We start from the raw sequence: 115,343 nt of genomic DNA on the forward strand, positions 1-115,343 counted from the left end.
GGATTGTGGATAAGAATAACTAGTTGGTATTGCTGCTGTATATGGAGCCGTAATAACCGTTTTTTCTAATAATGGAGTGGAATAACTAGATGAATATTTAATATTAACAAACAGAGTATTTCCGGTTTTTACAAAATGATGTATTGAAATCTTATAACTTGATTTAGTTGCATCCCATAAAAAATCTCCAACGGCAAAATTTTTAGAAACCTCACCTTCTGATTCCACAACTCTAGAAGTAGTTGAATTCCATATTCCTCCATCTGGATTACCGCCGACTGAAAAAATCTTTTTCACTACTCCTACAGAATTTTGATAACTATACCCACTTGTAATTTCAATTTCTATAAAGCCGTTTACATACATATTCCCAAACATCACATCGATTGTTTGATCTGAAACATCATTTGGAAATGCTACGGTGAAATTTCTATTCTCTACATTGCCAACTTTAAAAGCTCCATTTGAAATTTCTAATTTTGCATTAGGATTAACTGTGCCTATCCCAACATTACCCCCAACAAGATTGAATATGGTATTGTTTCCTAATTCGTTTATAAATAGTGGTTTTGAATTATGTGATTGTATCCAACTGTAATTTGTATTACCCCCTAACTTAAGGTAAGTGCCATTATTAGTCTCAATCGTAAGTGCTCCTGTGGCTGATCGATCGTCTGCCGCTTTAAAATGACCATCTCCGTTAACATACAATTGTGCAGTTGGTGTACTTGTTCCAATTCCCACTCTTCCATTATCTAAAATGGTAAATCTGGACCCATAAAACCCACCATTGCCATAGTTCCAAAACTGTAAGCTATTACCATACTGCCCTGTCATATTGTATAAAGTCCAATTATTCGCAATGTTATTGGCTGTTTTTAGGGGATTAATAAGCTGTAGTGCCCCACCTTCATTTGTTGCGTTAGAAGAGGTTAACGTCTGCCCAAATGAATGAACCGAAAAAAAGCTTATTGTATACATCAGAATTTTGCAAAGTGTTTTCATAAAAGAGAATTTATTTTTTTTCTAAACGATTCAATCGTTCTACCAGTGTTTCTATTATTTTTTGTTGATTTTGTAACGTTTTATTTTGCAAATCAACTGTTTTATTGTTTTTTTCAATTAAATCTTGATGATTTTGCATTTTTTTTTCTTGCTCTATTACATATAGAGTGAGCTCCTCAATTTTTTGCAACAATTTCATATTCATTTCTGCCAAGTACAATCCATTTGTTTCAATCTCTTTTGCAGATGGGATCTCTGGTAGATGTTTGTTTTGTTTGATAAATGCTTCAACTTCCTTTAATGATTGTAGTCTATACTCATTAGCAAAAACATAGTCAGGAACCAATGGGCCAGCCATATCTACTTTCACTTCTTGGGTATGAATTTTTCCTTTTACGGTGAGTTTTTCATCGGGTGATGTAGTTCCTATACCGACTTTATCTCCAATTATTATAAAATTACTAACCAAATGAGTCTCTTCCATAGTTGCCTTAAAATCTGTAATATTTGATAATATATTTGTATTTACAGCAACTCCATTTATTTCGTAATTCACAGAAATCATGTTTTCAGCTGTAGATTTTGTCCATCCTGAAAATTGATAACCCCAATTATGATATGATGCAGAATATGGTACATCTAGTGCTAAATACTTTTTACCATTATAAATACAAGTCTTAAGTCCCCAACTTGCATTATTATCAAAAGCTGTAATTGCAGCAGCAGTTCCATTGTAAGAAGAGGAAGATTTTATTTCTAATACATTTATTCTATTCCAAGCTCCAGAATTTCCTCGATAAGCTGTTATCGTGCCCACAGCATTATTCATATCTAGCAAAGCTCCATTGAAAATTTCATGAATTAATATCAAGTTTTTAGTGTAATCCCCAATACCATTTGTGCCTATGGCAATAACTTTAAAATCTCCCGCCACATTAGTAACTTGAGCTATGGTAGTAAATGATAAAAACAACATTAACAAAACTAGCTTTTTCATAATTATTTTTTTGTTTTTACTATTTGTTCAATTTTTTTATTTTGGGATTCATTTTCTTTTTTTAACTCAATCACATACAAAGTCAACTCCTCAATCTTTTGCAACAACTTGATATTCATTTCAGATAAATTGATGCCTTCTTTTTGCATTTCTTTGGCAGAAGCAATTTCAGGTAAATGCTTGTTTTTGGCTACAAACTTTTCTACTTCTTGTAGCGAGGGCAAAATATAATCCTTGTCAAATACAAAGTCAGCACCCGCATCAACTGAAACTTTCACTTCTCTAGAATTGATGTTGCCGGCCACAGTTAGTTTTGAGGTGGGGTTTGAGGTACCGATGCCTACGTTGCCGTTATTAGTAACTCTCATTCTTTCATTTCCAGAAGTCCCTAATACAATATTTCTATCCATTTCGGGTATAGTTGAGTATCCACTTAAATCAACAAATGATTTTGTAGAACCATTAGTACCTCCTCCTGAGGAAAACCTTAAAAAACCATCATCTGCTAGATTACCTGCTCCACTATATCCTCTAAACTCTCCATGAACAAGAGTACCAGATGTAATCAATGGTCTTAAGGAGACATTAGATAACCCACTGGTCATTGTAATTGATCCCAAAACAGACAATTTGCTAATGGGATTAGTTGTTCCTAACCCGACAAAACCATTAGGCCTAACTGCTAATTGAACACTATTATTTGTAACTAGATTGACCCCTCCATGATCTCCACCCAAATGATTATTAACAATATTTAAATCAAAGTAACTTCCAAAACGATGACCTGCACTAGTGTATCCTGAATTAATTTCAAAATCTCCAGTGTTATGATACCCAAATCTTACTACACTACTACCTCCTGTTGCATCAGCTCCTCGCATAAAACTTGCAATGACATCATTTTCATTGGTTGGAGTGCTTTTAAACAAGCCTAATAAACCCGTTGGATTACTTGTACCTATTCCAATACTACCACTAAAAATGACATTACCATTATTCAAAAATTGTGTAGCTTTACCCCATTGCCAGTCATTGCTTGTAAAAGGAGCAATCCACATAGTTGTTCTCCCATCATCAGGGGTATGAAATATCCATCTATTACTGCCCTCACTGATTAAATCTTGAGCACTGCAAAAAAAGTGAATAGCAAAAAACAATAGGGTAAAGTATTTTAATTTCATATGTTTAAATTTTATTGTTTAGCGGTAACATATGGTCTCGCCTTTTTCTTATCGGTGTTTGTTTGCAACAAACCTGTTGTTAATGACGATTTCATAATGTAACTTTAGATTAGGTATAGTATAGTTTATTTCATTTTTTTCTCCATTTGCAATACTCTTTCTTCTATGGACTGCATGGATTGTTTGCTTTTTTTCAGCTCTTCTATTTCTGTTTGCTGATGGATAAGATAAAGGGTTAACTCCTCAATTTTTTGCAACAACTTGATATTCATTTCGGACAAATTGATGCCTTCTTTTTGCATTTCTTTGGCAGAAGCGATCTCAGGTAAATGCTTGTTCTTGGTAACAAACTTTTCTACTTCTTGTAGCGAGGGTAAAGTATAATCCTTGTCAAATACAAAATCTGCTCCAGCATCTACTGACACTTTTACTTCTCGAGAGTTAATGTTCCCCGCTACAGTTAGTTTTGAGGTAGGGTTCGTGGTACCGATGCCTACGTTGCCTATTGAGTTTATCCTAATATTTTCAACCAAATTACCCTTATTTCTTGTATAAAATCGTAATCCACCAGAACCGTTACTTCCAGAATCTTCATAAAAAGAAGCTATTCTACCAATTGTATGACCTTGGTTTGCAACTCTAAAATCAATATCTATACGTGTAGCATCAGCATTTGGATCATCATTAGCACTTAATAATAAATGTCCTTTTTGAGCCGGATTATAAACTTCAAGTTTTGAAGTGGGGTTGGCGGTACCAATACCTACATTACCACCTGTTAAATTAAATATTGAATTGTTACCAAGTTCATTAATATATATAGGTAAAGAATTGTGCGACTGTATCCAACTGTAATTAGTGTTACCCCCCATCTTTAGACTGGTGCCGTTGTTGGTTTCTATATTAAGACCTCCAACTCCTGATTTATCATCAGCAACTTTAACAGCTAGACCTGAATTACTAAATGAAGGTAAGGTTGAACAAACAATCCACCAGTCTGATCCAGTGTGTTTAAAATAATCAAATTCAGATTGACTTACTAAAACAGAACTATAATTTGAAAAATCATTATTTTCGAATGCTTGGTAAAAATAATTTCCCTTCACCACTGCTTGAGGATGCCAACCAGGATTAATTTGATTATTAGCATTGTACTCTAAATCATTTATACCATCCCACTTAATCATTAATATTGAAAAACTTTTCCCAGGATTTTTTGCTGCTACAATTGCATATCCTGTGGCTCTAGCGTTTTGCATTTGAAGTGCCGTTAAAGTTTGGGACGCTACTTTTGTTGAAAAGAACAATAAACTGATACAACTAATTATGAAGATGTTTTTCAATTTATTTTTTTGCTTTCTTAAGTTTACTAATTTCCTCTTGCTGAGCTCTGTTTTCATCTTTTAATACATTTATTTCTTTTTTAAAATCAATCATATACAGCGTCATTTCTTCCATTTTCTTTAACAAAAGCATATTCATTTCGGCAAGCATTAATCCGTTTTTTTCTATTTCCCGTGCCGATGGTATTTCGGGTAAATGGCTGTTTTCTTTAATAAAACTTTCCACTTCTTCCAGTGTTCTTAGTTTGTAATCAGGAGCAAAAACGTAATCTGGTGCGGGAACACTTAAATCAATTTTGACCTCTTTGGCATGTATGTTCCCATTTACGGTGAGTTTAGAGTCCGGAGTTGTTGTTCCTATGCCCACATTGCTCATCAATAAAATTTTATTCCCTGTGTTAGATCTAATTATCAAACCATTTTCATCTCCATTAGCCTCGATATAGCTATTTTCTCCTTCCGCCCACATTCTTACGTTATCCCATGTTGCACCATCATTATATTTATTGTAAGTCTGTATTACACCATTGATATCTAGTTTTGCTAAAGGATTTGAAGTTCCAATACCTACGTTCCCGTTACCAAGTATATTCATTACTCCGTTAGTAGCATTTCCATTAGGTGAAATTGAAACAAAGTCAGGGTTCCCTTCAGTATAAAATATTCCATAATTAGGATACGTTGAATCATATGCTAAGCCAAATGTTGATCCACCTGCACCACCCATAAAAATCCTCCTTCCTGAAGCTCCAGCTAAGTTAATATTACCGTTTACTGTTTGATCACCCGTAAAATTATTAGATCCTCTTGTCGCAATTTCAATCCAATCCGGGTTACTAGATTGTAAACCAGCAGCAATTTTTCTAAAAAACAATCGATCGTTAGTATTATAAGATGCTCCTATTTGCAATTGATGATTATTTGAAGGATTCGTATGTCTAAGTACAAATAAATGCTGCCATGGATGACTTAAATCAGGAGTTGTACCTATTGGACTTACACCTTGATATAAACCAGAATTAAGGGGTAAGGAAAAATCTGTAATGTGTGTAGCTACACCATCTCCAATTTGTTGGCTAAACGAACTAACTGAAATAAAAAAAAGTAATAGAAAATTTCTTTTTCTATAGATAAAAGAGTGAAAAAACATATGATTGTAATTAAAATTAATGTATTTTTTGTTGGGTTTGGGATTAAAGAAATAGTTTTGTAATAGGTTATATTTCCCGAATTATTGTCAATACTCACAATATATTCATCTCTATACTTTTTATTACTTTACCGTAAAACTAAAAACGTTACTCTTACTGGTATTTCCTGCTTTGTCAAAAGATTTTATAAACCAATAATAGACACCTGCCTCTAAAGTCGCTGCAAAAGGACTCGTGGCTAAGTTCTTGAGTTTTACATTTTTTAAAGCTAAATCAGTATATACATAGATACTATCTGCTTCTACAGTACCAGCCACTGCTGCTCTACTCCATTGAAAACTGATGTCTTTTACTGTGGTTTCGCTTTTGTCTAATGGGGCTTGTTGTAGGGCTACAGCGGGAGCCTTTGTATCTACCGAAAGAGTACGAGAAGAATATAGCGTATTCATATCGCCATTTACGGCCTTTACACGCCAAGAGAAATCACCTTCAGGAAAAGAAAATTCATAAGAAGTAGTGGTAACTGTCTCCTCTTTTACAAGAACCGAGTTTGCATCATATATTTGAATTTGATAATTCTTTGCTCCTATAATCGGCTGCCAAGTCATTCTTTGTAATGCTGTTGTTATCACAACGTTATTTGCAGGAACACTTAGAACCACGGTGTTACTCGCAAAATCTTTATCGCTTAAAACAGCAAATTTTCTAGTAACATATGCTGTGCTGTAAGAACTATTAAGAGCCTTTACTCGCCACTCATAGCTTGCTAACGGGAGTTGCTTGATAAATGAAGTCGATTTAATAATAGTATCCAAAACCAGTTGTGTGGGATTAGAAAAATCAGGTTTTGCAATTTGTATTTGATACGATGTAGCTTCGGGAACTTTCTCCCAAGAAAAAGTAACACCTGTAGTAAAAAATTCTGATTGATCGCTAGGCGCTACCAAAACTATCTTTGCATTTGAGATGTCTTCTTCAAAAAGTATAGCATCACAAGATGTACATAGTATAAAAGAGCATAAAAAAAATAGAGCGTATAAGGATTTTTTCATTTGGATTTATTCAAGTTATGACATAAAAAAAACAACTATTTACAAGTCAAATAAGTTGTTTTCGTGTTTTTTTTCTACTATTTGCTTCTCTGTTTTCCCTTTGCAACTTGAATTCAAATTGATAATGTCTGAAACATACCACTTGCCCCTTTCTGTAACACCCCAACAAAATTTACTTAATTTGTAGGCCAAAATATTCAATGAATTGACAAAAAGAACATCTGTTTTTTTTCCGAGTTTATACAACGAAATGGCATATTTACTATCCTGATAGTGTGCAATATAATACGCATCTGATTGTTTAATTTTTACAAGATCATCTTGAGAAAAATAACAGGTAATACCAGTTACCACTTTTGAATCTTCGGTATCCTTTAGAAAACGAACTAGTTCTTGATTGTGTTCCCCATTTATCTCGCTAACCAGTTTCATAACATCCAAAACACGAATAGTTACTAATTCTGGTTTTCTAGGCAAACTGTCTACATAAGCAACTTGGGATTGATCTTGATTGTATTTTGATTTAGACTTGTAAATATTGTGAAGTCTCTTATTGAAAGGTACCACTTCAATTGACAATCTAATTGGCGACTCTAATTTTGGTATGCTTCTTACCTCAAATTTAGTACTTCTTATTCCCCCAAGCTCAGAAAAACCAACACTTCCAAGCTCTGGTGCTGTATTCGAAACAGCGTAGGACTCATTCTTAATTCTAGTTGTGTTACAACTTACAAAACCAACCAAAACAAGCATTAGCAAAAAACGTATCATTTTATTATTTTTCAGTAAAAATAATTAAATAATTAAATTCTGAAAGAAAAAAGTGAAAGAAAAACAACACTTTATGACCTTTTAATTCGGATTTTTAAAATATCCAAAAAATTATGCAGTATGGGGTAAACAATAATAAAAATCAATAAGCATAATTCTTTTACCTGATTAATTCCTTAAACAATCACAACATAAAACAAAAAACCGCACATTTATAAAAGTATATATGACAAATAATATCTTTTATGAATGTGCGGCTTATTTATTTTACAGCTATAAAAATGAGCTGTTTTTTTTATTTTACTTTACTGATTATCATTTTTTTTTGATTTATCTTGTAAAATCGAATCTAAAATTTTCCCCTGAGCCGTAATTTTTTTATCCTGTTCCATCATATAAAGTGTTAGCTCTTCTATTTTTTTGAGCAACTTCATATTCATTTCGGCCAGATACAATCCATTGGTTTCTATTTCTTTTGCAGAAGGAATTTCAGGTAAATGCCTGTTTACTTTTATATATTGCGCTACTTCGCTCAAAGGTTTCAAGTCATAATCAGGAGCAAAAACATAATCTGGTACCAGTGGACCTGCCATATCTACTTTAACTTCTTGGGTATGGATTTTTCCTTTTACAGTCAATTTTTCATCTGGAGTAGTGGTGCCAATGCCTACTTTACCTTGCGCATCCCAAACACCAGAACCTGATAAAAATATGTCACCCTTAAAACGATTTTTATATGGTACTTCAACGATCATAGTTCCAGCAATTGGCTCATCACTTGTTGTCCAACCTTGAAACCATTCAATAGCTTCTCCCATTCCGTGTGCGTATGCACTTACTGTGAATCTTTGAAAATATGACTTATCATCTATGTAAATAACTACCTTCCCATTTTCATTAGCTAGAAAAACTTTTGGAGTATAACTTCCGTGCGACGACATAGAAGGCACGTGAAAATAAAAATTATTTGGATCTGAAAAAACTGCATTTCTAGCAAAAATATAATAATTAACTGTAAGATTAATTGATTCACCTGTACCATAATTATACCCATTTAAATTTATTGTTGGCATTTGACTACCGGGTTGAAAAGGTAAATTAGTTTTAATTTTAACTCCGTGATTAGGAACACCGTTAAAATAATAATTTAATATGTTATTGTAATTTTGTGCGCTTACTACCGACACAAAAAACAAACTAAAAATAACTATTGCTTTTTTCATGATTTCTTATTTACGAATTTGTTGCCTTTTTTGCTCTAAATCTTGTATTCTTTGTTCTTGTTTATTGAGGAGAAGCAATAACTCATAATTCTTTTTATCCTGTTCCATCATATAAAGTGTTAGCTCTTCTATTTTTTTGAGCAACTTCATATTCATTTCGGCCAGATACAATCCATTGGTTTCTATTTCTTTTGCAGAAGGAATTTCAGGTAAATGCCTGTTTACTTTTATATATTGCGCTACTTCGCTCAAAGGTTTCAAGTCATAATCAGGAGCAAAAACATAATCTGGTACCAGTGGACCTGCCATATCTACTTTAACTTCTTGGGTATGGATTTTTCCTTTTACAGTCAATTTTTCATCTGGAACGGTTGTACCAATTCCTACTTTACCGGTGCTGTTGTAATAAAGATTATTCCCATTATTATCCCAATTATTCAGTGATGAAGCCAGTAATCCCTGGTATGGATAAATTGCTTCTGGATGAATAAAAAACAATTCTGAAACTCCTAAATACCCATTCGTGCCTGTACCGGTATAAAAAGTAAATCTCAATTTAGTATAGCTCCCAGAAGCTAGCTCTACTTTAAAATCAAATCCATTATAATCAGTAGTAGAATAATCGGCGAGGGTCTTCCATGAATTAGTGTAATAAATATCAAATCCTTCTACCTTGAATCTACTTGCCGGCCAATAACGCGTTGTCCATCCCAACCAAGCTCCAGCTTGAGTATGATGGCCTGGCAAATTCTCAATTAAAATAACGGTTGGAGCTGCTGTTGAAGGCGTTTCATTAGTATAACTAGGATGCATCGCCCCATCGAACAAAGTCGCTAAGTTTAATGCTGGTCCGGAAGTACTAACAGCATAGCGAGAAGTAGCATTAAATAATAAATTATACTCTAAACCCACAGGATTACGATTTGTAGAAATTTGCTGAGCCGATAGACATTGACCAAAAATCAAGACTAAAAAAAACAGATATTTTTTCATAAGACGAGAGAAATAAAAATTAACATTTAATTTCTTATAAAAATAAAATTATTTCTCACAAAAACAAAGCCTGTTATCTTATAAATTAAACACAACATCATAAAAAAGATTCATTACTAAAAACACTTTTAAATAAACCTTTAATTCGTGATAGGTTGTTTACAATAGATTTCACAGGTATACTTACTTTAACAATACTACATAAAAAACAGAGGTATCATTTTATAGATACCTCTGCTAAATAACTTATTTTTAACGCTATGACTTGTTATTTTATGTTAAGTGGGCACTTGATCTATATGCACCCCCCCCCGCTAGCGCGAGCTTCTAGCTCGTACCCACAATCAATTTAATTAATATCTATTTCTAAAATTGTTTGGTCATGATTACCATAATTTCTTGCACTACTATACTTCCAACCTATTGCGTCAGTTACAAAACCTGTTTCAATGGGATTATTATGAATGTAGTTTAACTTTTGTTCAAATACTTTTAAAGACCAGATTTCTATTGGTTTATTGTTTTGTTGCCAAAATTGTCTATGTAATACATTACTATTTTTCTTCCCAGCTCTTTCGAACATCCACAAAATCCAATCTCTTCTACTTTCTTGTGGGTTCTCTTCTAGTATTTTTAACATTTTTCTAGAAGTAAACCCTTTAAAATCTCTTATCAAACCTGAAGGATCACCTAATGAAGAACTAAAAATTAAATGTATATGACTTGGCATAATGCAATAACCATATATTTCCATTCCTTTATTTTTCCTGCAATAATCTAAAGATTCAATAATACAAACAAAATAATCTTCTCTTGTAAAAACATCTATCCAATTAACCGTTGCAAAACTTATAAAATAAGCCCCTTCTTTTTCTCCAAACTTATATTTTCTACTCATAAACAAATATAATATCGTTTTTGTTTTGTTTGTGGGCACGAGCTAGAAGCTCGCGCTAGCGGGGCTGGGCTGGAGTTTAAAAAGATTGTAAAGCATAAAAAAACAGGCAAATTTCACCTGTTTTTTTGCTTTATTTTGTTGTGTGCACAAGCGGGACGCTTGCGCCAGCGAGGGGGCCCATTAATAATGCCTAATCATTATTTTTATGTTTCTTAAATCTATCGTAGATAAAAGTAACAAATGCTATAAGTATTATAAAAATAGAAAAAGGCAAATTCGGAAATATTAAATATTTAATTAAATACAATCCTGAAAAAAAAAGTATATATGGAATAAATGCAATTAAAAGTGTTATTAGCTTAAAAAATATCTCGATAATACCTAAAAAAAAAAATTTCATAAAAAAAGATTAAAGATTAAATTAGTCATATAGAATCATTTTATTGGTCCTACTGTGATAATATAATTACCATTATTCGATGTACTACTATTTATCATACTATTTATTCTACTATTCATCCTATTATTCATTTCCATAAATGTTGAATTCATTTGTTGAAAGTACTTTTGAGCGTGTGGACGTAAAAATTTATTGTATGCATCTGTATTTTTATCTAATGTAGATCCTACAAAACCTACATAAGAATCAAGTACTGGTTCTGAATACTGCTTAACTTTAAAAGATGTGGTTGTCATATACTGAATGTTTCCTCTTACATTATACTTAACAAAGTTATGTACCTTTTCAGTTGCCTTGAATGTGTAGTATCGAACTGTAGAAGCTAAACCTGAGGTACCATTGGTAAGAAATCTTTTTCCCAAATATCCCGTTCCAAGAGCTAAAGCTCCTGCAAAAGCGGCATTTCCAATGTCGCCACCATCAATTTTATCAAAACCTTTATTAAATCCGGTATCAATAATAGAGGCAGTACTTGCCACAACAGCTCCTCCAATTAACCCAAGACCAGATCCAACGATTGCGCCTGAGCCAGCATCTACTGCAACTGTTTTCCAATTAACTTCACCTGTAGCTAAATATTGACTCCCAGCACTTATCGCACCTCCTAAAACTCCGCCCAATATTGCTCCAGCTACATTAACAACAAAACCACCATCTTTATCTATACCAGATATCGGGTTATTACCCATCCCTAAATATGGACTGGCATATTGCCCATATGGATCCGGACTCAACCACCTCCCAATTCTACCATCCCAAAGACGTAGCTGAAAGGCTTCCATACCTGTTTCTTTATCCAGCTCCTGCCCTTGAAAGGCGTAACGGTAGTCTGAAGTGGTATTACGACTTGGTAACTGCTCTCCAAAGGCATAATAATCAGCATAACTCAGTAAAATAGAGAACACATTAGGGTTTTCTTGTATCACCGCTCGCACATTCCCCAAATGATCCGTGATTTCATAACTGCTTTTACTAGCTGTCTGCTTACCATTAACAATTCTGCTTCTGGTAAAAACTCCTAATCTAGACCCACCAAAGATAGGATTTTCTTTTTGATACAACGCAGTAGAAATGCTACCGGAAGATTTGTAATACAATCCCATTGCATTTCCGGCTAAATCTACTGCATAATATTCTGTATTGATCGTGTTTCCTGAATTAAAATTTTCTGATTTCCAAATACGATGACCTCTTTCATTGTATCCAAAAGTAATGACATAAAGTGAACCTTTCTCTACTTTAGTAACCAATCCTTGAGTATTATAGGTATACTTTAATCCTTCGGTAACATTCTCAATCATTCTACCCAATACATCATAAACGTAGTTGTTCGTGTTTTGGTCTTTAAGGTCTTGTAAATCTTTATTACCTAATACAGCATCATCCACATGCGTTAGTTGGTTGTTGTCTTTACCGTATTTATAGGTAAAATTATCAATGACTGTTCCGTCTTCTTTTGCTCGTTGCAAAGTAAGGATGTTACCATTTTTATCATATGTAATATCTCCTTCTTTAAATGCCGTGGCAGGCGAAATGGCATTGCCGCTTACGTTTCCAAAACTGGATTGAGTCAACCATTTATTAGCATTGTAATTGTACAAATACCCTCGTTGTTGTGCCGCATTTGAGGCTGAGGCTTCTGCCAAAGGGTTGGGAACGTCTTTTTGCCTGTTAGCCCAACGGCTGGCTTTGATGTTCCCGTCATAGTTGTCTTGATTTAAACCTGCTACCGTAGGCGATGTGCTGATGTTTCTATCGGATCGCAAGTAATCTCCATTGTAATAATCAAGCGTAATCCCAAAAACATCATTGGCATCACCACCTGGATCCTTTGCTTTTTCTAAACTAGGATGATTGATACTTTTTAATGCTCCGCCTAGAGTATACACATAATCAATTCCTTGCAATCCCTGAGCAAGTTCTACACGTTTTAACTCTCCTGTCTGGTAATACTTATACTTGGCATGCTCTTTAAAATTTACATTGTCTACAGAAGTTGCTGCTGTTAAAAGTGAGCCATCAATTTGATAGGCGTATTGATGTACAAACATTTCACTAGGTGTATCTTTTTGATAAATTACTTTTTTGACTCTGCCATTTTCATCATAATTATAATGTACCGTTTTGAGCCCAAAACCCATGATGTTTTGTACCACCCATTCTGTTCGTCCATACAAATCATAGCTGTACCATGTAAATGAAGAATCATTGAAGGTTACCGCAACGTTACCTGATAAATTGTTTGGAATGTATTGTGTAGCGTTCAACCCTCTAGAGGTAAGAAGTGCAGCCAAATCTAAATTAGCAGGAACAGCATAACTGGTTGTAAAATCCTTGTAATCATCATAAATAGTAAATGTTTGCTCAGAGCGGGTTCCTGTCAGTAATGCACCGTCAGGATTAGCAATTGCCGCGGCCCACATTCCAGCTGTACCAGTAATCACACCACTTTCAATAGGTCTACCCAAACTATCATACTCCGTGTAAGACACTTTGGTATCGCTTTGTAAAGCATTTTGAGAATAGCGTATCTGCCCATCTTTACGGTAGGCAAAAGTACTAGCACCTTCATCTGGACTTGACACAGCTGTCACTTTACCTAATGTATTGTAGGTGTAAGTTGTGGCTAAAGTATGTGTTGGCGTAGCCACAATTGAAGTATTGTTTTGATAACCCTTGGGTTGAATGGTTTTACTCAAGCGTCCTGTTTTATCATAATAATTTAAAGCAAAGTCTGCATAATTGACTGTATAGGTCACTCCTTTTGCTCCGGTACTATAGGTTACTCCACCACCAGTAATATATGCTACTGGTTCTGCAGTAGGCATAACAAGGGCTTCAATTCTATAAAAATTACCTGCTGATAAACTTCCTGTGTGTAAAGCACCTGTTTTTAGGTTGTATATTTTATAATCAGAAGCAGAACCTATTAATGCTGCTCCAGTAACTCCTTGCGGAATATGTACATCAATAAATCCCTGTGTCCCAATTAACGATACCACAGGATAGGCACTGCCTCTACCTGAAGTACCAGTAGCCAAAACGTTACCTTCCCCATCTGAGAAACTCACGTTTTCTATTCCATTAGCGTCTTGCACTACTGTTTTAAAAAACTTGGTCACTACTACCACTCCTTGTGACTCTATATCACCATCAAAATAAGCTGCACCAAAGGCATAATACATTTCTTGAGCGGCAGGAAGAGTATAGCTAAATCCAGTCTTCCAGTCCCCGTTGATTTTATTTCCTCCAATAACTTTTATGGTATTTCCCGGATTCAAATCATCATAAACAACTTCGGAAAAAGGATGCGTGGCTGTCGCCTGATACGGCTCAGCAGTGTTGGCATCGCTATAATATCCATATAAATTAGGCTGAGCAACATCTTCATTTACGATAGCTGCAGTAGCCGTAAAACCTTGACCCGCTGTGAAACCATCTGTCAAAATAATTTGGGGTGCTTTAAAACTAACCGTTGTACCGGCTGCAATAGTTGCAGAAGAAGTTATACTTTGGGTTGCAATACTATTTAGATCTGTCAAAATTGGACGGCTCAAAGTAAGCGTAGATGCAATACTTGATGCATTTAAAGAACCTGCAGGACGTAAAAAACTTGTTTTTTCGAAAGAATTTGAAGACGATGGCGCAATAAATGACGTTCTAAATGGTCTCCCTTTTTCATCAAAAATAGTTTCGGTACCCCAAACCTTATTGTTTAGAAAATCTTTAGATAAACTCACATCTGATTCCCCCAGGTCATCAAAAAAAGTTCTTGATGAATTCACAATATTTCCATTAATATCATACGCCATACTATGAATCCAATGATTTTTAGAATCCGAAACTTGTAAGTAATTACCCGCAGGTTTCAAACATTGTGTATAAACTGGAGGACCATCGGAGGCAGTTATAAAACCATCACCATCAACATCAGCAAACCAATCCGTATTTGGGTTTAATGATTTATTATTATCATCACAATCAAGATTATTTAACACATAGCCTACTGGAGGATTGCATCCTTGACCAAATACTGTTTCATTTACATCTCCAAACCCATCATTATCTTTGTCACGATAAAACGTTGTTACTGCTCCAATATTAGAATCACCATCATTACAATCAGAGTTGTCTAATACATATTGATACGGCGGATAGCAATTTAAATCAGGAGTAGGATTATTTGGGTCGCCTAAGCCATCACCATCACTATCTAAAAAAAACACTCTCGGAACGTTTACATCAGGATTGTAATCATCACAATCAAAATCATTATAACTATAAGCTGTTGCAGAACAATTACTGTAATTGTAATCATAATATCTACTTGATGGATAACCATCACAATCATTATCTTCATACAAATCTTGAGAATAAATCTGATTTGCAGAAATAAAAAAAAGTAAAACAAATATAATTTTTTTCATAACTATATATTAAAGATATTTATTATTGTATTTATTAGTTTTACTCAATTTAAATCCACCAATAATGTTATTTTCAGGATCATCAAGAACTTCTGAATACGTTTTTATTAATCTTCCAGCACCATCATATTCAAAACGTGTAGCTAATCCATTATTCCCGATAATGTGTATCAATTCATCCCATTCATTGTACACGTAACCTGAAATAGTTGATGCCACAGGTCGTATCATTAAATCATCTAAGTAGACCACAGTGCTATTTAATGATTTAACATTAATAGAACAATCAGAAGATCCAACATGTACAACAGCTGACTTTAAAACCCAATCTCCAGCGGTATTACTACTCGTAAAATAAACATAACTACTATTAACATACAGTCCAGCATTAACGGCAGCGCTTTTATGAACCCAAACCGAAACCTTATATTTGCCAGCTTTATGTTCATTACCTTTCATAAATACACCAAACTCGGAACTAGAAGTAGCTTCAACAGAAAGTTTTCCCGAATGAGCATAAAGAGTAGTTGTTTTGGCATTGGCCATTTTAACATCTGGTTCTAACCATTTAACTCCTAAAACATCAGTTGTGTTTTCTACACCGGAATAAAACATTTCGTTGTATCCAGCATTTCCAGTAACCATAATCTTAGTCTCATTGTCACCCATCTTTGAAGAAGCTTTATTTCCATTGATATCTTTCATTTCTAAAGGCGCAGAAAAATGATCGTATAAAGTAGTTTCTGATATTTGTTTCCATTGCACAGGTTGATTGACATCAATACCTACTCCCGTAGGTAAATCCCAATTAAAATTATCATCAATACCACCATAATTTAGAAAAATTCCATCACTATCTTTTGCACCATTCCATGTGTAAGACTTATGCTTTCTCCAGATTTTTTGATTTATAGCTGAAGGAGAACTTACCTCACCTGCTATATCTCTATAATTCCATAAGTTATTCCAAGTAGTGATTCCTACCCCTGTTACTTTCCAAGTATTGGATGGCTTGTCTAAAATATAAGAATACTCAGCAGCGGTTTGTGATAACATGTTTTTATTGGTTGGGTTATCTACTTTAGATCCCATTTGGGGATATTTAATATAAGCTGGAATTGATTTAGTTTTAAAAGTTTGTCCAGTGCTAGAGGTATAAACCTGTTCTTTTGAAACTCCCGAAATTAAATCATAATCATTAAATTGAGTGGTATAAGTGTAGCCATCTTTACGTTCGGTTGAAAATTTCATAATATTAGGATATTTAATTCTGGTAGAGGAATTAATGATCCATTTATCTTTTATCGTGCTCGTATTCGTTAAATAATCTACCGTTTTATAAGTTTGATAGGATTCTTTGCTAACTCCCATATTGGTGGTATTATCATCCATCCCGTAATATGCATTACTAATTTTACTGAGTTGTTGCCCCTTCCCATTAAAAGTAGCAACTTCTAATAGTTGTCCTATAGATGCCAGATTATCTTTCACAACAAAAGAACTAATATTAACATCTATGTTAGAAGAATTGGTTGTAGGGTTTTGTTTTGTTTCTACTATTTCATAAAAATCTCCATATTTAATTTTGTTAGGATCTTTGCTTTTCATGACATTAAATTTATATCTAATTTTACCTTCTGGAAGAACTCCTTCTTTATGAGAACTCATCGATACATATTCATACATTACTCTAGGGGCAGGCAATTCTGCACTGTAAGGAACTTCCTTGGCTACATTTTGAGAGTACGGAACATAACTCACATATCCTACGCCATCTTCGTTCTGGCCGTATTTGTAATCGGTAATGAAATTATTTATACCATCGGAAACCTTTAAACTGGCAACACGAGGACCGCCATCAGAAGTTGGAATATTCCCAAGAATGTATTTTGCACTAATAAAAGTATCACCAAAGCCGTAATAACAACTAGAAGTCATTACATCGGATATACTTTTAACTTTATATTTGTTATTGCCAAAGTTTTGAATTACTATGGCATTACCATAACAGCTTCTTACATTTATATATTCCATAATGGAGCGCCCAGAATCGTCTCGACCAACGCTACACAGTTTCTTAACCTCATACTTTAGTTTAAGTATACTTCCGATTTGAATTCCAAAATTATTGCTAGATTTAATGTCAAATGTCATTTTATTTGAACCATCTACGACTACATTATCCAAGGTGTAATTGTTATCTGTATTTTTAAATTCAATTTCATGAGGTGTAATACTAATAAATTTATTACTCTCGTAACCAATATTTATAGTACCTCCTTGAGGAGTGGTGATTTTATTTAATGAAAAAGTCTCTGGTTTACTTAACGGATAACCCCAGCCATCTTTATTATCAATATTAAAAGTATTAGAATCATTAATATAATCGAACTTGTAAGGAGGTAAAACACTTGCAGCTCCTTTACCTTTGAAGTCGACACTTTTTAATGTAAGACGATTGTCTCCAGGGACTAAACTATTATCATAACTAAAATCAATTACTTTTACAGCTTTTGAAATACAACCCTGCCAATTGTCGTTTGAATCTAAAATATTATCAAACATATTATATTTTGCTGTTTCTAAACTTTTCTCACTGTTGGGATATCCAATTTGCACATATTGATTGTTATCCAATCCAAACGTTTTACTGGTAGAATCATCTATGTTTTTTAATAAAATAATCTTGTCTAACTGTAATTGTTTTTGAGAAGGTACTGTAAATCTATCGATATAAGGATTATTGTTAGGTCCAGCCCCTTCCAAATGATTCACTGAAAAATATGACCACTTTTCAGATGGAGCATCAACACGTTCACTTTTAATAAAAAGGGCTGTATGACTTCTAGTTTTAACTTTATCAAGGTAATATAATTGCTTTCTACCACGTATCCATGTTTTAATATTTGGATCAGAGTCGTCATTAATATAATCTTTTTTATAAGGTGATTTCCATATAAAAGCATCTGTCCATTTCCCATATTCAAAACTAGTCCAATACCCCAAATCCCCATTGCCTGCAACCCCATCACCATTATCAACAAAATCTGAACCAGTAACAGCCGTTAATAACCAATGGGTTGCAAAAGGTTCTAATTGTCTTTTCTCAAAATATGATTGGGATTCATTTGGTCTCTCTGGAATTACGCCAAAGGTTCTGGTGATAACTTCGTGATTTAGTACGGGTAGAGAATAATGATAGGTCTTACCATCTACAGTTGTGATTTTGATAGCTCCTATACCATTTTTAGGTAAAGTACTTCTCTCTGTCCCTATAAAACCTCCTTCCAAAAAACCATTTTGTTTTAATATAGTATTATTAGTTATAATCTCATTATTAGTAAAATATTCTACAAAAGTACTAGTGCGTCTCCTTTGTTTTGCCGCAGTTTCTACGCCATTTGTGTAATGATTTAGAATATTAGTATTTGATAAACTAGTATTGAAAACTGCATCAGGGACATTTGTATTTAGATAACTACTAATTTCATTATCCAAATAAAAAATCGGTTTATTATCGAATTTCGCATATTCAGGAATCGCAGATGTATTTGTTAATTGAGTGGAATAGTTCAATCTATAGCCTTCTTTATTTTCTTTACCCGGTAACCCAAATAACGCTCCATTTTCGTAGAGGGTAGGAGACATACTTCCAGAAAGACCTTGTGCTTGAATATTATATCTATCATACGAGGGGAAATCAATATTATTATTTAAAGCATTTGAGTTTTTACTTAATTCACTATTTAAAATAGGAGTTTCAGTAATGTCCATAAAACCATTTGTAGCAGTTGTGCGCGTTCTCGTTTCCCAACGCCCGTCTTGAAGCTCGTGACTATTTAAAGGAACCCATACTTGATATGTTGTCGTTAAGTTTTGAACACCTTTATTGAAATATATTGGACCAGAAACACTATTATTCTCATTTTTGGACATCCAATATTTGAATGTTTGTTTACCAAAAGATAAGCTAAAAATACCTATTGCAGTTGGAACTATAATAGGTATCATCCATCCACTTGAACTAGTGTTATAATCTCCCATACTAATATTGTTATTAAATGAAACGAACATTCCTAAGCCAGCCCCTCCGTCAATATTCTTGCCGGTTCTATTTGTAACGTTACCAGTAACACCTATTCCGTTTGAGGATAAAGTAAAATCTAACGCAAATGAATTATTCCCAGATCCTGTATTTAAACCAACCGATGTGCTTCCATTTGTATTGTATCCAACTGAAAAACCATTTCCATTGGAGTTAAAACCAGCATTAATTCCAACATCTCCATTTGAGCTTACACTAGCTCCATAGGAAAGTCCTGCTCCTGCTGAAAAACCAATACCTACTGAAGCACCGTCTGTTCCAGCTGTAACACCAGCAGTTATACCTGATTCACCAATTTTTGGACCATAACCAATGCTTACTGATCCTCCAAGAGCCTGATCACTGCCCCAGTTAAAATTTAATCCTACCGAAGCTCCCTGGAGAGATGTAAAACCCATTGAAATAGAATATCTTTCAATTGTACCTCCTGAGTCATAAAAATACTCATTAAGATGTGATGCGTTATAATCATCTGGATACCCATTAACATTTCTATTAATAGCTCCTGGATTTACGTTCCACCCAAGACCTGTCCAAGATGATTCCTGATCCATAGCTATTCCCGCATGGTACCCTAAAGCAATAGGATAGCCTCCTTCAGGACTTGGAACATTGAGCAATGGAAGCACATAACTGTATTGTCCAGTTATTAAATTTACCATGTCTGTCGCATCAACAGGCTCAAAACTAGCTGCCTCTGGAGACTTAGGCCCATTATTAGAAGCGAATAAATTATTAGGAACTAGTGTAGGAAAAAAAATCAGCAAGAAAATAGTTGCTATAAGTCTGTGTTTTTTACGGTATCTGGTTATCATAGATTCTTAAAATTGCAATTGGGGTTCTTTTTGTAACGCTTTGGAGTTTAATTTGAATTTGATGTCTCCCGTATCAAGTCCTAAATCTTGAATAACAAAATTGAGGTGATCTTGGTTTAGATATTTAACATCACGAGGATACACTATGAGTATAGAGGTAGCATTGCTCATACCATACATTCTGGGGTAAATAAAATCGGCCATGGCTAGGGTATCTTTTTCAGGAGTATAAACATGAACTTTTTCTTCCATCCCAAAAGCCAGCTCATTGACCATTTGTCCAAACTTAGCTTTGTCCCTTGCAACGCCATTCAATAGCTCTTGGTTATTCTTGGACATGGACAAATTAAAATACATATACTTACTGTATTTCTCTCTTAATTTGTCTACCTGACTAGCATCGGTTTTATCCCCAAGTTCTTGTTTTACTAATAGATCTGTTGGTCGGTATTGTAAAACATAATCAACTCCTACAACAGTTTTACGGTAATTATAACCATTGTCCTCATCCTTTAAATACTCATTCATTTCCTCTTGTGTATCAAAAGTTTTGGAACAGGAGGTAATAATCAACAGTAGTAATACTGTTAAAAGACTATTTTTTACCATACTCCGCATTCAAGCCTTTTAATATTTCTTCTGTCAAATCAGTGGATTCATCAGCATACATGATATTTCCACCACCACTGGCTCCAAAGATAATTTTATAGCTATGGCTTTTACCATATTCTTTGATGTAGTCATTAATATCATTGATAACAGTTTGGGTAACCTTTTTATCTTCTTCCTGAATCTTTTTTTGAATAGCTTCTTGGTAGCCGTTAATTTGCTGCTGTTTATTTGATAACAATTCTTGTTTTAGTTTCAATTCTTTTGGAGATAATGAAGTCCTTTCTTTTTCGTAATTTTTTAATTCTTTTTGCCAATTACCAACTAATGAATCTACATTTGCTTTCATTAGATTCGCTTTTTTATCAAATTCGGCCTTAGCAATTTTTGTTTTTTCGTAACCAGTAATCAATTTATTAACATCAACGTAAACTAATTCTGAACTTGATTTAGAAAAATAAAGAGCTAACAAACTTATAACCAGTGCTGCAATTGAAGAATATAAAGGAATTTTTTTCATTTTTTTTAAATGTTATTTTTTTTACAATTTTAGCAATAATTAACAATATTAACAAACTAATTTTTACTTTATTTTAAACTATTTCGTGTATATTTGTAAACCTATTCGCTGTTAAAATGAACACTACATCAAAAAACAAAATACCATCCTTCAACCTACAAGAAATGCTAATCGTGTTGGCTATCATAGGTATCTTATTGCTTATTGCTTTACCTAACCTGATGCCACTGATTACCAAAGCTAAAAGTGTAGAAGCCCAAGTACAACTCAAAGCAATTTACAATGCTGAGAAACAATATTTTTTCATGTATTCAAAATACAGCCAAAACCTAACAGAAATCGATTTTGAAATTCCCAAAACTGTTAAAGAAAATGGCAGTGCCAATTACACTTACGAAATTATTCAAGCTACTACTAACGAATTCAAAGTAAGAGCCACAGCCTTGACAGATTTTAATGGCAATGGAGTTTTTAATGTATGGGAAATCGATCAAAATGGCACCCCAAAACAAACTACTAGCGACTAATGATGCTACTGCTATTACTAACGCTAACATGGGTCACCCTTGCATTAATTACCATACAAGATTATAAAGATAGAAGTGTCTACTGGTTTTTATATGGGTTAGTTGGGTTGTTGGTATTTGGAATTCAATTGATTCAAAACCCTATTTACTCGGCACTTTTTAACAGCTTAAGCAATCTTATTTTTATTAGTATCTTGCTGCTTTTTGCCGCTCTGTATTCTAAAATTCGGTTCAAAAAACGATTAATTAATGAGTCCTTAGGTCTTGGAGACATCCTTTTCTTTATTGCCATTTCTTTTGCTTTTGCTCCTATTTCGTTTCTTATTCTTTTTGTTTTTTCATTGCTATTTTCCTTAGTCCTTCATTTATTCCTAAATCATAAAAAAAAAGCAACAACAGTTCCGTTGGCAGGTCATATGGCGTTGTTTTTTGGAATCGTATATGCGGCGCTCTTTTTTACTAAGGATTATTCCGTATATGCTTATTAATTATGATTGATTTCAACCTCCCCTTTTCTATACAACAACTGGTCACTCCAGAACAAGCTTTTCATTACCGAATTATCCCTTTTGCACTCCAACAAGGAGTTACTGTGCTAAAAACGGATCATCCTGAATTGCATCAACTGCAAATGGAATTGACAATCTTATGGAATACACCTATTGAAATAGTATTTGATACGACCGAGAACATCAATCGTTATTTGAGTACGAATTACAGGCAAACCCAATCCGAAAGTATCACCGAAATCCATTATACTACTGATTTTTTGGAGAAAATCGTGATTAATGCTAAGGAAATTGGGAGCAGTGACATCCATTTTGAGCCTTATGAAAAAAATGCAAGGGTGAGATTTAGACTAGATGGAAAACTGAAAGAACAGTTTAATATTGCTATTGATGAATACCCTATTCTTATTAATAAAATCAAAATTCGAGCACAACTGGATATATCTGAAAAAAGATTACCACAAGATGGCCGAATAACCATACAAACTAACACGGAAGATTTTGATATTCGTGTCTCTATACTCCCCACTTTACATGGAGAGAAGGTGGTGCTACGTATCCTAAGCAAGGATACCAGTCATATAGACATCAATGCATTAGGTTTTACAGAAAATGAATTAACACTGTACCAAGAAAACATACGAAAACCAAACGGTATTATTTTAATTTCAGGACCAACGGGTTCAGGGAAAACGACGACTTTGTATGCTACCTTAAAAAAGCTAAACCTTCCTAATACCAATATACTTACAGTTGAAGACCCCATTGAATATACACTCGAAGGCATCAACCAAGTGCAGCTAAGAGAAAATATAGGACTTGACTTTGCTGCCACCTTGAGGACTTTTTTAAGACAAGATCCTGATATTATAATGGTGGGTGAAATTAGAGACGTTAATACCGCCAATATGGCCATTCGAGCCGCTCTTACTGGGCATTTAGTACTCTCTACCATACACACAAATTCTGCTTGGGCAACTGTATCAAGATTAATTGATATGGGCATACCCCCTTTTCTAATTGCTAGTACACTGAATATAAGTGTTGCTCAGCGATTGATTCGTAAACTATGTGATTATTGTAAAGTTGAAGATGTTATTGATAATAATTTATTCCCGATAGGTTTTAAAGTACCAACTACCCTAACTAAACATCACCGAGCAGTCGGATGTGATCGATGTTATCATACTGGATATTCAGGTAGAAAGGCTATCTATGAACTACTACCTATTGACGTTATTTTATCCGAGAAAATAAAAAACAATCAACTTTCTATTGACAGCTACTTAGACGAAAATAAAATCAATACCCTTAAAAGCAATGCTATTCAATTAATCCAAGAAGGAACTACTTCTGTAGAAGAAGTTTTTTCCTTACTATTATAATTTCATTTATATTCGCCAATAGAACCAACATATTCTTATGAAAAAAATACTTTCTTTATTATTACTTTTATCTACCCAATTATTCTTGGGACAAGAGAATAGAATTCAACAAATTAAAAACAACATTGAAGCTATAAGCACCTCTGAACCGGGGCTTTCAGAAAAAATAAACATTAATATTAAAGAAGCTTCCTTAGCTAGTTTTTTAATAGCCGTAGCAGAAGTACACAAACTCAATATAAGTGTTGCCCCTAACCTAGCCCAAATTAATATTGTTAATAATTTTACTGATGTAAACGTAGGAGATTTATTGGTATTCTTAGCCAAAGAATACAATCTGTCAATAGACTTCTCAGGAACTATATTGGCTATAAAAAGTTATGAGAAACCAATTGAAAGAGAAATTCCTAAAACTATTGAAGTTAGTTACAACAACGATTTGCTTTCCTTAAATGTAAAAGAAGATAAATTATATGATGTTTTTAAAAGAATAACCGAGGTCAGCAATAAAAATCTTGTTTTTACCCCAGGTCTAGAAAACAAGTTACTCACTTCATTTATAATTAATATGCCATTTGATGCTGCGCTAGACAAATTAGCTTTGGCAAGTAATCTTAATGTTACAAAGTCAAAAGATAATTTTTATGTTTTTGAAAGCTTTGATTCTGTGAGTGCTAATGATAACGGGATGGGTAAAACCAAAACAAACAAAAATAGAAAAGGCAACTTCTTCTTTAACGTCCTTGATGCTGAAAAAAAACTATTAGAAGTTGATTTTGAAAATATGCCAATTGCAAATGTGATTTTTGATATCGGTAATGCACTAGATATTGACCTCTTCCTTTCAAGTCCTATGAATAATATTGGTATTGCTACAGTGAAATCAAAAAGCATCACTTTTGATCAGTTGCTAAATAAACTTTTTGAAATTAAACAAGAAACAAAACAAATACCCAACAATCAGCAAAACCAATTTAATCCAACAGAAAACAACAGTTCAACACCTACTGAAGGCTACACCTATAAAAGAAATGGAAATATGTATTTTTTTGGCACCAAAAACCAGTTGGTGGTAAGAAATATCAAAACGATACCATTAATGCATCGTTCAATCGACATTTTAGGGGACCCCTCAAAAGAAGGAAGAAGTGCCGGTAGAATAGCAAACACAAATAACTTTTCAAATTTTAATTCTAACAATAATAGAACTAATAATGATTCGCAACAACAACAAAACAATAATTTTAATTCACCAGAGGAATCTAGCACAAATTCAAGTTCCAAAAGCTCTGAATCTATTTTAACAATAGTTCCTGCTGAAATTACCAAGGAACTGGATATAAAAGTTGATAAAGAATTAAATAGCTTTGTTGTTTCAGGACCTGCTATTAATATTGAAAGATTTGAAAATTTTATTAAATACATTGATAAACCAGTCCCAGTTATCCTAATTGAAGTTATGTTATTAGAGATTAACAAAAATACAACTATAGAGACTGGGATTAATGCCGGAATTGGTGATAAGCCCCGCACAACAGCAGGAACTGTTTATCCTTCAGCCGATATAAATTTAGGAGCACAAACTATTAATAAAATTATAGACGGTTTTAACGGTTTTGGTTCTTTGAATATTGGAAAAGTAGTTCCTAACTTTTATTTAAGCTTAAAAGCGATGGAAAGTAACGGGAATTTAAAAATACGCTCGTCCCCGAGATTATCAACCTTAAATGGACACAAAGCGTTTCTTTCAATTGGCGAAACTACTTACTATGTGGTAACCAATCAAAGTTTTTATGGATCTCAAATACCACAAGCTTCTGAAATAAAAAATTACCAGCCTATAGATGCTGAATTATCTGTGACCATAATGCCTTTAGTATCTGGTGATGGCCAAATTACTATGGATATTAAAGTTATCCAATCTAGCTTCAACGGTCAAAAAGTAGACAAAGATGCACCTCCAGGAATAAATTCAAGAGAATTCACCTCTATTATAAGAGTAAAAGATCAAGATATAATAGTATTGGGAGGTCTTGAAGAATCGGTTAAAAATGACTCCGGGAGTGGCGTTCCTCTACTTTCTAGAATTCCAATATTAAAATGGTTATTTAGCTCTAGAAAAAAAGAAGAATCAAAGAAAAAACTATCCGTTTTAATAAAGCCAATAGTAATTTACTAATGAAAATACCAAAAATAGATACTTTATTAATGGGGAATCAATACATCAGTATTGAGCATTATACTTGTAATAATGTAAACAAAATTGCACTTGTAGCGGTAAAGAAAACGAAAGAAGGATTACTAATCGAAAAAAAAGATAAAGTTCATTACAAAGGAGAGATTGCTGAAAAATGGGATAAATCTCTACCCTATTTTTTAGTTCTAAATACCAATCAAGTCCTCCAAAAAGAAGTACTCTATACCGATCCCTCGGATGAAAAATTAATAAACAAGGCTTTCCCAAATACCAATTGGGAAACTTTCTATTACGAAATATGGAGATTAAAATCCAAAACTATTGTAGCCATAACCCGTAAAAATTACTTAGACGAGTTAATTCAAGAATACAAAAACCAGCAAATTAATATAACAAGTATTAGTCTTGGAACTTGTGCTATAGCTGATTTAAAAAAGTATTCCACTTATGATGAATTACGCACAAATCATCAAATTATAACTATTAACGAGCATGATACTACAATAAATTCATCTCTAGAAGAATTACCCCAGGCAAACTATGCTATTAACGATCTTGCAATTCCAAATGCGCAACTGCTAGCTTTTTCTGGGATTATTAGATTAGTATCTAATTTTACATCTAACTCGGGATCAATCATTACACTAAGTAACTTAAAAAAAGAAGAATACCTTCAACAGCGTTTTTTTTCAAAAGGTTCAAAAATAATACTAGGAGCGTTGCTTATCGTTCTACTTATCAATTTTCTTTGCTTTTCACATTATTATAAAGCCTCTCAAGAAGCTACAGAAAAAATTGCCATCCATAAAGTGGATCTTCAAAACTTAGCTTCCATAAAAGAAAGAGTTAAACTTAAAGAGAGTATCGTTCAAAATGTTTTCTTGAAAAAAGGGTCTCAAAGTAGTTTTTATTGTAATGCTATAGCCCAAATTATCCCCTCTTCCATTCTCTTATCTGAAATAGAACTTAATCCACTTGAAAAAAAGGTAAAAAATGAAGAATCTATTATATACACTGACAAAACAATTCTAATCAATGGGATCACTAAAGACAATACTGCTTTTACTAATTGGATTGAAACCATCGAAAAAAAGTATTGGACTTCAAAGGTGGTTATCACCCACTTTGGAAAGAATGAAAACAACGAAACCGAATTTGGTGTAAAAATCAACCTGAAGTAATATGACTTTTAATCGAAAAAATAAAATACTACTATTGGGTTTTGGAGTAGCACTTTATCTTTGCTATTCCTTTGCTATTAGTAATACCATAACTTATTATAAAGATCTTAAATCTAAAGAAGAAATTATCGAAAATTCGATCCAACTCCCAACACTCATACCTCAATTAAAGTACAAAGAAAAACAATTGGACAAGTATTTAAACGCTCATGAAATCAAAACAAAAGCTTCTTTTCAAAATGAGTTATTAAAACAGTTAACCCTTTACACCAATCAGAATCATGTTAAGATAACCGATTTCAAAGCTCCACACCAAGTTATCAACAAAACCAATAATACAACAACCAGTTATATTTTTTCACTCGAAGGCACCTTTTCTAATTGTCTAAAAACGATCAATACTCTAGAAAACAAACCGGAATTAGGCGTTGTCAAACATTTACTCTTTGTCAAGAAAAAAAATTACAAGACCAACAAAGAGGAACTTTATGTTGAAGTAATTCTACAAAAAAATAATTAAAGACAAATTTAAAAACGTAGCATAAGAAATAAATAATATTACGTTGCATTTAATTTACTCATTTCACTTGCCTTAATACTATCTTTAACCTGTCAAAAAGGTAAGACGTGTTAGTAAATCTAAAGAAATTTCAAAAGTGATAAAAGTTACTAAACCAAATGTTTTTTCTCCAGATACTTTAATTATTGGTTCCGTAGGATCACGAAAATCTACCTATTTAAAGAATTTCCAGCTTGTTAAACTAAAGGAAATTTTTAGTAAGAAAGATTCGCATTGATTTATATAGATTATGAGAAAATGGGGCATGGAGGAAATCCTAAAGATTTTTTGTACAAATGATTAAATGAGTATTTACTTGTAAATCATAAAGGTAACTCACTTGCCACCGATTATGAGACAGTAATTGATCCCGTATATAAAGCAGAAATTAGGGCTTTAAGTAAAGGCAGATGCATTACATATCAAGAATAAAAAGAAGTTTTATGAAAAGATAATTGAATTTATAGACTGAGACTTTCAGAAAGTTGAACCATTTTTGAGAAAGTGTACAGGTATATTTCCTCTAAATAGTTATGTGTAATTGTTATTGACAATGTAGATCTGTATGAAGGTGAAATCCTTGAAACAAAAATTTTTCTGATGCAATTTCGATTTAAAAAAAACACTTAAATCTTTAGTTTTGGTATCAATTCGTGATTCATCTTTTAAAACGCATAAAGATAGTTTAATTTTTAAAACACACTAAATCAATATTTTAAATATTAATCCGCCTATATTTAAAGATGTATTATCAAAAAAGTTGAACTACGTCGCTCGAATGTAATTTTTATCTTTTACGTTACCTTCAAATTAATGCAAGCATTGATTAATCTGAGGTGAAATTAAAAGATATTACTGAGTTCATTTTCAAATTTTGAAGCTAATAAGGAATTTGTGCAAACATTAATAAATAGGCTTTTAGCTAATAATTTAATTCATACGAATGAAAAGCATTTAGATAATCCTAAATATTTTATTATACTTTACGGAAGTTATTATGTAAGCAATATGTGTAAAATGTTTGTTTATATTAAGACTGTTATGTAAGATACAAATGTCTTTGAGAGGGACATTTATAATAAATTATGTGAAGTTATTTATTTAATTGAGCAAGCAGGAAATTGGCTTAAACATATGAACTAAAGGAAAAGTAGATTGAATTTATTTTTTAAATATTAATAAGATTCTGAGGATATTCTTGCAAAGGAAATTGAATTAAAAGAATTCTTGTTAATCACAAATATTGAAAAAGATGTACATATTGAAATTGATAATGCCATTAAGTAAATAGTGTTTCGTGGCAAATTAAAATAGCTGATCATAACTGTTTAAAGGCTAAATAAACCTTGGTATTTAAACCAAAAAAGGGGTATATATGAGAAGGGTTGTTTCGCTTTATGGATTTTATTTTATACAGAATTTATTACACAATTATAATTGTATAGAAATAATTTCCTTAATTTTTGTGGTAAAAAATGGTCAGCGTTTTTTCCAGTTTCATTTGCCATTGGCGGTCTAGTGATTGGGTGACGAATTTAATTTTATTGGCACCGTAACTTTTATTCATTTTTCTATCACACTTATTAAAGGCTGATGCTTTGGATTTTAGGCACTGTATAAAGCTAGATGAGTTTCTTTATTTGGCGTAAATCCCCTCGGTATAATACTTGCTGTTTTGTAGCTATAAATTCATATAAAAAACACTTTTAGGTCTATTTGTGCATATAATTGAACAATATTATGGGGTGTATAGTAAAATCCGTGTTGCGGATAAATAGATAGACTTGCGATATGTCAGTAGAAAAAAATAACATTTTGTACTACTTAAAAAAAATCAATTTGTATTGATAAACAATACAGCAAGAACTAAATTGTTATTTTACTTACGGATTTTAATAAACTTAATTGATTTTTCTAAAACTATGGAAATAATTCTTTTCATAGTTGAAAAAAGAGCGGTATTTATAATGAAATACCACTCCTTTTAGACTAATTGTATGATGTTAATTTTTGAGCTTAGGAGGATTCTTTCCTCTATTTATGACAGATAGTTTTACTTGACCATTGTGGATTTATTTTTGGGATAGGTTTTGAATTACTCATTTCGTTTAAATTATTGTTTTTTTTAACCTATTCTATTTGCTTTTCGGTTACCGCATTACAATATTAAGCTGATTTGATAATTGGTTTCTTCCAATCATATAATCCGCCTCGTTCTTCAAATTTATTAAAGTCATATTTCATCTCTGAAATCGATGCTTTGCAACCAAAAATTAATATTGGTTTGCTGTAAACGTGTGTTCCTGTACTATTATCAAAAAATCTACCGGCAGGGTCAACCATTGCATAACTTCCTTTCATTTGTTCATTGTTTTCAGGAACAATAACTACATCTTTAATTGTGAATTGATGTCTACCTATAAATTGATGAAAATTATCAATTGATATTTCCATGTTACTAACTTTATTGTCATTTTGACCTAAAATTGGTAATACTTGAAATATTTTCCATCGTTTTGGTTTTGCATGTTGAATAAATTCTATCATGTTTTCATTAACATTTTTTGAACTCACAACAGTGTTTATTTTCAGTCCATAACCATAGCTTTTAATTTTGCTAACAAGCTCAAAATACATTGATTTTTTTATTGGTCGTTTACCTATAATAGCTCTGCCAGTTTCTATGTTCGTATATTCAGATAAACTGTCCACGCTCAATGTAATCCAATCTAAATAACTTTGATTATCATTTAGAAAAGTGTCCGTTAAATTACTCCCATTAGTAACAATCATGGTAGTTAAGCCCACATTTTTAGCTGTTTGAATTAATTCGGGCAACCATGAACATAAAGTTGGTTCTCCTCCTGCAAAAGTTATTTTTTCAAAGCCAAAATGAGCCAACTGTTTGACTAATTCTATAGCTTGTTCACGAGGTAAATGACCTTTTGGTAAAATAGATTTTTTCACATCTTGAAAAGTTGCGAAACAAAAGTGGCAACGCATGTTACATGGTTCCCATAAATGAAAATTGACTGCTGGTATCATAGTGATTTTTTAGATTTTGATTCAGCAAATCTCTATAGAAAGTTTACCCTAAAATAATGTAGGATAATATCAACTTATTGTCAGTAACAACGAGTACAAAAAGAGTAACAAAAGCAGTTTATTTTTTTAATTTCTTAATCAATGGTTGGTAATTTTCAGAAACTTGAAGTTGCTTTGTTTCTAATTTTCCTTGACTTGTAAAAACTTCTACTTCTATCGATTCGGTACTTTTGTGATAGGCCTTAATGTGTTTTGAGTTTACACGAAACGATTTGTGAATAGTAATAAAATTTGCATTTAGCAATCCTTTTTCTTCCATTTTAGAAAATGAAAAATCGATTAGATTTTCGGGTTTACGATTATTAAAGTGAATTAGTTTGTTGTTGGACTCAGAGCCGTTATTTTTATCTGTGGACAGGTAAACGATACTATTAATGGCTATTTTATTGCGCTTAGTTGCTCCAAAATCCAAATGGATGAATTCTTCTTTTTTAAAAAGTTCTATCTCCTTCAAAAAGCGTTGCGTAGTTTTTATAAATTCTTGGTCTGTGAATGGTTTTGTGATATGATCCACACAGATATCGTAATCTCTTTTCAATCTTTCTATCTCTTTAATGTATTGCGAAGTATTACTGCTCACAAACATCACTGGTAATTTCAATTGAAAGGCTACTTCAATCCCTGTCATGTAGGAATCTCCCAAGTTTATGTCTAAAAATAATATTTCTGGTTGTGAAGTTTTTATATCCTCTAGAAATGTTTTTGCAGAAACACAAGAAGACACCACCTCTACCCTACCAATACTTTCCAGCATTTGCTGGTTTAGTTGTAATTGTTCTTTATTATCGTCGAGTAAGGCGGCTTTAATTTTTACCATTTTCTAATTCTTTATCATTTCTAATTCTACTTGGACTTTAATGGATATGCGAAAAGATTTCATATTTTTGATTTTTTACATAAACAAAGCAAAAACATGTAAATTATTTCTTGTTTTTACTAAAAATAAAATATTCGTTTATCGCTACAAAAGTCAATAATTATTCAATCAATACTTGTTATTTTTATGTCATTTTAGCAATTGAATTATTAGTTGTACTGAATTACTATTTTTCAAAAACAAATTTCTCAAATCCACCAAAAAATATTTATTATCCATTTTCAAACTCTTCTAGCCTCGATATATTATGATTGTGACTCTAACTTATCACAACGAATGATTTGTCATCAAGTATCTCATTTTTATTTTTTCTAATTAGGAAATACAATTATTTAAACAAAACCACTTCTAGCTCTCTCTTTAATTTTGATCTGAGTTCCTCAAAATTATCAAACAACTGTTTATTATCTTTTAATGATTCTGAGCTAATTTTTTTATCAATAATGCTCAATTTATAGGTTTCTATATTTACAACAGTATCAGTAGCAAGCGCATCTTTGATTTCAATCGAATTATGATTGGTATCCTCATCAGAGCGAACCGTTTTTGGGTAGAATAATTTGATCTCAGTTATTTCGAATCGAACAGCATAAGCCAACATCTGATATAAATCTGATTGAGAGATACCTTTTTTAGCATCGCCAGCATCAGAATAAACAATCTTATATTTAGTATCAGCAATTATTTTTTTATCGCCTAAATCGAGTATTAAATCAGGTTTAAGTCCAAATGATTTGGATTCATCTAAAAAAGTTCCTTTCACTTGTCCTTTTGGATTCACTCCCTCAATTTCTCTATCAATAAATCCAAAAAGAAAATCTTCAAAAACATATTCCATTGGAAGCAAAAAAGCAAAGAGTTTTAAAGAGTTTTTATAGTTGAAAGAAACACTATTTTCCAAAAACAATACACAATAGTCCCTAACGGTTTCAAAACTTGAAAACATTGGATTGAACACTATTTTCTTGCATTCATCGGCTGATATAACTGCATCACTGACTTCATCTAAAAGGAATAATATATCGTATAAATTACGTTTGTTTTGATTGTCTTTTGTAGCTGATAGCAGCAGGTTTATAACTTGTTTAATACATTGATTGAAATTATTGTCCATTTCAAAAGAATCATAAACGCAACTTACTTTGTGGTTTCTTCCCCTAGAAAGATTGTTTGTAATATAACTGTCAAAGTCGATTCTACCTTTAACAAATGAAAGTTCGTTTTCGACCTCAACATATTTTTGGTAAATAGAGGAACTCAAAAGTTCTTTGGTGTATTTGCTAAAAAGATAAATTAATATTTCAAAAAAATCAGACTGTTCATTACCGAGACCAGTCTGATAATTGGGAAATTTTAGCTTTCTACAATAGCTCAACCACCATAAGACATGGGCATTGATTGCTTTTACATCATGTAATGAAGCTTCTTTTGCGGCGTTGTGGAAAATCTTAGGTAATAAGTTTACGGTTTGATCTTCAAAATGTATGACACCAACATATTTGTTAGATTTTAATTGATTTGTTTTGTGAAGGAACTGCAAAAAGTGTTGCACCTCTTCTCGGTTTTCATCTTCATTGAAATAGCTTGATTTTTCTCGTTTGTTCCAAATATCATCCAAGAATACTTCAAGATTTTCGAAATGCTCCTCAGGGAAGTCTGCTTTATTTTGATATTCAAAGAGATTAATCATTTACACAATCATTTTTAATGGCCAACCGCCAATATTAATATTTGCCTCTTTAAAAATTTTAATTACTTCCTCCTCATTATTCATAAAATACTCTAACAGTAAGGGAATAACTTTCTTATTGACTGACTTTTCTAATGTGTAATCATCTCCCATGAAATAAGCATGTCCAATTGTAAAATCATATCCTTTTCTTGCTTGAATTGCTTTATTCAATAATGATAAAATTACACTATCATGAACACCCTCAACTAGTGGATCTGGATATTTTGGAACAAACTCAAATCGCCTTCTCAATGCAATATCCAATAATGCAATTGATTTATCAGCTGTGTTCATCGTCCCAATAATATATAAATTGGAAGGAACAATAAAAGGATCTCCTGAAGGTAACGTTACTCGCATGGCTATTTTACCTTCTGAGCGTTTATCTTCTTCGATTAAAGTGATTAATTCTCCAAAGACTCTGGAAATGTTGGCACGGTTTATTTCGTCAATGATAATAACGTAGTTCTTACGCTCAATAGCCGTTAACTGAATCTTTCCTTTTTCTAAAAGCAAAGCTAGAATAGGATTGTAGTACGGTTGCAAGCCTCCTAAAATAATATCATTAACACCATTATCATACATCTTGCGCAATGTATTGATGCTTAACGTATGTTCTGAATTTCCAATACTTTTTCTGAATTCAATTGATTTTTCACCTACATCTGTAATAAAGAAAGATGATTTTTTCATTTTAATTTCTATTTCTTCGATATCACCATCACTTAAAGGTTGGATCAATTCTTGAAAAACAACATCAAATGATTTTTTGGCAGCGGCAGGATTTTTTGAAGCTTCCAAATTTTTATACGCTCGATCAGCTATTCTCTTAAAAACCCCATCTTTCTTTTCAAAACTGAGTTCTTTTCCGTTTTCAGTATCAGGACGTATTCCTTGAATAAAATCTTCGTAACTGTAATTTTGATGAAAGGTGATAAATTCGATTTGGGTACCAAGATTGTTGTTAAACTCAATTAAAGCATCTGCATAGGAAATTGTTTCATTATTTGTAACAATTTTTGCTGCTTCCAGAACAGTGTTATAGGTTTTCCCTGTTCCTGGTGGGCCATATAGAATTTGATTTTTAGGGAAATTTAAAACATCTGATGGACCATTTTTTGTTTCAATAGTTCCCAAAGGTGGCTTTTGATTATTATCAAACCATATCGATTGTATGTGTGCTTTATTTGAAACTTCTTTTATGGTATCTTTAATGTAAGAACCTATCTCTACTTCAAATGGTTCAAAATCTTCTTCCCATTCTATTTCTAGAGTGTGACCATCATTTAAATTCTTTAGAACAGTCCCTCTAGCTTTGATCTTCATTACAGATATTTTTCGCTCTCTAACGTACGCTGATTTAATTGCTATATGACAACCCTCCGGTACTTTATTTACAATATCTACTAACTCAGTCTCAAACCCATTTTTCCAAATACTTTCTTTGAGAAAACGTTCTGTTTGATCCTTTGGTTCAGAATCTCCCCAAAAAGCTCCAACAATATAATATTTGTCATTTACTTTATACTCACAAAAAAATGTATCATAAAAACTTCTTAATCCAAGTTGTTCATTAGTAATTGTTGATGGTAAAACTGCAACTGCATTAGAGAAAAACTCTAACACATTATCCTTCATTCTTGCTCCTTTACCTTTTTTGTCAAGATTATCAACAAATTCTTTTTTTATTGAATTAGCGATGAATTCATTATCTACAAGTTGAAGTATATTGTTTTCATAGATCAATTGAATATCCTCCGAATTATCAATTACATTTTCTCTTTTAATAATCTTTATCGCTCTAAATAATTCTACATTTTTATAGAATTTTGAACTAGATAAATCAGAAACAGAAATATCTTTTAACATTTCCAATTTGAAAAAAGCCTTATTCCGTGCCGACCTAGATGTCATTACAGCTAGCCCTTTAGTGATTTTTAAAAACTTCAGAGCTATTAACTGAGAAACATTAATTCCTAAATTATCACTAAGAATATCAAAATACATACAATCTTTACCATTCTTTTCACCCCATTCTCTAGCTTGCCAAAACTGAATTTTGTCTCCGCCAATCATGTAGACATAATCACCTATTTGTAATTCGCCAAACCAAGAAGATGATCTTTGTGCTGAATAGTAGCCTTCAATTAATTGAACTGTATCAAACTTTTGGGATATTTTTCCGAAAAATATATTCATTTTGTGTTATTTATAAAATTAAAATTCAACTTGTATTTTTTATATATCTTCAAAAATTCAATCCCCCAAATCCATGATAATCTCTTCAATCTCCCATTCAAAAGAAATAATTCCATTGTTCACTGTTTTCATCTTACAGCCAAAACCATCAAAGAAATACTGAAAAGCGATTTGGCCCTTTACTTTCAAAACACCTTTTTGAGTATCTTTTATCTGTTTGAAACGCCAGGATCTCTTAAGTTTTGCTGAATGAAACAGCAAAAACTCAGGATAAATACCTGTTTTTTCAAAAGCAATAGAACCTCCTCTTTGAATCGTTAATGTAATATCTGGAAAACTGTTTTTACTTTTCATAACTACTGACAATTCAATTTACATCATTTCTTCCTTGAAAATTGCTTTTTCAGTTTTATTTAAAATTTCTTTAGTAATAGCTATGTAATCTGAAATTAGCAATTGAATATCATCAAATTTTAAAGGTTTCAAATGAAAATACAACCTTGATTCATATTCCTGATGCATATACTTTTCATATTTATAATTATAATTGAAATCAATTTTCATTAAAATATTTTTAATAGCTTTAAAATCTATCCTGTCCATTTCAATTTTAATTTGAAATTCATTATTAATCAAAATATCTGCAAAAGGCAATAAATCTCTACAAAACAAATAGCTGGAGTTGACTTTATAATTTGAGCTTGGAAATTCATTACTAAGTCTGTTATAAATTTTATTAATATCATCTCGACTAAATTTTAAATTTATTTCTGAAGGCCTTTCAATTTCAGTTTCTTTATTAATGTTATCCAAAATCCTATTACACATAAAAACATAATCATTTATCAATTTTTGAATATCAGTTACATTTTGAGGTATAAAAATATATGATGAATGATGTATTTTATTAATTGTTAATTTTTTCTCGTATTGATAATGATTGTTTTTTATATCCAAATTCTCGAGAACCTTAATCATTTCATCGCATCCTTTCTCTCGAAAATTAAATCTAATTTCAAAACCTTCTCTAAACATTAGATCTCCACATGGGAATAATTTTGAGCAATAAACATATGTTTCTTCTTCATTGATTTTTACATTTTCATACCCAGAGCTGAAAACTTCATAGATTTTCCTGATTTCAAAATCTTTTAAAACCAAGTGCTCTACTTCCTTAATCATTTTAGTAACAGCATTATTATTAGTAGCTTGGGTTGTCCTTACAGGTTTATTTTTTGATAGATATTGACTTATAAAGCCGAGTAGTTGTTGCCTCTCTTCTTCCGTCTCGGTGCTGTATCCAAAATCAATTGAATTGTCATCTGAATATTGAATTAAATTTTGCGAAGATGCAATAGCATATTTATCATTTAAATAAATCTTGGCATGCAAATCTTTAACTAAACACACATTAAGATTAAAAGATTTAATTGTTTCTAAATTTTGAGTCGCATTTTCTCTTGCATAAATCGTGATGTTCACACCTCTATCTATCGCCCTTTGTAGACATTTTTTAAATTTTGACCAATTATCAATATTAATATAAGGTGACACTAAAATCAATTCGGTTTGTGCATTATCTATTAAGGTCATAATCCTAGTCGCGATCTCCATTGGAGGTATAAAAATCATACATAATGTTATTTAAAATTATCAAAATCAATAAATAAAAATTATTTTTTACTCATGATTCATTTATTTTTCTTGGTTTTTACTTCTGTACCCTAAGCCATCATCCCCTTCACAAAAACCTCTACAAACTCTTTCATTTTTGCTATAATTCGATCACCAATTGTTCTGGCTTGCAGGATGCTAGGTCTGTTGTCTAAGCATTGAAAAACTTCATCTTTTATAGGTTCTCGACCGCTGTAGATGTAGGTATCGATTAAGGATTTGAATTGTGCTTTGTCCAAGTGTTCTTCCTCGCATAATTTCACTAATGCCAAGACTTTTTGATCTTGCCAGTATTTTTCAAACTCATCTTCAATAGAATCTCCGTCTTTGATGTTGGGCATATTTTCATCTATGAATTTTTGGATTAAATCTCTTTTGCTTCGCAACTGAATGTCTCCTCCCAATAAATCAATAATGGCTTTCTTTTGCGCTGCAGCAGCGGTTGGTGTTTTCTCCCCTTTCAATTGAGCTAACAATTTCAAGATGTACGCTACGTTGATTTGGTCGGTATGGATTAATTCTAATTCAAAATCAATGTCATCTAAAATTGATGTCTTTTTCTTTTCAGTATCTTGCTTCACCTTTTGGTAGATGTCAAGATACTTGGCTTTGTAGTCCTCGTATTCTTGCTCATCAATACCTAAATCCTCCCAGTCAAAATCAGTGTAGGATTGCAATACATTCATGGCTCGCATCAACTTTCTGAACGCTTGCACAAATTGTGCATCTTCTTCTTCGTTTTTTAAATCATTTACACTTTGATACGTAGGTGTAATTTCTCGTAAAATCTTTAAAGCTTCATCAAACTTTTCAGCAATGGCCTCATAATCGGGCATGGTCACTACTTCAATAGCCTCTTTATTAGAAAACAAAGTGATGGCATCATCAGTAGCTTTTTTAAGGTTTCTAAAAGCCAAAATATTTCCTTGTGACTTCTGTTCTCCCAATATCCTGTTCGTTCTGGAATACGCCTGAATCAAGCCGTGTTGCCTCAAGTTTTTATCTACATACAGCGTATTTACTTTTTTAGCATCAAAACCGGTAAGCATCATATTCACGACAATCACAATATCCAAACGGTCTTTCTCGTGATTGAAGTTTTCTTTTTCGCGATCTTTTAATCGTTGGCTAATATTTTTGAAGTAATTCTCAAACTGTTGGCTGTCCTTGGTCGAAAAACTAGTATTGTACATTTTGTTGTAATCTCCAATGTATTTTTCAAGCTTGTCACGCGTGTGTTTGGATTGATAGGTCGTTGGCTTTTCCGCTAAAACATCAAAGTCAACCTCATCACTTGGTAAATAATCTTGCGCTTCTTCTGAATCTTCATTGGTGCCATAGGTAAAAATAGTAGCAATGCGCAAATCGTGTGCGCCAGCTTCTTTCTTTTGTTGAAAAAGGTCGTAATACTGAATCACATTATCAATACTACTTACTGCTAACAGTGCCGAATAGTCTTTATTGAACGTTTTTTGATCGTGATACGCAATGATGTAATCTACAATTTTATTGATTCTCTTTTCGGAATCCAGAACTTCTTGCTTGTCAATGTCCTCTACTTCTATGTCAATAAAAGCATTGCTCTTATTTTTATATTTCCCCACATATTCAATCCCAAAACGCAAAACATTTTGATCTCGAATCGCATCGGTTATGACGTATTTGTGCAAGCAATTACCAAACAAATCTTTTGTGGTTCGTTTTCCTAAATCATTCTTAGAAGCGTTTTCGGCAAAAATGGGTGTTCCTGTAAAACCGATTAACTGACTTTTCTCAAAGAATTTAGTAATACGATCGTGTGTTTCTCCAAATTGCGAACGATGACATTCATCAAAAATAAAAACGATTTTCTTATGTCTTAAGGCTTCTATTTTGCCCGAAAACCGTTCCGAAATGGCATTGTTTAATTTTTGAATGGTGGTCAAAACCAACTTTGTATTGTCAGTCAATTGCCTTACTAACGATTGGGTATTATCAGTAACATCAACACTATCTTTTTTGAACGCGTTGAACTCATTCATGGTTTGGTAATCCAAATCTTTTCTATCTACTACAAAAACGACTTTATAGACTTCGGGCAATTCCATCAAAATTTGGCTAGCCTTAAAGGAAGTTAAGGTTTTACCCGATCCTGTCGTGTGCCAAATGTAAGCGTTGTCATTCGAGTTTTTGACTTGGTGAATAATCGCCTCGGTAGCAAAAAATTGATACGGACGCAATACCATCATTACCTTGTGGGTTTCGTTGATAACGATGTAATGTGCTATCATTTTACCCAATTGATTTGGGTTTAGGAAAGCCGCTGTAAACTCGGGTAACTCCGTGATGTTTTTATTATTGGCATCAGCCCAAAAGAAGGTTTGTTTGACCGATTGCAATTTATTGTTGGCCAAATATTTGGTATTAACGCCATTGCTAATCACAAACAATTGCACGTATTGAAACAAACCGTGATTGCTCCAAAACGAGTGCATTTGGTAGCGATTGATTTGATTGAAGGCTTCTTTAATTTCGATGCCGGAACGTTTCAATTCTATTTGTACCAAAGGCAAACCGTTGACCAAAAGCGTGACATCAAAACGGTTTTTGTAACTGCCTTCTAATGATATTTGATTGGTAACTTGATATAAATTCTTGCTGTTATCCTCTGCATTAAAAAACCGAACATAGAACGAAGTCCCATCTTCTTTTGTTAATTGAAAGCGATCCCGTAGTGTTTTGGCTTTTTCAAAAACATTGCCTTTGGCCAAATGATTCAAAACGGCATCAAACTCTTTGACTGTAAAAGTGGTTTCGTTAAAAACTTCTAACTGACTTTTAAGGTTAGAAACTAAAGCGTCTCCATCCTGAATTTTGACAGACGCATACTTCAAACCAATCAATTGCTTGATTAAGTTGTTTTCTAGTGTAGCTTCGGATTGGTGGCTCATATTTTTAATTATGAAATTTATCTTTGTTCCATTTTGAAGGATTCTCTTCTATATAATTTTGAATGGTATCGAATGCTCTTGAATCACGGATAACATGATCGTAAAATCGGGATTGCCAATTAAAATCGGCATGAATTTTACGCATTTCAAAACTACACCTGCCTTTATACCAACGAATGATTCGGGATATATTTTCATGAAACATTGGATTATTATTTCCAGAAAAACCGCCTTTTTTATCAACATCATCATGTAAAGACGCGATTAATCGCGTCTCAACGTGTGCATTTACATTGGCATTTTCCACATTTTCATTTTTAGATGCGATTAATCGCGTCTCTACGAATTTATTGATAATTAATATCCCATGCATATGATTGGGCATAATCACAAAATTACCCAATTCTACAAAAGGAAATTTATTCGGAATTTCATCCCAAATATCATGGGCAATTTTTCCCAATTCATTCAATTGCATTTCGCATTTTTCATCAATCGTATCCCGTAGAGACGGGATTAATCGCGTCTCTACGTCCGCATTGGAAACATCCAATTTGGAAACAACATCCCCAAATAAACATTCCATTTTATCAATGCATATTGTGATGAAATACGCTCCATTTTCGCCATAATCCCAATCTTGCAATCGGGAGGATGGAATTCGATATTTATTTTGAAATTTTTTCATATTTCATTATTATTGAATATCATCATTTTTTATAAAATGATTCATTTTGCTATATGCTATCCAGTACAGACGCGATTTATCGCGTCTCTTTCATTCCCCACAATTCGATTTCGCAATTATAGACGCCATGCTACCGCTGTACAGACGCGATTTATCGCGTCTCTTTCATTCCCTACAATTCGATTTCACAAATATAGACGCGATGCTATCCGCACGTACAGACGCGATTTATCGCGTCTCTTTCATTCCCTACAATTCGATTTCACAAATATAGACGCGATGCTATCCGCACGTACAGACGCGATTTATCGCGTCTCTTTCATTCCCTATCATTCGATTTTATCAATTATAGACGCGATGCTATCCGCACGTACAGACGCGATTTATCGCGTCTCTTTCATTCCCTATCATTCGATTTTATCAATTATAGACGCGATGCTATCCGCACGTACAGACGCGATTTATCGCGTCTCTTTCATTCCCTATCATTCGATTTTATCAATTATAGACGCGATAAATCGCTTCTCTACCATCGCTGACAATTTTATAACGCACAAATAGACGCGATGAATCGCGTCTCTACACAAACATTTGCTGCAACAATCCTTTTTTAAATTCTTGCGTTTTTACCAATTCCCCATTTACCTGTTCTATTTTACCATCGATCCCCGATAAAAAATTGGCGATTTTTTGTTGTTCGGGTAAGGATGGAAAGGGTAATTTAATATCTGAAAAATATTTGTAACTAATCATTTTTCCATCTCTAATACCTTCAAGGTTTTTTTGCAATTCTTTAATGTAAGAACTTGTTTTTAAATATGTTTTGTAAAACAATTTGTTTACATTTTCAGATATTGGTCTTAAGATAATATAAGCAGGACTACAAATTCCCTTATAATTTGAATATTCAATTCCTCCTTGAAACGACCTTAGGCTTATTACAAAATCTCCAATTTCAACTACTTTATAACTATCAATACTTTTATCTGTCACAGAAACTGTATAATCGATTAGATCTCTTGGAATTGCACCATGCTCTTGTGTTATGGCTAATATTGGTAAATCTGAATTATGATTTTTATTAGAAATACTTTCAAAAAGAATATTTCCATTTACTTTTTCCCAATCCGGATATTCCTTTCCATTTTCATCTTTAAACCGCAATTTGCCCGAGAACAATTGTTGCATGACGCCCTTTTTGTATTGTTCTAATAAATCCTTTTTGCGGGACAATTGCTGTGTTTTTTCATCGACCGCACTTAAAAAAGAAGCTATTTTTTGTTGTTCGGGAAGGGTAGGGATTGAAATTGGAAATTGTAAAAGATCAACAACAGTAATATTAGCTTGATTAGCATTTCCTCTAGCAATACTTTTCATGTAATGCTGATATTTTTTACTATTAATAAGACCTATTACATAAGCATTATCAATATTTTTAATATTTTCAAATTTGAGCATATTTTGATTTAACAATCCTTCATCATTATCTTTAATATAAATTCCTCTACCTACGGCTGATTCAATCATTTCAGGTTTTGAACCAACAGTAGTTATTATAATATTACCAGATTTTAATTTATATTTTTCATACAATTTAGATTTATGTTCATCTATGTAAACTTTCTCATTTTCAGTTTTAATAGAGTCAATTGATAAATCAGAAACTCGAACAATTCTGACGCCATTTTCTTGATAATCATCTGATTTGAACGCAAATCCTTTCGTGTATTTTATTACGTCATTGAGTAAACAATTTTTCCATTCCCCATCAAACCCAGGAAATCGCAATTGTGGTACTTTTAGGCTATTCATGACGGGTAGTTTTTTGCGTTAGGGATAGGAACGGCATCCTTTTGTGGAGCGCAGCGGAACAAAAGATAGAGTGGATAGCCCGACCCGCCTTTTTCTGGCGGGGAACGCCCCAATAATCGTGTGTGTATAAAGTGTTATTCATGATTAAAATGGGGTTTCAATTCCTAGTTCCCTACAAAAACCGGCAATGGTAGCATCGGTGGTTTTGCTTTCATGGGCTAAGGCTCGTAATTCTTGGGTTATGGCTTGTAGGTCTATGGCATCTTCCTCTTCAAAGGTGTCTACGTAGCGCGGGATGTTTAAATTATAATCATTTTCGGCGATGGTAGAGACGCGATTAATCGCGTCTGTACGATCGCGGGAAATAGGGGCAATTTGGGAATATTTTTCTTCCTCGGTGCGATTTTTATAGGTTTTGATTATTTTATCAATGTCTTCTTTGCGCAGTACGTTTTGGGTTTTTACTTTCTCAAAATGTTGGCTGGCATCTATAAACAAAATGCTATCTGGATTGTTGCGTTGTTTCTTCAAGACCAAAATACAGGTTGGGATGCTGGTTCCGTAAAAAATATTGGCGGGTAAACCTATTACGGCATCGAGGTAGTTTTTCTCCTGAATCAAATACTGACGAATGTGTCCTTCGGCACCACCACGAAACAATACGCCGTGTGGCAAAACGATGGCCATGGTTCCGTTATCGTCCAGCTGATGTACCATGTGTTGTACAAAAGCAAAATCAGCTTTTGAGCTTGGCGCAAGTTTGCCATAGGCCGAGAAACGATCATCGGTCATGTGCAACGGACTCGCAGACCAGTTGGCCGAGAATGGCGGATTGGCCACGATGGCTTCAAAACGCAAATCGTAATGTTGTGGGCGTTCTAGGGTATCTTCGTTTTTAATGTCAAAACGTTTGTAGTGTACATCGTGCATGATCATGTTCATGCGGCACAAGTTGTAAGTGGTAGGATTCATTTCCTGACCGTAAAAAGCGCTGACGTCTTTTACTTCTTTGGCTACGCGCAACAGCAAGGAACCCGATCCACAAGTTGGGTCGTATACGCTTTTGAGTTTGTCCTTACCAACGGTTACTAGTTGCGCCAAGATGCTACTGACTTGTTGTGGTGTGTAGAATTCGCCCGCTTTCTTTCCTGCTCCACTGGCAAACTGTCCTATTAAATATTCGTAGGCATCGCCCAGAACATCACTATCGGTATTTTCTAAATCAAAATCAATTTCGTCAAGGTGAATCAAGACTTTAACGATCAATTCGTTTTTATCGGCTTCTGATTTACCGAGTTTGTGAGACGTTAAATCCAAATCTGAGAATAGGTTTCCAAAATCTTCTTCACTTTCAGATCCCATGGTACTTTGCTCAATGTGCGTGAGTACTTTGGCTAGATCGCCCAAGATGAAATTGTTTTTTCCGCCTGCGTTGCCTCTGCGTGCTAGTTCTGAAAACAAATCGGCTGGCTCTAAGAAAAAGCCTAATTTGTCAATAGCCAATTGTTTGATTTCTTGCATCAAGAGTGCTTCGTCAGGATGTCCTACTACTTGTTGAAAGGTCAAACCGTCTGGCTGTAGGATAGTGTTGGCGTACAAATCCATTTTTGTACTCAGGTACTTGTAGAAAATGAATCCTAATATGTAATCTCTAAAATCATCGGCATCCATTTTGCCACGAAGGGTGTTTGCGATGTTCCAGAGTTGTTGTTCTAATTTTTGTTTTTGTTCGGCTGCCATGAAGCGGTTATTGTTTTGAATGATTTGCAATTTGCGCTAAAGTATTGAATAAATCCTTAAGGCAAAAGCGGAAACTAGTAAAGCGATTTTCAAATTGCAATAATTCCATACCGTTTGATTTATTTTGATTGTATTTCTGTAAATAAACGATGTTTAAAGTTAGTTTACCATACCCACTTTTAGTGATATTAAGTCACCACTTTTTCTCTCAAAAAACTTTAAAGAAATCATAACACGATGAAATTCAGTTTTTTGATTAATCAAAAGAAGAATTAATCCCAAAACAGATAATTTTTTTATCTGTTTTTTCAAATTAGGAATTCTATATTTGAAGTACAACAGATTTATAATTGCAAAAATCACTAGGTGCTCTATGGAAAACTACAAGCCAAATAGTATCTAAATTATTGAACCCTTAAAATAATTTGGGGTGTTATTTTTATAAATAAGTGCATTCAAACGTCAAATCTGATGGTCTTTGTTAACAGGAAAACAGGTTGAAATTATTACTAATTTTTGTTTTGATCCTGAATATAAAATTGAACACAATTTTTAAAAAACATATGGTTTTATGGCTCGCGAGCCCAGTAAATACATTGAAATTTTACGGTCTGCGCAATTCATAACGCTGAGGTCCCGAGTTCAAATCTCGGTCTCGCTACAAATTTTAAAAATCAAAAAAAATATATTTTAAAAGGTGTTTAAGCAATTTAACACCACTTTTCAATGTATAATTTATTACAATATTTGCAATGTGAACACGGTTAAAGTAGAAGAATTTATGGTATAAGCTAGAGGAATTTAAATCGCCGTTGAAATTATTGCAGCTACTACTAAATATATTACAAAAGAAAGGGTTCTAGATGTAGAGCATCAACTAAACGATAAACCCAGAAAAAGATTTGGTTATAAAACACCAATGCAAGTATGTATAAATAAATTACAAATCAGGAAAAAGTTTCATTTATAACTTGAATCCGCCTACTATTAATTCATCCTCAACCGCAAATGCTAAGCTTTTGCGGTTTTTTTGTCTTTTTTTCAAAATAAGTATTTAAAAAAATAAATAACTGACTGTTAGTTGCTTATGAATTTTAACTAAATTTGATAAGAATCTTAATCCCAAAAATTATGTCAAAAAAAATTCTTTATCTTTTAGGAATTGCACTTACCCTTATTTTAGGTATGTTTTTGTACCAAAACTATTGTTGCAATTGCTGTATGAAGCCTCCGAAATTAGACGACTCAACAATTGTTGTCAATAATCAGAGAACTGGTCTAGTTCCTTTTACTATTAAAGGGAGCGATTTCGACTACCACTGTAATGACAATATTAAATTTGTCAAAAACGAAACAGCGGCTCTTGTGCCCTTTTCTGATTCTGTAGCAATTGGATTTAAAAATCTACAAGCAGTATTGCAATCTAATCCTAATAAAAAAATTAAGATTACAGGTTATGCCACTTCCGACGAAAAAAACACCACTACTTATCCGAATTTAGCCTTAGCTCGAGCTAATGATCTAAAAAAGTATTTAATTTCAACTGGTTTTGATGCCAATTCTTTTGTTTTAGAAGGAGAAATTAAAGATAAATGGGAAATGATTTCAGACACGCTTATTGGTCCTGCATCGTTTAACATCATTGAAAACGACCCCGCAAGCACTAATCAATGGGAGGTGTTAAAAGCAAAAATAAATGCAAATCCACTCATATTGTATTTCAACACGAATGAATCTCGAGAGAACTTGAGTACCGAAGAGCAAACTAAAATTGCTGAAATAGCAACTTATTTAAAAAATGTTCCTAACGCAAAAGTGAGTATTGTAGGGCATTCCGACAGTGTTGGTGCAAGAGAAGCAAACATTGTTTTAGGACAATCACGTGCTGAATTTGCTAAAGCATTTTTAATAAAAAAAGGAATTGATTCAAAACAAATTGAAACCAGTTCGCAAGGTCCAGACAATCCTATTGCGGACAACACAAGCGAAGAAGGAAAATCAAAAAACAGAAGAACAGTTGTTACTATAAAATAATCAAAAACACATTTAATTATGAATATACCATGTATCTTAATACCCTTAATAGTAGGGTTAGTTTGTGCCTTATTAGGCTATTTGTTAGGAAAGTTGTTGTCCAAAAACAATTCCGATTCAAGTTCTTTGAAAAATGATTTGGATGCTTGTTTGCAAAAATCAAATCAATATTCTAAAACTATTGCCGACTTAGAAGCTGAATTGGCAAATGCTAAAAAAGCAACTTCTCAATCTTTTGCAAGTATACCCGATGCTCCTAAATTTTTATTCGATTCCGAATTAGCGGCTTCGGTTTTTGGGAAAAAAATCAAAGAAAATGATTTAAAAATTGTAGAAGGTATTGGTCCAAAAATCGAGGAATTATTTCACGCAGCAGGCATCAAAACTTGGCAAGCTATGTCTGAATCCTCTGTTGAAAAACTCCAAGCTGTTTTGGATTCAGGTGGCGAAAGATTTTCTGTTCACACTCCCGGAACTTGGGCAAGACAAGCTGCATTAGCATACCGAGGAAAATGGCAAGAATTAAAAGATTGGCAAGATAAATTAGACGGAGGAAAAGAATAAAAAACATTATTTTATTTTTAAAAGCTACAACGATACTCGTATTTGTTGTAGCTTTTTTGTTTATTTTGAGTTATTTTATTTGTACATTTTAACACTCCATTTTTTGACAACGATTTCATTAATTGATTTACTTTATGGAAAAAGGAAAAAAGTAACGTTCTACACGCTAAATTGTACATTAAATTTTTCGGATTTAGAATTTTAATTCTTGAAATTTGTAGCCGATAATTCTAACTCAGCTACTACAGGAATGTATACTAAAACCAAAGACTGTAACGATGATGGTGAAATTAGCACAATTACCATTCGAACGTACATAGGAGGAAATACCTATGGTTCCCCATTGTATTTAAAATTAAAAAACTCTGCTGGATCATAATGAGGGAACCTTTCTATTCCGATTAAAAATCAACATAAATTAAAAGTTTAAATCCTACTGTAATTGAATTGAAATAGAACTTTCCAAAATGTTTTTTAAATAAAAAAAGCCCAACATTACTGCTGGGCTTTCGTTTGATATCAAATAGTCTACCAAATTTTAACACGTTTATCAGTTGCTAAATAAAGTGAATCTATTGGTTTAATTTTAAATGCTTCATAAAATTCTGGAACGTTGCGTACTACGGCATTAATTCTGAATTTAGCTGGCGAATGTGGATCAGAAGCAATTTGATTGCGTATTGCTTTTTCACGGCTTTTGTCTAACCACACTTGTCCCCAACCTAAAAACACTCTCTGAATCCCTGTGAAACCATCCATAACTGGTGCTTCTTTTCCGTTAAGGCTTAGTTTGTAAGCTTTAATTGCAATACTTAATCCTCCCAAATCTCCAATGTTTTCTCCAAGGGTAAACTCTCCGTTAAGATTTAAATCTGGAAATACTTTGAAAGCACTGTATTGATCTACTAATGATTTTGTTTTGGCTTTAAAAGCTGTTAAATCTTGTGGTGTCCACCAGTTTCTCATAACACCTTCACCATCAAAAGTACTTCCTTGATCGTCAAAACCATGACCAATTTCATGACCAATTACCGCTCCAATTCCGCCATAATTTACCGCATCTTCTGCTTTTAAATTAAAGAAAGGCGGTTGCAAAATAGCCGCAGGAAATACAATTTCGTTTAAGGTAGGATTGTAATAAGCGTTTACTGTTTGAGGCGTCATTCCCCACTCTGTTCTATCAACAGGTTTTCCTAACTTGTTTAACATTCTATTGTATTCAAATGCTCTAGCTCTTTCTGCATTTCCATACAAATCGTTTTTAGCTACTTTTAATGCTGAATAATCTCTCCATTGGTCTGGATAACCTATTTTAATCATAAATTTATCTACTTTGGCAAGCGCTTCTTTCTTGGTGTTTTCACTCATCCAATCTAGCTTCTTGATACTTTCGGCATAGGCTTTCAAAAGATTTTTAACCATTCCGGTCATGCGTTCTTTTGCTTCTGGCGAGAAATGCTTTTTCACATATACTTTACCTACTATTTCTCCCAAACCACCATTAACACTGCTTACACCTCTTTTCCAATCTTCTTCCTGAGCTTCTGTACCGTAAAGTGTTTTTCCGTAAAAGTCAAAATTTTGTTTGTCTAAAGCTGTTGTTAAATAATTGGAAGTATTGTTAATCAAACTCCATTTAAGGTACGTTTTCCAAGTATCAATTGGCGTGTTTTTGATAATAGTATTTAAGCTTTTGGTATATTCCACCTGAGATATTACGATTGTTTTTTCTTTATCAATACCTGCATTTTTAAGCATTGCATTCCAATCGAAATCGGCCATTAATTTTTTTAAATCGGCTACATTGTACTTGTTGTAGAGTTTTGCAGTGTTTCTGGTTTCCTCTTTTTTCATGTGGCTGGTTGCTAATGCGGTTTCCAAAGCCATGATTTTAGAAGCACTTTCAGCTGCATTTGGAAGCCCAACCAACTGCAACATTTTTTCTATATGTGCTACATATTTCGCACGTGTTTCAACCATTTTTGCATCAGCTTGCAAATAGTATTCTCTTTCAGGAAGACCTAATCCGCCTTGCCAAGTCATTAACGTGTACTGTTTTGGGTTTTTAAAATCTTCGGTAACCACAACAGAGAAAGGCATTGAAACGCCTGTTCTGTTTGATTTTCCAAAATAAGCTGCCAAGTCCGTATAATTTGCAATAGCATCAATATTTTTCAATTCTGGTTGAATTGGCGCAATTCCTTTGGCATCACGGTCTTTTCTGTTCATGAAAGAGCTGTAGTAATCGCCAATTTTCTGTTCGTCTGAACCTTCGGCAAAAGTACCCTTTGATGCTTCTTCGATAATCGCTTTTACATCCTTTTGAGATTGATCATACAAGATATCAAAAGCACCGTAAGACGTTTTATCAGCTGGAATTTTATTGTTTTTTACCCATGTTCCGTTTACATAGGCATCAAAGTTGTCACCAGGATTCACAAGAGTGTCCATATTTTTTTTGGTAACACCTGAAATTAATTCTTCTTTTTTATTGCACGAAGCCATAAGAACGACTGCAGCAACCAAAGAAATTTTTAGATTATTCATTGTTGAAGGTTTATTAGTTGGTTTAATATATTTTCTTACTTTCTTAATTGTTAGTTGCTTTTTTTTGTAATTTGTTACATGAAAAGTAGCAATTGTATTTTTTATGAAATTTAATGAGTGATTTACTTTATTTGAAAATATATTCTCAACTAAGGATTTAAAGATTGTATTATTCTGAACATTTTGCAGTGTAAACAATTGTTATACATCGAAAAAATGCGGTGATTAACTTAATTAGTCGCTTTATACCGTTCCAACTTTTCTCGAGGTGGCGAACTTCGTGACCGTTTATTTACCATTAAAGATAAATATTCTTGCAAAACGCAAACGTGAACTTACCACAAAATTCGCAATTGCGAGAAACGGCTGTGATTTTGATTATGGTCTTCCTTTTTTAGGGAATTCAGGTTTCCAAGGCGGTATTATTACATGCTTTTGGAAATATATTAATGTCCTTTTCGATTTTAATTTTACATCTACGGTATAAGATTCTGGTTTAGAATCCAATGTATCAACAAATACATCAAAACTTCTGTTTAATGATTTTTCTTTTGAGAACAATCTAATTTTATAATGACCGTTCACTTTACCTATGTACTGCAATTTAGCAGTGATATTATTATTTCTATCAATCGGAATTGTAATTGTCTTTGACCATGAATTGATAATGACTTGTGGAGCAACACTAAAATATTTGGTTAGAGTGTCTGGGTAATTTTTTTTCCCTTCTAAGATAATCTCTTTAGTATTCCAGTTTCCTTCTAAATTAATTTCTTTAGACCTGTAAAACGCTAATAATAATATACTTATAATAAAAATAAATATTATTGTTCTTCTAAACCATTTCATTTTTAGGGAGTTTTTTTACAGGCTGACATTCTGTCACTTTGCGGGGTTCGGGATTAAAGATACTAGATTTTTCGGCTAAACACAAATTTCCAAATACAGAACCAACTTTAAATTAAGCCTATTGCCTAAATTGGTTGTAGCGTGTGTTGGGCGATGGTTATTTTAAACTATTAGACATATCTTCCAATAATTTAAAAAAGTCTAAAAGGTTATAATTTCTTCTTTCAATTTTAGATGTTTTCAATAAATATTCACCAACACTCGGAATTGTTAGAGGATTTGTGCCAAAATATGCACGTAAAACCTTTTTGTAATCTTCCAATGATTTTGTTGAATTATGTGCAATGTGGTTTCTTAATGTTCTATAAGTTGAAAATTTAGTTCTATTAATTGTGTAAGGAGTTTTTATAGGAAAGCCATCTTTTAAATATAATTCAGAACGTTCTATAATAGTATCTGGACTATTCCAATCGATAATTTTCATTGAAGATTGTATTAATTTTTCAGCATGAAAAAAATCTTTAGGTTTTAAATATGATTCTATTTTATCATTATTTGCATTTTTTTTCTCTTGAGTATAAAGCAAAAAAATATCTCTTAAAAAATTTTCATACTCTCTAAAAGCACTAAAAAAAACAGATTCAGTTAATAAATGAAGCTGTTTTTTTGATAGTTTATTATTTTGAAAATTTTCTTGATTAATCTTATCAAAGTTTTTTAGTACTTGAAGTTCTTTACTAAAATCATTGTAAGTTGCTGATATTTTAATTCTTTTCTTACTCATTAAGAATTAAGTGAATTAAAGATTTTTTTACAAACAAAATTTGATCTTGAAATTCTTGCAGTCGTATCTGTAGTTCCTCTTCTTGTATAGTCTATAAATTCTTTGTAGTCAGATGGAATGTCTATTTCTTTGTCTTCTGTATATGTGTCAAATTTTAAAGAAATTTCATCAAGTATCACACGAAGTTTGCCTATTGTTTTCTCGTTAATTTTCGCTTTGAAGTCATTATTTAATCCTTTTAAGCCATAAAGGCAATGGCCTAAACTTGTAAATAATGTAAAAAATAATTGAGGTCTTTTCCAATTTGTATTTGCTAATTCAGCAGGTGGATAAATACCCCCTATATAAGACATAATTACATCAAATTTTTCTGAGGCTTCTGGTAAATCATCTTCTTCTTCCTCGTATTTTTTATAATAACTTTCAACACCTTTATTGGTTTTTACAGTATCAATAAGAGCAATGAATAAATCTGCTGTTAATTCAGCTTCTGCCATCCTTGTAACATTAGCTTTGGTTAAAACACTTCCTTCAATATAGTAATTCACATATTTTAACCCATATTCGAATATGTTTTGTTTAAAATAACCAACATATCTTGCATTTAAAATTTCTTGAGGTTGTAGTTTAACTGTATAGGAATTTATTCTCGCAAAAATATCAAGAATATCTTCATAAGGTAAATCAAATAATACATCAACACCTAATTCATATTTTAAAAATTCATTTTGTACTTCAGGAGGAAGGTTTTCATAAGTCTTGCCACTATATTCTTTGTTATGGACTCTACTTATTTTGAAATCACCATTATAAAATCCAAGAATTGTGCGTAATCGTTGTTGACCATCAACAACTACACGTACATTTTTGGCACCTTGTAAATTTTGAGTTATTAAAATTTTAGGAATTGGCTTACTTCTAATTAGAGTATCAATTAGATATGACTTTGCTTTTTCTGTCCAAACAGACCTTCTTTGAAAATCAGGTGATAATTCTAAAAGACCATTATTGTGCCATTCTATGAAGTCGGAAACATTATAAGTACGTGTATCGAAATTTTTCATTTTTTAAAAAATATATTGTAACATTTAATATTTATCAAAATTAGTTAAATATATTCTGATGTCCTTTTTTTCTGCGCTTTTTTATAATCTCGCCCAACTTGTAAATAGACCTAACAATATCAGACATATCACACCAAAACCGGGTTGGCTTCTCTGACAAACGTTATAATTTTGTTTTTGCTAATCTATAATTAAATTATTACAAATAAAAATATTTTTAAGTTTACAATCTTACATGGTTTGTACCCTTGTTCCTTTTATGAAAATCTCCACAAGCTTTTTCATTTTCATAATAACACTGCTGAAGCGGATTATTAACCGTACCCATTCCAATTAGAAACTCTAAATTATTATTCATTAATATAATTTTCTAATCTTCTTACTTTGTGCGCATACATTGTGTACAAAAAATGTAAATCCGAGTGATCGAATTTTATTCAACAAATCTTGCAAATCCATTTTTAATAGGATATAGTTGTTTATATTCTTTATTAATGATGCTTTCACCTTTTTCATTGATAAAAGTAAATTTTTCGTTATTTCCTAGTTTTACCAGCGCAATATTATTTCTGAAAGGGAATGCTTCTTTATAAATATTTGAAATAAAAAAAATTCCTTTTTTGTCAATGTATCCGAATTTTCCATCTTTTTTTGCAACTGCAATTCCGTTACTAAAATCGCCATGCCAGCAAAATTCTAAATCAGGTTGAATAACTATTTGATTTGAGGAATTAATATAACCAATTTTCTTACTATTTGTATCTTTACTAAAAAATGCTAAATCTTCATGAAAAGGATTCAAATGTTTATATTCAAAAGGAATGATTGTTAGATTATTTAGATCAATTGCTCCCCAAAAACCATCTTTTTCTGCAATTATTTTATTTTCTGAAATATTCTTAACTTGATCGTAGATTAAAGGAATGATAATTTTATTATCTTTATTTACATATCCTATTTTTCCATTTTTAACAACCTTCATCAAACCATTTTCAAAATAACCTGAAATTTCATCATAATCAGAAAAAACTAGAAGTTTGTTATTTTGTATGTCATATAAATTTTCAGGATAATCACTGGCTTTTACATTTGTCAAAAATTCTGTTAATCCAGTTGCAATTGATTTTAATTGTCCTTTTTTAAGCTTGTTTTTCTTATCATCACTTACCAAAACAAGATTACTTAATATCGGTTTATACGAAGTTTCAAATTTTTCTAAAAATTGCAGTTCATTACCATTTTTATCTATGTAAAACCATTTTTTACCTTTTTTTACTGACGCAAACCCATTATAAAATGGGAATGCATCGTCATAAATCAAAGGAACAATAATTTTTCCCTTTCTATTTATGAACCCATATTTTTCATTTTGTATCACTAAACCCAAATCGTCTTCATTCCAATAAGTAATTGAATAATCTGGAAAATATTTTGTTTTTCCATTTTTAAACAGTAACCCTGGAATAGAGTCTTTAACAACATTTGCATAATCTCCTTTAAAATCAGATGCATAATCAAATTCCGCAGTTTTAAAAACTTTCCCGTTTTTTGAAATGTAGCCAAATTTTCTATTTTTTTCTTTAGTGTCTTTTGTCATTAAGAAATTTATAAGATCAGAATAATATTCTGCAACACTCTCTACTGGATATGAATTTATTTTCAAAAATTCTCTTTGAAAAACATCTGACATGTCTTTGTTCTGAGCATTTATTGTAATACAAATCAAAAAAAATAATAGTGAAATTTTATTTTTCATATATTCAGTTTTATAAGGAATTTTGGTTACTATTCATGCTAAAGTTCAGGCGCTTGGCGAGGTTGGGTATTGATAAAGACTCATTTTTCGATTATAGGCAAGGTTTTGCATCTACAAAAACAACTTAAAATTAAGCCTAAACCCGCCATATTGCCAAACGCTGGTTTTACGGCCTTATTCTACGTTAATTGTTATTGGGAAAACAAATAAAGTTCGAACTAATTGATTATTCTTTTTAGCGGGTTTCCAATTTGGGCATAATTTAAAGACACGTAAAACTTCTTCGGCAGTTCCATAACCAATATCTTGTGTTATTTTCATATTAGTTAATGAACCATCTTTTTCTATTATAAATTCAATTATTGTTTTTCCTTTCAATCCCGATTTTTCTGGCGCGACAAAATTCTTTCCAACAAATTTATAAAACTTTTCCATTCCTCCTTCGAAGTCAGGTTTCTCATCAACTTCAGTAAATTTGTAAACAGTTTCATTGTCCATTAATTCTTGACAGTAACTATTTGCTGCAAAGGCTAACAAGACAATTAAAATAATTTTTTTCATATAGTTAATTTGGTTTTAAAGTCGTCTTTTATAATGACGCTCAAATTGTATATCCGTCTAACAAAATCAATTACATCACACCAAAACCGGGTTGGCTTGTCTGACAAACGTTATCATTTTGCTTTTGCTAATCTATAATTAAAACAGTACAAATAAAAATATTTTTAAGTATATAATCTTACATGGTTTGTACCCTTGTTCCTTTTACAAAAATCTCCACAAGCTCTTTCATTTTCGTAATAATCCGATAACCAATGTTTTCAATGTCTTTAAGGTTTGTGATTTTCTCATCAATGCATATTACTAGGAAGTTTAAAATAAAAAGTACTGCCTAGACCCAACTCACTTTCAACTCCAATAATTCCGTTTTGTGCTTCAATAAATTCTTTGCTAATCGCTAATCCGAGTCCTGTTCCTGACTTTTGGCTTCCTGGTACCTGAAAATATTTATCAAAAATTTTAGTTTTATAACGGGAATCAATTCCTTTTCCAGTATCAATTACTTGAAAAACAACCTGATTGTTTTCATTTTTAAGTTTTACTATTATGGTACTATTTTCTGTTGAATACGTAATTGCATTGGTTAAAAAATTAATCAAAACCCACGCAGTTTTTTCACTATCCGCTTTTATATCAGATAAATTTTGATCAGTCTCGACAACTAGTTCAATTTGTTTTTGTTCTGCTTGCACTTTTACAGCTTCGGTAGCGTAGTTCATAATTTCATAAGGATTACTCTTTTCTATATTCAGCTTTATATTCCCGGATTCTAACTGCGACAATTCCAACAGTTCCCCAGTAATTTTTAATAACCGCTGACTATCGTCTTTTATACTTTCTATTAATTGCTTTTGATCTTCATTAATGTTACCTGTTTCTGCTTTTTCAAGTAATTGTAAACTTAATTTTATGGATGAAATCGGGGTTTTCAATTCATGTGAAACGGTAGCAATAAAATTGGTTTTAGCAAAATCCAATTCTTTAAAAACAGTAATATTTCTTAAAATAATAACATTCCCAATATCAATAATTTGATCTTCTCCTGTGGGTTTGATGGTAATGTTTATGGTTTCTTTTTCGAAATAACTTTCTTTGCCATCAGCAAAAATTTTCATGGGAAGCGATTTCTGTTTTTCGCTTGACAGATCGGTAATTACTAACGATTTCATCAAATCATTGGTCAGAGCAAGAGTTGTTACGAGTTTACCCATAACGTCCTCTGATTTTAAACCAATTATTTTCAAAGCCTCATCATTTGCAAATAAAATCAAACCCTGATTGTCTAACCCGATAATTGGGTCGTGCATGTTGTTGATTAAAGTTTCTAGTCTTTTCTTTTCAAATGACAGTTTATACAAATTACTATTATTGTATTCCTGCAGTTTTTCGGCCATGGTATTGAAAGATTTGGCTAAATCTCCAAATTCATTGTGGTTCATAAAATGCACTCGTTGCGAATAGTTTTTATTGGCAATTTGCTTGATACTGTCCGTGAGTTCTTTTATTGGATTGGCAATATTGTTGGGCAAATTCACTAATAAATTGAACGCAATCAAAAAGCAAAGTGTTCCTGTTACTGCAATCCAAAAATTAGCAGTCTCTGCTGTGTGTTTTGCAATATCACTTTTTTCTTTTATTGCATTCATATTCAATTTCATAATCTTGAAAATGTCTTGACGAATTTGGCTTTTTAAGGTTTCATCAGTTCTGCTTTCTTTCAATAAATCGAAATTTTTCTGCAAATTATAGGTCGCTTTGTCTTCGCCAGCCTCCGTAATATTGGCAATTTGTTTGGTAATATTATTTTCAAATATAGTAATTGCTTTTTCTTCATTCCCGTTAATTTCATCTAACGAAAGAAGCATATTACGTGAATATTCTAGTGTGTTATAATTGGCTTTCAGAATATTTTCGGTGTCTTTTTTTATCGAAAAAATATAAAATGCCGCTGCTAATGAAAGTATGATTATCATTAGAAAAAGCAATCCAACGCCCAGATTTAATTTGGTTTTAATTTTCATTTTAAGATAGAATTATAAGATCAATATTAGAAGATGTTAGGTTGTTCAACAATTTATTAAAAACAGTTGTCGATAAAATTACTTTAAATAAACTCAAATGCGGTTTCCCGATGCAAACGGTCGTAATTTGTTTTTGCGCGACCACATTTAAAATAGCATTTGTTATATGAGTATTCTGAACTTTAATTACTTCGGCACCAAGTTGTGTAGCTAACTTGAAATTATTAATAAGATGCCGCTGTTTGTCGAGCGCAATTTTGTCGCTGCTTTCTTTGGGTGTTTCTACATACAAAACGCACCATTTGCTATTATAATAACTCGCTAATCGGGCTGTTTTTCTTATGATTGTCTTAGCGATTTTGTCATTACTGCTGATGCAAGCCAACAATTTTTCATGTTTTACTGCAATGTTTTTGGCCACTTCGCTTTCCACTTTCCGATTGACTTGACTCGCTACTTCCTTCAAGGCCAGCTCCCGCAATTGTAAAATTTGATCGGATTTAAAAAAATTATTTAGCGCTGTAGGAATTTTATCTGCAGTATAGATTTTACCTTCTTTCAAACGCGTAATCAACTCATCTGAGGTCAAATCAATATTCACCACCTCATCCGCGAATCTCAAAACACTGTCAGGAATTCGTTCCTGAACATCAATATTTGTAATGTTTTTTACATCTTCATTTAAACTTTCTAAGTGCTGAATGTTTACTGCCGAAATCACATTTATGCCTGCTTCTAAAATCTCCAAAACATCCTGCCACCTTTTTTCGTTTTTGCTTCCTTCTATATTCGTATGCGCTAATTCATCTACAATAACCACTTCTGGACGCAAATTGATAATGGCTTGTAAATCCATTTCTTCAAGCAATTTCCCTTTATAAAAAACGGTTCGCCTTGGAATGACCGGTAAACCCTCTAGTAGTTCGTGTGTTTCTTTCCGATTATGCGTTTCTATAAACCCAATCTTTACATCTATCCCGTTTTTCAACAAGGTATGTGCTTCCTGTAACATCCGAAAAGTTTTGCCTACACCGGCACTCATACCGATGTAGACTTTAAACTTTCCTTTGCGTGATTTCTGAATTAAATCAAGAAAGTGTTTGACATTATTTTCTTTTTCGTTGTCCAATTTAGTTTTAGGATTTTAAATTTTAGAAAAAATTAAAATGAAATTGCCAATGCTGTCGTTAAAAATACATTTTGATTGCTAGGATCAGTATTTTTCAAAAAGATATCGTCTTTACTATTTAAAGTTCTTGCTTCTATTCTAAACATCACATTATCAGCAACTAAATAATCAAAATTTGTAGAGAAACCGTATGTTTTAAATCCGTTAGGTGTTGCTGTTGCTATTATTACTCCTTTTTCATCCGCGTAATACTCCGCTCTTGCTGCTATTTGGATTTTAGTAGTCGGTTTGTATTGCGCTATTAAAATCGGTGAAAACCAAATATCATATTGGTCACTTTCTGTTACTTTTTGTTGCGCTCCAATATCAAAACCAGCTGTTAAACTTGTCTTTTCGGATACTTTAAATTGTCCATAAAAATTATTGAAATAACGCCATTTTTTTAAATTATCAGGTTGTTCATTCCCCACATACGTACTCCAGTTTAATGTGGTTTTGGCAGTAGGTTTATAGGTTACTTGTGTACCAAAAGCCGGAGTTTGGTTGCCATCAATTTTCTGGATGCGTTGCCAACCGTTTAAATACATAGCGGCCAAATACCATTTTTCATTTTTTGAAGTATATCCAATTTTCACACCCGCTTCATAATACGGCGAATTATCAGCCAAAATACTTCTAGTCAAAGTGGCGCAATCTTTACCAATAGCGCTTTCAAAACCAATATGTGACGGCATAATTCCCGCATCAATCCACAGATTGTGTTTCGACGAAATTTTCACACCCACATTCGCTTCATAAACATTTTTCAGTAAATCTTGTTCTGCTGCCAAATTGTAATCGGCATACGTTCCGGCCATTAGGGCAAAATTCCCGCGAACATTCTCTTTAGCATAATTTACCTTCGCCAATCCTAAATTCAAATTGACCTCGTTGTGTTTGTTATGACTGTAAATAAATCCGGGTCTTACATGATTGTCTGGTTCACCAAAATCATAACTGTAATACGTTTCTACATAACCCGAAAACGTGAAAGGACTTTGTGTTTTTTCAATTTCTTGTGCACTAACTGTTGTTATCCCAAAAGCTATTAAAGCAATATTTATTATTTTTTTCATTTCTATTATTTTTAGAAGCTAATCCCGCTATCATTCCAATCTTTTGTCTCGCAAAAAAAAAACGAGACAAAAGGATTTTCCCTTCTATCGGGGCTAGGGCATCTCGTTTTTAAAAAGCTTGTTTTTTCAATTTGCCATTCTCTTTTCTATTGAAATCATTCTTATTTCAATTCGTCCAAGGCTATATTTAATTCCAAAACGTTTACGGTCGCAGTTCCTATTACTGCTGGTGTATTGATTTTGGCTTGCACCAAAGCTTTTACTTTTCCCTCTGATAAGTTTCTTTCTTTCGCCACCCGTTTTACCTGAATCAACGCTCCTTGCGGTGAAATATTAGGGTCTAACCCACTTCCCGAAACCGTCACCATATCCGAAGGAATCTCTGATTTTTTCAAATAAGGATGCACGATTAAAAAAGTGTCGATTCTTTTTTGCACCAAAGCTAAATAATCAGGATTACTCGGTCCTTTATTGCTTCCTCCACTTCCTGCAGCGTTATAATCCACAGCTGATGGTCTTCCCCAAAAGTAGTTGGATTTATCGAATTTTTGTCCAATTTTTTGATACCCTACCACTTTTCCGTTTACGGTAATTGTTTCTCCTTTTCCTTTATTGGGAGCCAATTGTGCTATTCCAAAAATTGCCATTGGGTAAATAACCGCTAACAATACCACCATAAATAAGGTAAATTTTAATATTGAAAATATATTTTTCATTTTTCTTTTGTTTTTTTTTTATTCATCCCGACCTTCCCTGCACAAGCGACAGCGAACTGGCGAAGCAAAGGAGAGTGAGAAATTATGAAATTTTTTACTCTTAATTTCGTTTGTCAATTCATAAAATTCATTTTTCACAATCCTTTTATGGGGTTTAGGCTCCCTCTCCTTTGGAGAGGGCTGGGGTGAGGATTACATAAATAATGCTACAACCAAGTCAATTATTTTAATCCCGATAAAAGGAACAATTAATCCACCAAGACCATAAATCAATAGATTTCTCTTTAAAATAGCACTCGCACCGATTGGCTTATAATCAACACCTTTTAGCGCAAGCGGAATCAATATTGGAATGATAATCGCATTGAAAATTACAGCTGATAAAATCGCACTTTCTGGACTGTGTAATCCCATAATATTTAATCCTTCAAGAGCAGGAATTGCAGTGATGAAAAGCGCAGGAACAATAGCAAAATATTTGGCCACATCATTCGCAATAGAGAAAGTAGTAAGCGTTCCTCTGGTCATCAATAATTGTTTTCCTATTTCTATGATTTCAATTAACTTGGTGGGATCATTGTCCAGATCGACCATGTTTCCGGCTTCTTTTGCTGCTTGAGTTCCGCTGTTCATGGCCACACCAACATTGGCTTGTGCCAAAGCAGGTGCATCATTAGTTCCATCACCCATCATCGCTACTAGCTTGCCTTGTTCTTGTTCGTTTTTGATATAATTCATTTTATCCTCAGGTTTGGCTTCGGCAATAAAATCATCTACACCAGCCGCTTCGGCAATAAATTTGGCTGTCAACGGATTATCTCCGGTTACCATCACCGTTTTTACACCCATTTTTCTCAAACGTTCAAAACGTTCTTTCATCCCCGTTTTAATAATGTCCTGCAATTCAATAACCCCTTGAACTTGAGCATTTTTTACAACCACCAATGGCGTTCCACCTTTTGATGAGATAGCGATCACTGCTTGTGCAATATCCTCGGGGAAAATAGTTCCCGCTTTCAGTGCAATATTTTTTGCTGCATCCTGAGCACCTTTTCTAATATCGGTTCCATCTTTTAAAACAACACCACTGGTTCTGGTTTCAGCAGTAAATTTGATTAAAGTAGCACCTTCAATAGATAGTTTGTTTGCCACTTCAATTCCTGCCAGTTCCACAATACTTTTGCCTTCAGGCGTGTCATCAGCCAGCGAACTCAAAACTGCAGATCTGATAAAATCCTCTTCCGAGATTCCTTTTGCTGGATAAAAATGGGTTGCTTTTCTATTTCCAATGGTGATGGTTCCAGTTTTATCCAAAAGCAATACATCAATATCTCCGGCAGTTTCTACCGCTTTTCCTGATTTTGTAATTACATTGGCACGCAAAGCCCTATCCATTCCTGCAATTCCAATGGCTGATAACAAACCTCCAATCGTTGTTGGAATCAAACAAACAAAAAGAGAAATGAAGGCGGCAATTGTTATCGGCGCATTGGCGTAATCAGCAAACGGCTTCAAGGTCACGCAAACAATCACAAAGATTAATGTAAAGGCAGCCAACAAAATAGTTAACGCAATTTCATTAGGTGTTTTCTGGCGGCTTGCTCCTTCGACCAAAGCAATCATTTTATCCAAGAAACTTTCTCCTGGTTCGTTAGTTACGATAACTTTGATTTTGTCTGATAACACTTTAGTTCCGCCGGTAACTGATGATTTATCGCCACCCGCTTCCCGAATTACAGGAGCGCTCTCTCCGGTAATGGCACTTTCATCTATAGTGGCTAATCCTTCAATAATTTCACCATCAGTTGCAATTAAATCACCAGCTTCACAAACAAAAACATCGCCTTTCTTTAATTCAGAAGAACTGATATTCTTAATTTCGCCATTGGCTAAAACTTGTCTTGCCGGAGTTTCTTCGCGTGTTTTTCTTAAACTATCCGCTTGTGCTTTTCCTCTTGCTTCGGCAATAGCCTCAGCAAAATTGGCAAACAAAAGCGTTGCTAACAAAATTAAAAATACTATGAAATTATAAGTAAAACTGCCTTGGTCTTGTGCGCCAAATAAAATGGCAATACACACGGCAAGCATAATGGCAGTTCCAATTTCAACGGTGAACATGACCGGATTCTTGAACATTATTTTCGGGTTTAGCTTTACAAAAGACTGCACTAACGCCTCTTTTACCTGCTTACTTTCGAATAATGAATTGGATTTATTGTTATTCATTTTTATTATTATTTTAATGTAAAATATTCTGCCAATGGTCCTAATGCCAATGCTGGAAAGAAAGATAAGGCTGCAATAATGGCGATTACGGCAAAAACCATAACTCCAAAAATGGTCGTGTCTGTTTTTAAAGTTCCAGCACTTTCAGGAATATATTTTTTATTGGCCAACAATCCTGCGATAGCCAATGGCCCAATGATAGGAAGGAAACGACTCAATAATAAAACAATTCCTGTGGTGATATTCCAAAAAGGATTATTGTCGCCCAAACCTTCAAATCCAGAACCGTTGTTGGCAGCGCTCGAAGTATATTCATACAGCATTTCCGAAAATCCGTGATGTCCAGGATTGTTCAACCAGCCAGTGGCATTACCGCTAAACCAGTAGCCCATTGCAGTATCATTTGCAGCAAAATAAGATGCTAAAGCCGTTCCTGACAATATCAATAAAGGGTGAAGAATGGCAATGAAAGCTGCAATTTTGACTTCTCGGGCTTCAATTTTCTTTCCTAAAAATTCTGGTGTTCGTCCCACCATTAATCCCGAAATAAAGACCGCTAAAATGATAAAAATATAGAAGTTCAAAAATCCTACGCCGCAACCACCATAAAAGGCGTTGACCATCATCGCCAATAATTGCATGGATCCAGAAACCGGCATCGAGCTGTCATGCATACTATTGACCGAACCTGTAGAAATTACGGTGGTAGCAATGCTCCAAAATCCAGAAATAGCGGGTCCAAAACGAACTTCTTTGCCTTCCATGGCTCCTGTTGTTTGGGCAATTCCCATTTTTTCGATAGCGGGATTTCCGTTGAGTTCACTGATAACTGTTGGAATAACTAAAAGTAAAAACCCAATAGTCATCACACCAAAAACTACGTAGGAAAATTTTCTTTTCTTTAGATAAAAACCCAAAGCAAAAATCATAGCAAACGGAATTATTAATTGTGCCCAAAGTTCAACTGCATTACTAAAATAAGTAGGATTCTCTAATGGATGCGCCGAATTGGCTCCAAAAAATCCACCACCATTCGTTCCTATATGTTTTATACCGATAAAAGCAGCAGCAGGACCGCGGGAAACTCCTACTGAATCACCTTGTAAAGTGGTGATTGTATATTTTCCTTCAAAAGTCATTGGTGTTCCATTAAATAACAATGCGATGGCTACAAGAGCAGAAAGAGGCAGTAAAATTCGAGTACAGCTTTTGATAAAATAGTTATAAAAGTTGCCCAATTTATCTGTGGTTCTCTCTTTCATTGCAGTAAAAACCAATGCTGCGGCAGCCATCCCGACACCTGCCGAAACAAATTGCAGGAACATCAATACCATTTGTGACAAATAAGAAACGCCTGTTTCGCCAGAGTAATGTTGTAAATTGCAATTTACCATAAACGAAATAGCGGTATTGAATGCCAAATCGGGCGTCATATTTGGATTGTTATCTGGATTCAAAGGCATTGAACCTTGAAATAACAACACAAAAAAGCAAAGAAAGAACCAAACCATATTCACGCTTAACAACGCTTTTAAATGTTGTTTCCAGTTCATTTCTTCGGTGGAATTGATACCACTTATTTTGAAAATAAATTTCTCAATTGGATTAAAAATCGGGTCAAGTACTGTTTTATTTCCCGTAAAAACCTTAGCTATATATTTTCCAACAGGAACCGCTAAAATTATAGAGATGATAAAAATACTAATGACACCAAATAATTCTGTGTTCATAAGATGTAATTTGTTAATGGTGAAATGTGAGTTGTGCAACGTGAGATGTAAGTTATACTGCCAAGAGTTTTTCTCAACTTTTTACTTCTTACGAATTACATTTCACATAATTAAAATTTTTCGGGTTTGATTAATACGTAAACCAAATAGCCGAAAACAACAAGTGCAATAATAAATAGTGCAGTCATAATTTAGATTTTTTCAAAAAATTCGACAGATTTAAAACAAATCGCAAATAACAAAACGGCTAGTGCGAGTAAAAGGATTGTGATGATCATAATTTTAGATTATTGGATTATTGGACTTTTAGACAATTTATTAGCCTCGTTATACTCCGGAAGCATTAATTTGCTTGATGTATTCAGCCTTTAAAGATTTTGGAAAAAGATCTGAAATTGTACAATGACGCATTTCCATAAAAGAGGAAACCGAAAAAAGATAGACATTGGAAATAGCAATTTTTGTTTCGTTGCTTCCTGTTGCCAATAAGCGTTCAGCGAGTGCCAAACATTTTTTTGCTCTGGAAATATTTCCCGTAATAATGGCAGTCTTGGTGATTTCGGCGAAGCGTTCTGCTTGTTTGTAAATCGTGGTGACTTGATTTTTCATTAGAATGATTTATTATGTTCTTCATCGCTAATGCCAAAAGTTGTTCCAATAGATTTAAAATTATTTAAAGTGTTGTTATTGTTGATTTTGAGATTGACGTGCCAAAATTTAGTCATAAAAAAACCTATCAAAATGATAGGCTTTTATTGAAATGATAAGGTGATATAGAATTTTTTAGTATTTTAATTTGAAGAACCTACTACCTTACCATTGTAAGTGTCATTTAATTTTGCCACAGTATTTCCTTTAAGATTGATTAAGATATTTTCTTTTGATGTTTCAACTGAAAATAATCCTTTTTTGTATCCGTTTACACTTTTGTATTTGTTAGGAATTATTACGTTACCTTTTTTATCAATAAATCCCCATTTAACAGAATTGGTTTCAGATGATGATTCTCCTTTACCATATTCAGCATATCCATTGCTAAAACTTCGCATTTCTCCTTTAAATTTAAAATCAATAACTGTATTTCCATTTTTGTCTATAAATCCCCAAAGGCCTTTTTTTAAAGCAGGGGCAATCCCTTCCGAAAAATTTTTAACTTCATCATAAATCATCGAAATAACAATTTCTCCTTTTTCATTTGCGAATCCGTATTTTCCATCTTTTGAAATTGAAATAAGACCCTCTTCAAAAGAATATCCAAGTTGATCATATTCTGGAGCCAGAACAATTTTGCCGGACTTATCCATTAATCCTTTTAGCGAATTAATGGCAATAAAATCAACCAAAGCTGTGGATAGAAAATCATATTTTGGCTCAACTAATATATTCTCATGCAGATCCATTAATCCATCCAAATCTTCCTTTTCTTTTTTAAAAGTCAACGAAAAACCATTTTCATAGTTTCCTAAAGCATAATATTTACATGCTATTACAATGTTCCCATTTTTGTCAATCAAACCATATTTACTATCGTTTTTTATTACAGCATAATCATTGTAAAACCTATCTAATGAATCATATTTAATCTCAAATATCTTTTCTCCCTTACTATTGGCTACATATTTATTTCCTTTTCTATCGAATATTAAAAATGTCTGTTTTAGACCAGTAGGATAAATACCATCATATTCCATTTTAAGAACGAAATTGCCTTTTTTATCAATTACTCCGAAATCATTATCAGTTATTACTATGGCATATCCATCTGTAAAACCTCTGGTACTTTCAAATTGAAAAGGGATTACTAATTCTCCTTTTGTATTGATAAAACCATATTTACCATTTAATTGTAAAGCAAATAACCCATCACTAAGTTGGTCTATCGTTTCATATTGATTTGGAACTATTGTTTTTCCTTTTTCATTTAAAATTCCAAATTTTGGAGAATTACCGCTTATGTAATAAACAAAATCACTTTCTTGAGAAAAAATTAAATTGGACAAGAAGCAACATATTATGAGTAATGATTTTTTCATAGGTTCGTATTTGTATTTTTTAATTTGATACTATGTAATATTATACTCTTCCAGTTTTCTATACAACGTCGCAATCCCAATTTCGAGTAACCGTGCCGTCTCGGCTTTGTTGCCTTTTGTATAATTCAAAACTTTTTGAATGTGTAATTTTTCGACGCTACCTATAGAAAAAGCAGAGACTATCTTGTTGTCTTTGACAGTTTGATGTTGAATTTCGTAAGGCAGCAGATCTTGAGTTAAAATCTCGTTATTAACCAAAATAACGGCACGTTCAATCACGTTTTTAAGTTCCCTTACATTTCCTGGCCAGCGGTACGTTTCTAGTTTATGAAGAAAATTGGCATCAATTTGAACTGCTTTTTTATTGGTTTTAGCCGAAAATTGAATTGCAAAACTTTGGGCTAATGGAGCTATGTCTTTTACTCTTTCGCGCAAAGGTGGAATTTTAATCTCGAAAATATTTAGCCTAAAATAAAGATCAGAACGAAAACGATGTGCTTCACTTTCTGTTTTTAAATCCCGATTTGTAGCCGCAATCAAACGAAAGTTAGATTTTTTTACAGTAGTTCCTCCAACCGGAATGTATTCATTCGTTTCTAAAACACGAAGCAATTTAGCTTGCAAATCAATTGGCATTTCTCCTATTTCATCCAGAAACAAAGTCCCACCATGAGCTTCTTCAATAAACCCTTTTTTATCTTTTAATGCTCCCGTAAATGCACCTTGTTTGTGACCAAATAATTCGCTTTCTAGAATTTCCTTACTAAAAGTACTACAGTTCAAAGCCACGAAGGACTTCCCTACTCGATTGCTATTTTCATGAATGGCTTGAGCAAAAACTTCTTTTCCAGTTCCTGTTTCACCTGTTAATAAGACTGTAGATTCTGTAACAGCAACTTTTGAAGCAAGTTCTATTACTTGCTTCAAAGCTTTTGATTTTCCAACTATAGTTTGGAATGAAAACTTATCTGAAATTCGTTTTTCGAGTATCACAACCTTACGTTGTAATTCTGATTTTTCAAGAGCTTTATATAGCAGAGGTAGTATTCTGTCATTATCATCGCCTTTAACAATATAATCAAAAGCGCCATTTTTCATAGCCTGTACACCATCGGAAATATTCCCAAAAGCTGTTAACAAAATAACCTCAACAACGGGAAAGGATTCTTTAATCTTAGTTACAAAATCTACACCATTCCCATCCGGAAGTTTAACATCACAGAGTACAACATCAATGTCGTTGTGTTCTATTTTTTTAAACCCTGATTTCAAATCGGGAGCTTCAATGACATGAAAACCTTCTGATTTTACTATTCGAGCAAGCAGTCCTCGAAGTTTCTCTTCATCGTCAATTATGAGTATGTTTTTCAAAATAAGCTTTATGAATTTAATTAACAAATTTACATCTTTGCCTCTTTGCTGAGGATACATATTAAAAGAAATTTTAAAAGACAATCGATTAGAAAAGAAAATAATTTATTTGTAGTAACTATTTATTGAATAGTTTTTCATCTTTTATATTGCTTTTTGGCTATTTAAAATTCATTTTGTAGTCTTCATTATAAAAATTAAAACTCAATTTATCTGCCTTGTTTTAAAATGTGAAAAATGCAAAAAATAAAAACAAAATAATAAATTGAAACAACTAAAACATTCCCTTCAAAAAAAAAAGAATGATTCAATAATGAGATGGTTTATTTCAATTAATTTGGACTAAACCCCAACTAAACTATAATAGGAACCTTCCACAAATGTGTTTGCAAAAACTTGATATTTGAGCATTACAAATTTCCTTTACTAGTCCTGATTTTGAAATTAAATTCAATTTGTAGTTCTGAAGTCCTATGTTTAATCTTAGGCTAACAATAGACTTTAAGCCTAGTCTACTTTGGAAAAAGATAGTTTAATCTATTTTTCTACTCTTCTTTCAGTTTTTTACTGTATCTACATATTGTAACAATATTTAATTATAACCTAACTTTTAAATCTATTTTTATCAATAACTTGTGAATCTTAAATTAACCCCAAATTTAATATTAACATGAAAACAAAATTAAAATTATTGTTATTGCTATCCTTTGTCTGTTGTACAGTACCTATTATTGTAAAGGCTCAAAATTTGAATCTAAAGATTATGTCTTTTAATGTACAACAACCTTTTGGAACAGACTGGGACGGAAGAAGAGCGAGTGCTGCTGCTATTTTAAATTCGACACAAGCGGATGTTATAGGTACACAAGAAGCAGTAAATTACCAACGGGATTTTCTAGCACAACAAACGGGTTATGCGTGGTATGGCGGTGGTCGAGATGGTGGTGACAGTGGTGAAGGCTCGTGGATATTCTACAAAGCAAACAAATATACCTTAGACAGCGCTAACTCTGGTAACTTTTGGTTGTCGGATACACCACTGGTTCCCTCCCGTTTTGCTGGGGCTTATAACCGCATTTGCACTTTTGTTCACCTTATAGAAAAAAGCTCTGGCAAAGGTTTTTACATCTTTAATTCGCACTTTCCAACCCCCGATTTACCCGAGGCACGATTGAAAAGTATGAAACTTCTAACCCAACGAATGGCCAGCAGAGCTATTCCATCAGATCCTATATATGCCACTGGAGACTTTAATTCAAACGAAATAGATGCCGTCACAATTTGGATGAAAACAGCCGCTGATAATCCTACAAAATACAGAGACACTTATAGAGATGTTAATCCTACAGGTGCGGTAAATACGGGATTTGGTACTAAGTTCGATTACATTTACTGTCCCAATGATTCTAAATATACAACTCAATCTTCTAAGGTCTTAAGCAGTCCAATCGCATCGGATCATTTCCCTATTGTAGCCGAAGTTCAGTTTAAAAATGAAAGTACGCCACCAATAACTGTTACTCACAATATACCAGGTAAAATCGAAGCAGAAAATTATGCTAATTCATTTGGTGTAACACTAGAAAACACAACCGATGTTGGCGCAGGAAAAAATGTGGGTTATTTAGAAGTTAATGATTGGATCGAATACAAGGTAAATGTGGCGACAGCTGCCAATTATACACTTGAATTACGAGTTGCAAGCACAAACGATACTGGAAAAATAGATATTTTAGTTGATGGGCAACAAAACCAAACAATCGCTTTGCCTCTGACCAATGGATGGCAGTCATGGCAAACTGTTACAAAAAACATCAACTTACCTGCTGGATTACACACCCTAAAGTTTCAAGTTGCAGCAGCTGGTTTCAACATCAACTGGTTTAATTTTGTAGCGCCAACCCCATCAGCATTGCCAATACCAGGCAAAATTGAAGCAGAAAGCTACGTTAATGCTTTTGGTGTCACCCTAGAAAACACAACCGATGCTGGCGCGGGAAAAAATGTAGGCTATTTAGAAGTTAATGATTGGATAGAATACAATGTAAACGTGGCTTCTGCTGGCAATTATACACTTGATGTACGTTTTGCAAGTACAAACGATAGCGGAAAAATCAATGTATTAATTGATGGCCAATTTAATCAAACCATTGCTTTGCCTTTGACTAATGGATGGCAAACATGGCAAACCCTTTCTAAAAACATCAGTCTACCTGCTGGTCTGCATACTATCAGGTTTCTAGTGGTGACAGAAGGTTTTAACTTAAACTGGTTTAACTTCGCCTCCTTAACTCCATCAAATCCATCAAATCTAATCATACCAGGAAAAATTGAAGCAGAAAACTATGCGATTACATTTGGTACTCAACTAGAAGATACTGCTGATGCAGATGGAGGAAAAAATGTTGGCTTTTTGGATGTAAACGATATCTTAGAATATAATGTTTCCGTAAAAAATACGGCAACTTATAATTTTGAAATAAGAGCAGCAAGTTTTGATAGTGGCGGGCGTATTAATATTTTGGTAGACAATCAATTTATAAAATCGATCGATTTACCTATTACTGGTGGTTGGCAAAATTGGCAAACATTAAATTCAAGTATTAACCTATCACAAGGCAATCATCGCTTAAAATTAGAAGTGGTAAAATCGGGTTTTAATCTAAACTGGTTCAATTTTGCTACTGTCGCATCTTCAAAATCTATTGAAAGTAAGATTTCAGAAGGTATTGAGGCTAACTCATTTTATCCAAACCCTGCAAAGGACTATATTAACTTTAACACCGAATATGATTGGACGATTTTCTCTTTTTCTGGAAAAAAACTACTATCAGGACGATCACAAAAAGCGGATGTAAGCAGCCTAAATACAGGAATTTATATTCTTTATTTTAATGATCAAAAGAAGAAGTTAATTATCAATTAAATCCTTATTGAGCATTATTTTAAAAAAATCTTTTTATCTAAACCAAAAGGAAAAACAGCAAAATACAATAGTTCATTAAGGAGGTGTAAGCTTCTTTGTTTGTATTATTCAAAACTTTCAAATGGATCGCATAAAAAGTATATCTTTAATATTAAATTGATTGCCCCCTAAATCTATTTTACTAACCAACTAAAAAAAAATTATGAAAAAAAGTACTGTATGGGATCTATATCCCGTCATTTCTATGTTGTTTATGTTTTTCACTGGCTTACTTTATAGTCAAGGTCCTATCCCTTTTACCATCGAGAATACGTCTACATTTAATGACAATGAGTTATATGTAGCGATTGTTGGAATTGATTATACTACAGGTAATCATGTTTGGGTAAATGCAAAAACTAGTCAAGTACTCCCAATGAATCCTTCCTACAACACAGTAGTTGAGCCAACAATTGGAGGAAATACTGGCCCTGGATTAAACTCAAAGTATGCCAATTGTTTTGTGAAGTTGAGTGAAATTCCAAACAAGACTTTTACTTTACCTCAAATTGCTGGTTGTCGTGTTTTTATTTCAAAAGGATCTCAATTGTATTTTTATTTCTTTGGAGCATCAGGAACTGTTAAAGGATATACCTCACCTAATCCTTTGAATGCAACTGATCCCAATAAAGGAATTTTATATGAAATAATAGAAGTAACGAATAACCAATTTGGCTTCTTTGGCAATCCATCAAGAGTAGATTCATATCAATATCCCATGGGATTAGAATTGTTTGGTGCAAATGGTTATCAAAAACGTGTTGGTGAACTATTAAAACACGAGGACATAATTACTTCGTTTAAAAACAATGTCCCAGCCGAATTTCAGGGTTGCGTAAACAATAGCACGGGAGAAATTACAGCACCATCTAAAACACCCGCATTTGCTGACGGAACTGGAGGAACTACTGTTGGTCCACAAGCTAATTATTTAAAATCATACATAGATGCTATTTGGAACAAATACAAAAATGAAGATTTGATATTCTTTGCTGGTGATGCAGGAGTCTTTAAAGGACGAATCATTGGAGAACAGCTCGTAATGGTTGGACAATCAGGAGGATTTGTAGGTCGAACTGGAAGAGTACAAAATAGACCTTCAACACAAGAAGCACTTGAAGGAAAAGGCGTTTTGGACAGAAGAATAAATGATGGTGATTTGGATCTTGTCATACAAGCACAATTGACCGCTGCCATAAATCGACATATGGTAAATGTAACTACACCAAACCCTGGGCAACAAAATTGGTATGATGCTACTAAATTCTACCAAAGCAATCCAACGAATCATTATGCGAAATTTTGGCATTTACCCGGCATCAGTGTAGACAATTTATCTTATGGTTTTGCATATGATGATGTAGCCGATCAATCCCCATCATTACATTCTCCAAAACCAACAAAAGTTATAGCGAGTTTTGGCGGCTATGCTAATTCAGCTCCAGCAATTCCTTCCACTACAGATGTGATAACGGTGTATAAGGATTGTAATTACGCTGGTTTTTCTGGTGGATTATCATTGGGTGAATACAATTTGGCGGCATTAAAAACGCTGGGGATTGATGAAAATGTAATATCCTCAATACGAGTAACTGAAGGCTTTCAAGCAATTCTTTTTCAAGAAGATAATTTTGCGGGTAGTTCTACATTGATAAATGCGAACAACGCTTGTCTAAACTCCACTTGGAATGACAAAGTAAAATCGATACGAATTATTTCTAACGGAACAGACACTCTAGGTAATACTACTTATTACTTGCAAAACAGAAATAGTGGTTTGTATATGGAAGTAACAGGCGCAAGTACTGCAAATAATGCAAATATTGTCCAAGCTGCTCTTAATAATGGAGACCATCAAAAATTTGTCTTTACCCATTTAGGAAATGGAACATATAAAATTATTGCTAAACATAGTGGTTTATCAATGGATGTAAAAGCCTTTGACAAAGCTAATGGTGCCAATGTTGAACAATATGCCTATGGCGGAACCAACAATCAAAAATTTATCTTAGTTTCTACTGGAGACGGTTATTACAAAATTGTTGCAGGTCACAGCGGTAAATTAGTCGAAGTCTCCGCTTTTAGCACTGCAAATGGTGGTAATATTCAACAATGGGAAAGTGCAAATCAAACAAGTGGTCAATGGAAATTGATTCCATACGTTGCTACACCTTCAGTATTGGTGCAAGCAGAATCTTTTTCGAGTATGAGTGGTATACAAACCGAAGCTACTACAGATACCGATGGAGGTCTTAATGTGGGCTATACAGATGCTGGAGATTGGATGGCTTACAATAACATAAATTTCCCAACAACAGGATCTTATTTAATTGAGTACCGTGTGGCAAGCGCCGTAAATGGAGCAAAAATATCCTCAGATTTAAATGCTGGATCAATTATGTTAGGAAGCCTTACCATTCCAAATACAGGAGGTTGGCAAAAATGGCAAACTATTTCGCAGACAGTAACAGTAAATGCAGGGACTTACAACTTTGGAATTTACATCCAAAATTCAGGAGTAAATCTCAACTGGTTTAAAATTAGTAAGTTGGTAACTGCTAAAAAATCTGAAGAAAAAGAAACCCAAAAAGAAATAGCAATTACAGTTTACCCAAATCCCACAAAAGATATACTTTACTTCAAAACGGATTTGACTGACGCTAATTTAACTGTGATTTCGTCTTCAGGAAATGTTATGGTAAATCAAAAACTTGTGAACAATAGCATTGATGTTTCTAACTTTACTGCTGGGTTGTATTTTATCACTGTCCAAAAAAATGACGGAACTAAACAAGTAATAAAATTCCTAAAAGAATAAAGTAAAATTCATGACCATCCCTTACATTCATTACAAATAAGGATCAGATTAAATAGTATTGATCCAAAACAAAAAATGATTTATTTATGGGGCAATTAATTGTTTTACAAATCATGTTTGTAATGGATGGTCATAATTCTTTAAAGCAAAAGGCTTCTTTCAAGTCTACCTCAACGGCTTTAAACCGAAACTAATAAAAAAGATAATTTTAGAGTTATGTTTTAACTCTAAAATTATCTTTTTTATATTATGGAAACCAAAAAGTTTTAATTTAAATACAACAAAAGTATATTGTAGTTGTTTTTGTTTATCAATTGAATTAATTCATTAATTGATAATTATTTTTTTTATTTCCTTTTTACCATCACTCTCAATTTGAACTAAATAAACCCCTGGAGTGTTGTTACTTAAGTTGATATGGCTTGTTTCTGTCAATGTCTCTTTTTCTAATATTACTTTACCTAATATACTGGTTATCTTTATTTTTGAAGATATTGGAGCTTGAATTGTAAACTCCCCAAGATTTGGATTAGGAAATAAATTAATTTGAGTTTTATCAAGCTGCACTGCAGCAGTAGACAGTACAACTGGAGGCGGTAAATAAAAATTACCACTTAGCAAAAATAAATACAGTGTTTTAAGGGTATGATTAAAGTAGCTATTAGGTTCATTTAAATTTTTTAAATCGGCATAGGAATTATCAAGATGAGATTGATTTTCTCCGCCCATCGCAGCAGTAGCAAAAGCACCTACAAAAGTAGCGTTATGCCATTGTCCTGTAAGCGTTCCGTTTTGATTGTAACCGTCTTTTATATTCTGTGTTCCTCCTAGGTTTACACGAACAAAATCTGAAGCTTTCTTACTTAAAGTTTTTCCTGTAGTATTCCCATACCACACATAATCAGTAGCAATTCTCCAAGGTGTTCTTGCCGCATCATAGTTGTATGTTCTACCTTGATTTACATATCCAGAGGCTTCATTTGAGTAATTCCCATTAGCCTGACACCAATCGGAAACCAAAGCACCAGTGGCATTATTTTGTACCAGGTTATTTTCTAAAATGGTATAACATTTTGCCGCCACAGTATCCCAATAAACAACATCATTTGTAAAAACACCAAAAGCTCTACAATATGCAGGTGACAAATAAGAAGGATTTGTGAGGGAAGAGCCCCCAAAAGCATCACCAGGCTTGATAACAAAAGTATTCAATTCAATTTCTTTATTTTTTATAGTGCTAATTAAGGCTGTAGCATCGGCTCTATAATTAATAGTTCCTGTACTTCCCCATTGATAATCAGCAACAATTAGAGCCATAGCCGCATCCAACTCAGCATCAGTTGCGCCATTATTGCCTATTACACCAGAGCATCCATTAATTTTCCAATTCATAACTCCATTAGCATTACGATTGTCTTTATAATAATTCCATAATCAATCAAAGATGGCTTTATCTGTAGCGTAAGAAGTTAATAACATTCCATAAGCAACACCTTCAGAAACTGTCTGGGAAGGCGAATCAAATTTTACTCTGTATCTGTTGTTTGAACAGGATTCTAAAAAATTTGTTTTCCAAATAGCATAATTGCTCACCGCATCTTGACCGCTTCGGTTAGTAGCCATTAAACCATGAGAATAGACTTTATTAGCTGGAAAAGGCTGAGTTTGCCCAAGGCTAATCATTGGATTCCAAAGAAATAAAATAAAAAAAAGTGTAGGTTGTAATACAAATTTCATAATGAATTAGTTAAAGTTAGTTATTTAATTAGTAATGAAATTATAAAGATTTGGGGACCTTTGAATTTCATAAATCAATGTAAAAATAAACATTTGAATATAAAATAAAGACAAACTAATACTCTAATAACTAACAATCTATTGTATTTAAGTGATTTTTATTGACAGAAATTTTCACCCAACAACTAAGTATTACTTTTAAAAACTTTACGGAAGTAAAAAAATAACATACAAAAATAGATTACATTATCAATTGCTTGCGCTAATACAACACCTTCAATACCATATTTTTTTAACAAAAAAGTACTTAAAAAAAGCATCATAAATAAGGAAAAAAACTCTGTCACTAAGAATGCTAAGGTAAGCTTTTTGGCAAAAAATTGACACCCTAAAATTAAAGCAGCAACCTTGAATACATCTCCAAATAATTGCCAAAAAAACAGGGCTGTAACAGGACGGAAAGCAGGAGTAAAAAGAAGATCGATGATGTAAAATCGTAGGCAATATAATACCACCATGGCAACTATAAAAAATGGTAAAACCAATTTATAAAATTCCAAAAACATTTTTTTTGTTGACAAATTGTTTTTAGCTGTAGCCAATTGCGGTAAAAAATATACGCTTATTATAGTGGTCACAAACATCATGTAATACATTGAAATTCGCTGCATCGTTTCCCAATATCCAGCTTGTTCAAGTCCTAAATTCAAGATGATATTTTTCCGAATGGCGAGGTAAATAAATGGACCTACTACAGCTGTAGCTAAAGTCATTACGGTATAAGATGCTAATTTTTTTAGAATAGCAAAATCAAATTCTTTCCAAGAAAATAAGGATATAAATGCAATTTCTTTATTGGCAAAAAAAACGGCTGCAAAAAAAAGTGTTGCTGGCATTAAAACAAGCGCAAGTAACGCACCCGTTGTTTTGTAATTAATAATTAATATTATAGACAATAAAAAACCCAATACATTCCCTGTTGTATTGATCCAAATAACTTTTTTGTATTTACCAAGTCCATTGATAACAGCTGTAAAAAACACTGAAATGGTATACCATGGTAAAGAAAATGCCAAGACTTTTATGATAAAAACAAAGTCAAAATTTTCTCCAAACAACAAAAAATTCCAATAGGATGCCAAAAAAAACAAGGAAAAACTCAAAACTACCGCAACGACTAGTAAACTCATAGTTACTGTTGCTAAAACTTTCTTGAGTTCCATATCGTTATTTTCGGCTTCGGCAACATATTTTACAATGCCATTTTGAAAACCTAAAGTAGAAATATTCTCCAGTGAAGTAAAAAAAACACGTAAATTACCCACCAATGCCATTCCGCTAGGTCCTACAAAAACAGCTAAAATCTTTGAAGTGAGTAATCCTGATACTATTTTTACGGTAACACTCAAGCTATTCCAAGTAGCAATTTTAAACAACTTATTTTGAATAATTTTACTTAATATGTTCAAACTAATATTGATTTAAAATCGTTATCACATAACTAACTTCGTCCTCAGTCATAACAGGACTCATGGGTAAACTCAAAACCTCGTTGTGTATTTTTTCAGTAACAGGATATGAGTTATGATTTAAAAATTCAAAAGCTTTTTGCTTGTGTGGCGGTATGGGATAATGCACTACTGTTTCAATACCATTTTCGCTTAAATATCTTTGTAGATCATCTCGATCAAGTGTTCTAATCACAAACAAGTGAAATACATGGCTTGTTTCATGATCTATAGAATTTGAAATACTCGGTAATATTATCTTTTTATTTTTTATTTCATTTAAATATCGCTGTGCAACTGCTATTCGATGAGCATTTGCCGCGTCTAGAAAAGGTAATTTTACATTTAAAAATGCTGCCTGAACCTCATCTAATCTAGAGTTTACCCCAATAATATCGTTTTTGTATTTAAGCTTAGAACCATAATTTCGAATGGATTGTAGAACTTCAGCAAGAACCGCATCATTCGTAGTAATAGCACCTCCATCTCCTAATGCTCCTAGATTTTTGCTTGGATAAAAACTATAGGCTTGATTGCGGGATAATGACTCCTCTTGCAATCCTAAGCCATCATTACCACTCGTAATTTGAGCACCATGAGCTTGGGCTGAATCTTCAATTACTATTAAATTATGAGCATTTGCAAGTGCAAATATAGCATCCATATCTGCCAATTGTCCGTATAAATGAACAACTAAAATAGCCTTGGTATTTGAAGTAATATGTTTTAGAATAGCATTAGGATCAATGTTATACGTACAAAGTAGAGGCTCTACGAGTATTGGAACAAGATCAGCTTGCATAATCGCTAATATACTGGCGATATATGTATTTGCGGGAACAATGACAGCATCTCCTTTTTTTAATTTACCTAATTGAATGTATCCTTTAAAAAGCAATAAAAGTGCATCAAAACCATTGCCTACACCTATACAAAACTTAGTACCGCAGTATAAAGCAAAATCCCGTTCAAAATCTTGCAACTCACTCCCTAGTATATACCAACCATTATCCAGTACTTGTTTCAATTTATCTTGAAAAGCACTTTCATAAGGTGCATTTATTTTCTTTAAATCTAGGAATTTAATCATCTATCAAGACTTAATTTTTAATTACAAAAATAGCGGTTAACTTTTCAAAATCAGCCGTTTGTACTTCATAAAAATCTTGAATTATTGTTCTAGCTCCAAAACTTTCTTTCCAGTATGACAAACCTTCGTTGAGCAACTTCCCATTTTGTTCATTTGAAATCCCAAAATCAAAATACCGCTTATGAGCAAAAACTTGATGGATTAAATGTTCGAATAAAACGTCAAGGCTTCCCAACTTTTTTCCATTTTCAAATTTAGATAGGTATTGACAATGGGCCACTGTCTCGGTTTCAAATATGGTTGCACCTGCAACAATAACATCTTTGTTGTATACATTAAACTGCCGAACGTTTTCAGGAAACTGTGTTTTTAAAAATTCAATTTCTTGTACCGTATGCACAGGCTCTACTTGATGTTGTGCTTTTAAATTGGGAATCAACACTTGGTTCCAAAATGCATTAGAGCTATTTTCTTCTCTTACTTCTAGGTTATTTTTAACGCCTCTTATAATTCCGTTTTTTCTCGATCTATCAAAAACTACTTTTTGGGACAAATCAATTACGGCCAGTGAATCTCTTCTGACTAATTTGGCATCGGCCAAAAATAAGGCATAGAGCAATTCATCAGATGGTTTGTTACAATATATGGAGGGAATTGCTTTTAGATACAGTTTTTGAACCGTATTTTGATTTAGGAAATATAAAACCTCCTTAAAGGCTATGAGAATAGTTTTGAGCTTATATTTATCAGTTGTAACCAGACCACCATAAGTAAGTCCTTGGTGAGAAAAAACAGTATCCTCAACTCTGTTGGCTGGCAATACACCAATTAATTGTGAGTTGAAATAAATCAAAAGTGAAAAATCAACAAAACGATCTTTATGGTACTCTATAAAATCCCTATGAAACAAAAAAGTAGCATTTTTGGCTTGACCAATAAAATCATTCCACAGTTTATAATCAGTAGGTTCGTATTTTTTTATATAAAATTGCTTCACTTTTAAATTTTAGACAGCATTAAAGTAATCATTTTTTTATTTCTTTTCTAAGGTAGGTAAATACCATTTAAACTTGACTGCCATCAATCTAAGCGAAATAATTATAGACGAAGTTGTCAAATACAGTACATCATTTTCTAGGTTTAAATCCCGAAGTATAAAGAAGACAATTCCACCCAAGATACAAAGCGTTGCATAAATCTCCCGCCTAAAAATAACTGGAATTTCAGTACATAATATATCCCGAATTACGCCTCCAAAACAAGCCGTCATAGTGCCCAGCGCAACACATATTATAGGATGTAACCCAATGTGAATTCCTTTTTCAAGACCAATAAGCGTAAAAACACCCAATCCTATGGTATCAAACAAAAAAAGGGAAGTTCTGAGTTTGTCAAATTTTTTTCTAAAAATAATAGCCAATACAAAACCCACGGCAATAACATAAACATAATTCAAGTCTAGCATCCATCCTACAGGAGTACGTCCAATCAAGATGTCACGCAATGTTCCACCGCCCACAGCCGTTACAAATGCTATAATAAAAACACCAAAAGGATCCATTTTTTTACTCATAGCTGTTAATGCTCCCGAAAGTGCAAAAGCCATTGTACCAATAAGATCTAGAAAATGAAACATTTAAAACTAGTTTTTTGCCAAAAATAGATAAAATCTGCGTCAATTCACCTCTCGTGTACCTAAATTATAGCGCTCTTGCTTTGTATTAAATATTAAATAAAAGGGCTTTAAAACTGTCATTTCTCTATGTATCTTTGTAACTATAAATCAAATAGATCAAAATCTTGAAACAAATTACTTCAGTTCAAAATCCATATATAAAATCCTTAGTGCTACTACAGGAAAAGGCTAAAGCACGAAAACAATCTGGAACTTTTTTAATAGAAGGGAAAAGAGAAATTGAAATTGCACTTAAAGGTGGATATGTTCTGGATCAAATTTTATTTCTTCCAGATATTATTTCGGAAACCGAAGTATTTCAATTATCAGCCACTGCTGAGTTAATTTCTATAAATAAAGATGTGTATCAAAAACTAGCATATAGAGATACTACCGAAGGAGTTTTGGCTGTAGCCAAAACAAAATCTATGCAATTGAATGATCTCAAATTGTCGAAAAACCCTCTAATCCTTATTGCTGAAGCACCAGAAAAACCAGGAAATATAGGTGCATTGCTGCGTACTGCCGATGCTGCAAATCTAGACGCCGTAATCATTGCAAACCCAAAAAGCGACTTATACAACCCTAATATAGTGCGTTCTAGTGTAGGATGCTTGTTTACCAACCAAATTGCAACTGGTACTACGGCAGAAATTATTACTTTTTTAAAAGATAAAAAAATCAACTTTTACTGTGCAACCTTACAAAACTCAAACTCCTATCATTTAGAAGACTACACTGCCCCAACGGCTCTAGTTGTAGGAACAGAAGCAACAGGACTTACAGAAGATTGGCGAAATGCAGCAACACAAAACATAATTATCCCAATGCAAGGTGAAATTGATTCTATGAATGTGTCGGTAGCAGCTGCAATACTTATTTTTGAAGCCAAAAGACAAAGGGGTTTTTAAAATTAAAGCTTTATAAAACCTTTTTTTTAAGTGCTAAGAAAATGATAAAACACCTTTTTGATTTGCAAATATTACAATAAATTGCTAAATTTAGTGATTATACAAAGCTGTTATGATAGAAATTGATATCGAGAAAGAAAATAAAGCAATTGCACACGAATATAAAGAGTTACTAAGAATAAGTTACCAAACCTTAACCGAAGAAGATAAAAAACTCATTCGTAAAGCATTTGATGTATCTGTTGAAGCGCACAAAGACCAAAGAAGAAAATCTGGCGAAGCCTATATTTTTCATCCTATAGCTGTCGCCAAAATTGTAGCGTCAGAGATTGGTCTTGGAGCAACTTCTATAGCAGCAGCCTTATTACATGATGTTGTTGAGGATACTCCAACAACTGTACAAGACATTGAACGCTTATTCAATCCAAAAGTAGCTCAAATTGTAGAGGGATTAACGAAGATCTCATTGGTGCAAAAAGACTTGAATGCCTCTATACAAGCGGAAAATTTCCGTAAAATGATCTTAACGCTTAATGATGACGTTCGTGTTATTTTGATTAAACTCGCCGATAGATTGCACAACATGCAAACCATGGACTCGATGAGAGAGGACAAACAAACCAAAATTGCTTCAGAAACTCTTTATATATATGCGCCACTAGCGCATCGATTGGGCTTATACAACATTAAAACAAAGTTAGAAGACTTAGGCTTAAAATATACTGAACCAGTAATTTATCATGAAATTGTAAGCAAGATAAAAGAAACCAAAGAAGAACAAGACGCCTACATCGCAGATATTTCAAACGTAATTAAAGAATCATTAGACTTAGAGAATGTAGAGTATGCCATTAAAGGAAGGCCTAAATCCATATACTCCATCCGAAGAAAAATGAAAGCTCAAAATGTAAGTTTCGATGAAGTGTATGACAAATTTGCGTTGCGAATTGTATACAAATCAAATCCTCATGAAGAAAAATTCATTGCCTGGAAAATATATTCTATTGTAACAGACCATTATAGGCCTAGCCCTAGTCGATTGAGAGACTGGATATCATCGCCTAAATCAACCGGATATGAAGCCTTACACATTACTGTTATGGGGCCTAAAGGACGCTGGGTAGAAGTGCAAGTTCGTAGTGAACGTATGGATGAAATTGCAGAAAAAGGATATGCGGCACACTACAAATACAAAAACGGCGCTACTGAAGAAAGCGGACTTGATGTGTGGTTAAACCTCTTGAAAGAGGCACTAGAAAACTCTGAAACAAATGCTGTTGACTTTGTAGAGGATTTTAAAATGAATTTATATTCTAAAGAAATTTTTGTCTTTACGCCAAAAGGAGAAATAAAATCATTGCCAAAAGGAGCTACCTCTCTAGACTTTGCATTTAGCATACACTCAGAAATAGGAATTAGAACCAGAGGAACACGTGTAAATGGCAAATTAGTCCCACTAAACTTTGAACTAAAAAGTGGTGACCAAATAGAAGTGATCACATCTCAGCATCAAAAACCTACCATAAACTGGCTAGATTATGTAACTACCTCTAGAGCAAAAACAAAAATTAAAAATGTTTTAAACGAGAATACCAAAAAAATTGGCGAAGAAGGGAAAGAACTCCTTACTCGTAAATTAAAACATTTAAAAATAACATTGAGTGAGCAAGTTATTAATGAACTGGTTAATTTCTTTAAACTCAAAACAAGTCTGGATTTATTTTATAGAGTAGGAATAGGTGCTATAGAAAACCAACAACTCAAGGACTATGCTGCGCAAAAAAGCAATACGTTTATTAATTTTTTCAAGAATAAAATAAAACGTTCACCAAGTCATACTTCTGACGAGGACATACACAAACCCATTATCAGCAGCAATTATGACATGCTGGTTTTTGGTAAAGAACATGATAAGCTAGATTATAAATTATCTCCATGTTGCAATCCTATTCCGGGTGATGATGTTTTTGGTTTTGTTACTATTAATGAAGGAATAAAAGTGCATAAAAAAGATTGCCCTAACGCAATAGGAATGCAATCTAATTATGCCTATCGGATCATGTCAGCAAAATGGATTGACTCCTCTCAAGAGGAATTCAAGGCTATTATCAATATTACCGGAATGGATGTATTGGGGCTTGCAAATGAACTCACAAAGGTAATATCAAACAACATGAATGTCAACATCCAAAGTATTTCACTTAGCACAGATGCCGGTATTTTTCATGGACAGGTAACCGTTATTGTGCAGAACAATACTATTTTGAAAAAAATGATCAGCAACATCAAAAAAATAGATGGAATAGACAAAGTTACAAGAGAATATAAAACATAACAATTCACATACTAATTTAGTATCCAACACCTTTTTTTTATAAATCAAGTTCAATCTTGTATGTATTCAAAAAAGAAAACTTTACATTTTAAACTAAAAAAATTATCTTTGCCAGCATATGACACTTATTGCCACAGACAACTCAAAAAACCAAGAAATCGTTAGGAATGTCTTTACGATTTATCTTGAAAAAAAAGGGCATCGCAAAACACCAGAGCGATATGCTATCCTACAAGAAATTTATGACAGCGAAGAGCATTTTGATGTAGAAAATTTATACATCAAAATGAAAAATAAAAACTACCGTGTGAGTAGGGCTACACTTTACAACACTATTGAGTTACTGCTAGATTGTGCCTTGGTTAGAAAGCATCAATTTGGTCAAAATCAAGCGCACTATGAAAAATCGTATTTTGACAAACAGCACGATCATATCATTATGACTGATACTGGGGAAGTAATAGAGTTTTGTGACCCAAGAATTCAAACCATAAAGAAAACTATTGAAGAGATTTTTGACATTGAAATCACCAATCATTCTCTTTACCTGTATGGCAATAAAAAACAAAAACAATAAGAGAACACTAGTTCTTAAAATATAAAATTAACTACAAATAACACATAGAATGACGGTAGATTTATTATTAGGATTACAATGGGGAGATGAGGGAAAAGGAAAAATTGTTGATGTTCTTACTTCAAAATATGATATTATTGCACGTTTTCAAGGTGGCCCAAACGCAGGTCATACTTTAGAATTTGACGGAATAAAACATGTTTTAAGAACTATTCCATCCGGTATTTTTCATAAAACTGCTGTAAACATAATAGGTAACGGAGTTGTTATTGACCCTGTAGTTTTTCAAAAAGAAATTGAAGGTCTCGAAAAATTTAATTTAGATATCAAAAGCAAATTAATCATTTCTAGAAAAGCACACTTAATCTTACCTACACACCGCTTGCTAGATGCTGCCTCTGAAGCATCAAAAGGGAAAGCAAAAATTGGATCTACATTAAAAGGTATTGGCCCAACATATATGGACAAAACCGGTAGAAACGGAATTCGTGTGGGTGATATTGAACTCGAAGATTTTGCAGATCGTTATAGAGCATTAGCTGACAAGCATGAAGAAATGATCAAATTTTACGATGTATCAATTCAATACAACTTAGCTGAAATGGAAGCTGAATTCTTTGAAGCAATCGAAGAATTAAAAAAATTAGATTTTATTGACAGCGAAGAATATTTACACCAAGCTCAAAAGTCTGGTAAATCCATCTTGTGCGAAGGTGCTCAAGGTTCTTTACTGGATGTTGATTTTGGAACGTATCCTTTTGTAACATCATCAAATACTACAGCTGCAGGTGCTTGTACTGGTTTAGGTATTGCTCCAAATAAAATTAAAGAAGTTTACGGAATTTTTAAAGCCTATGTTACTCGTGTAGGAAGTGGTCCTTTCCCAACTGAGCTTTTTGACGAAGATGGAGCGACAATGGCACGTGTAGGAAACGAATTTGGATCGGTAACAGGAAGACAAAGACGTTGCGGATGGCTTGACCTTGTAGCATTAAAATATGCTGTACAAGTTAACGGTGTAACCCAATTGATGATGATGAAAGGTGACGTACTTTCTGGATTTGAAACTCTAAAAGTTTGTACGGATTACAATTATAAAGGTGAAAAAATTTCACATTTCCCGTACAACATTGAGCCAGAAAATGTGACTCCAGTTTACCAAGAATTTAAAGGTTGGAAACAAGATTTAACGGGCATGACCACTTATGACGAGTTGCCTATTGAATTAAAAGAGTACATTGCTTTTATTGAAAAAGAAGTGGAAGTGCCTATCAAAATAGTATCTGTAGGTCCAGACAGGAAACAAACCATATTAAAATAAATACATTAAACGCTCTGTAAATCAGAGCGTTTTTTTATACATTAGTAATGAAATAGCCAAGCCAAATCCACCACACAATGATACCAAAGCAAGGAATAATTTTACGTTATACACTACTATTTGCTTGTTTTAGTATGCTCTTGTCTTGTAAGGAAGATCAAGACATCACTTTAAATGCCGACAATCAGAAATATAGCGTAAAAGGGAATAAAATTTTGAAAGACAACCAACCCATTCAGTTGATTGGAACAAATTCATTTCAAGTTTTTGGAGCAAACGACACTAAAATGAGTAGTTGGAATATGGATATCGCTAGGGAATTCATTGGTAATGTCTTAGAGCAACCCTTAACCGGAATGCCTATAAAAGACAGTAACGGTTCTTTTTTACACTCATTAGAAAGTGTTGTGGATGGAAATCGAAAAAATAACAGAGTTACCATTTTATGCGGTTTTGGCTGGGACGGAAAAACAGACACAGAATTTACAGGTAAAAGCCCGTCAAAAACCATTTGGTGGAAAGCCTATAAAGAAAAACTCCAAGCTTGGGCACTGTATTTTAAAAATCAACCCGATGTGTGGATCGAAGTTTGGAATGAGCCCTACAGATTTGATCGAGCTGATGGGTATACTGATGAGGTCTGGGAAAAAGACATGGAAGAACTAGTAGTCCAAATTAGAAATACAGGGAATACTAATATCATTTTGATTCCTTGTGCAGAACAGGGACAAGATGAAAGCGTGTTGCTCAATAAAGGAATTACTTTTTTACAAAAAAAATCAAATATTATCTTTGATATACATGCTTATGAAAAATGGCTCTTAGACAATACTACTAACATAAATAGTAGAATGGATGCATTAAAAAAGCAAAATTTACCAATCCTTTTTGGAGAAACAGCTCCTATGAATGCTGGAATTTTAATGGATCCGCGGTATTTTCTTGATGCTGCGTACAACAAAGGATTTTCTATATGTGCATGGGTATGGAAATATGACAAAAATGACCTGGATGCACTACTCACTGCTGATGGCAATCCGAATGACACTAACAATAATAATTGGGGTTCCACTTATAAAAACCTAGCTGCTAAACCTCGAAATCCTTAATTTTTTTTAGAACTTAAAATGAAAAATCCAAATATTAAAATCCAAAGCACTGAAATTCTTTCTGACAACTGGTATCATTTAAATAAGGTAACATTTGATTATCAAAAAAAAGATAACTCTTGGATTACTCAAAAAAGAGAGGTTTATGATAGAGGTAATGGAGCTGCCATATTGCTATACAACACGCAGTTTAAAACAGTTGTACTTACAAAGCAGTTTAGACTTCCTACCTATTTAAACGGCAATGACAGCGGCATGATGATTGAAGTTTGCGCAGGACTTCTTGATCAAGACAATCCTGAACAATGCATTATAAGAGAAACAGAAGAAGAAACGGGATACCGAATTTCAAAAGTAAAAAGAATTATGGAAACTTACATGTCGCCGGGTGCTGTTACTGAAATTCTCTATTTATTTACCGGTGAATATAATGCCAATATGAAAGTAAGTGCAGGTGGAGGAGCCGAACATGAAGAGGAAAATATTGAGGTTATTGAAATGCCATTTGATGCTGCTTATGCTATGATTGAAAGTGGTGAATTAAAAGATGCTAAAACAATTATGCTCTTGCAGTATGCCAAAATAAATAACCTTTTGTAATGAATAACACTATTAAAGGAGTTTTATTTGCTTTACTAGCTACTTTACTTTGGTCAGGAAATATGGTTATTGCAAGTGGGATCAAAGGACACATCCTTCCTATTGGCTTAGCATTTTGGCGCTGGGCGGTGGCTTGTATTGTTTTGGCACCATTTGCTTTAAAAACAACTATTGACACCATTTCAACAGTCAAAAAACACGTTAAATACCTATCTCTTACTGCTTTGTTAGGCATTACCATTTTTAACACACTCATTTACTTTGCTGGCAAAACAACTAGTGCGTTAAACTTGTCATTAATTGCGATTTCAATTCCATTATTTATAGTATTATTGTCCCGTGTTATTTTCAAAGAAAAAGTTTCAACTACACAAACTATTGGAATTACAATCATTATAACTGGAGTTTTGGTTCTTATTTCCAAAGGATCATTTCAAGCATTATTGCACATAAAATTTGCCGTTGGAGATGTTTTAATGCTTTTGGCTTGCTTCTTCTTTGCTAGTTACACCATTTTAGTTCGCAAGAAACCAGATGCGTTGGCTCCAAAAGTATTTCTATTCAGTGTGTTTGTCATTGGAACTATTTTTCTGCTTCCAGTTTACATCATAGAACACATTTACTTTAAAAAAGTAACTCTGGATTCAAAAACTATCTTAATTACGTGCTATGTTGGCGTTTGCGCCTCCTTAATTTCATTTTATGTATGGAACGAAGCTATTCGTTTGATAGGCACCTCAAAAACAGCTTTAATTTACTACTTAATCCCCGTATTTAGTGGCCTATTAGCCTATTTATTTCTGCATCAAGAAATTTCACTTTCGCAAATAATCAGTATGGGAATCATCATTACCGGTTTGTTAATTACGAATAAAAAATAGAATTGGTAACTTATTAAAAAAATTAAAACAGTCTGTTTCTAATCATTATTTCTTCTTTAAATTCGGTAAAAAAAGCGCTATAATACCAATCAAGGGAAGATAAGCACATATAAAATAAACATGAGTTATACTAGTTTGATCAGCAAGATGACCTAGTAAAGCAGAACCTAAACCTCCCATTCCAAAAGCAAAACCATAAAACAATCCTGAAACCATTCCGAGTTTTTTAGGCAATAACTCTTGAGCATAAACTAAAATAGCAGGAAAAGCAGATGACATGATGATTCCAATAAGCACTGATAAAACTCCTGTCCAAAATAAATCGGCATACGGCAACAATAAGGTGAAAGGTGCAGCCCCCAAAACAGAGAACCAGATTACATATTTTCTTCCAAACTTATCGCCAATTGGTCCGCCTAAAAGTGTACCTATAGCACAAGAAACTAAAAATATAACCAAATAAAACTGTGCATCTTGTACCGACAAGCTAAATTTTTCAATAAGATAGAAAGTGAAATAACTAGACATACTAGCCATATAAAAGAACTTAGAAAAAATCAAAACCAACAAAACTACCACAGCTAAAACAATGGTATTTTGGGATAAATCCGGAAGAGCAATTACTGTTTTCTTGGTGCTTCGCAAACTCAAATGATGCTGGTACCATAAGGCAATTCTACTCAAAACCATTAGGCCAATTAAAGCCGCTGCAACAAACCAAATGATATAAAACTGTGAATTAGGAACTACAATTAAAGCAATTAATAAAGGCCCAATAGCAGTACCTGCATTACCTCCTAGCTGAAAAATAGATTGTGCCAATCCTCGTTTGCCACCAGAGGCTAGAAACGATATTCTAGAAGCTTCGGGATGAAAAATAGAAGATCCTATTCCTACCAAAACAACAGCAATAATAATCATTTCAAAACTAGAAGCGTAAGACAAACATATAATTCCTGACATAGAAAACAACATCCCGAAGATTTGTGAAAAAGGCTTTGGCCTCTTGTCTGTATATAACCCAACTAATGGCTGCAAAATAGAGGCGGCCAGTTGATAAGCTAACGTAATTAGACCTATTTGTGAGAAAGTCAAATTAAAATTTTGTTTTAAAATGGGATATGATGCCGGAATAACAGCTTGTAACAAATCGTTTAATAAATGTGCAAACGCAATAGAGAACAAGATCGAATAAACAGTTTGCTGTGCAATAGGATTTGTATCACTTTGGGACACCGAATTAGTAGATGTATTCATATTTAAAAAATAGATAAACGTATATAAAATTTAGTTGTGATAATTCAGTTCAAATGAATTGTACTAAAAAATACCAAAACAACAAAGTGACAAACGATAATGGAATTCCAAAACCAATCATCATACTACTTAAACGAGGTTTTAAACCATGGGAAGCAGACAAGATACAAGCAGTAATCATAGGAGCCATAGCAGCTTCCATGATTGCTACTTGAATAATTTTAGAGTGCTGTTGCAAAAGCACAACATACAACAAATAAATAAGTGCAGGCGTTAGGATTAATTTATATAGAAGTCCGAGTCCTAAAAAACTCCAATGCTGACTTTTACGTTCAAACTTTAGCTGTAAACCAACTGATAACAAGGCTATTGGTGTTACGCCACTTCCTACTTTTTGCAATCCAAATTGAAGCGTATCAACAAAATCATATCCTAAATTATTCATGATACATGCAATAATGAATGTAATAAAAGGTGGAAAAAAAAGGATTTTTTTTAAAATATCAAATCCATTAGATTGACTACTAGAATACATCGTAGCGACTAGAATACCTAGGGTAGAAAGTACTACAAAAGATCCGGGTTGATCAACCAAGATAGCTGTTTTCAATCCTTCTTCACCATACAAAGCCTCAATTATGGGAAATCCTAAAAAGGAAGTGTTTCCTAATCCTGCCGTCAGAATCAAACATCCAATGAGTTTATTAGACCAACCAAATTTTTTCCCTAAAAGTGTAAAAAAAAGGTACGCGCCGATAAAGCCTATCCAAGCCACACCAATAGGAAAAAGCAACTCCGTACTCCATTTTATTTTAGGGATGTAAAATAGTCCAAGCGCGGGAAGACAAATATAAATTACAATTTTATTCAGAAATTTATAAATGTCTACTGGAAATCCTTTGCAATGTTGCAAAACAATACCGAGTACTAAAAAAACAAAAATTAATATAAAATTGGTCATAGCTTAATTTGCTACAAAAGTACCCCTATTTTATGAATTGAATCAAATGAATTTACAAATAGGCACATCACGAAGAAAAAAACATTTTAAAATTGGTAAATTAAAAATACATCGTATATTTGTAACATATTTTATTACAGTATGATTTCAGGTAAGTTTGCTATAACCATTCACATTCTCACATTGCTGCATCAATTTCCTGAGGAATTTTTATCCTCAGAGTTCTTGGCTTCGAGTATGAATGTACACCCCGTTTTGGTTAGGAAAGAGATAGCAAACCTTAAAAAAAATAATATTGTAGTTAGTAAAGAAGGTAAAAATGGAGGTAGTAAATTATCCGTTTCAGCAGCTTCCCTTACTTTAGATACCATATTTAAAATGACTTTTGAAACGGTTAACTTAGGCTTTGCAAAAAACACGCCCAATCCAAAATGCCCTATCGGAAGAAAAATGAATGAAAAACTAACTGATTTGTATGATGAGATCAACACTAAAATCAGCTCTGAATTGAGCAACATAACACTCGAAAAATTTTCGAACCAATTTTAAACTTTTTTTGAATTAAACTGTAACATTTTTTATTACTTATTAAACCCCAACATTATGAAAATTGCTATTATTGGCGCCACAGGATTTGTGGGCACTGCTATTTTAAACGAATTAAACGCACGTAATCATGAAATTACTGCAATTGCGAGAAACCCAAAAGACGAAAACAAAGAACACGTAAAATGGATTAAGGCCAATGCCCATGTAGAAACGGAATTACTTGAGGCCATTTCAGGAAATGATCTTGTGATTAACGCGTATAGTGCAGGCTGGACAAATCCAAACTTTTACAACGATTTTCTTGAAGCCTCAAAAACAATTCAGGAAGCGGTAAAAAAATCAGATGCAAAACGATTCCTCACCATTGGAGGTGGCGGTAGTTTGTATGTTGCGCCGAATGTTCAAGCAGTAGACACACCTGATTTCCCTAAGGAATATTATACGGGCGCTACCGCTGCAAGAGATTACTTGAATCATATTAAAGAGGAAAAAGAATTGAATTGGACATTCTTTAGTCCAGCTTTAGAGATGCACCAAGGGATAACTACAGGAAGAACTGGAAAATACCGTTTGGGTTTAGAAAATCCTGTCTTTAATGAAGATAATAGAAGCATCCTATCTGTAGAGGATCTTGCGGTTGTTATTGCCGATGAAGCCGAAGAACCAAAGCATCATCAAGTACGATTTACGGCAGCATACTAATTTTATCTCATTACAAAAAACAGTTTCAAAAGGCAAAAGCTTATTTGAAACTGTTTTTGTTTTTAGTACTTTTACAGTTCAACGCCAACATATTTTGGAACAAAAAAACAAAAACCCAAGCGCACTACACGAAAAACCCGGAATTTCTCCTCCCGATATGATAAGCACAACATCTGTTGGTGCTATTCAGCGTTTTAGAAAAATACAACCGTCCGCAAAAGAGCTCGTTGAAGGCATTTTAGCCGAAAATATTACTGCCTTGAGCCGAGCCATTACTCTTGTAGAAAGCACCAGCAGTACTCATTTGGCTAAAGCCAATGAAGTAATCACAGCTTGCTTGCCACATGCTAAACAATCTGTTAGAATTGGAATTACAGGTGTTCCCGGCGTGGGAAAAAGCACTTTTATTGAGGCATTTGGGAAATACTTAACGAGCTTAGGAAAAAAAGTTGCCGTACTAGCCGTCGATCCTAGTAGTACTATTTCACACGGAAGTATTCTGGGTGATAAAACTCGTATGGAAGAACTAGTCAAAGATAAAAATGCGTTTATCCGTCCATCAGCCTCAGGAGAAACATTAGGAGGTGTAGCCCGTAAAACTCGTGAAACCATTACACTTTGTGAAGCTGCAGGGTTTGATATTATTATTATAGAAACTGTTGGCGTAGGCCAAAGCGAAACGGCTGTTCACAGTATGGTTGATTTTTTTCTGTTGTTAAAAATATCTGGGGCAGGCGATGAATTACAAGGCATTAAACGCGGGATTATGGAAATGGCAGATGCTATTGTGATCAACAAAGCCGATGGGGATAACGTACGAAGAGCCAATCTTGCCAAATTAGAATTCAACAGAGCTTTGCATCTTTTTCCGGCCAAAAAATCAGGCTGGACACCAACCACGGCAGCTTGTAGTGCCATTACTCACGAAGGCATACCCCAAGTGTGGCAAACCATTCAAAAATTTTTAGAGCTGACCAAAGGGAACAATTATTTTTTTGAAAAAAGAAAAGAACAAAATCAATATTGGATGCTTGAGACGATCAACGAACAATTAAAAACCAATTTTTTTAGCAATCCAGAAATCCAAAAATCATTAACCTCTACAAAAAAAGCGGTGCAAAATGATGAAATTTCACCCTTTGCAGCCGCTCAAAAATTATTAGAAACCTATTTCAAAAAAGAGTAAACTTACTCTTTTTCGTAGCGTTCCATTTCCCGGTCATAAAACTCATTGGCAAGAACGATTAATCCTTCCATTTCAGTATTCAATTCGGCTTCATCTAAATCCTCAGCTTCTTCCATAAACTCTACCTCATCGTCTTTCAGATTAATTATAAATCTTGGATAGTCTAAGTGTATGATAAAAATATCTTCGGGAAAATCAGTATTGTCTCCTAGTAAAAATTTTGGTAATTCCATTATGTATTATTTTATTGATTCGTTTTATAATTCACCAGTTAAGTGAGTTTTCTTTAGTTCCGCCAAAACTTCAAAAATCTATTTATCAGAAAGAATTATGGGTGCACTTCCTTTACCATTCATAAAAATAATTTTTGTGTTTGATGACGCTGCTAATTCTTTTTGTGCCTTTATTTGCTCGTATTGCAATTGCTTATCTGATAATCCCGTCGAAATGATACGCTGATAATCTGCAATACCTTGTGCTTCTACTCTTTTACGTTCGGCCTCTTGTTTTTCTTTCTGCAACACAAACGTCATTTTTTGCGCATCTTGCTCTGCGTTAATTTTACTTTCGATAGAGGCTTTTACTGATGCTGGTAAGTTTATATTTCGAATGAGAAGTTGCTCTAAAACTAACCCTCTAGCTTTGAAATCAGCTTCAATAGTTTTAAAAATACGCTGTTGAAATTCATTTCGTTTTGTTGAATATAAAGCTACGGCATCATAATAAACAGCATTGTCTCTAATACGCGTTCTGGTTACTGGACGAACAATTTTATCTGAGTAGTTTACACCAATTTCTTTAAAGATTTTTGGAGCTGATTCTGGAGAAATTCTGAATAAAACAGTCAAATCGATGACTACTTCCAGTCCATCATTAGAAAGAACACGAATGGCATCATCACCTTGCTGAGCTCCTTCGCTATGAACGGCAGACATGGTATAATTTTGTGTTTGAATGTCAAATTCAGTCACATCCATAAGAGGATTAATCAAACTCAATCCGCTTTCTAGGATATCTGACTGCACACTTCCATAAAGCGACTTTACGCCTACTTTACCAGCATCTATTTGCTTGAAAACCGACGAAAAAATGCCTAAGAAAATCAATAGTACACCTACAGCTTTTAGAGCTACTGAATATTTAGAGAAAGAATTTGCAGTAGTATTTAATGTAAAACTAAAAACTAGAAGAACAACTCCAAGGATAATAAATACAATCATTTTGTTAGGGATTAAGTTTATATCCTTGTTATACGGAAATAGAAATAAGAAGTTACAATGTACGAAAAAATTTAACTTTGATGTTGTTGCATTGCCAACTTCTTAGTCAATCTGGCAAAGCGAATATACAAAAATAATGCAGCAATTGTTAAACCTGCCAAAAGTCCTATCCAGATACCCACCGCTTTGAGCTCTGTGTACTTTCCTAAATAATAGGATATAGGAAAACCTACAACCCAATAGGCTACAAAGGTAATGTACATAGGGATTTTTACATCTTGAAGACCTCTAAGTGCACCCAAAACAACTACTTGAATTCCATCTGAAATTTGAAATATAGCGGCAATCAATAATAGTTTTGAAGTGATTGCTATAATTTCATTATTATCAACCATTTGACTCGCATCGGACATGTTCAAGAAAAAATGTGGTAACACTTGATGAAAAATAACAAATAAAATCGCAAAAAATATTTCTAGTAAAATAGCTAAAATAAAAATAGAGCGCGCTACTACAATAAGTTGCTTAAAATCATTCAATCCCTTGGTATTACTTACTCGTATCATGGCTGTAACACTAAGTCCCATAGCCACCATAAAGGTAGATGATGCCAGGATTAATGCAATTTGATTTGCAGCTTGACTATTTTTTCCCAATGATCCAGAGAGCCAAATTGCCGCCGTAAATAAAGTAACCTCAAAAAGCATTTGCATGGCTGAGGGCATTCCTAAATTAATAATTTTTTTAAGAATCGATTTTTTTATTTCTTTGAAACTAAAATTCTTAAAGTATTTTTTCAAATCGGCGTTTCTTTTCATCAGATAATGCATAAAAACCACCATCATGATTCGGGATAAAACCGTTCCTAGTGCTGCACCTAAAATTCCTAATTTTGGAAAAATCCAAATTCCATAAATCAATACGTAGTTAAAAAAGATATGCACGACATTTGCTAGCAAAATAGCATACATAGAATATTTAGTTTTTGATAAACCATCTGCAAACTGCTTGTATCCTTGGTACATAATTACCGGGATCATAGAAAAAGCAACCCAATCAATATAAGGTGCAGCAAGATCTGCCACTTCTTTGGGCTGTTGCATGATATACATTACCTGCTTAGAAAGCACTGTAACCACAAACAATACAAATCCCAAAATGGTACATAACAATAATCCGTGATGAAAAGTAGTTCGGATTTTTTGATTGTCTTTCTCAGCATCGGCCTCTGCAATAAGCGGTGTTATTGCCGTAGAAAACCCAATACCTATAGACATTGCAATAAAAATAAAACTATTTCCAAGTGAAACTGCTGCTAATTCAGTAGAGCCTAATTTCCCTACCATAAAATTATCTACAATACCTATTAATGTATGCCCCAACATTCCTAGAATGACAGGATAGGCTAATTTGATGTTATAAGAAAACTCTTTGACGTACTGAGATAAATTCACTTTGTTATTTTTTGAAGGCAAAGATAATTAGAAGCTTTCAATTCTAACCGTGTTATTACATTATTAACCCAACCTTTTTTGAATAATATATACAAAAACAAGAAATTCTATAACAAACCAATTGAATTGTATAACACCCTAACAAAGCTTCAGGTCTATATTTGTACCGTTGTTTTGTTTGAATAATAATAACTAAATGACACAAAATATTAATATTAAATTTTACAATTATGACAATCGCAGGAAAAATTAAAACAGGATTTTTAGTAGCAGTAGCAATGATGTTTGCTTCAACAACTCAAGCACAAGAAACAAACACAGCAGAAAATTACGATCAAGGTTTCCGTTTAGGTGTAGGATTAAATGCAGGTTACTCAACTAATGATCCATATAAACTATCCCTTGGAGCTGACGTAAGAGGTCAGTATGATTTATCAAAAAGATACTCTTTGACTTTAACTACAGGATATACCAATTTATTTCAAAGTAAAGCAGATGGCTTTCCTGGACAAACAGAAGGAAAAGATTTAGGTTTAATCCCAGCTAAAGCAGGTTTCAAAGCATTTGTTTGGAATGATCAATTTTACTTAATGGGTGAAGCAGGTGCTGCATTTGCAGTAAGTAATGTAGACAATACAAGAGATAAAACATCTTTATTGTTGTCTCCAAGTATTGGATACGCTACTAAATATATCGATGTATCGTTGAACTATACACATTACAATCATTTTGATCGTTTAAACAACAATGGAACTCTTGGTAGAGGAGTTGGACAAGTTGGTGTACGTTTGGCTTACGGTTTTAAACTATAAGACCTCATAAAATTAGTTATAAAAAAATGCGCTGAAATTCAGCGCATTTTTTTTGTCTATTCCTTTTCTAACATTTCTTTATACAATTCCATATTAGCCTTGACCTTATCATCCATCTCTGGCTCCTTAATATCAGTGTGTTTTTGCATTTCTTCCCAGATAATCTTAGCCACAATATAACGTGCCATTTCTTTATCATCGGCTGGAACAACATACCATGGCGCATGCTCAGAACTTGTCTTGTTTATGGCTTCTTCATAAAAATGCATATAATTATCCCATTGATCACGCTCTTTCAAATCTCCCACCGAAAATTTCCAGTTGTGCTCCCGCTCTTCTAATCGGCGTAACAAGCGCTGCCTTTGCTCCTCTTTACTCAAATGCAAAAAGAACTTTAGCATTATGGTTCCATTTTGGGTAATATGCTTTTCAAAATTATTGATCTGCTCCATTCTATTTTCCCAAAACTCCGGCGTAATGTCTGCCACGTCTTCAACTCCTGGTAGATTTTCGTTCAAAATATATTCGGGATGCACTCTCGTAACCAAAACATTTTCATAATGCGATCTATTAAACACGGCAAACTTTCCTTTTTCTGGTAAAACTAAATAATGCCTCCACAAATAATCATGCTCTAACTCAGTAGAATTTGGCGTTTTAAAACTATGCACCACCACCCTCTCGAGTTAAATTCCTTAAAAACTTCCCGAATCAAACTGTCCTTTCCAGAAGTGTCCATTCCTTGCAAACAAATCAAAACACCATACCTATTGTGCGCGTACATGACATCTTGCAAGGCACTTAATTTTTCAGTGACATTCTTTAATTTGTCTTCTTTTTTTTCATCGCTGGCACCAATTTCTAAATTGGTTGGCAATTTTGACAACTTAATTTTGTCAACAACTTTAAAATCATCCGGATTTATAGACTTCATAGGAAATAATTTATCTTTACTTCTCAAATATAACAAATTACAAGAAGCTTTTTCCTGCTGTACGCTTGAATCTTTTCCTCCGCCAAAAAAAGGCGTTCGTAAAAGGATATCGCTTCCATCAGGGCTAGGGACTTGCTGTAAAAACACAAATAATGGAAAAATTCAAACTCGAAATTCTCTTGCATATCATCGGTATTGGTTCAGCTTCAGGACTAATCTATAAAGATAATTCCCTACTAATAATAGGAGATAACAGCGGATTCCTTTATGAATATCAATTAGATTCTAAAGACTTAAAACGCCATCCATTGCTCGAAAATCCTATTGAAAACACCCCTAAAAAAGATAAATCCGATTTTGAAGCTATCGCATACTTTGCCGATAGTCTTTATGTTTTTGGATCTGGGTCAACCGGCAATAGGAACAAAATGATTCAACTAAACGATGCCGATAAAAAAATAATTGCAACGCACGATCTAACCGATTTATATGCTGTCATGCAAAACTTCGGCGAGATCAATCCCGAAGATTTCAATATTGAAGGCGCCACGTATAATGGTCAAAATTGGTATTTATTGAATCGCGGCAACGGAATTTCGAATAAAAATGTACTTTTTACCATAGCTGGCAAAAACCTAACAAACGATTTTCAAATTCTTTCCAATGCTTACAAATTGCCTAAAATAAAGGGCGTTCGAACCAGCTTTACCGATGCCATTCTTGTAGACGATACGCTTTATTTTTTGGCCACAGCCGAAGATACAAAATCAACGTATGACGATGGCGAAGTTTTAGGAAGCTTAATTGGGAGCATCGACTTGAAAACCATGAAAATCAATTTCACACAAAAAATTAGCGATACCCATAAATTCGAAGGATTGACTTTATACACCAATTCAAAAAAAAAAATTGAGTTCCTGCTTTGTGAAGACAAAGACACTGAAGTTTTAGAAACGTATATTTATAAATTATCTTTTTCAAAACAATAAATCAAAAAATATTTTATCTCCATCCCAACCTTTTTCATTTTTTTAATCTCTTTAGTAGAAAGACATAAATTGTGATAAACGAAAATTTAATTTCTGACTGCAAAAAAATGCACCGAGATGCCCAGCGTCAAGTGTACGAGCTTATGGCTCCAAAATTGTACCGCACTTGCAAGCGCTACCTAAAGAAAGAGGAAGAAATAGAAGAGGCATTGGCCGACGCTTTCTATACTATTTTTACCAAACTCGACCAGCTCAAAGAATTTGGCGCTTTTGAAGCTTGGTCCCGAAAAATTACAGTCAATCATTGTTTGGCTACCATCAAGAAAAATACCAATTTCAATTTGCATCTTGATGATATCAAAATTATTGCGCAACCTTTTACTGATGAAATAACGGACCTCGAAGAGGAAGATTTGCTGAATTTGCTCAATCACATTCCTGAAGGTTGCAAGACGATTTTTAATCTTTTCGTAATCGAAGGCTATGGCCACAAAGAAATTGCAGTTATGCTGAACATTTCCGAAGGCACATCCAAATCACAATTGAATGCTTCGAAAACCAAGCTAAAGGAATTAGTAAACAATTTGTATTACCAAAAAGCGAAATAGTCATGGACAATCAAGAAAAAATATTCAACAAAATAAAAAATGCTTCCCAAAAAGCAGAAGAAAAAAACTTTCCTGCAATGGAAAAAGTTTGGATGCGAGTAGAAGAAAAGCTAGACAAGAAAGAAGACAAAAAAGCTATTGCACTTTGGAAAAAATTAACCATTGCCGCTTCACTCCTATTGTTTTTCTCATTGGGATACCAGTTTATTAAAAACGATTCAAAAGTAATCAAGCCAAGCGGAACCAAAGAAAACAGCATAGTTATACAAGAAAAAACAGAGCCTAAACAAACTGAGGGACTTTCAAAAACCATAAAACCAGATGCAGAAGTTAGTCTAAAAAAACAAACTGAAAAACCTGTAGTTGTAGTAGAAAAAACTACACATACCAATAGTGACATTAACCCGCTTTCTAGTGTCAAAACTGATGAAATTGAGCTTAACGAAAACAAAGAAGCGACCATAATCGCCGTGAAAGTCGAAGCAATTGCATTACAAGAAAACAAGGCAAAAGCCAAAATTTCATCAACTTACGATGCAATAACAAAAACTATTTCAGGAATTGTAACCGACGAAATAAACCAGCCTCTTCCTGGGGCAACTGTTTTGGTTAAAGGAACAACTCAAGGAGCAATAACTAATATTAATGGTGAATTTAACATTAAAGCTGAAAAAGGAGATGAACTTGTTTTTTCATATATAGGATATGAAAACAGTTATGCTACTGTTGGTGAAAATGATAAAATAAATATGAAACTGGTTAATAATTCAATGGCTTTGAATGAAGTTGTAGTTGCTGGTTATGCATCTAAGCCAAAAAAATCAGCTTTGACGGGTTCTGTTACTATGATTTCTGGTACTGATTTGATGAAACAAAAATCAGCAAATGTTAGTCAAGCCCTTCAAGGTAAAATTGCAGGAGTTCAAATTACAAACAATCCTGAATATTTGAGTCAAGACTCGCCTAAACCTTATCCAACAATTAGAATCCGCGGAAACGCATCCATTACACAATCAAACGAACCTTTATACATTATTGATGGTGTTCCTGTGAATCCTGAGGAGTTCAAACAATTAAAACCCGAAAATATTAAAACTGTAAACGTTCTAAAGGACTTCGCTGCAACTTCTTTATACGGAAGTAGAGCATCAAATGGTGTCATTTTACTAACAACAAAAAAAGGAACTTATCAAAATCTTTCTAAAAAAGAACTAGAAAAAAGACTCAAAAAACTGAGCAAAAATAAAAAGCAAGAACAAATAGTAGTTCCACCAAAATCTATCGAAGTTTCACAAGAAGACTATGAAAATTTTGTAGAAAATCAATTCGAAAGTCCAAAATCAGCACCACTTTCCACTTTCTCCATTGATGTTGACAACGCTTCTTATACCAACATAAGACGTTTCATCAACAACGGACAAACCGTGCCGAAAGATGCCGTGAGAGTTGAAGAAATGATGAACTTTTTCAAGTATAAATATCCACAACCACAAGACCAAAATCCGTTTTCGATTAATACGGAATACAGTGATTGTCCTTGGAATCCAAAACACCAATTGCTAAAAATTGGTTTGCAAGGCAAAAATATTCCAACGGATAATCTGCCAGCTTCCAACTTGGTTTTCTTGATTGATGTTTCGGGTTCGATGAGTGATCCCAACAAATTGCCTTTACTGAAACAATCACTGAAAATTTTGGTAAACGAACTCCGAAAAAAAGACAAAGTAGCCATTGTGGTTTATGCCGGAGCAGCGGGAATGGTTTTGCCTCCAACAACTGGAGACGAAAAACAAACTATCATCGATGCGTTGGAAAAACTCAATGCTGGCGGAAGCACGGCTGGTGGAGCAGGAATAGAATTGGCTTATAAATTGGCAGAAGAAAATTTTATCAAAGGAGGAAACAACCGAGTAATTCTGGCTACTGATGGTGATTTTAACGTTGGTGCTTCATCCAATACAGATATGCAAACCTTGATAGAACAAAAAAGAAAATCGGGAGTTTTCTTAACTTGTTTGGGTTATGGAATGGGCAATTACAAAGACAGCAAAATGGAAACTTTAGCCGACAAAGGCAATGGAAATTATGCTTATATCGATAATATTCAAGAAGCCAATCGTTTCTTAGGTAAAGAATTCAAAGGTTCAATGTTTGCTATCGCCAAAGACGTTAAAATCCAAATCGAATTCAATCCAAAACATGTTCAGGCGTACCGATTAATTGGCTACGAAAACAGAAAATTGCGCCCTGAAGATTTTACAAACGATACCATTGATGCAGGAGAATTAGGTAGCGGCCATACAGTAACTGCTCTGTACGAAGTGATTCCAACTGGTGTGGAAAATGAATTTATCAACAATCAACCGGATTTAAAATACACCAAAACAAGCTCAAATGGAAGTGATTATTCTGATGAATTGGCAACTATAAAATTCCGTTATAAAAAACCAGACGGAGACAAAAGTATCGAAATGGTAAAAGCTATTGAAAACAAATCCATTCCATTAAAAAACTCGTCCGATGATTTTAAATTTAGTTCCGCTGTCGCTTGGTTTGGGTTGAAATTGAGAGATTCAAATCTAGTATCTAATAAATCCTCTGAAGAAATCAAAAAACTGGCAAAAGAAGGATTGTCCAATGACGAAGACGGTTATAAAGCAGAATTTATCCGCTTGGTTGAAACTGTAAAATAATTATTTTAACCCGAGTTAAGTTATTCCAATCTGCAAATGTTGTGTATAAAGATACACTGAATAAACTTCTCAATACACTTCGCACTCAACGTGAGTTATATTGAGAAGTTAGTGGCTAGTTAACCTAAGAAACGTAAAAAAAGAAAATTATGAAAAAGATACTTTTTATTGTAACAATACTTCTATCAATTAATAGCTTCGGACAAAAACCGACAGGAAAAGTTCAAGGATTACGAATTACAAATCAAGAAATTGCTTCTAAAAATGATACAATTATTAACGTCCTTTACAAAAACGAAATTGAGAATAAAAAAAAGCCGGCTTATTTTATAAATGGAAAGCTAATTAATGAAGGTATTTTAAGAACTATAAATCCAAATGAAATTGCAACCTATAATGTTGAAAAAAAAAATATTGAAATCGAAAATGTAAAATACCACGAACAACTTTATTTAGTAACTAAATCAACATATAAACCTAAATTAATTTCATTAAATAATTTAAAAGCTAAATATACAAACCTAAAAGCAAAGACAACAATATTTAAAATTGACAATACTATAGTGAATGCAGATTATAATAATTTTATAATTGACGAAAATTATATCTTAAAAATTATTGTTGAGCCGTTTGAAAATAAAAACGAAAAATTGAATGTGACTTTCGTGAATTTGCTAACTAAAGCAGAGGAGAATATTAAAAAATCAAAAGAAATAATATTACGTGGGAAAGATGAATTTGCGATAAATAAATAAATAACCAGCCACTAAAACACGCTACAAGCAATTTGGGTATTTGGCTCAATGGAAAAATTAGTTTTTATTTGGAAGATTTAGCAAATCCGAAAAATGGGCTTAATTTAGTAGCAAAATGCTTGTAGCGCGTGAACGTTATTGTCAGAAAAACTAAAAAAGATAAAATGAAACTAATTTTTTTAATACTACTTTTCTTACAATAATCCAATCTACTTTTTCTCAAACAGATAAAAAAGTAAACAATCTTATTTCAGCAAGTAAAACACAGATTGTTTCAATTGATCCTGTTTATTTCGTGCTGGGGACATTAAGTGATTATATGGGGCGTTTTTATGCTGTAAAAAGAGAAAAGCAAGTTGACAGATACTATCCTTTTGAAAAACAATTAGTAAATTATTTGAGTTTATATATTAAAACTGAATTAAATATTACTGTTGAAACAATTTTTCAAAAATCGAATCACTGTGAAATGTATTCCGAGGAAATTTCAAAAAAAATGAATAGTTTTTATGGCGAAAAAGATGAACTCTTAAATAACAAATTTGAAACGAATGAGCAGATCTATTCCTTTTTAGCAGGTGTTTATTACAGATATGGTGAAAAACTAGATTCTTCTATTTATAAAATTCAATTAACTAACTCAACTAAACATCAAAACTGCAACGAATTCCTTAAACAAGTTGGTTGTAAAAACATAGTATATGAATATTTGCAGAATATTCCAGCACAATTTATATATTACTTTGAACCAACAGCTGATTTGAAAAAATATTTTGATGCTATTGAGCCTGAAAGAGTAATACTTAAGAAATCATTTTATGATAGTATAGTAAAAATGACGGAGGGTGGTATAACGAAAACAGACTTAGAAATGAGTTTACAAAAATTAAAAGCGGACGGAATTGAAAAATTTAAAAAGGCTTCCAAAAAATAAATATCTTAACTTTGTTTTGGAACTAAAACAACACATCAAATGACTGATTTAAAAAATAAAACGGCGCTGGTTACCGGAGCCGGAAAAGGAATAGGAAAAGCAATTGCATTGGCATTAGCCAAAGAAGGTGTAAACGTAATTTTAGTAGCGCGCACTCAAGAAGAAATTGACAGTGTAGCTGCAAAAGTACGCTCGCTACGTGTAAAAGCCTTGGCTGTTACCGCTGATGTTGCTGATATCAACTCTGTAAACGCTGCGGTTGAAAAAGCGCTAAGCGAATTTGGAACTATTGATATTTTGATCAATAACGCTGGTATTGCATCGTTTGGAAAATTCTTAGAATTAGAACCAACAGACTGGGAACGCATTATTCAAGTGAATTTAATGGGACCGTATTACGTAACCAGAGCCGTTGTTCCGAATATGATTGAAAGGCAAACTGGAGATATTATCAACATATCGTCAACCGCTGGATTGGCCGGAAATGCCATGACTAGCGCGTATAGTGCCTCTAAATTTGCGTTGTTAGGACTAACCGATTCATTGATGCAAGAAATGCGCAAACACAACATACGCGTTACCGCACTTACACCAAGTACAGTTGCTACTGACATGGCAAAAGAACTAAAACTAACCGACGGAAATCCGGATAAAGTAATGCAAGCCGAAGATATGGCTGAGCTCGTAATCGCGCAACTCAAATTAAACCGACGCGTGTTTGTAAAAAACAGCAGTCTTTGGTCTACTAATCCGTAAAATTTAAAAGCTTACAGTATAAAAACTAAAAACCATTGAGAATCGCATTTTAATTGCTTTCTCAATGGTTTTTTCTTTATTACAATCTGTGGCTATTCCTTATTTTGTTGCGTAGCTCTATTTTTCTGTTCCTTTAAAATAGTATTCATATGTGCTTTTGTTTCTCTTTCGATATCACTTTCACTGAGTTGTAAACCTTTCGCATCGTCAACCAAAACATACCAAGGTTTGGTTTTTCCAAACGGATAGGCTCCAAAAACAATGACAGGAGTTCCTTTTACTTTTACATTTTGTTCATCTTCTAGCACCCATTCCTCTGCCCAACTGTACAATTTTTTAGCATCCGCTTCTTGAAGTCTCAAACAAGAATGCGAAGCAGGATACCCTGGGAGAGCATACTGATGAAAACCAACACCCAATTTATTTTCGATGTTAAAATTCCATTTTAAATCCCACTCATCGTTAAAAGTACTAGTTGTTTTTTCGGCTTTCCAGTTGGTAAAAAACAATCCCGTAGGTGTTTTATCTTTTTCCCTTCCCATATTCGTTGGACCGGTATAAATCAATTCGCCGTTTTCATAGGCAGCAAAGGTTTGTGTTGGGTACGAAAAATAGATAATCTTGTCAACATCTTTCAAATATGGAACTTTCAAAGGAAAAGGTAAATAATAGGCTATGTCTCCAGTAAAATCATTGGGAACAATAACCGAATCTAATTTTTTAAAATTTTCCGCATCTGTTCTATTAATCGCATAAGCAAGCTGCAATTGAGCACTATTGTTTGTAGCTTTCTTAACCCATTCTTTCGTGTTTTCAAAATGATAAGTGACCGTACCAGGTTTTTTTCGTTCTATTTTAGTTGGAATTTTTTCTGTTAGATTTTTGTCTTTAGACTTTTTAGCATTCTCTTGACAAGAAAACAAAACAGAGCAAACTAATGCACTAAGGATATAAACAATTGGCTTCATAAGGTTTAATTTTATTTTGTTAAAATTACCTCAATCAGCTATCAAGTCTCTTACACAATTTGTATTAGTTGTTACAGAATTAAACTTCAAAAAACCATTAAGAAATCAAGAAAATTAAGCCTAAAACTTAATGAACTCAACCCCTTAATGGTTTAAAAATGTTTTACTTAAATGACTTATATGTTTAAAACCTAAACTAACACAGATACAAAATCCATGCGCACGCTGCCATCCTCATCAATTCGAGTCAAGTTGATATCGTGTAGCGTATTCACCAATTCAGGATTCCAAGGCGTTTTTATTTTTACGTAATTTTCAGTAAATCCGTGAATATAGCCTTCCTTGTTTTCGCTTTCAAACAACACTTTGCGTTGCGTTCCCAATTGACTTTCATAAAAAGCACGACGTTTTTTCACTGATAATCCACGCAACATTTTACTCCGTTTCGCACGTACATTTGCCGGAACTACGCCACTCATAGCAGCAGCTTCGGTATTATCACGCTCCGAATACGTAAAAACGTGCAAGTACGAAATATCCAAATCATTCAAAAAATGATACGTTTCCAGAAAATGCTCGTCCGTTTCACCCGGAAAACCTACAATGACATCCACACCTATACACGCATGTGGCATTACTTCCCGAATTTTATTCACGCGCTCCGTGTACACCTCGCGCAAGTAACGGCGTTTCATCAACTTCAAAATATCGTTACTCCCTGATTGCAACGGAATGTGAAAATGTGGCACAAAAGTCCTGCTTTTCGACACAAATTCAATTGTTTCGTTTTTCAATAAATTCGGTTCAATAGAGGAAATTCGCAAACGTTCAATACCGTCTACTTCATCCAAAGCCTGAACCAATTCCAGAAAAGTATGTTCGTGTTTTTTATTTCCAAATTCCCCTTTACCGTAATCACCAATATTTACGCCAGTAAGTACGATTTCTTTAATGCCTTGTTTCGAAATTTCAGCTGCATTTTTCAATACATTTTCTAATTCGTCACTTCTAGAAATTCCTCTCGCCAGCGGAATCGTGCAATACGTACACTTATAATCACAACCATCCTGAACTTTCAAGAACGCACGCGTTCTATCGCCTATCGAATAACTGCCTACATAAAAATCAGCTTCGGCAATCTCGCACGAATGCACCTCGCCCATATCATTTTTAGACAAATCGTTGATGTAATCGGCTAGTTTGAATTTTTCGGTAGCACCAAGCACCAAATCTACGCCATCCACCGCCGCCAATTCCTCCGGTTTTAATTGCGCATAACAACCCACCGCAGCCACAAAAGCTTTATCATTGAGCTTCATAGCCTTACGCACCACTTGTTTGAATTGTTTATCGGCATTTTCAGTAACTGAACACGTATTAATCACATACATATCAGCCACTTCTTCAAAATCAACGCGATCAAACCCCTCGTCTTGAAGATTGCGCGCAATAGTTGATGTTTCTGAGAAATTGAGTTTACAGCCTAAGGTATAAAAGGCTACTTTTTTGCGTTTTTCCATAAGTAAGCGCTATCTAATGAAATCGTTGTCAAAAAAATAGCGTGCGCAAATTTACGAACAAATACGAGAAAACTGCACCGAATTGAATTTTTATTAAACAGGGCGTGCCCCTCCGTAAACTGCGGGTCGGGCTCTACGCTATATCTTTATTTTTTTAAAGAAAAAAATAAAGGATGCCGCTGCTATCCCTCACGCGAACCAACTCGCTGCAAACCAAAACGACTGCAACAAGAAACACACTATTCCTTTTGTAATAAAATTATTATTTCTATATTTGATAAATACAAACTAATTGTACTAAACGCTAATCATTTCAATTGGTTTGAATTGGAGAGGGTTTGTGGTATAGATCAGTAGTTGGCAGTAAGCGTATATAGTGCGAAATACAATTTTAAAATTAACAAAATGAATAGCGAACAAGTTCTAAGAATTAAAAGTGCAATGATTATTTATTCCCTTGAAAAAAGTTTAGGGAATTTTGTTCTAAATTCAGAATTACTGGAAAATATCTCAGAAGGTAATATATCGATGATATCCAATAGACTTCACGAAAATACCAAAGTTCTCGATAAAGATAAAATCTCATTACTTATTGAGTCTAGCTATTTAGATGAAATATTCAACTTTGCAATCGATATATCAAAAGACACTTCTTCTGAAATCAAGATGAAAACTTTGAAGGCTTATTGTTCGACATTAAATATTTTTGATATAAGGAATGCAATTAGCCATCCAAATAGACCTTTCCCTGATACGTTTTGGTTTAGATCAGCAGCAATTGCAAGCGACCCATTAATTCTACAGTTAGGGCTTGGAGAGGTAAGGCAGGCTCTGAACTCAGCAATTAATGATCAACTTGCACCTCCACCTGACGAATGGATAAATAATGTGAAATGGGCTATTCCTAATACCCTTCCTGAAACTTTTGACCATGAAATTACTGGACTACTTGGTAGAGATTCTGAATATAAAGACTTAGAGACAACGATCTCCAAACCTAGGATTAATCTTGTCGCTATTGTTGCGCCTGGAGGTATTGGTAAAACTGCTTTAATCTTACAGTTCCTTAAAGACATTAGTTTAGATCCTAAATGGTCAACAAAGATAAATTCAATAATTTTTTGTACTCTTAAGAACGAGAGATTAACCCCAGATGGGATCGAAAAAATTGAAGCTATAAATGGAATTGAGCAGATAAAAAACTCCTTATTAGAAGATTTAAGAACAATCTATATAGATAAAAGCTTTGAAAATTTTGAAGAAGCAACACTACAACTAGAGTCAGAAAAAATTTTAATTTGTATTGATAACCTTGAAACACTACTAGTACATTCTCAAAAAGAGTTCTTAGATTTTAATAAATCATTACCCCTTTTATGGAAAATCATTGTAACAAGCAGAATTTCAATTGATTCAGCATCTACGATTCCAATTCAACCTTTAGGTAAACGCTATGCTGTTAATTTATGTCGTAATTACTTTAAAAGAAGAGGAATAAGTAATTTTAAACAAGAAGATTTGGAAATCATTGCAACAAGAGCAAATAATAATCCACTAGCAATTCGTTTAACCGTAGACTTATATGTAAAAGGCATTGATATTGCAGAGTCAATATCAAAATCTCAAAAAGATATTGCAGCATTTTCTTATAATAATTTAATAGAAGCACTTAAAGAATATTCAATTTGGATATTAGAAGCAATATATGTTTCGGGGCAAGTTAATAAGTCTCAGTTGTTAGATCTTTTAGAATTGTCGAATGATGAAATATCAGAATCAATTAACGAGTTATCTCGTACTAGCTTAGTAGTGAGAAATACAAGTGAAACAGGTAATGACCAATTTAGTCTTAGCGATTCAATAAAGGATTTGTTACTTATCAACCCAATTAATATTGAAATTAGAAATAAAATTTCAACAAGAATTAAAGAACGAAAAAGCAAGATACAAGAACAGTTAAACAGGAATCAAATTTTAGGAATTAATGAGTTTGATGTTGAATTTATTTCAGAAAATGTTTCTGACACAATTCGTGCTCTAGTAGTTGACTTAAATAAGTCATTAAATAGACCTCATGCAAAAAGAAATCACTTAGATTTAGTGCAACTAAAAAATAGATTTAGTGAACTCATTGCTTTTAATCAAAATAATCATGAATTATTATTTCATTATTCTAGAATCTTAAAGGCATTACAAGATGAAATTGGAGAAACCCAAATTATTGAGGAGGCATTAAAACTAGATATAGATAACGCTCGTTATCTTTTGGCAAAAGCTTTGAACCTCTTTCATAATAAAGATTCGGAAAAGGCAATTGAAATTTTTGAGAAATTAGTTAACCTAGGATATGGGAAAACCGCAAACTCTTCAAAAAAGTATTCATCATCTTTAGTAAAACTAAATTTTCTATGTCTCTTAAATATTGGAGATTATCCAGAAATATTGAGAAGAACCAAAAGTTGGAAAGATGAAAGTGATTGGAGTATAATCATGGGGACATACAGAGCTACAGCTTTAAAACGTTCTGTTGAAATTAAAAGACATGAGAATTACGAAAAGGTAAAGATATTTGAGGATGTTTTAGAAATCTATGAATACATATTTCAAAATGAAAGCTATCCTTACCTTGCATGCAACGAGGCATTAAAGTTTTTGAAAGACATTTCATCAACAAACTTAAAGTTATCTTATTCTAACGAATTCACCTATTTATTTATCAAATTTGTTGCAAATCATTTTTTTAATATCGTAACAGCTATTAAGGGCCAAACGATTGAAAATATGGAAAACAGATTGCTTTTAGAAAAGTTGCAATCAATAAAATTCGAATCAAAAGAAAACCCAATTAGTCTAGCAAAATGGTTTGCTCCAGAGAAAGTGATTGAATATGATAAAGAGCATATTGAGGAATTACTGAATGAGGGATACAAAATTGTAAGTGTACGAAATATTCCCGAAAATAATTATGGTGGTGTATCAAGCTTCGTTTTTGCGAAAGATGATTCAGATAATCAATTTTTTCTCCATGTTGACAATTTTGAAAATGGTTGGACTAGGTGGGGTTATTTAAAATTAAATGATAAGTTAGCAATTAAGTATAATGAACTATCAATTGATAAAGCTACTGTTCCACACGAAATAATAGAGATAGATACATTTGAAATATGAGGAAAGCTTATGAGCCCTCACTGGGGACAGTTTGCAACGCGTATGCTTAAAGCAATATTATATCCTATGATTTTTAGGACATGCAAAGCAATCAATCACCAGTTTATCTTCAGGTTTTCTAAGATTCCCCCTTTATTGGAATGACAAAAAGCAAGCAATTTTAAAAAAAAATAGAAACCATTAAAAAAATTAAGATTAAGAACAAATCTTAAATCCCTTAATTTCTTAATGGTTTAAAAAAATGGTGCACTAGCTTACACCTGCTGAGGCCAGTTCAATATCAGCAATTTAAGAGCTAAAGAAAAAACTAGCACGCAGATTCAACAGATATAAATTGATTTTTCAGCGGAAATCTGCGAAATCTGCGTGAAAACAAAAAAAGCAAGCCCTCTGACACTCGTTTGCAACGAGTGCCTATTTTTCTCAAATAATAAAATCGTAGCGTTTGCAACGCGAATAATTAAAACAGAATGTAGCCTTTGATTTTTAGGACATGCAAAGAAATCAAACACCAGTTTATCATCAGGTTTCTTGAGATTCCTCCTCTGACGGAATGACAAAAAAACGCCCAAAATTTTTTAAAAAATAAAGATCAATAGCAAACAATAATTAGGACTTCGTAATCCATATGTTGCAATTATTAATAGATTGTTATGATTTTGATAAAAGTGCATTCACAATTAAAATGGTTCTACTTTTGAATCCAAAATAAAAAGCAATGCTATCTAAAAATGAAATACTAAACACGTATTAAAACTCGTTATAGTAATTGTTTAATTAAGAAATATTATAAAATAGTACGATAACCAAATCAAACTTTTGAGATTGAAGTTATAAATACTATCTTTCGAAAATAATTTAGCCTACTCTAAATCATTAAAAAAAAAGTTATTAAAAATTGGGTAAGCCGAAAACCAACTAGAGTAGGCAACATTTTACAACTACAATGAAAACATTTTTCCCCACAATTTACTTCATTCTTTTAGCAGTTTTAGGCTGTTATGGTCAAAATCCTGCTCCAAAAACAAACACATTTCCGTCAGTGACTACATTGAGTTCTTGGGCAAATTACAACTCTCAACAAAAATTTGATTTAGAAATTAGAACATTAGGTTTTAAATTTGAAATAAAAGAAGCCGAAACAAGCTCTATTGCGTACACCTACATTCGCAAAGTTGTTATTGATGGCGTGAATTACACCGATAGAATTGTGTATCGCATTGCAAATGATAACAGCGCAAGCATTATTTCACTGGTAACAGCATCTACAGATTTGGTTTCATTATACAACCCACAACTAGCTACTTTCAAAAATGTCAAGTGTGATACACCAATGGCAAAAGACAAAAACACTTCATGCAATTGCTATGTAAGTAAAACTCATGCTATTGATATTTGTGACGAGCGCGTGAAACTAACTATGGGAGACGGCAATAAATATTTTATATCAGTAGCTAAACTATAGAGAACTACAAAACGATAAAACTATATTCAGCGATACATTTAAAAAAGTGTATCGCTTTTTTATTAGTTTCCGTTCAAAATAAAACGTTCGATAACTTCGGCAACACCATGATTATTGTTTGATGCTACAATTTCATCCCCGTACATGCGTAACTCTGGTGTAACATTATCTACCCAAACGCCAAGTCCAGCATATTGAATCATTGATAAATCATTTCCAGCATTACCCACAGCAATGATTTCGCTTTGATCAATTGCTAATTTTTTGGCTAAAAAAGCGATACTTGCTGCTTTATCAATTCCGTTTGGTGCTACTTCTAAGAAAAAAGGTTTTGACATGGAAACACTTAAATCTGGCATAGCGTTTTTTAGATCTTTTTCTACTTCTTTTAAGTAAGAAGGTTCTTCCAGCAAGATACATTTTACAGCATTAGTAGTAACAGCAGCTTTAAAATCAGGTACTAAATGATGTTCAAGTCCTGTTATGCTTCGTTCTACCTCAATAAACTCTGAGTGCATCTCGCTAATAATAACATCGTTTATATAAGTAATAATGTGGGTATTACTTTTTAAACTGTAATCATGTAGTGCATGAATTTGCTCTTTAGTCAATGATTTTTCAAAAATTATTTCACGAGAATTCAAATCAGACACTACTGCTCCATTAAAAGAAATCATGAAATTATTTTTCAGCTCATAAGCAAATTGCGTCATGGCAGGTGTAGGTCTACCTGATGCTAAAACTACCTCAACACCTAAATCTTGAGCCCTAGCAATCATTTTTCTGTTCTCTGGAGAAATCGTATGATCATCCGTCAACAAGGTATCGTCCATGTCTAGGACAAGCATTTTGTATTTCATAATTTTTATTTTACAGCTAAAAAATCAGTAACAGACTAGCTTAGATATTCATTCTAAAATCTTCAATAACTGGATTGGCTTTAGCAAAATCAGTCTCCTGAATAAAAAGTTCTACTGCTAAATCACTTCCGCCAAAACCTCCCAAACGTGAAGATTGAATGTTGTCTTTTTTTAAGGTTTCAACACCCGCTGTTTCTAATCTTTCTTGTAAGGCTTGCGCCAAAATTTCACTTCCTGAAAATACTTTCATTAATCCCATTGTATTCCTATTTTTTAATTAACATCATTATTTTCTTCATCACCATCTTCTTCTTCATCCTCATCTTCGTCCTCATCTTCATAAAAATCAAACTCAAAAGGCTCAATTAACATTCTCTCGGCCATGATTTCAATTCGTTCTGTGAACTGCTCCGTGAAAATAATGCGTTGGGTTTTATCAATACTATTCGAGATTCGCATGATTTTGGTTTCATGACGCAATTTCAAAATAGGATCAGCATCGTCTAGAATGAACATTTTCAATCGGTTCACGTTGTAGCCCGCAGATGAAAACATTTCACTCAATTTATTGGGCGTACCAATCAAGACATCAATACCGGTTGAAATATAATTTTTGTCATAATCCATATCGCCTTTGTCATGCACACCATATATTTCTAGGTCCGTGTATTTTGCCAATTTTTCAAATTGCGCTACCATCTCGACCACTTTCTCTTTATCAGATACGATGATTAAAGCACGTGGCGACTCCTCAACAGAGCCAACCAAGCGTTGAATCACATTGATCACAATTGTAGTTGATTTTCCGCTGCCCGCTGGTGCTACAATAATTGCATCGGCACCACTTTTTAAAGTACTAAAAGTCTCTTTCTGAATATCATTCGCCTCTAAGAACCCGTTTTCAATTAAGTTTTGCTGCAGCGTCTCGTTTAATTTTTTTAATTTCATTCTTTTTAGATTGAAAGATTCAAAAATTTAAAAATCAAATGACTACCTCACTAATTTTTAAATTATTCAATCTTTACATTATTTAATTATTTTGATGCGAATAACTTCACATCATTCTCTGAAATCTCGCTTCCGCCAAGGATAATCAAGCGTTCCACAACATTGCGTAATTCCCTTATATTCCCTGTCCAATCGTATTCTTGTAGTAATTTAATTGCTGCTGCCGAAAATTTCTTTACCGTATTTCCTTGCTCAGAAGCTATTTTATCAGCAAAATGTTTGATCAACAATGGAATATCATCACGTCTGTCATTAAGAGCTGGCACTTTAATGAGGATTACAGCCAGTCTGTGGTATAAATCCTCTCTAAAACGTCCTTCGGCAATTTCAACTTTTAAATCTTTATTTGTAGCAGCGACTACTCTTACATCAACTTTTATGTCTTTATCTGCTCCCACACGGGTAATCATACTTTCTTGTAGCGCTCGTAAAACTTTGGCTTGCGCCGAAAGGCTCATATCACCAATTTCATCTAAGAAAATAGTTCCTTTATCTGCCGCTTCAAATTTTCCTGCACGATCTTTTACTGCTGATGTAAAAGCTCCTTTTACATGACCAAATAATTCACTCTCTATCAATTCAGATGGGATTGCAGCACAATTTACTTCGATTAAAGGAAAGTTTGCACGTTCGCTTTTTTCATGCAACTGATGCGCGACTAATTCTTTTCCGGTTCCGTTAGGTCCTGTAATCAATACTCGTGCCTCGGTTTGAGCTACTTTATCAATCATGATTTTAATATGATTAATGGGCTCGCTCTCACCAATCATTTCGTAATTCTTGCTGACTTTTTTCTTTAGGATTTTATTCTCAACTACGAGTTGTTTTTTGTCCAAAGCATTTCGAACCGTATTCAATAAACGGTTTAAATCAGGTGGTTTAGAAATGTAATCAAAAGCTCCTAAACGCATGGTATTGATAGCAGTTTCCATATCACCATGCCCAGATATCATGACCATAGGAATTTCTGGTTTGATTTTTTTGACTGCTTCTAGCACTTCAACCCCATCCATTTTTGGCATTTTTATATCGCATAGAACCAGGTCATAATCTGTGGTTTTAATTTTTTCCAAACCCACTGCACCATCCTCTGCCTCCTCTACTTGGTAGCTATCATTTTCTTCTGATAGGATTTTTGAGAGCACTCTTCTTATGGCTGCCTCATCCTCAATGATAAGTATTTTTGACATATTTATATTTTTGATTGGCTTATGAACACCAAATTATTTTTATTGCAAAATTCAACTTTCTTACGGGATTCTCTAGCCCCGATTATAATGGAAATCCTTTACTGCGGCGCGTTAGCAGAGCAGGAAAGATTGAAATGAAAAGCGGGAAACAGCTCCTAAAAAATACTCTTGAACAGCATTTTATAAATTATTTTACTATTTCAACCATCGATACAACTCTTTCCATGTTGGTTTTTTACCATACATTAAAATTCCGATTCGGTAAATTTTACCAGCAAACCAAACTACGGATAAAAAAGAAGCAAAAAGTAACGTTACTGATATGGCTATTTGCCACAAAGGTACGCCAAAGGGAATTCTCATGAGCATAACTATGGGCGAAGTAAGCGGAATCATTGAAAAAACTACTGCCACTGTACCGTGTGGATCATTGATAACGGTAAAGAAACCAACATATACGCTGAGTATAAGCGGCATGATAATGGGCATTAAAAACTGTTGCGAATCGGTTTGATTGTCTACTGCAGCTCCTATTGCGGCATAGAAAGAGCTGTATAACAAATAGCCTCCTATGAAATAAACCACAAAACCCGCTAGTATACCTGCAATAGGCAAGTTCCATAATTCCTTGATATAAAGTGCGGCTGAACTGCTCATTTCTGGCTGTGCCGAAAGTACATCTTGAGCACCAGAAACAGGTCCTATATTAACTCCAAAAAATAGTGACACTGAGAAAAGCAATATAAACCCTAAGCACGCCCATATAAAAAATTGCAACAATCCTGCCAGAGCTGTCCCTATAATTTTTCCCATCATTAATTGAAATGGTTTGACAGAGGAGATAATGATTTCTACAATTCGGCTTGTTTTTTCCTCTATTACGCTACGCATGACCATGTTGCCATAAATGATAATAAACATCATGATCAGGTAACCAAATGCTCCACCTATTCCAATTTTAATTTCGTTTAATCCTTTGAGGCTCTCTTCTCCAGATGCTTTTGTAATGTTAATAACAACTTTTGCCTGTGCTTTTTTGATGGCAAGTGTATCGAGTTTAGCTTGTTCTAAATTTGCCTTTGTTAACTTATTAGCAACAACATCCTGCATGTTTTCAATAAATGCAATGCCTGGACTGTCATTGGATATGTATTGAATTTTATTTTCTAACAGTTTGGTATCCTGAACTTTTGGGATATAAATAATTCCTTCGTATGCCTCAGCACTGATACTATCTTTTAAAAAATTTAAATCAAGAGCTGTTAAATCTTGATAGTCATACGTGGCTTTTTTACTGTTTTTATTTAAAAATTCTTGTACAAACAATCCCGATTTATCATGTATGGCAATGCGCTTTGTATCTGGTTTCATACTGCTCAAGTACGCTACAAAAACTGCAATGGCTACAAATAGCAACGGACTTAAAAAAGTCATTACGATAAAGGACTTGTTGCGTACCTTGGTAATGAACTCTCGCTTGATGATTAATGTAATTATTGACATTTTTTAGTTTTGATTTGTCCAAAATTCCCAAAAAAGAGGAATCAAAAAATGGTTATTTAGTTTATTTTTTTTATACTAATGTTTTGCTAAGAACCGCTAACGGTTTGAATGAAAATATCATTCACACTCGGGATTTTTTCTACAAAATGTGTGATTTGACCAAAAGGAGTTAAGCTGTTCAGCAACTCATTTGGTGATGCATTCCCTAATTGAATGTTTAATTTAAACTCATTATTTAACGATTTAAATTGGGCAGGATTTGTGCTAAAGTTTTGAGATAGCGCTTGCATTAAAGCTTCGGGCTTATCCGAAAGTATGCCTACTTCAAAAGTATTAGTTTTAAATTGCCTCTTGACATCATTTAGCTTGCCTTCAATTAATTTATTTGATTTGTGAATCAATGCAATATGATCACACATTTCCTCCACACTTTCCATACGGTGGGTAGAGAAAATTATTGTGGCACCCTGATCTCTCAGAGCTAGAATCTCATCTTTGATAATAATGGCATTCACAGGGTCAAAACCCGAAAAAGGTTCGTCAAAAATGAGTAATTTGGGTTTATGCAACACACAAACAACAAATTGAATTTTTTGAGCCATCCCTTTAGAAAGTTCTTGGATTTTTTTGTTCCACCAGCCTTGAATACCTAGTCTATCAAACCAATATTCCAGTTGTATTTTGGCTTCAGCCTTTGAAAGACCTTTCATTTGCGCTAGATACAGGCATTGCTCTCCTACTTTCATAGTGTTGTACAAGCCTCTTTCCTCAGGTAAATATCCTATGTGTTGTACATGCTTAGGTTGTAATTTTTCCCCATCAAAAATTACAGTGCCACTATCAGGCATTGTAATTTGATTGATAATTCGAATTAATGAAGTTTTACCAGCTCCATTTGGTCCCAAAAGCCCATAAATACTGCCTTTAGGTATATTAAGCGATACTGCATTAAGTGCCTTATAATCGCCGTATTGTTTTACAACTTGATTGATTTCAAGAATAGTACTCATACTTATATTTTAATGTTGTAAAAGTAAATAATTAGTATCGAAATACTTAGAATAGTTTGATATAAGTAGTATTTTATTTTGGCAAAAACTTAATTTTTTAGCCTTTCGTATAATGTATTTACTAACACCAAAATAACCAATTACATTTC

The 115,343-nt window shown here is 33.4% G+C and carries 87 protein-coding genes and 3 pseudogenes; 30 read left to right on the top strand and 60 right to left on the bottom strand.

Features of this window, described 5'->3' with window-relative positions:
* The 14 genes and pseudogenes from AC061E_RS06110 to AC061E_RS06175 form a co-directional block, all read right to left on the bottom strand.
* Positions 1 to 1,005 (bottom strand): annotated as a pseudogene (locus AC061E_RS06110) (hypothetical protein); the annotation flags it as partial.
* Between the two features lie 10 nt (positions 1,006 to 1,015).
* The gene (locus tag AC061E_RS06115) at positions 1,016 to 2,002 is read right to left on the bottom strand and encodes a hypothetical protein (protein WP_478285455.1); all 987 of its coding nucleotides are present in this window, start codon (positions 2,000 to 2,002) and stop codon (positions 1,016 to 1,018) included.
* Between the two features lie 2 nt (positions 2,003 to 2,004).
* Positions 2,005 to 3,183 carry a hypothetical protein gene (locus AC061E_RS06120; protein WP_478285456.1) on the bottom strand — a complete coding sequence of 393 codons (1,179 nt, stop codon included), beginning with the start codon at positions 3,181 to 3,183 and terminating at the stop codon, positions 2,005 to 2,007.
* A gap of 125 nt (positions 3,184 to 3,308) precedes the next feature.
* Positions 3,309 to 4,442, bottom strand: a complete 1,134-nt coding sequence (locus tag AC061E_RS06125; RefSeq protein ID WP_478285457.1) for a hypothetical protein — start codon at positions 4,440 to 4,442, stop codon at positions 3,309 to 3,311.
* An 85-nt stretch (positions 4,443 to 4,527) separates the two neighbouring features.
* A complete protein-coding gene (locus tag AC061E_RS06130; RefSeq protein ID WP_478285458.1) occupies positions 4,528 to 5,676 on the bottom strand; it encodes a hypothetical protein in 1,149 nt (382 codons plus the stop codon).
* A 123-nt stretch (positions 5,677 to 5,799) separates the two neighbouring features.
* Positions 5,800 to 6,729 carry a hypothetical protein gene (locus AC061E_RS06135; protein WP_478285459.1) on the bottom strand — a complete coding sequence of 310 codons (930 nt, stop codon included), beginning with the start codon at positions 6,727 to 6,729 and terminating at the stop codon, positions 5,800 to 5,802.
* A 39-nt stretch (positions 6,730 to 6,768) separates the two neighbouring features.
* Complete coding sequence (locus tag AC061E_RS06140) at positions 6,769 to 7,500, bottom strand: hypothetical protein (RefSeq protein ID WP_478285460.1); 732 nt, start codon at positions 7,498 to 7,500, stop codon at positions 6,769 to 6,771.
* Between the two features lie 305 nt (positions 7,501 to 7,805).
* Positions 7,806 to 8,723 (bottom strand): hypothetical protein, encoded by a 918-nt coding sequence (locus tag AC061E_RS06145; protein WP_478285461.1) that lies wholly within the window; start codon positions 8,721 to 8,723, stop codon positions 7,806 to 7,808.
* Positions 8,724 to 8,729: 6 nt separating this feature from the next.
* Complete coding sequence (locus AC061E_RS06150; protein ID WP_478285462.1) at positions 8,730 to 9,716, bottom strand: hypothetical protein; 987 nt, start codon at positions 9,714 to 9,716, stop codon at positions 8,730 to 8,732.
* A gap of 349 nt (positions 9,717 to 10,065) precedes the next feature.
* Positions 10,066 to 10,614: an REP-associated tyrosine transposase gene (locus tag AC061E_RS06155; protein ID WP_478285463.1), complete on the bottom strand. Its 549-nt coding sequence runs from the start codon at positions 10,612 to 10,614 to the stop codon at positions 10,066 to 10,068.
* Between the two features lie 435 nt (positions 10,615 to 11,049).
* The gene (locus AC061E_RS06160) at positions 11,050 to 15,501 is read right to left on the bottom strand and encodes an RHS repeat domain-containing protein (RefSeq protein ID WP_478285464.1); all 4,452 of its coding nucleotides are present in this window, start codon (positions 15,499 to 15,501) and stop codon (positions 11,050 to 11,052) included.
* A gap of 9 nt (positions 15,502 to 15,510) precedes the next feature.
* A complete protein-coding gene (locus AC061E_RS06165) occupies positions 15,511 to 20,421 on the bottom strand; it encodes a hypothetical protein (RefSeq protein ID WP_478285465.1) in 4,911 nt (1,636 codons plus the stop codon).
* Between the two features lie 6 nt (positions 20,422 to 20,427).
* On the bottom strand, positions 20,428 to 21,030 hold the full coding sequence (locus AC061E_RS06170; RefSeq protein WP_478285466.1) for a hypothetical protein: 603 nt from the start codon (positions 21,028 to 21,030) through the stop codon (positions 20,428 to 20,430).
* Positions 21,017 to 21,550 (bottom strand): OmpH/Skp family outer membrane protein, encoded by a 534-nt coding sequence (locus tag AC061E_RS06175; protein WP_230156733.1) that lies wholly within the window; start codon positions 21,548 to 21,550, stop codon positions 21,017 to 21,019. The genes AC061E_RS06170 and AC061E_RS06175 overlap by 14 nt, the downstream gene beginning before the upstream one ends.
* 116 nt (positions 21,551 to 21,666) lie before the next feature.
* On the opposite strand from AC061E_RS06175, the gene AC061E_RS06180 reads away from it, so the two are divergent.
* The 6 genes from AC061E_RS06180 to AC061E_RS06205 are packed head-to-tail and all read left to right on the top strand — an operon-like array spanning position 21,667 to position 27,869.
* Positions 21,667 to 22,077 (top strand): prepilin-type N-terminal cleavage/methylation domain-containing protein, encoded by a 411-nt coding sequence (locus tag AC061E_RS06180; RefSeq protein ID WP_230156735.1) that lies wholly within the window; start codon positions 21,667 to 21,669, stop codon positions 22,075 to 22,077.
* On the top strand, positions 22,077 to 22,565 hold the full coding sequence (locus AC061E_RS06185; RefSeq protein WP_478285467.1) for a hypothetical protein: 489 nt from the start codon (positions 22,077 to 22,079) through the stop codon (positions 22,563 to 22,565). Before AC061E_RS06180 ends, AC061E_RS06185 begins: the two co-directional genes overlap by 1 nt.
* Before the next feature lie 2 nt (positions 22,566 to 22,567).
* The gene (locus AC061E_RS06190; protein ID WP_478285468.1) at positions 22,568 to 23,971 is read left to right on the top strand and encodes a GspE/PulE family protein; all 1,404 of its coding nucleotides are present in this window, start codon (positions 22,568 to 22,570) and stop codon (positions 23,969 to 23,971) included.
* 37 nt (positions 23,972 to 24,008) lie between these two features.
* Positions 24,009 to 26,150 (top strand): type II secretion system protein GspD, encoded by a 2,142-nt coding sequence (locus tag AC061E_RS06195; protein ID WP_230156755.1) that lies wholly within the window; start codon positions 24,009 to 24,011, stop codon positions 26,148 to 26,150.
* A complete protein-coding gene (locus AC061E_RS06200) occupies positions 26,150 to 27,349 on the top strand; it encodes a hypothetical protein (protein WP_478285469.1) in 1,200 nt (399 codons plus the stop codon). Before AC061E_RS06195 ends, AC061E_RS06200 begins: the two co-directional genes overlap by 1 nt.
* A 1-nt stretch (position 27,350) precedes the next feature.
* Positions 27,351 to 27,869 (top strand): hypothetical protein, encoded by a 519-nt coding sequence (locus tag AC061E_RS06205; protein ID WP_478285470.1) that lies wholly within the window; start codon positions 27,351 to 27,353, stop codon positions 27,867 to 27,869.
* A gap of 2,205 nt (positions 27,870 to 30,074) precedes the next feature.
* Here the strand turns inward: AC061E_RS06205 and AC061E_RS06210 are convergent.
* The 10 genes from AC061E_RS06210 to AC061E_RS06255 form a co-directional block, all read right to left on the bottom strand.
* A complete protein-coding gene (locus tag AC061E_RS06210; RefSeq protein ID WP_478285471.1) occupies positions 30,075 to 30,953 on the bottom strand; it encodes a viperin family antiviral radical SAM protein in 879 nt (292 codons plus the stop codon).
* Positions 30,954 to 31,071: 118 nt separating this feature from the next.
* Complete coding sequence (locus AC061E_RS06215; protein WP_478285472.1) at positions 31,072 to 31,830, bottom strand: LytR/AlgR family response regulator transcription factor; 759 nt, start codon at positions 31,828 to 31,830, stop codon at positions 31,072 to 31,074.
* A gap of 388 nt (positions 31,831 to 32,218) precedes the next feature.
* Entirely contained in the window at positions 32,219 to 33,580 is a 1,362-nt protein-coding gene (locus tag AC061E_RS06220; RefSeq protein ID WP_478285473.1) for an McrC family protein, read from the bottom strand.
* Positions 33,581 to 35,821 carry an McrB family protein gene (locus tag AC061E_RS06225; RefSeq protein ID WP_478285474.1) on the bottom strand — a complete coding sequence of 747 codons (2,241 nt, stop codon included), beginning with the start codon at positions 35,819 to 35,821 and terminating at the stop codon, positions 33,581 to 33,583.
* A gap of 57 nt (positions 35,822 to 35,878) precedes the next feature.
* Positions 35,879 to 36,175, bottom strand: coding sequence for a hypothetical protein (locus AC061E_RS06230; RefSeq protein WP_478285475.1), 297 nt, complete (start codon positions 36,173 to 36,175; stop codon positions 35,879 to 35,881).
* A gap of 18 nt (positions 36,176 to 36,193) precedes the next feature.
* Positions 36,194 to 37,453, bottom strand: a complete 1,260-nt coding sequence (locus AC061E_RS06235; RefSeq protein ID WP_478285476.1) for a phospholipase D-like domain-containing protein — start codon at positions 37,451 to 37,453, stop codon at positions 36,194 to 36,196.
* A 92-nt stretch (positions 37,454 to 37,545) separates the two neighbouring features.
* Positions 37,546 to 40,425: a type I restriction endonuclease subunit R gene (locus AC061E_RS06240; RefSeq protein WP_478285477.1), complete on the bottom strand. Its 2,880-nt coding sequence runs from the start codon at positions 40,423 to 40,425 to the stop codon at positions 37,546 to 37,548.
* A 4-nt stretch (positions 40,426 to 40,429) separates the two neighbouring features.
* On the bottom strand, positions 40,430 to 41,113 hold the full coding sequence (locus AC061E_RS06245; RefSeq protein WP_478285478.1) for a transposase: 684 nt from the start codon (positions 41,111 to 41,113) through the stop codon (positions 40,430 to 40,432).
* 579 nt (positions 41,114 to 41,692) lie between these two features.
* Positions 41,693 to 42,925 (bottom strand): restriction endonuclease subunit S, encoded by a 1,233-nt coding sequence (locus AC061E_RS06250; protein WP_478285479.1) that lies wholly within the window; start codon positions 42,923 to 42,925, stop codon positions 41,693 to 41,695.
* Positions 42,926 to 43,069: 144 nt separating this feature from the next.
* Positions 43,070 to 44,665 (bottom strand): type I restriction-modification system subunit M, encoded by a 1,596-nt coding sequence (locus AC061E_RS06255; RefSeq protein ID WP_478285480.1) that lies wholly within the window; start codon positions 44,663 to 44,665, stop codon positions 43,070 to 43,072.
* A gap of 1,131 nt (positions 44,666 to 45,796) precedes the next feature.
* Between AC061E_RS06255 and AC061E_RS06260 the strand changes: the two genes are divergently transcribed.
* From AC061E_RS06260 to AC061E_RS06270, 3 genes are all read left to right on the top strand, one after another.
* Entirely contained in the window at positions 45,797 to 46,699 is a 903-nt protein-coding gene (locus AC061E_RS06260) for an OmpA family protein (protein WP_478285481.1), read from the top strand.
* Between the two features lie 18 nt (positions 46,700 to 46,717).
* Complete coding sequence (locus AC061E_RS06265) at positions 46,718 to 47,263, top strand: helix-hairpin-helix domain-containing protein (RefSeq protein ID WP_478285482.1); 546 nt, start codon at positions 46,718 to 46,720, stop codon at positions 47,261 to 47,263.
* Between the two features lie 208 nt (positions 47,264 to 47,471).
* Positions 47,472 to 47,642: a hypothetical protein gene (locus AC061E_RS06270; RefSeq protein WP_478285483.1), complete on the top strand. Its 171-nt coding sequence runs from the start codon at positions 47,472 to 47,474 to the stop codon at positions 47,640 to 47,642.
* A gap of 149 nt (positions 47,643 to 47,791) precedes the next feature.
* Here the strand turns inward: AC061E_RS06270 and AC061E_RS06275 are convergent, their stop codons facing one another.
* From AC061E_RS06275 to AC061E_RS06350, 16 genes are all read right to left on the bottom strand, one after another.
* Positions 47,792 to 49,810: a M13 family metallopeptidase gene (locus AC061E_RS06275; protein ID WP_478285484.1), complete on the bottom strand. Its 2,019-nt coding sequence runs from the start codon at positions 49,808 to 49,810 to the stop codon at positions 47,792 to 47,794.
* Positions 49,811 to 50,188: 378 nt separating this feature from the next.
* A complete protein-coding gene (locus AC061E_RS06280; RefSeq protein ID WP_478285485.1) occupies positions 50,189 to 50,659 on the bottom strand; it encodes a hypothetical protein in 471 nt (156 codons plus the stop codon).
* A 157-nt stretch (positions 50,660 to 50,816) separates the two neighbouring features.
* Positions 50,817 to 51,443 carry a hypothetical protein gene (locus tag AC061E_RS06285; RefSeq protein ID WP_478285486.1) on the bottom strand — a complete coding sequence of 209 codons (627 nt, stop codon included), beginning with the start codon at positions 51,441 to 51,443 and terminating at the stop codon, positions 50,817 to 50,819.
* Positions 51,443 to 52,507, bottom strand: coding sequence for a DUF262 domain-containing protein (locus AC061E_RS06290; protein WP_478285487.1), 1,065 nt, complete (start codon positions 52,505 to 52,507; stop codon positions 51,443 to 51,445). The genes AC061E_RS06285 and AC061E_RS06290 overlap by 1 nt, the downstream gene beginning before the upstream one ends.
* 433 nt (positions 52,508 to 52,940) lie before the next feature.
* The gene (locus AC061E_RS06295; protein ID WP_478285488.1) at positions 52,941 to 54,263 is read right to left on the bottom strand and encodes a WG repeat-containing protein; all 1,323 of its coding nucleotides are present in this window, start codon (positions 54,261 to 54,263) and stop codon (positions 52,941 to 52,943) included.
* Positions 54,264 to 54,437: 174 nt separating this feature from the next.
* Positions 54,438 to 54,824: an energy transducer TonB gene (locus tag AC061E_RS06300; RefSeq protein ID WP_478285489.1), complete on the bottom strand. Its 387-nt coding sequence runs from the start codon at positions 54,822 to 54,824 to the stop codon at positions 54,438 to 54,440.
* Positions 54,825 to 55,114: 290 nt separating this feature from the next.
* A complete protein-coding gene (locus AC061E_RS06305) occupies positions 55,115 to 56,845 on the bottom strand; it encodes a HAMP domain-containing sensor histidine kinase (RefSeq protein WP_478285490.1) in 1,731 nt (576 codons plus the stop codon).
* A gap of 1 nt (position 56,846) precedes the next feature.
* Entirely contained in the window at positions 56,847 to 57,974 is a 1,128-nt protein-coding gene (locus AC061E_RS06310) for a sensor protein KdpD (protein ID WP_478285491.1), read from the bottom strand.
* Between the two features lie 32 nt (positions 57,975 to 58,006).
* Positions 58,007 to 59,089: a porin gene (locus AC061E_RS06315; RefSeq protein ID WP_478285492.1), complete on the bottom strand. Its 1,083-nt coding sequence runs from the start codon at positions 59,087 to 59,089 to the stop codon at positions 58,007 to 58,009.
* A 161-nt stretch (positions 59,090 to 59,250) separates the two neighbouring features.
* A complete protein-coding gene (locus AC061E_RS06320; RefSeq protein ID WP_478285493.1) occupies positions 59,251 to 59,805 on the bottom strand; it encodes a K(+)-transporting ATPase subunit C in 555 nt (184 codons plus the stop codon).
* 192 nt (positions 59,806 to 59,997) lie between these two features.
* A complete protein-coding gene (gene kdpB / locus AC061E_RS06325; RefSeq protein WP_478285494.1) occupies positions 59,998 to 62,031 on the bottom strand; it encodes a potassium-transporting ATPase subunit KdpB in 2,034 nt (677 codons plus the stop codon).
* An 8-nt stretch (positions 62,032 to 62,039) separates the two neighbouring features.
* Positions 62,040 to 63,761, bottom strand: a complete 1,722-nt coding sequence (kdpA, locus tag AC061E_RS06330) for a potassium-transporting ATPase subunit KdpA (protein ID WP_478285495.1) — start codon at positions 63,759 to 63,761, stop codon at positions 62,040 to 62,042.
* Between the two features lie 110 nt (positions 63,762 to 63,871).
* Entirely contained in the window at positions 63,872 to 63,949 is a 78-nt protein-coding gene (gene kdpF / locus AC061E_RS06335) for a K(+)-transporting ATPase subunit F (RefSeq protein ID WP_086455241.1), read from the bottom strand.
* Between the two features lie 139 nt (positions 63,950 to 64,088).
* Entirely contained in the window at positions 64,089 to 64,370 is a 282-nt protein-coding gene (locus tag AC061E_RS06340) for a DUF7674 family protein (protein ID WP_144889023.1), read from the bottom strand.
* A 182-nt stretch (positions 64,371 to 64,552) separates the two neighbouring features.
* Entirely contained in the window at positions 64,553 to 65,794 is a 1,242-nt protein-coding gene (locus tag AC061E_RS06345) for a WG repeat-containing protein (RefSeq protein ID WP_478285496.1), read from the bottom strand.
* Positions 65,795 to 65,824: 30 nt separating this feature from the next.
* A complete protein-coding gene (locus tag AC061E_RS06350) occupies positions 65,825 to 67,168 on the bottom strand; it encodes a sigma-54-dependent transcriptional regulator (protein ID WP_478285612.1) in 1,344 nt (447 codons plus the stop codon).
* Positions 67,169 to 67,835: 667 nt separating this feature from the next.
* Here AC061E_RS06350 and AC061E_RS06355 point away from each other — a divergent pair.
* Both AC061E_RS06355 and AC061E_RS06360 read left to right on the top strand, forming a co-directional pair.
* Complete coding sequence (locus AC061E_RS06355; RefSeq protein WP_478285497.1) at positions 67,836 to 70,091, top strand: carbohydrate-binding protein; 2,256 nt, start codon at positions 67,836 to 67,838, stop codon at positions 70,089 to 70,091.
* 202 nt (positions 70,092 to 70,293) lie between these two features.
* Positions 70,294 to 72,948 (top strand): beta-1,3-glucanase family protein, encoded by a 2,655-nt coding sequence (locus tag AC061E_RS06360; RefSeq protein ID WP_478285498.1) that lies wholly within the window; start codon positions 70,294 to 70,296, stop codon positions 72,946 to 72,948.
* 327 nt (positions 72,949 to 73,275) lie between these two features.
* Here the strand turns inward: AC061E_RS06360 and AC061E_RS06365 are convergent, their stop codons facing one another.
* The 6 genes and pseudogenes from AC061E_RS06365 to AC061E_RS06390 all read right to left on the bottom strand — a co-directional run bounded on the left by AC061E_RS06365 (position 73,276) and on the right by AC061E_RS06390 (position 78,919).
* A complete protein-coding gene (locus AC061E_RS06365) occupies positions 73,276 to 73,515 on the bottom strand; it encodes a T9SS type A sorting domain-containing protein (RefSeq protein ID WP_478285613.1) in 240 nt (79 codons plus the stop codon).
* A gap of 72 nt (positions 73,516 to 73,587) precedes the next feature.
* Positions 73,588 to 74,685, bottom strand: a pseudogene (locus AC061E_RS06370) (family 8 glycosyl hydrolase); the annotation flags it as partial.
* A 185-nt stretch (positions 74,686 to 74,870) separates the two neighbouring features.
* On the bottom strand, positions 74,871 to 76,154 hold the full coding sequence (locus AC061E_RS06375; RefSeq protein WP_478285499.1) for an O-antigen translocase: 1,284 nt from the start codon (positions 76,152 to 76,154) through the stop codon (positions 74,871 to 74,873).
* A gap of 1 nt (position 76,155) precedes the next feature.
* Positions 76,156 to 77,283 (bottom strand): DegT/DnrJ/EryC1/StrS family aminotransferase, encoded by a 1,128-nt coding sequence (locus tag AC061E_RS06380; RefSeq protein WP_478285500.1) that lies wholly within the window; start codon positions 77,281 to 77,283, stop codon positions 76,156 to 76,158.
* Between the two features lie 10 nt (positions 77,284 to 77,293).
* Positions 77,294 to 78,280, bottom strand: coding sequence for a GNAT family N-acetyltransferase (locus AC061E_RS06385; protein WP_478285501.1), 987 nt, complete (start codon positions 78,278 to 78,280; stop codon positions 77,294 to 77,296).
* 36 nt (positions 78,281 to 78,316) lie between these two features.
* Positions 78,317 to 78,919, bottom strand: a complete 603-nt coding sequence (locus AC061E_RS06390; protein ID WP_086453609.1) for a trimeric intracellular cation channel family protein — start codon at positions 78,917 to 78,919, stop codon at positions 78,317 to 78,319.
* Between the two features lie 164 nt (positions 78,920 to 79,083).
* Between AC061E_RS06390 and AC061E_RS06395 the strand changes: the two genes are divergently transcribed.
* The 7 genes from AC061E_RS06395 to AC061E_RS06425 all read left to right on the top strand — a co-directional run bounded on the left by AC061E_RS06395 (position 79,084) and on the right by AC061E_RS06425 (position 86,692).
* Positions 79,084 to 79,869, top strand: coding sequence for a TrmH family RNA methyltransferase (locus AC061E_RS06395; RefSeq protein ID WP_478285502.1), 786 nt, complete (start codon positions 79,084 to 79,086; stop codon positions 79,867 to 79,869).
* A 112-nt stretch (positions 79,870 to 79,981) separates the two neighbouring features.
* Positions 79,982 to 82,204 carry a RelA/SpoT family protein gene (locus AC061E_RS06400; protein ID WP_158728329.1) on the top strand — a complete coding sequence of 741 codons (2,223 nt, stop codon included), beginning with the start codon at positions 79,982 to 79,984 and terminating at the stop codon, positions 82,202 to 82,204.
* 118 nt (positions 82,205 to 82,322) lie between these two features.
* Entirely contained in the window at positions 82,323 to 82,781 is a 459-nt protein-coding gene (locus AC061E_RS06405) for a Fur family transcriptional regulator (protein ID WP_086453606.1), read from the top strand.
* A 49-nt stretch (positions 82,782 to 82,830) separates the two neighbouring features.
* Positions 82,831 to 84,102, top strand: coding sequence for an adenylosuccinate synthase (locus tag AC061E_RS06410; RefSeq protein WP_478285503.1), 1,272 nt, complete (start codon positions 82,831 to 82,833; stop codon positions 84,100 to 84,102).
* Positions 84,103 to 84,179: 77 nt separating this feature from the next.
* Positions 84,180 to 85,211: a cellulase family glycosylhydrolase gene (locus AC061E_RS06415; protein ID WP_478285504.1), complete on the top strand. Its 1,032-nt coding sequence runs from the start codon at positions 84,180 to 84,182 to the stop codon at positions 85,209 to 85,211.
* A gap of 18 nt (positions 85,212 to 85,229) precedes the next feature.
* Positions 85,230 to 85,811, top strand: a complete 582-nt coding sequence (nudK, locus tag AC061E_RS06420; RefSeq protein ID WP_478285505.1) for a GDP-mannose pyrophosphatase NudK — start codon at positions 85,230 to 85,232, stop codon at positions 85,809 to 85,811.
* A complete protein-coding gene (locus AC061E_RS06425) occupies positions 85,811 to 86,692 on the top strand; it encodes a DMT family transporter (RefSeq protein WP_478285506.1) in 882 nt (293 codons plus the stop codon). The genes nudK and AC061E_RS06425 overlap by 1 nt, the downstream gene beginning before the upstream one ends.
* Positions 86,693 to 86,737: 45 nt before the next feature.
* Here AC061E_RS06425 and AC061E_RS06430 read toward each other — a convergent pair whose 3' ends face one another.
* Both AC061E_RS06430 and AC061E_RS06435 read right to left on the bottom strand, forming a co-directional pair.
* A complete protein-coding gene (locus AC061E_RS06430) occupies positions 86,738 to 87,949 on the bottom strand; it encodes an MFS transporter (protein WP_478285507.1) in 1,212 nt (403 codons plus the stop codon).
* A gap of 49 nt (positions 87,950 to 87,998) precedes the next feature.
* Positions 87,999 to 88,910, bottom strand: coding sequence for an AEC family transporter (locus AC061E_RS06435; protein ID WP_478285508.1), 912 nt, complete (start codon positions 88,908 to 88,910; stop codon positions 87,999 to 88,001).
* Positions 88,911 to 89,051: 141 nt separating this feature from the next.
* On the opposite strand from AC061E_RS06435, the gene AC061E_RS06440 reads away from it, so the two are divergent.
* The 3 genes from AC061E_RS06440 to meaB all read left to right on the top strand — a co-directional run bounded on the left by AC061E_RS06440 (position 89,052) and on the right by meaB (position 91,347).
* Positions 89,052 to 89,459: an RrF2 family transcriptional regulator gene (locus AC061E_RS06440; protein ID WP_478285509.1), complete on the top strand. Its 408-nt coding sequence runs from the start codon at positions 89,052 to 89,054 to the stop codon at positions 89,457 to 89,459.
* A gap of 54 nt (positions 89,460 to 89,513) precedes the next feature.
* Positions 89,514 to 90,161 (top strand): NAD(P)-dependent oxidoreductase, encoded by a 648-nt coding sequence (locus AC061E_RS06445; RefSeq protein ID WP_478285510.1) that lies wholly within the window; start codon positions 89,514 to 89,516, stop codon positions 90,159 to 90,161.
* A 94-nt stretch (positions 90,162 to 90,255) separates the two neighbouring features.
* The gene (meaB, locus tag AC061E_RS06450) at positions 90,256 to 91,347 is read left to right on the top strand and encodes a methylmalonyl Co-A mutase-associated GTPase MeaB (protein ID WP_478285614.1); all 1,092 of its coding nucleotides are present in this window, start codon (positions 90,256 to 90,258) and stop codon (positions 91,345 to 91,347) included.
* A 2-nt stretch (positions 91,348 to 91,349) separates the two neighbouring features.
* Here the strand turns inward: meaB and AC061E_RS06455 are convergent, their stop codons facing one another.
* The 3 genes from AC061E_RS06455 to AC061E_RS06465 all read right to left on the bottom strand — a co-directional run bounded on the left by AC061E_RS06455 (position 91,350) and on the right by AC061E_RS06465 (position 94,021).
* Positions 91,350 to 91,580: a DUF8828 family protein gene (locus AC061E_RS06455; RefSeq protein WP_086453598.1), complete on the bottom strand. Its 231-nt coding sequence runs from the start codon at positions 91,578 to 91,580 to the stop codon at positions 91,350 to 91,352.
* Positions 91,581 to 91,658: 78 nt separating this feature from the next.
* Positions 91,659 to 92,567: a prohibitin family protein gene (locus AC061E_RS06460; protein ID WP_478285511.1), complete on the bottom strand. Its 909-nt coding sequence runs from the start codon at positions 92,565 to 92,567 to the stop codon at positions 91,659 to 91,661.
* A 71-nt stretch (positions 92,568 to 92,638) separates the two neighbouring features.
* A complete protein-coding gene (locus tag AC061E_RS06465; protein ID WP_478285512.1) occupies positions 92,639 to 94,021 on the bottom strand; it encodes an MATE family efflux transporter in 1,383 nt (460 codons plus the stop codon).
* A 230-nt stretch (positions 94,022 to 94,251) separates the two neighbouring features.
* Between AC061E_RS06465 and AC061E_RS06470 the strand changes: the two genes are divergently transcribed.
* Positions 94,252 to 94,833, top strand: a complete 582-nt coding sequence (locus tag AC061E_RS06470) for an outer membrane beta-barrel protein (RefSeq protein WP_182648641.1) — start codon at positions 94,252 to 94,254, stop codon at positions 94,831 to 94,833.
* 56 nt (positions 94,834 to 94,889) lie between these two features.
* On the opposite strand, the pseudogene AC061E_RS06475 reads toward AC061E_RS06470, so the two are convergent.
* Positions 94,890 to 95,767 (bottom strand): annotated as a pseudogene (locus tag AC061E_RS06475) (PPK2 family polyphosphate kinase).
* A 152-nt stretch (positions 95,768 to 95,919) separates the two neighbouring features.
* Between AC061E_RS06475 and AC061E_RS06480 the strand changes: the two are divergent.
* The 6 genes from AC061E_RS06480 (at position 95,920) to AC061E_RS06505 (ending at position 102,502) form a co-directional block, all read left to right on the top strand.
* A complete protein-coding gene (locus AC061E_RS06480; protein ID WP_478285513.1) occupies positions 95,920 to 96,756 on the top strand; it encodes a DUF6929 family protein in 837 nt (278 codons plus the stop codon).
* A gap of 107 nt (positions 96,757 to 96,863) precedes the next feature.
* Entirely contained in the window at positions 96,864 to 97,364 is a 501-nt protein-coding gene (locus AC061E_RS06485; RefSeq protein WP_478285514.1) for an RNA polymerase sigma factor, read from the top strand.
* Positions 97,365 to 97,366: 2 nt separating this feature from the next.
* Positions 97,367 to 100,057, top strand: coding sequence for a vWA domain-containing protein (locus AC061E_RS06490; protein ID WP_478285515.1), 2,691 nt, complete (start codon positions 97,367 to 97,369; stop codon positions 100,055 to 100,057).
* Positions 100,058 to 100,206: 149 nt separating this feature from the next.
* A complete protein-coding gene (locus tag AC061E_RS06495) occupies positions 100,207 to 100,812 on the top strand; it encodes a hypothetical protein (protein WP_478285516.1) in 606 nt (201 codons plus the stop codon).
* Between the two features lie 319 nt (positions 100,813 to 101,131).
* Positions 101,132 to 101,746 (top strand): hypothetical protein, encoded by a 615-nt coding sequence (locus AC061E_RS06500; protein WP_478285517.1) that lies wholly within the window; start codon positions 101,132 to 101,134, stop codon positions 101,744 to 101,746.
* A gap of 39 nt (positions 101,747 to 101,785) precedes the next feature.
* Complete coding sequence (locus AC061E_RS06505; RefSeq protein WP_478285518.1) at positions 101,786 to 102,502, top strand: 3-ketoacyl-ACP reductase; 717 nt, start codon at positions 101,786 to 101,788, stop codon at positions 102,500 to 102,502.
* A 92-nt stretch (positions 102,503 to 102,594) separates the two neighbouring features.
* On the opposite strand, the gene AC061E_RS06510 is transcribed toward AC061E_RS06505, so the two are convergent.
* Together AC061E_RS06510 and mtaB are read right to left on the bottom strand one after the other, a co-directional pair.
* Complete coding sequence (locus AC061E_RS06510; protein WP_478285519.1) at positions 102,595 to 103,470, bottom strand: L,D-transpeptidase; 876 nt, start codon at positions 103,468 to 103,470, stop codon at positions 102,595 to 102,597.
* Between the two features lie 191 nt (positions 103,471 to 103,661).
* Complete coding sequence (gene mtaB / locus AC061E_RS06515; RefSeq protein ID WP_478285520.1) at positions 103,662 to 104,990, bottom strand: tRNA (N(6)-L-threonylcarbamoyladenosine(37)-C(2))-methylthiotransferase MtaB; 1,329 nt, start codon at positions 104,988 to 104,990, stop codon at positions 103,662 to 103,664.
* A gap of 405 nt (positions 104,991 to 105,395) precedes the next feature.
* Between mtaB and AC061E_RS06520 the strand changes: the two genes are divergently transcribed.
* Together AC061E_RS06520 and AC061E_RS06525 are read left to right on the top strand one after the other, a co-directional pair.
* Complete coding sequence (locus tag AC061E_RS06520) at positions 105,396 to 108,158, top strand: hypothetical protein (RefSeq protein WP_478285521.1); 2,763 nt, start codon at positions 105,396 to 105,398, stop codon at positions 108,156 to 108,158.
* Between the two features lie 946 nt (positions 108,159 to 109,104).
* Positions 109,105 to 109,623, top strand: a complete 519-nt coding sequence (locus AC061E_RS06525) for a hypothetical protein (RefSeq protein ID WP_478285522.1) — start codon at positions 109,105 to 109,107, stop codon at positions 109,621 to 109,623.
* A gap of 62 nt (positions 109,624 to 109,685) precedes the next feature.
* Here AC061E_RS06525 and AC061E_RS06530 read toward each other — a convergent pair whose 3' ends face one another.
* From AC061E_RS06530 to AC061E_RS06555, 6 genes are all read right to left on the bottom strand, one after another.
* Positions 109,686 to 110,483, bottom strand: coding sequence for a Cof-type HAD-IIB family hydrolase (locus AC061E_RS06530; RefSeq protein WP_478285523.1), 798 nt, complete (start codon positions 110,481 to 110,483; stop codon positions 109,686 to 109,688).
* A gap of 40 nt (positions 110,484 to 110,523) precedes the next feature.
* Positions 110,524 to 110,742, bottom strand: coding sequence for a putative signal transducing protein (locus AC061E_RS06535; RefSeq protein WP_086453769.1), 219 nt, complete (start codon positions 110,740 to 110,742; stop codon positions 110,524 to 110,526).
* Between the two features lie 14 nt (positions 110,743 to 110,756).
* The gene (locus tag AC061E_RS06540; RefSeq protein WP_478285524.1) at positions 110,757 to 111,431 is read right to left on the bottom strand and encodes a DEAD/DEAH box helicase; all 675 of its coding nucleotides are present in this window, start codon (positions 111,429 to 111,431) and stop codon (positions 110,757 to 110,759) included.
* A gap of 86 nt (positions 111,432 to 111,517) precedes the next feature.
* The gene (locus AC061E_RS06545) at positions 111,518 to 112,681 is read right to left on the bottom strand and encodes a sigma-54-dependent transcriptional regulator (protein ID WP_086453771.1); all 1,164 of its coding nucleotides are present in this window, start codon (positions 112,679 to 112,681) and stop codon (positions 111,518 to 111,520) included.
* Positions 112,682 to 112,876: 195 nt separating this feature from the next.
* Complete coding sequence (locus AC061E_RS06550) at positions 112,877 to 114,184, bottom strand: ABC transporter permease (protein ID WP_478285525.1); 1,308 nt, start codon at positions 114,182 to 114,184, stop codon at positions 112,877 to 112,879.
* Between the two features lie 86 nt (positions 114,185 to 114,270).
* Complete coding sequence (locus tag AC061E_RS06555; protein WP_086453773.1) at positions 114,271 to 115,194, bottom strand: ABC transporter ATP-binding protein; 924 nt, start codon at positions 115,192 to 115,194, stop codon at positions 114,271 to 114,273.
* Between the last annotated feature and the right edge of the window lie 149 nt (positions 115,195 to 115,343).

This window comes from Flavobacterium sp. GNP011 (genome assembly GCF_056428925.1).

Excerpts from the sequence above, each read along its gene's own strand:
- AC061E_RS06165 (WP_478285465.1), bottom strand. The coding sequence starts at position 20,421 with ATGATAACCAGATACCGTAAAAAACACAGACTTATAGCAACTATTTTC.
- AC061E_RS06550 (WP_478285525.1), bottom strand. The coding sequence starts at position 114,184 with ATGTCAATAATTACATTAATCATCAAGCGAGAGTTCATTACCAAGGTA.
- AC061E_RS06125 (WP_478285457.1), bottom strand. The coding sequence starts at position 4,442 with ATGCAAAACGCTAGAGCCACAGGATATGCAATTGTAGCAGCAAAAAAT.
- AC061E_RS06340 (WP_144889023.1), bottom strand. The coding sequence starts at position 64,370 with ATGAAAAATCAAGTCACCACGATTTACAAACAAGCAGAACGCTTCGCC.
- AC061E_RS06525 (WP_478285522.1), top strand. The coding sequence starts at position 109,105 with ATGAAAACATTTTTCCCCACAATTTACTTCATTCTTTTAGCAGTTTTA.
- kdpB (WP_478285494.1), bottom strand. The coding sequence starts at position 62,031 with ATGAATAACAATAAATCCAATTCATTATTCGAAAGTAAGCAGGTAAAA.
- AC061E_RS06345 (WP_478285496.1), bottom strand. The coding sequence starts at position 65,794 with ATGAAAAAATCATTACTCATAATATGTTGCTTCTTGTCCAATTTAATT.
- AC061E_RS06230 (WP_478285475.1), bottom strand. The coding sequence starts at position 36,175 with ATGAAAAGTAAAAACAGTTTTCCAGATATTACATTAACGATTCAAAGA.
- AC061E_RS06460 (WP_478285511.1), bottom strand. The coding sequence starts at position 92,567 with ATGATTGTATTTATTATCCTTGGAGTTGTTCTTCTAGTTTTTAGTTTT.
- AC061E_RS06490 (WP_478285515.1), top strand. The coding sequence starts at position 97,367 with ATGGACAATCAAGAAAAAATATTCAACAAAATAAAAAATGCTTCCCAA.
- AC061E_RS06355 (WP_478285497.1), top strand. The coding sequence starts at position 67,836 with ATGAAAACAAAATTAAAATTATTGTTATTGCTATCCTTTGTCTGTTGT.
- AC061E_RS06445 (WP_478285510.1), top strand. The coding sequence starts at position 89,514 with ATGAAAATTGCTATTATTGGCGCCACAGGATTTGTGGGCACTGCTATT.
- AC061E_RS06495 (WP_478285516.1), top strand. The coding sequence starts at position 100,207 with ATGAAAAAGATACTTTTTATTGTAACAATACTTCTATCAATTAATAGC.
- AC061E_RS06530 (WP_478285523.1), bottom strand. The coding sequence starts at position 110,483 with ATGAAATACAAAATGCTTGTCCTAGACATGGACGATACCTTGTTGACG.
- AC061E_RS06380 (WP_478285500.1), bottom strand. The coding sequence starts at position 77,283 with ATGATTAAATTCCTAGATTTAAAGAAAATAAATGCACCTTATGAAAGT.
- AC061E_RS06500 (WP_478285517.1), top strand. The coding sequence starts at position 101,132 with ATGGGGCGTTTTTATGCTGTAAAAAGAGAAAAGCAAGTTGACAGATAC.
- AC061E_RS06195 (WP_230156755.1), top strand. The coding sequence starts at position 24,009 with ATGAAAAAAATACTTTCTTTATTATTACTTTTATCTACCCAATTATTC.
- AC061E_RS06235 (WP_478285476.1), bottom strand. The coding sequence starts at position 37,453 with ATGATTTTTATACCTCCAATGGAGATCGCGACTAGGATTATGACCTTA.
- AC061E_RS06145 (WP_478285461.1), bottom strand. The coding sequence starts at position 8,723 with ATGAAAAAAGCAATAGTTATTTTTAGTTTGTTTTTTGTGTCGGTAGTA.
- AC061E_RS06430 (WP_478285507.1), bottom strand. The coding sequence starts at position 87,949 with ATGAATACATCTACTAATTCGGTGTCCCAAAGTGATACAAATCCTATT.
- AC061E_RS06455 (WP_086453598.1), bottom strand. The coding sequence starts at position 91,580 with ATGGAATTACCAAAATTTTTACTAGGAGACAATACTGATTTTCCCGAA.
- AC061E_RS06545 (WP_086453771.1), bottom strand. The coding sequence starts at position 112,681 with ATGTCAAAAATACTTATCATTGAGGATGAGGCAGCCATAAGAAGAGTG.
- AC061E_RS06320 (WP_478285493.1), bottom strand. The coding sequence starts at position 59,805 with ATGAAAAATATATTTTCAATATTAAAATTTACCTTATTTATGGTGGTA.
- AC061E_RS06115 (WP_478285455.1), bottom strand. The coding sequence starts at position 2,002 with ATGAAAAAGCTAGTTTTGTTAATGTTGTTTTTATCATTTACTACCATA.
- AC061E_RS06260 (WP_478285481.1), top strand. The coding sequence starts at position 45,797 with ATGTCAAAAAAAATTCTTTATCTTTTAGGAATTGCACTTACCCTTATT.
- AC061E_RS06250 (WP_478285479.1), bottom strand. The coding sequence starts at position 42,925 with ATGAATAGCCTAAAAGTACCACAATTGCGATTTCCTGGGTTTGATGGG.
- AC061E_RS06225 (WP_478285474.1), bottom strand. The coding sequence starts at position 35,821 with ATGAATATATTTTTCGGAAAAATATCCCAAAAGTTTGATACAGTTCAA.
- AC061E_RS06415 (WP_478285504.1), top strand. The coding sequence starts at position 84,180 with ATGATACCAAAGCAAGGAATAATTTTACGTTATACACTACTATTTGCT.
- AC061E_RS06315 (WP_478285492.1), bottom strand. The coding sequence starts at position 59,089 with ATGAAAAAAATAATAAATATTGCTTTAATAGCTTTTGGGATAACAACA.
- AC061E_RS06505 (WP_478285518.1), top strand. The coding sequence starts at position 101,786 with ATGACTGATTTAAAAAATAAAACGGCGCTGGTTACCGGAGCCGGAAAA.
- AC061E_RS06215 (WP_478285472.1), bottom strand. The coding sequence starts at position 31,830 with ATGGTAAAAATTAAAGCCGCCTTACTCGACGATAATAAAGAACAATTA.
- AC061E_RS06535 (WP_086453769.1), bottom strand. The coding sequence starts at position 110,742 with ATGGGATTAATGAAAGTATTTTCAGGAAGTGAAATTTTGGCGCAAGCC.
- AC061E_RS06360 (WP_478285498.1), top strand. The coding sequence starts at position 70,294 with ATGAAAAAAAGTACTGTATGGGATCTATATCCCGTCATTTCTATGTTG.
- AC061E_RS06160 (WP_478285464.1), bottom strand. The coding sequence starts at position 15,501 with ATGAAAAAAATTATATTTGTTTTACTTTTTTTTATTTCTGCAAATCAG.
- AC061E_RS06200 (WP_478285469.1), top strand. The coding sequence starts at position 26,150 with ATGAAAATACCAAAAATAGATACTTTATTAATGGGGAATCAATACATC.
- AC061E_RS06480 (WP_478285513.1), top strand. The coding sequence starts at position 95,920 with ATGGAAAAATTCAAACTCGAAATTCTCTTGCATATCATCGGTATTGGT.
- AC061E_RS06305 (WP_478285490.1), bottom strand. The coding sequence starts at position 56,845 with ATGAAAATTAAAACCAAATTAAATCTGGGCGTTGGATTGCTTTTTCTA.
- AC061E_RS06170 (WP_478285466.1), bottom strand. The coding sequence starts at position 21,030 with ATGGTAAAAAATAGTCTTTTAACAGTATTACTACTGTTGATTATTACC.
- AC061E_RS06435 (WP_478285508.1), bottom strand. The coding sequence starts at position 88,910 with ATGACCAATTTTATATTAATTTTTGTTTTTTTAGTACTCGGTATTGTT.
- nudK (WP_478285505.1), top strand. The coding sequence starts at position 85,230 with ATGAAAAATCCAAATATTAAAATCCAAAGCACTGAAATTCTTTCTGAC.
- AC061E_RS06440 (WP_478285509.1), top strand. The coding sequence starts at position 89,052 with ATGATTTCAGGTAAGTTTGCTATAACCATTCACATTCTCACATTGCTG.
- AC061E_RS06425 (WP_478285506.1), top strand. The coding sequence starts at position 85,811 with ATGAATAACACTATTAAAGGAGTTTTATTTGCTTTACTAGCTACTTTA.
- AC061E_RS06300 (WP_478285489.1), bottom strand. The coding sequence starts at position 54,824 with ATGAAAAAAATTATTTTAATTGTCTTGTTAGCCTTTGCAGCAAATAGT.
- AC061E_RS06135 (WP_478285459.1), bottom strand. The coding sequence starts at position 6,729 with ATGAAAAAATCCTTATACGCTCTATTTTTTTTATGCTCTTTTATACTA.
- AC061E_RS06220 (WP_478285473.1), bottom strand. The coding sequence starts at position 33,580 with ATGATTAATCTCTTTGAATATCAAAATAAAGCAGACTTCCCTGAGGAG.
- AC061E_RS06150 (WP_478285462.1), bottom strand. The coding sequence starts at position 9,716 with ATGAAAAAATATCTGTTTTTTTTAGTCTTGATTTTTGGTCAATGTCTA.
- AC061E_RS06175 (WP_230156733.1), bottom strand. The coding sequence starts at position 21,550 with ATGAAAAAAATTCCTTTATATTCTTCAATTGCAGCACTGGTTATAAGT.
- AC061E_RS06245 (WP_478285478.1), bottom strand. The coding sequence starts at position 41,113 with ATGAAAAAATTTCAAAATAAATATCGAATTCCATCCTCCCGATTGCAA.
- AC061E_RS06180 (WP_230156735.1), top strand. The coding sequence starts at position 21,667 with ATGAACACTACATCAAAAAACAAAATACCATCCTTCAACCTACAAGAA.
- AC061E_RS06205 (WP_478285470.1), top strand. The coding sequence starts at position 27,351 with ATGACTTTTAATCGAAAAAATAAAATACTACTATTGGGTTTTGGAGTA.
- AC061E_RS06120 (WP_478285456.1), bottom strand. The coding sequence starts at position 3,183 with ATGAAATTAAAATACTTTACCCTATTGTTTTTTGCTATTCACTTTTTT.
- AC061E_RS06405 (WP_086453606.1), top strand. The coding sequence starts at position 82,323 with ATGACACTTATTGCCACAGACAACTCAAAAAACCAAGAAATCGTTAGG.
- AC061E_RS06210 (WP_478285471.1), bottom strand. The coding sequence starts at position 30,953 with ATGATACCAGCAGTCAATTTTCATTTATGGGAACCATGTAACATGCGT.
- AC061E_RS06285 (WP_478285486.1), bottom strand. The coding sequence starts at position 51,443 with ATGAGTAAGAAAAGAATTAAAATATCAGCAACTTACAATGATTTTAGT.
- AC061E_RS06280 (WP_478285485.1), bottom strand. The coding sequence starts at position 50,659 with ATGAAATGGTTTAGAAGAACAATAATATTTATTTTTATTATAAGTATA.
- AC061E_RS06130 (WP_478285458.1), bottom strand. The coding sequence starts at position 5,676 with ATGTTTTTTCACTCTTTTATCTATAGAAAAAGAAATTTTCTATTACTT.
- AC061E_RS06470 (WP_182648641.1), top strand. The coding sequence starts at position 94,252 with ATGACAATCGCAGGAAAAATTAAAACAGGATTTTTAGTAGCAGTAGCA.
- mtaB (WP_478285520.1), bottom strand. The coding sequence starts at position 104,990 with ATGGAAAAACGCAAAAAAGTAGCCTTTTATACCTTAGGCTGTAAACTC.
- AC061E_RS06265 (WP_478285482.1), top strand. The coding sequence starts at position 46,718 with ATGAATATACCATGTATCTTAATACCCTTAATAGTAGGGTTAGTTTGT.
- AC061E_RS06140 (WP_478285460.1), bottom strand. The coding sequence starts at position 7,500 with ATGATACGTTTTTTGCTAATGCTTGTTTTGGTTGGTTTTGTAAGTTGT.
- AC061E_RS06255 (WP_478285480.1), bottom strand. The coding sequence starts at position 44,665 with ATGGCAGCCGAACAAAAACAAAAATTAGAACAACAACTCTGGAACATC.
- AC061E_RS06295 (WP_478285488.1), bottom strand. The coding sequence starts at position 54,263 with ATGAAAAATAAAATTTCACTATTATTTTTTTTGATTTGTATTACAATA.
- kdpA (WP_478285495.1), bottom strand. The coding sequence starts at position 63,761 with ATGAACACAGAATTATTTGGTGTCATTAGTATTTTTATCATCTCTATA.
- AC061E_RS06510 (WP_478285519.1), bottom strand. The coding sequence starts at position 103,470 with ATGAAGCCAATTGTTTATATCCTTAGTGCATTAGTTTGCTCTGTTTTG.
- AC061E_RS06390 (WP_086453609.1), bottom strand. The coding sequence starts at position 78,919 with ATGTTTCATTTTCTAGATCTTATTGGTACAATGGCTTTTGCACTTTCG.
- AC061E_RS06485 (WP_478285514.1), top strand. The coding sequence starts at position 96,864 with ATGCACCGAGATGCCCAGCGTCAAGTGTACGAGCTTATGGCTCCAAAA.
- AC061E_RS06410 (WP_478285503.1), top strand. The coding sequence starts at position 82,831 with ATGACGGTAGATTTATTATTAGGATTACAATGGGGAGATGAGGGAAAA.
- AC061E_RS06290 (WP_478285487.1), bottom strand. The coding sequence starts at position 52,507 with ATGAAAAATTTCGATACACGTACTTATAATGTTTCCGACTTCATAGAA.
- AC061E_RS06155 (WP_478285463.1), bottom strand. The coding sequence starts at position 10,614 with ATGAGTAGAAAATATAAGTTTGGAGAAAAAGAAGGGGCTTATTTTATA.
- AC061E_RS06540 (WP_478285524.1), bottom strand. The coding sequence starts at position 111,431 with ATGAAATTAAAAAAATTAAACGAGACGCTGCAGCAAAACTTAATTGAA.
- AC061E_RS06520 (WP_478285521.1), top strand. The coding sequence starts at position 105,396 with ATGAATAGCGAACAAGTTCTAAGAATTAAAAGTGCAATGATTATTTAT.
- AC061E_RS06185 (WP_478285467.1), top strand. The coding sequence starts at position 22,077 with ATGATGCTACTGCTATTACTAACGCTAACATGGGTCACCCTTGCATTA.
- AC061E_RS06400 (WP_158728329.1), top strand. The coding sequence starts at position 79,982 with ATGATAGAAATTGATATCGAGAAAGAAAATAAAGCAATTGCACACGAA.
- AC061E_RS06190 (WP_478285468.1), top strand. The coding sequence starts at position 22,568 with ATGATTGATTTCAACCTCCCCTTTTCTATACAACAACTGGTCACTCCA.
- AC061E_RS06555 (WP_086453773.1), bottom strand. The coding sequence starts at position 115,194 with ATGAGTACTATTCTTGAAATCAATCAAGTTGTAAAACAATACGGCGAT.
- AC061E_RS06275 (WP_478285484.1), bottom strand. The coding sequence starts at position 49,810 with ATGAATAATCTAAAAATTTCTTTGGTTGCTGCAGTCGTTCTTATGGCT.
- AC061E_RS06240 (WP_478285477.1), bottom strand. The coding sequence starts at position 40,425 with ATGAGCCACCAATCCGAAGCTACACTAGAAAACAACTTAATCAAGCAA.
- kdpF (WP_086455241.1), bottom strand. The coding sequence starts at position 63,949 with ATGACTGCACTATTTATTATTGCACTTGTTGTTTTCGGCTATTTGGTT.